Here is a 115,343-nt window from a genome sequence, read left to right as displayed (position 1 = left end):
CCGAATTGAGAAGGGTAGGTGGAGTAGGTTTCGCTGATATTCTCGGAACCCGAGAATATGCAATGCGTATCTGGCTTAAGCCGGACAGACTGACTGCCTACAATATTTCAGCTGATGAAGTAATGGAGTCCCTGAATGAACAAAGTTTGGAAGCATCTCCAGGTAAAACAGGAGAAAGTTCTGGAAAACGTTCGCAGTCTTTTGAATACGTTCTAAAGTATCCGGGGCGTTTTAGTAATGAAAAAGATTATGGAAACATCATTCTAAGGGCAAAGCCTGATGGTGAATCTATACGGTTGAAAGATGTTGCTGATATTGAATTTGGAAGTTCAATGTATGATATTTATTCTACTTTGAATGGAAAACCTTCAGCGGCAATTACGGTAAAACAATCTTACGGATCCAATGCGAGTGACGTTATCAAAAATGTAAAAACTTTAATGGCAGACCTGGAAAAAAATAATTTTCCAAAAGGGATGCATTATGATATCAGCTATGATGTTTCCAGATTCCTGGATGCCTCAATGGAAAAGGTTATACATACCTTATTTGAAGCCTTTATATTGGTAGCGATTGTTGTATTTCTTTTTCTTGGAGACTGGCGTTCTACATTAATTCCGGCGCTGGCTGTTCCAGTGTCGTTAGTAGGAACCTTTGCGATAATGTCAGCTTTCGGAATTACACTAAATATGATTTCACTCTTCGCCTTGGTAATGGCGATTGGGGTAGTTGTAGATGATGCTATTGTTGTCATAGAAGCAGTTCATGCCAAGATGGAGGAAAAACATCTCTCTCCATTAAAGGCCACGGAAGAAGCAATGCACGAAATCAGTGGGGCAATTATTGCAATTACGTTGGTAATGGCATCTGTATTTATCCCGATTGCATTCATGTCTGGACCCGTGGGGGTATTTTATCGTCAGTTTTCTATTACGATGGCTTCCTCCATTATCTTATCAGGAGTTGTAGCACTTACACTTACACCAGCATTATGTGCTTTAATCCTGAGAAATAATCATGGGAAAGTAAAAAAGAAAACACCGATAAGTATTTTCCTAGATAAGTTCAATAACCTATTTACAAAAGGCGCCGGAAAATATGAGAAAATGCTTAATAAAACGGTTACGAAAAAAACCATTACATTACCATTGTTATTGGCATTTTGTGCATGTACTTATTTTCTTAGCAACTCCCTTCCTTCAGGATTTATTCCGGCAGAAGATCAGGGAATGATTTATGCAATTATTCAGACACCTCCGGGATCTACTTTGGAAAGAACCAATCAAATTGCTAAGGAGCTTTTAAGAGAATCTGAAGACATAGATGGGGTACAATCGGTTTCTTCACTGGCAGGATATGAGATCCTGACTGAAGGTACAGGATCCAACTCAGGAACTTGTCTGATTAACCTTAAAAGCTGGGATGAACGTAAGGAATCTGCAGCAGAAATCATTGAAAAGCTTGAAGAAAAAGCGAAAAATATTCCGGGAGCCAATATTGAATTTTTCCAGCCACCATCCATTCCTGGATATGGTGCTGCAGGAGGATTTGAGTTACGTTTACTGGATAAAGCAGGAAGCGGTGATTACCATAAAATGGAACAGGTAAGTAATGATTTTGTTAAAGAATTGAAGAAACGGCCGGAACTAGGATCTGCATTTACATTTTATTCAGCCAGTTTCCCACAATATATGCTTAAGATAGATAATGATCTTGCAGAACAAAAAGGAGTAACAATTGCAAAAGCGATGGATAATTTATCAACATTGATAGGTTCCAACTATGAGACCAGTTTTATCCGTTTCGACAGGCCATACAAGGTAATTGTTCAGGCAGGTCCACAGTATCGTGCGTTACCTACTGATCTTTTAAAATTATATGTTAAAAATGATAAGGATCAAATGGTACCTTATTCGGACTTTATGCATCTTGAAAAAGTATATGGTTTATCAGAAATCACAAGACATAATATGTATAATTCGGCAGAGGTGAGTGGAACTCCGGCGCCGGGATATAGTAGTGGTCAGGCCATTCAAGCCATTAAGGAAGTTGCAGATAAAACACTTCCAAGAGGATTTGGAATTGACTGGGCAGGTATTTCAAAAGATGAAGTAAGCCGTGGAAACGAAGCTGTATTTATCTTCCTGGTATGTTTAGGGTTTGTATACCTGATCCTTTCTGCACAATATGAGAGCTTTATTCTTCCGTTACCGGTAATTTTATCTTTACCTACTGGTATTTTCGGGGCATTTTTATGCTTGAAACTTCTAGGATTAGAGAACAATATCTATGCACAGGTGGCTATGGTAATGCTTATCGGACTTTTGGGTAAGAATGCCGTATTGATTGTAGAGTTTGCCGTTCAGAAAAAAGCAGAAGAGGGAATTCCGGTTGCGAAAGCTGCCATAGAAGGAGCCGCCATTCGTTTCCGTCCTATCTTAATGACCTCCTTTGCTTTTGTTGCAGGATTGATTCCTTTGGTTATTGCAACAGGTCCTGGAGCTGTGGGGAATAGAACCATTGGTACAGCAGCAGCAGGAGGGATGTTGATAGGTACAGTCTTCGGGCTGATGATTATTCCGGGATTGTATTACATCTTTGGAACCATTGCTGAAAAGTCTAGACTGGCAAAATATGAAGAGGAAAATCCTTTAACAGAACAAACCGAACCTTATGAACATGATGGAAAATTCGAAGACTAAAAATATAATAGCTGCCATTGCCTTATCTCTTGTTTTAGCAAGTTGTAAGGCTCCAATGGCGACAGTCATACAAGACGAAGTTAAGACCAATATACCTCAAAACTTCAATCAGGAAGAGCAGCAGGATGCTAATAATAACAGTGGAACAACCCCTTGGAGACAGTTTTTTACGGATCCAAATCTGGTAAGCCTTATTGAAACAGCTTTAAAGAACAATCAGGAGCTGCTTATCACTCTTCAGGAAATTGAAATTGCCAAGAGTGGAGTGTTAGCCAAAAAAGGACGATTGAGCCCAACTGTTTCAGTGGGGATTGGTGCCGGAGTGAAAAAAGCAGGACGCTACACGAGTGAAGGAGCCGGGGATGCTACTACACAGATAGAACCAGGAAGAGAAATGCCAGATCCGCTAGGGAATTTCGGAGGTGGATTAATGGCCAATTGGGAGGTTGATATCTGGAAAAAACTGAGAACAGAAAAAGAATCAGCGGTTGCTCATTATCTTTCTACCGTAGAAGGTAAAAACTTCGTGTTGTCTAATCTTATTGAAGAAGTTGCAGATCATTATTATGAATTGTTGGCTCTTGATAATCAATTGGATATCATACAGCAGTATATTAAGCTTCAGCAAAGAGCCTTGGAAATTTCCAAGATTCAAAAAGAGGCTGCTGCAACAACAGAACTGGCGGTGAAGAAATTTGAAGCAGAGCTGGCAAAGTCAAAAGCATCAGAGTATACCATTCGTCAGGAAATTACAGAAAAGGAGAACGAGATCAATGCTTTATTGGGAAGGTATCCGCAACCGATTGTCAGAACCAAGGAGAATTTTATGTCTATTATTCCGCCAACAGTGTATACCGGGATTCCGTCGCAATTATTGGCGAATCGTCCGGATATTAAACAGGCAGAATTAGAATTAAAATCTTCAAAACTGGATGTGGAAGCAGCAAGAAAAGAGTTTTATCCTTCCCTGGAAATCTCTGCAACATTGGGACTGGAAGCATTCAAACCATCCTATTTAGTGAAAATGCCAGAGTCTATAGCTTATAATCTGGTTGGGGAGCTGGCAGGACCGCTTATTAATAAAAGTGCTATCAAGGCGAACTTCCAGACTGCGGACGCCAAACAGGTACAAGCGTTATATGAATATGACAAAACTATTCTGAATGCTTATCTGGATGTTGCCAATCTAATGTCTAAGATCAAAAATATAGATCAGTACTATCAATTAAAATCTCAGGAAACAAAAGCCCTGGATCAGTCTATTGATATTGCCAATCAATTGTTCAGAAACTCCAGAGCAGATTATCTTGAAGTTCTTTTGAATCAAAGAGATGCATTGGATGCCAAAATGGAACTTATAGAAGCCAAACAAAAGCAGCTAAGCACTGTGGTGGATATCTATAAGAGTCTGGGTGGCGGCTGGAAATAAAGAAATATCATAATTCAGTCAATAAACAGTTAATGTTTTGGGGTCAATTCTTTGGAGTTGGCCCTTTTTTTTGTTGTATAATACCTCTCCAACTCGAAAAACACTGTCAATAGATTGTGAATAAATTTTATTGCAGGGTTGTATTTAGGTTGATATTTTATGTTTGTAATTCAATAATTATAATTTTTTTATACCAAAAAATATAACACGACGAGTTTTGACGTTGGTCACAAATACTTTTGTATTGTAATAAAAATACAACAACTATGACCACATTTTTTCAAACACTCGATTGCTTCATCAAGAAGAAGAAATCACAAATTCTAAAACTTACCAACACATTAATTAACCAATTTTTAAAATCACATTGACGATGATAAGTGATGCTATTCACATTACAATACCAATGTTTTTTATGTAATCAACCACACAAAAAAAATATGAAACAACACAAAAACACCAAATTTTTAACCATACAATGTACCTGCGTTTCTTGCAGAGATTACATTTAAATTTTGATAATAACACAATGAAGTTATTACAAAAACACACTTCAATGAATTCTAAAATTTGGAATTTATTGAATATAAATAATTTTTTTAATTTAAAAGTCTAGAACAAATGGCAGAAAATACAAAGAAACCATATTCTTATTTTTTTACAGACTTATCATTATTTAATCAAATTTCCACTGACAAAGCCTTTGGACCGGTAGACACTAATAAATTTCAGGTTACTACAAAATTTAAAGGAACTTTACCTGCTTATGCTGTTACTGATGGTCTTTTGTTTTTTGCAAAATGTGGAAATTCTGATCCTAATAAGATTAATATATTACTAAAGCCAACAAAGGATGTAGGTTTAGGTTTTAAAATCAAGTACTTTGTTTACAGAGGAATTGATAAAAGAGACTTCTTTACTAAGGTATCAGGAGTAGATGTAGTGAATCCTTCAAGTCCATTACCATTTGTTAGCAGCGCATGGGATACTTATGTTGAATTTTATGGATCATCAGACGATTTTAAGGCTAGTAAGCTAGGTCTTGATGCCTCAGGGGTACCTACACAAGATATTCTAAAGATGTTTTATTCTAAGGACAGCCATAATTTATTATATATTGATGGCGGAAAACAAATCGGGAAATTTTTAACGGATGCAGGTGGCTTCGAGATCGTTTTAGATGAAGGTGATTTTATTCAGGAAAATCCAGATGCCGGGCTTGTTTTCGATAAGGATTTTGCGGAAGCAGAGGAATGTATTTTAAGAGTAAATGAAGCTCCTACCGCAAATTTTATTTTTGGAGGTAATGCAGGTGGAACTAGCAGAGCAAAAATCTTTAAGGAGAATGTTTATAAGTTTGTTGACCCCGCAGCTTTCTATGGAGTACACGCTAAGGATATTTATTATGATGATGGCTCTCTTGTTGAAACGGGTGTTATGACTAACCCTGGAAAATCTATTACCAGTACTGAGATATATTCAGACATAATCAGCAAATTTACCAATAAGAATAAGATATATTTTTATATAAAAAATAGTCTTAATAGAAGTATTCAGTTTTATAATGATGATGATAACAAGATTATTATTAATGGATGGGAAGAAAGCTTAAGAAATCCTACTGCAGAAAATAAATCAAAGGGATGGCCCATTATAATCTATGAAGACAAAATAAGTATTACTTTGCAGATAAGAGATAATCTTAAAAGTAATATGTATTGTAACTTAGCATTTACATTAGAAACACCCCGTGTTAATACTAATATTATATCTAATTCTGTATCAGCTTATCAAATTACTTTTCCTAAACAAAATACAACAACTAACACAATCTGTACAAGTCTTGCTTATATCACACAAGATAGTAATGATTATAATCTGGATTATATTTTTGGACCAGTAACATTAGATACTATATTTGAAGATGCTGACTTTAGTGGAGGTAAGAATAAGATAGGCTGGGTAAATCATCTCAGAAATTTATTAATAAGAAAAGGGAGTGAGTTAGGGGTATACAATACCAAGGTCATTTTAGATAATACAAACGTTGCGACTGCAGCCCAGAAGTTAAGGACATTTTTTGTAGCTCCTATTGCCTCTTCTATTCAAAACAATGCATCTTTCACAGAGAAAGTATCTGCGAAATATATAACCTCAGGATATGTGAAGGAAGCAATAAATAGTTCATCAGATTTTTGTGAAAAAGTATTGGGGCAAGAGAATGCAGAAATATGGAGAGGAGAAATAAAAGAAGGAGCCGCTACTCCCATTAATTCGTTGGTTTTTAGAAAAGATGAAAATGTTGATAATCATCCTGTATTTATGTTAGGATTAACAGAGCAGGATCTTACAGCTTTAAAAACTTCTTTACCAGCCGATGCTACGAATGTGTTTATTAAGCTTGGTCCTAATGTAGCAGGAGCTAATGATCATTTGCAATTTGCTAAATACAATGCTGTACTATCTTATGATGATCTATCTGGAGTAAGAAAGGTTCATTCTGGAATTGTAGCATTTTACTCTGTTGATAACCAGTTCTTTTTTACTAAATTGTACTCAGCTAATTTCCCTAATGAATTTTGCAGTGAATTTGCTGATACTACAGTAGATTTCAGACCACAAAACAGATGGATGCAATATTTTAATTATTCACTGACAGAAGTAAAGACGAAATTAAATGTACCATCAGTGTTTTATGGCTTTGACTGGTTAAGAAAAGGAGATAGTGAAAGAAAAGGAAAAGCAGGAGATACATTAGGTATTGATAATAAATTATTATACAGAGTATCTGAATATTATGAACGTCCGCCGTTATCGGCCCCGTTAAAGTATAATAGTTTTTTTGATAATGTTGCCCATAACCCTTCAGGAGGTGTAGATGGAGCAGTATCAAAAAAGGAACTATATGCCAACGTAAAGGGAATGTATCGTGTGATTCCAGTAAAATGGAAGTTGAATGATGGAGTATTATTCACATCTGATTTCGATATGACCCAAACAGAGCCCAATAGTAATTATGATAAAGATTATGCACCAAGTTGGTTAAATATACCAAGAGAGGACTCTTCAAATCCATCTATAAAACTCAGACTCAAGGTAAGATTAAAGAATATTCGTCCTGCAGATTTAAAACTATGTTTTGATCAGAAATTCTTTAAAATTAAAACCTTAGGTAGCCTTACAGGAACAGCACTTACAGCAAATACATCTAAAATGATATCTAGTAATGTTAATGTTGGGAGGTCTAAAAATGAGGAGATTGGAGTTGTGAAATTTAAATCAAGTGATTTACCTTCAGGTGTATCAGCAGATGCTCAACCATATATGAAGTGGGTAGATTTTGAACTTGAAAATATAGCTGCAATAACTCATCTGAGTGTCATCACTGTATGGTCTGGAAATAAGTTGGCAGGAAAATTATATGTAGTTCCTAACAATAGCCCTAGCAAAAAAGATGTATTGATCATCAAAGTACAGGATGTTAGTGAAACAATTAAAGGAGAGTTTGATATGAATGAAGTTGAGATTATGAAAAAATTTGCTCTTCAATCTAATATCTTACTTAATGTAAAGCAATATTCGACTGATTTAAGGCTGTTTGATAATGATGAATTTAAGAGCTTTACATCAGGGGGTGTAATTGATTATAATAGTATACAAGGAGGTAAAACATTTATAGATTATTTAAAAACTCAAATCTCTGGATATGACAAATATGTTAAAGTGTTTTATTTTAGTCTTAAGGCAGTTGAAACAGGTGTACTAGGACAGACATACGCAGATCAAGGAATAATTTGTATGTTTAATTATGATTATAAATATAAAGAGTTTGATACGACTGAATATTTTTATGCATTGGCTCATGAATATCTGCATAGTCAAGGAATATCGCATACTTTCTTAGAAAAAGATTCCAGCGATACTAATGCATTGTTAACATTTGTAAGAGGAACTACCAATAATGTAATGGATTATTCCAATGATAAATTTGCTTATTTAACTAAATTTAATTTTATACAAAACTCGTTCTTCTGGCAATGGGCTATAGCGAATAAGCACTCCAGAAAAAATAAATAAATTTTATAATATGAAAAATATCTTCAAGGCAATACTATTGTTAATTTCAATAAACTTTTATGCTCAAATAGATGATGTTAAAAGAAATTATAAGAATATAAGAGAAAAAGCTGAAATGTTCTATTTAGAAGTAAATAAACCCAACAAATATTTTCATCATAGAATAAAAGATGAAAACGAAGATTATTTTATATACTTAGATAAAAAGAAATACGACTCTTTGTTGTTATTGAAATTTACAGAATCTGCTGTCCTGAAAAAAAGCACAGTGTATAGTAAAACCGATAAAGGATATTATATTATAAAAGATAACAATGATCAAAAAATAATATACTTCCCCAATTATATTAATAATGAAATAATAACTCAGGAAGTGTTAGATGATAATAATGATATATATACTAAAAAGGATTATAAAGCCCTAACCAATGAAAAATATTATTTTGGAAAAGGAAATTATACTTTTTTGTATCAATATGAAAGATTTAACAAAAATACCTTTAATCCTTTTACAGATTTAATTTATAAGAAAGTTGTATATCAAGATCAAAGTACCAAGATTTTCAACTATGAAAAAGATTTTCCTCTATCAAATAATGATTTTTTGAAAAAACTTCCGGAAATTTTTCGCCAACAATCATTTGAAATGTTAAAAGCTAGTGGAAAAAATGGAAACTTTGATAGTAATACATTACAGAGTACTTCATTTGATATGGTTAAAGCTATTAGTAAAGGAAATTATACTTTGTATAAATTATATAAAAATGATGATGAGACTAAACCATTCTATAAAATCATATTGACTATAGCAAGTGCTGGATGGGTGATAGAAATAAACCCCAGAAACGAAAAAATTGATTTTTTAGATGTTGACTTATCAAGGATATGACTAGGGTATTTTAAATAATCGTCTTTTGATTATTTAATAATAAAAACCAACACATCAAATTTTTAAGATATTATGCCAAATACACAATTATTACCATATTATCCTAAGCTATCCAACTTAATTACTTTAGACAACATACCATCTTCTCTAGGATTTGTAAAGAATATTTCCCAACAAGTTTTTAGCAGAGTTTACTATAAGGACTTTCAGGCAAGTGTAAGTTCCTCAGGAGATAGTGCGTTCTATAGCTTAAGCATTGTAGCTAAAGAAAGGATTAACTTTGACCTAGTCTATGGTCTCAAATTCGTCCTCAATAGGGATGCTCAAAATGGACAAATCTCTTCCTTTCCAGTAACGGTTCAATACAATTGGCCAATTATTGGATATATTTCTAAATTCAACTTGAATAACTTCTCATTTTCAGTTGAGGAAATCTTTAATGTTGCATTGACAACTTTAAACCTTGACCAAACTACTGTAGTTAACGAATTCATCAATGTATTTGTTAATACTACAGGTGATCCCATAAAAAAGTTTGTAGATGACTTAAATGCTGAACTAGGACCTTATCTTACTTCTCCAATTCCTTATCCTACTTCTGAGGATAGAATAGGCGAGTTGGTAAATTTCCTCAATACAGCATACTCCAGAGGAGCCGCTTTAGCTGCCTTTTCAACCTACATCGTAGGAAATATCATTAGTGCAAACCCAAAGGAACAGCTAAAATTATTCTTTAAGAATATTTTACCACAGGATATTGATGAATATATCAGAGAGATCATTACTCCTAACGCTAAGATTACCCTAGAAACATCCGCATCCATCGAATTCCCAAGAAATATCCTAAAACCTTGGACAACGAATAGTAGCGGTGAACTAATACCAGATCCAAGCCCGGATGCTAAAACCTATTTTGATTTTGCAAAAGCTGTGCTTTATGCGGATACCGTTTCAGGAATCGGATATGATGTAGATATTGCAGGATCATTAGGACCAAGTACGTATTCAGAAATTGGAAATACAGGATTATTGGTTCAGCTGGACAGATTGAAGCTGGATTTAAGTAAAACAAAAAATATTCCTGAAGCAGATGCCTATGGATATTCCCCGGACTTTACAGGAGTGTATGCAAGAGCTGTTTCCGTAACGTTCCCACCAAAATGGTTCTACGATGAAACTAATCCACCAAGCAGTTCAAGTGCTACACTAAGACTGGGAGGTTATGATATGCTTGTAGGAACAGGAGGAGTTTCCGGAACTATTATGCTGGAATCCGTTCCTGTAGCCCATCAGGGAGGCGGTTTTGAATACTACAATGATAAGTTTGCATTCAACTATCCGGTGTCATTATACAAAAAGAATGCAACTACCGGAGAAATTGGTTTAGTAACAGCCAATAATTATGCAGAGCTGAAAACCATTTTACAAGGTTTAAAAGCAATTTCAGATGCACCATTTGAATTTAAGTTTCCGCTTTCTCTGACACCGCTGGCACAGGCAGATCCGATTGTTTTTAGCAACGGAGCCAATTACCAGAATTACTTATCCACTTTAAATGGAAATAATGCCATGATGTGGAAAAGGTTAGGTGGAAAGAATGGATTTCAGGTAGGTTTCAAATCTTTTGATGTCACATTGAACAAGAATTCAGTGGTTTCATCCAATATTAATGGAGGTTTGATTATCCCTAAATTCACCTATCCTACAGATATGCCTGTTGTGGGTGGACAACCCGTTCAACTCGAAGTAGCAGGTCATATCGAAGCCGACGGAGATTTTCGTCTTACAGCCGCTGCCGCTCCACCTTTCCCTGTACAGCTAGGGAATGTTATGAAGCTGCATTTAAGCTCTGTTGAACTCGGAAAAGAGGACAATAAGTTTTATATTGGCGCTGCTGCAGACATTGAATTCCTGGGAACTTTTGGTGAACTTTTAAAAGGACAGAAACTAAGTATTTCTGCATTAAGAATTTACAGCGATGGTCATATTGACTTCCGTGTAAATGGAGGAAATATGATTCTTCCAAAACCAATTAAAATTCCGCTGGGACCTACAGAGATTTCAGTTACTGCTATTCACTTCGGTTCTCATGAAAGAGAAAGAAAAGGAGTGATGCGTAAATACAACTACTTCGGATTTGACGGAGGAGTAAGTATCGGGGTAGCAGGAATTGATGCCCGTGGAGACGGAATTAAATATTACTATACAACTGATAATGATAGCAATGATCCTCAAAAAGATCCGGATTCATACCTTCATATTCAGACGATTCATATCGATATGGTTATTCCGGCTAACTCAAGTGATCCGAATGTGGCGATCAAAGGATGGCTGTCTATTCCGGAGCCGGGAGCATTCCAGGAGTATAAGGGTGGAGTAAGCCTTAAGGTTAAAAACCCTAGAATTGCGGGAGGTGTAAACATGCGTTTAGCGCCGAAGTATCCTGCATTCCTGATTGATGCCAATATTGAACTTCCGAACCCAATTGCCTTAGGACCGGTGTCCATCTACGGATTCCGTGGCTTATTAGGATATCGTTATGTTGCCGAAAAAGCAGCCATTAATATGACTTCTCAAAATACCTGGTACGAATACTATACAGCTCCGGAAAGGGGAGTAGGTGTTGAGAAATTCAGTGGTCCGGATAAAACGGAGAAATATAATTTCCCATTCTCTTTAGGAGTCGGAGCATTGCTTGGAGATACCATGGCCAACGGAAATATTATTTCTGCCAATGCCATGTTATTACTGTCACTTCCATCCATGGTAATGGTGGATGCGAGAATGAAGCTTCTGGCGAAAAGAGTTAATTTTCAAGATGATCCGCCATTCTTTGCATTCTTCATTTTTGGAGACAATTCATTGGAATTTGGATTTGGTGCAGACTATAAGTTCCCTGAAAGTTCAGGAGATATTATTAAACTGTACGCAGAAATTCAGGCTGGTTTCTTCTTTAATAACCCATCAGCATGGTACATTAACTTCGGTACACAGCAAAAGCCAATTCAGGCCAAATTATTAAAGGATCTCTTTACGTTGAAAGCATTTCTAATGATTTCCGGAAAAGGAATTCAGGCTGGTGCAAGAGGAGAATTCAGGTTTGACAGAAAATTCGGACCTGTCAGTATCTTTGTTCTTGCCTATCTGGAATTAGGAGGTAAAATCAGCTTCCAGAAACCTCAGATGGGTGCCTATTTTGAAGCGGGATTAGTCATTGATATCAACGTGAAGATCTTCCGTATTTATGCGGCGGTAACCATTCTTCTCGCGGTAGAGTCTCCGAAACCGTTCCTGATCTATGGAGCATTTACGGTCGCGTTTAAGTTGAAGATTTTATTCTTTAAGATCAGCTTCTCCGCAAAATTGGAACTGAAATGGGAATTCAATAAGGAAGTAAACAGAACTCCGGTGAATCCGTTTACAGAAATTCCTGGTCAGGAAGACAGTCTGGTGAAAGGAGTCAGTATGTTAACCAATGAAACATTTGATCTTCAGAGAACAAGTACCACAATATATCCTGAGGTTTCTACAATTACGAAAGTAGTCCCTCTTGATACCTATATTGATATTAAGACAACAAAAGGATTACTTCCGATAGCTGCTACCAGTACTATTATTGGTGGGTTTACAAATCCTGCGGCAAATTCTACTGATATGATTCCACCGGATAAAGTAATGAAGGGCTTGGAATTAAGACAGGTAAAACACCAGTATACCTTGGAAGCCATTGAAATTATGGCGAATGATGGAGAGTCTGGCTGGAAGAACTACGATCCATTCAAAGCAATGGAGCCGAATAATGGAGCATTGAATAACCTTAAGGTTGGGCAATGGCAGAAAAAAGATAATCAGTACAATGCAATCAGATTATTGGGTATGACCCCATTCTCTTATACAGAGCAGGGAAATGCCGGATGGTTTATTCCTGAACAATACGGAATCATGCCATCTACATTATTCTGTCAGGGACAGACTATCCAAGATTCAACGTCTGATTTCCTGGAGAAACCATTGAATACATTGTATTATGCTTCTTCGTCTAATTTCTTCCAAAGTGAAGGGGCCTCTTACCAGATTGCCGGAGATGTACTGTATACGGTAGATCCAAATGGAAATCCTGTTATGCAGGGGGATCATGCAAAAGTTTCTGATGAAGCAAACAATCATGGTTTTGCACAGTCTTTATTGTTTAAAAATCATTCTCCGCTTACGATCATGCTGCCAAATCCGGCTGCTAAGATCAAGCTTAAATTGAGTACATACAGCACAGGGGTAACCGTGTCTTATTACACTCCTTTGATTGATTTAACCAATACGCAGTCCTTTGTACAATATGATGTTCAGCAGGAGTATTATACAAAACAGGATCTTGAAACTCCGATCTCACCTTCAGTGATTCCGGTGGGTGGAATTACGAAAATTGTAATCACTCCTGACTCGGTAGATAGCGCTGAGGTTAATCTTATCCTGCAACAGATGGCAGAACTTATGAATCAAGGGTACCAAATAGCTCTACAACAAGGAGGAGTTGTAAACACGATATCTCCAAGTGATCCTGAGTTATATACTAAACTTGAAAGAAAATTGGAAAAACTTCAATCCAAAGGTTGTGATGGAGTTGTAAGAGAAAAGTACGAGGCTGTTTGCCCATTGTATCCTCAAATGGTTGAAATGTATAATAACTATTTCTTCGCACCATTTTCAAGAATAGGTGGAGATGGAACTATAGGTCTAGGTTTTATCAGAAGAAATCTGGAGCTAGGTATCTATCAGTCAATATTGGAATCATTAAGAAATAGCTGGATTCCGACTCTAGCATATGAACTTAATGTTGAACAATATGGAGCATTGTTAGAAGATTTTATGTCTTACAATACTACGAATAGTACAGATCAGCAAGGAATTCTTGATCGTTTCGAGCTTTTGAAAAATAAACTGAAGCAGATTAATAACCTATTGTTACAAATGAACTTATGTGAAGATCCGGTATTATGTAATCTGAGCGCCTATCTGTCACAACAGGAATTCGGAATATTTAATGACAAGCCACCTCGTAGCGAAACTCCTTTACTGGATGCTTATAATAAATTTATCAACAATAATCCGTCCTATGAATATCTAAATAAAATTTTAGAAAGACAGATCAATACGATTGTATCCATTATGTTTATGGGATGGTCGGGGCATGCAATGCATGGTGAAGAATTTAATACTGCTTGTGAAGATATTATTTCTATTTTGAGAGATCTAGGAAACTGTTCCAGCCAGAAAAAATGTTTCACGTTATTCCATGAAGTAAGTTGGTTATCTGTGGAGGATTATTCCTACAACGTACATATTCCTACTCTGGCAGCTGTTACAACGGAAACACAAGCCGCTGTAGCTGCCATTACAAGGTCTATCCAACCAGTATGGAGACCAGATACGGGATATTATGTGAAGTTTACATTAAAGGATACCGTAGATAACGGACAAGCTCCATCACAGCCATTAAGCTATGCTTATGCGTTCCGTACAGCAGGACCTTTAGGATTCTTCCACTTAGATAAGGATTCTACCTATGGGGAAATTAAGATTAAAGATTCTACCAATGTTATAGAAGATACCATCGGAAGAATCCGTGATAAAAATGGAAATCTGCTTCCGGTCGTTCCGGGAGAAGAGCTTACTCCGCACCCTGATTTATATCCTCATACCTCATTGAGACCCTATATTGATTATCAGCGTTCCTATCCGAATGCAGATGGAAATATAGTAAATGCCAAGCCTTTGTTCTATAATGATAAGACTACGGAAATCTCAATGTACTTTACATCCAGTTATGTTTCCAAGTTAATGGACGGGTGGGATGAGTATCAGAATATGAAAAAACTGGGAGGCTCTATGAAGATCCTTATCAAGGACCCTGTAGAAGATATTACCATTGTGAATCCACCAAGACTGTTTTCTGATGAAACCACAGTAATAACGAATCCTACTAATATCGCCCAGACTATTGAAAATTGGGCAGTAGATCCTAGCCCGGCAATTCCACCAGTAATGCAGCAATATTTTAATATGCTGAATAATGGACAAAACTGTACCGGAATTGTGAATATGGAACCACCAAAATCTGTTTATCGTACCATTCAGTTTAAAGGTCTGAAGCCTCAAAAACTTTATACAGCACAGGTTATGAACTTCTATTGGGGAAAAAATAGCAATGTAGATGTTACCAATATGACTGAGGAAATTAAACAGAAATATGCGAAAGAGGTTCACAAATTTGTATTCCAGACTTCCCGTTATGCTGACTTTAAAGAGCAGGTTAACAGCTGCTTCATTAAGTATAAAGATGCAAATGGTGCAGAGCAGACAAAACAAGCAATTTATAGCATTGGAAAAGCTTTAACATCAGAAAAGCTTAAGGCGGCCTGGGCAATTGTTCAAGCAGACCCAAAGAAAATCTGTGACAATCCTTTAAGCCAATCTATTGCAATGCAGTATCAGCATCCGTTTGACAGAATCGTTCAGGGATTATTTGGAATTACTCCACAAGAAGATGCCCCTACTACAGAGTTCAATAAAATTATTGATACTACAACAGGAAATGTAGTGGCTATTCTTGTCAGAAACCCAGAGCCATTCAACCACCCTAGAATTCCTATTGAGGCTGTGAGTAGAAATGTAGCTTTAAATCTGGACGGAATGCTTGAAGTTCTTAAAGAAAAAGGTCCAGGATTGAAACCTGAAAGAGATATGAACTATTCAATGATCTATTCAAAAGATTATTCACAGGTTCTTATCATGAATGCTGAACAGCATATTGCAGAAACAAATATGATGTTCCAGTTTATCTATAAAATATGGAATGGTGGCGAGTACAAGCTAGCAGATAAAATTAAAGTAGAAAATATCAAAATAAACTAATAGAAATGTCTTTCAATATAAATAATAAAAAAGCATCTTCAGGAATTCTTCCTGTCACTAACCCTCTTGTACAATCCAACTGCCTGTATCTACAGGCGGCTGGGTCCAAGGGAGAAGAAAGTACTCTGGGTATTCACCTAAGATGGACCCTGAAAGGACCGTTAGCAGAACATTTACCCAAAGGAGACCACTATGGAGGTCCACCCAAAGGATTTAATAAACAAAATGACTTTGTCCGTGTTTATAGAACCAGATATGAACCTCAGGTAAGAGAACTTAATCTTACGAATCAGCCAACCACGGTTATTGATTCCGAAGGATTGTGGTTATATGGTAATAGTGAAGACGGAATGTTCCGTGTATACTTCAGAAATAAAAACAAATATAATGAGGTAAGAAACCAAACAGATCCCTTTTCAAATCCTGCGGGATTTATAGAGCAGTATGGAAGTAATCTTATTGAGGTAGAATCCAATAAAAAATTATTCTTTGCAACACAGCTTACCTCCGGTAATAATGGATCTGCCAAAACAGAAGTTCTTTCTGTAGAAACCAATCTTGCAGGGCTTTCAAAAAATGTTACCTTCAGAAAGAATATCTCAAATTTTTCACAAAAAATCTTTGCTGAAAACGGAAGAAGTATTCGTTTTATTCCAACAGGTACTGTTATTACCAAGGTTAATTTTGAGTTCTATGATGATATTATTTTCAAAAGAAATTGGGAAGAAATTGGAAAATTTGGACTTTCAGTGGATGATGGAGAGGTTTTACGCAGGCTAGAACCTAATCCGGATAGACCTGTTCACGCTGCCTGGGCCAGATATAACGATGATGAATTTGTAAATCTCAGAAACTATGAGACAAAATGGGGACATATGCCACAGCAGGAAAATACCATTAGGGATTCTGTTAAAAGGTATTTAGACCTTAGCCAGAACCCGGATAATCACTTAGCTATTGATCATTATTTTTCAACTGATAACCCTGATGATTCAAATCCCCTGGAATTCTCTCATTTTAATAACCTTCAGATGGCGGGATTAGATTATCATGTCGCAAGAATGCTTGGGTTAGGACATCTGGATTTAAGAGACGAAGTTTATGATGGAAATCAGTATTTATATATTGCTCACTATGAAACTCTTGTGGATTTTCATACGGGAGAGCCATCCACAAAAATTGATCATCTTTCAATGTCTTTGCCAACTTCCTTAGAAGATCAGCGTCTGTCTCTGCCAGTTCGTTTAAAAGCACCGGTTCCAGGAATGGTTTCAGCAGATCCTACGGCAGGAACTACAATGAGCAGCCTTACTGATGCCAATGGATATACCCATGACGGAACAGGAAGATATTTAAGCTTGATGATTGAAGAGCTGGCTCCGGATGAACCCGCGAACAGTCCGTTTTATTACACAACTCAAGAGTTTGATATGTCCAAGTTCACGTATCCTGTATCTGTAGGAATTGAGTATAAAACTAAAGGAGATCCTAAATGGAACCTTCCGGAATTACCAAATGATCCTAATTTCCTGAACGTATACTCAAATGGAGATGAAGCACACAACGAAACGGTAGCTATTGCTATTCCGGATTTTGGAAACCCAGCATTTGTACACAAAGAAACAAGATCAGGAATCCATGTATATGGATCTTATGGAGTAAACTGGTTCTCAAGAGCAACATCTTCACCTATTATCCAACAGGTAGAATCAAAAATTAAACCTGCCAATACCTTATTACCTCCATCCAGTATCAGTGCATTCCTAGTACAGGAAGAGCTGCCAATATTGCTTACATCACAGAATGAGCAGGATATGTATAAGCTAAATCCGGCTACTGATAAGACCTTGGTGAGACTTACTATGGAGTATGATGCTTCACAGGATATGATTTCCTACCAAAAAGCAATTAATGGAGTAGAGTTATCTACCTTTAATCCTTTACCAGATAATGAAGAGCTATTTGCAGATAAAATAGAAGTTTTCTACCGTCCTGAAGCATTAAAACAAGTTTTCGGAATGATTGATACCGTCACGGATCTGCCTGGAAATCCCTTAATTTCTGTAATTAAAACAAAGGCATTGCCACTAACCAGTGCCGGAGTTAATCAGATGATGACCCCAACTATTCCTGCGGCATCTTTCCCTAATTATATCGGAGGTATCTTTAGCGTAGGAACAGATGATTATACGATTCATAATATTGTGCCAGGTTCAAGCCCGGACTTTCCGATTTTTCATATTCTGAAAATGCAGATTGGAAATGCATTCGGACAAAATACTCCGATTCCTTTTGATCCTGCGAACTTTTTAGTGCCAAGTGCCAATGTATCTTTCATGGTGGCAGAGAATATGCAAAATACAAGTTCATGGGGAGCGGTAAACCCTCATGCTCTTAAAATTCAGATTGGAGATAACTGGCCTATTCATACAGAAGAGATTACCGTAGAATCAGGTCAGGCACCGGATATTACTTACAATACGTACTACAGGAAATTTAGAGGTATTAAGAAGAATGCAACCATCACAAGAGTTAACGAACCAGGCGTTGCATTTACAGGATTATATGAATTTAATTTCTCAGGATATACTTTGAATAAGCATCCTCAATACTCTGATATTCCAGGTAAAGACAGTGTACAATGGTACAGAGGAAGTATTCGTGTGTCTGCAGTAGGACAACAGGGAGCAGAGAAAAGAATACTTAAGGTGATCCGCATAGATAATATCGGAAGTGGTGATTTAAAAGTTTTTGCTTTGGACGAATCCCATAGTGATACAAACCCTCTACAGCCCAATGTTCCAAGAACGGAAGAAGTGAATTTCTATCCAGGGTACAGAGCCTATCTTCACTACAATGCACCATGTCGTTTGACTAAGGATCATGTGATTCCTCAAGCCCCGGATGTGTTAGAGAAATACAGCATTTTCGGAGCCAGAGCTATAGACAACACCTATGTAGGATATAATTCAAGGATTTCTATCCCAACCATGATGTTTGGAAGAAGAATTGAAGCTCCTGCAACTCCGGAGGCACCAATGGGATCTAAATTTGCAACCAGACCGGATTATTTCGGACGTTCATCATACGCTTTTACAACGCAGTTTACGCACAGGCCGTTTAGCGTGATGTATCTTCGTAGTAATGATGATATTCTGTTAAGTTCACTCTATAACTATACAGAAGGAAATTATGAGGAGCCAACAGTTAATTCTATAGAATATATCAGAGACAAAAACAATGATGAATTCTTCAATACAAGGTTATTAGAATTGGCAAATGCTGGCTATAATGCAGCGACAAAACTCTTTACAGTGCATAATGGCTTTGGTTTCCCACTTCCGGATAATGAAGATTTATTCAAGAATATTAACTTGTTTATTAAAGACCATAATAAACATTTTCAGGAGAGTATCAATCCCGTAGTTCCGTCTCAGATGACTCATTTGGAACATCAAATCATTCCAGCACATCCAAGTGGAAAATATGGGAAAGTAACATTCTATGATTTTATTAAACAGACTATTCAGAATTCATATGTACCATTAACAGAAATTCCGATCTTGTATCAGCATATTAAAGGAGGAGACTATCAGCCTGTTCCAAAAGCCCAGGTGATCAGAGATAAAAGCGGAGCCTATTTGAACCCTACCTCTCCAGATTTCGATATGGCACCTATGATGAAAGTAGTAGGAAATAATAAAACAACATTTGTAGATTTTACATTAGATGGTGCTTCCACAAGTGTTTATTTCTACTCTGTAAAAGAAGTCAATGCACAGCTTGTACAGGGAGAGATGAGTACAGCGGTAGGACCTGTAAAGATGGTCAATTCATTCCCTCTAAAAACACCGGAGATCAAAAGTGTGATTCCTGTTTTAGAAGAAAAAGAATTAGGTATTTTACCTAAAATGCAGATAACGATCAATTCTTATAAAAAGATATATAACGTTAAGAAAGCAAAGCTTTATCGTGCCCTTACCATGCAGGATGCCGTTTCTGTAAGAACTATGAAGCTTGTAAAAGAGCTGGATTTGGAAGCCGCAGGTGTTTTGAATGATAAAGTCTGGACATTAGAAGATGATTTTGAAGATTTGGTTCAATTTCCGTTCAGTGATCCATTATATTATCGCGTAACCGTGGAGGCAGAGGTAGAATATGCAGAAGCAAACTATACAGGAAATCCGCAATCTGATGTTGTTGTAACAGAATATGCTCCTTCGGAGGCATCGAAAATTATGATTACAACCATTACGGAAAATGTATTGCCAAAATCTCCAATAATAAAGTTTTCAGGAATTCCTGGTAGACAAGGATACACTAATGTAACATTTACATGGAGTAAAATGGCCTATAAAGCAAAATACCATGTTTATAAAATGTCTGGCCAAGGAAACTGGAAGAAGATAAAAACGTTGGAAAATATTAATACCCCAATAAAAGAAGTTATTAAACTGGCATTGAAAGATACTGATTTGGGAACTGGGACTCTTCTTTATAATGGACTTGATGGAACTGCATTATCTCATCACTTTAAAATAGTCACTGAAAATACAGCAGGAATGTTGAGCCAAGATGAAAATATTTTAACCGTCAACAGAGGCTTTTAATTATATTTAAAATATAAATTAAACCAAAAACATCTACCTATCAGGTAGCAATAACAGGGAGTATCATTGGGTACTCCCTGTTTTATTTTTACGAGCTCAGAAAAAGAATATTTTATTTCTTTAACTTTGTAGTTTACAGCGACTAAAAACATTTCAGATAGGTTTGCAGTCCTTGGAGTTTATATCAATAATCAAAATAAATTGTATGTCAATTACAAATGAAGATCAGTTAATCGGAATGCAGAAAGTAAGTGAAGCCGTTGCTTACACCCTGAGAGAGATGACAAAGTATGCCCAACCCGGTATGACAACAAAGGATCTTGACGAATATGGAGGCAAAATACTGGCAGATCTTGGAGCTAAATCAGCTCCCTATCTCACCTATGGATTTCCGGGATGGACCTGCATAAGCGTAGATAATGAATTTTGCCATGGCATTCCATCAGAACAACGGGTATTAAAAGAAGGGGATCTGATTAATATAGATGTTTCTGCAGAACTGGATGGATATTGGGCCGATAATGGAGGTTCATTTATCATTGGAAAAGATATTCACCAACATCAAAAACTGGTGGATGCCTCTAAAGATATTTTACAAAAAGCAATTGATAACATCAAAGGAGGTGTGAAGATCGCCGATATTGGATTTCTCATGGAAACCGAAGCCAAGAAAAGAGGTTTTAAAGTCATTAAAAATCTTGCAGGCCATGGGGTAGGGAAAAGCTTACATGAACAACCCGACGAATTGCTGAATTACAAAAATCGTTTTGATTCAAGACGCTTCAAGAAAAACTCTGTAGTAGCCATTGAGACATTTATTTCCACTTCCTCAAATCTTGCCGTAGAGCTTAAAGATGGATGGACAATGGTAGGAAATAAAGGCGGTTATATGGCACAACATGAGCACACCATTGTAGTGACAGACGGAAAACCAATCATTCTGACCCAAATGAATGAAATATTGAATTAATATCTTACTGATTTAAATAAATACAATCCCTTTCTAAACCTAGAAAGGGATTATTTGTTTGCATAAAATAACTTAGAGACTCAACAGGTTTTTAAATAGAATATATCATTGAAAAGCCCTGTTTTAAAATTGTTAAAGACCAAATACTTTACTATATTTATACAATCAAACCACTTCACAAAATCTATCTGCTATGAAAAAAGTTCTTTTAGCCATTCTGGGTATTCTTATTATTCTTGCTGCCGTACTCTTGATCAAGACTTACACTTATCCTTTTAAGAAAAATACATCTGGAACTGGTGAGGGCTGGAAACCTGTGAAAAATGACTCAGCAGTAATGCGGTTGTCAGGAGGAATAAAGATTCCAACTGTTTCTACAGGGAGTTTGGGAGAATTTAATTATGCTCCTTTTGGTCAGTTTAAAGAATATTTAAAAAATTCCTATCCATTGGTGTATCAGTACACCGAATATGTTGAAGTGAATCAGTATGGTTTAGTATACAGACTTAAAGGAAGCAACACAGGACTTGAACCCATTTTATTTCTGTCCCACATGGATGTGGTTCCTCCAGGAGATGCCGATATAAAAAATAATGAAGAAAATGTATTCAGACCGGATGACAAACCATCAGAACCTGTTTCCAAAGTTTCCGAGGATTGGGATTATGCCCCTTTTTCAGGAGCTGTTGCCAACGGAAGAATCTACGGTAGAGGAGCTATAGACATGAAAGGAATGCTTTTTTCCTTAATGGAATCCATGAATAATTTGATTAAAAATAAACAAATACCGCAACGTGATATTTACCTTGCTTTTGGTTTTGATGAAGAAGTGGGCGGACAAAAAGGAGCCATACAGATTGCAGATTATTTTAAGAAAAAAGGGCTGAAGTTTGATGCAGTATATGATGAGGGCGGATTAATCATGAGAAAAGGAAACGTAGCTGGTGTAGATGCAGATGTTGCTGTAGTAGGGTGTGCCGAAAAAGGATTTCTTTCCGCCAAAATAAAGGTAAAGGGACTTGGAGGACATTCTTCTATGCCTCCAATGGAAAGTGCCATTGGAAAAGCAGCTGTGATTATGCAGCGGCTAGAAGATGATCAGATGAAACCTGTTATCACCCCATTAATCAAAGAATTTTTTAATAACATCGGAGGAGCTATGCCGTTTACCACCAGATTAGCATTGGCAAACCAATGGCTTTTAAAACCAGTACTGATCTCACAGCTCACCAAAAATAATACAACCAATGCATTGGTAAGAACCACCACAGCTTTAACGATGATGAAAGGAAGTGATGGAACCAATGTACTCTCTCCTGAAGTAGAATTTGTTGTTAATTTCAGACTTCTACCGGGAAATACGGTAAAAGATGTTCGGGAGCATATTGCAAAGGCAACCAAAGGCTTTGACGTAGAAGTAGAAGAGATTGATAATACAAGAGAAGCCTCTTCAGTATCTCCTACCAATACAAAGGCATTCAAATTAATAGAAGCGGGGGTGAAAGAAATTTATCCCGGAGCAATCGTATCTCCTTACCTTACAATGGCGGGTACCGATGCCGGTAAGTATGAAATTGTAAGTAAAAATGTTTACAGATTTATGCCTATTAAAATCAACAGCTCAGAGCAGCAGAGTATCCACAGTACCAACGAATATCTCAGCATAGAAAACTATATGAAGATGATCCATTATTTTGAGTATCTGATGAAAAATTATGACAAATAATCGTTGAAAGTTCAATCATTTTCAATCTTAAAATCTGTTTCCTAATGTCAGATATCTTGATTTTAGGAAACAGATTTTTGTTTTGCTGTCCCTCTCTTGATTCTACATAATATTTCAAAAGAAAATATATTGCGTCAAGTTTTGTCGCATTACCGTAATAGCTTTGTCATATCAAAATTACAGAGCTATGGAATTGCCATTTTACTTAAACTTTAAAGACTTTGAAAGCCACTATTATGATAACCTTGAAAAATGGTTTGAAGAATATTATAATACAAATGAAACAGACTATTTGAAAGCTCTTGTAGCTTTATATAGCCCTTACCTTTATTACAATTTTACAGAAAATAAGCTAAAGGCAGATGCTTTCATTGAAATTAAAGACTGCTTTTTTCCTTATCATGAAAGAATTGGAATCTCTTTCTGTACCGATTGTGAAAAAGGAAATTCCTCTAAAAAGGCATTAAACCATATATTTGAATTTAAAAATATTTCGATGATGGAATATGCACAGCACATTCTGGATAAAGTCAACAAGTATTGTTCAAAAAACAATAATGCTTTAAACGGAAATAAAAATATTCTGGATTATATCAATGATCATCATATTGTTACCTCCGTAGATGGGGTAGGGTATTGTATCAGCTACAATCGTCATCAGAAAGTAATTCCCTTTTTGAAAGCGTATCTGCCATATTACGGACAGACCGTAAATATGGAGACCTACAAGGATTTTATTTTTTCCATTGCTGATATTGCTGAATTTATTGATCAGAAACTGAAGACAGTACGCGCATTTGAGCATTCTATTTATCATCATTCAAGAGCTGAAGCAAAATTCAAGGTACAAATGAGTCGTCAGTTTCTCACCTTATGTAACTAAATTTTACACCAAACATTCATACTTAATTATATTGTGGAAAATCTTGTGTTTTCCAAGCAAAAATCCCGGTCAGAGATGGCTGGGATTTTTATATTCATTGAATGATTACTTTTTATAAGGTATGTTCCAGATCAGATCGGCTGCCAGATAATGTACTCCGCCTTTATGAATACTTTTACTACCCTGAATCAGATCATCCATATATCCGATATCTACGGTAAAAGGAGAATGTGGAATATTAAACATATAATAAGCAGAAAGACGCATTTCCCGATAACCAAAAGAATTCCAATGCTGTTCAGGTTCATTAAGATGACTCACAGAAAACAGAGCTTCGGCACTTATGGCCAGGTTTTGATTATTCGTAGGAGATACATTGTAGGTCAACTGGCTTTTGATACGGGTTCTTAATTGAAAATCCTCTTCCACCTTATGAAAATCAGTATCAAAGAACTTTCTGAATTCCTGTCGGACAGTATTTTTTAATTTAAATTTCTTTCCAAGATTAAAAGTATAGGCATATCGTCCATAGATCCTGAACTCCTGTTCCGTATTTTCTTTTTCATAAGGAGCATCACTTTCATATTGAGGTTGTCTTCTGTAGCTGATGGCATAGCTGTATTGCTGATGAGGAGCAAAAGAATTGTAAACCTCATGATTTAATACAAAAATGGCTTGCTTTGAAAACAAATTGTCATTGTCCGGACTACTTTTGCGCCCTATAGCAATATAGCTCATTGTTTGCTTTTTTCCCACTGAATCCAGCTGACGCTTTACTCCAAATGCAGACCAGAAAGCAGTATTGGCATCTCCCAGACCCGGAGGACTGATTTGTGCATGTATTACACTTCCCATATATCCTAATATACTAAAAGCTACAAGAATTTTCCTGATACTGAATATGCCGGATAAATGCTTTACTATAAATGTTAAAACCTGTAAAACCATAAGATTAGATAAGGACAACGGAGATACCGCTTGAGGATATTTTATCATGACAAATTTAGATGCTTTATGTATTGAATGATTATTGAAACATATTCAATACTGTTTAAAAACAAGACAAAAGTAGAATTGGATTTAGGATAGATTTAGGAATAGAAAACCAGATTGTAATTTTTGTTAAGTACAAATTATAAAATGAATCTTAACAAAAGAAAATAGGCAAACAAAAAGATATTGTGGAAAACCTGTGGATAACTTGTTGATAATTTGTGGAAAATGATATTTTAAATGTTATCCAAACGGGCAAAAAAATAAAGCGTTGATATACAACGCTTTATTTTGCAGAGAGGAAGGGATTCGAACCCTCGATACAGTTACCCGTATACTACCTTTCCAGGGTAGCTCCTTCAACCACTCGGACACCTCTCTTTTTGAGATTGCAAAAATAGGATATTTTATTTAAATACCAAATTTTTAGTGCATTTTTTCAGCAGTAATTTCTCCGCAAAGGCTTTTGGTAAAGTTATCCGCGAAACTTCCGGAGTAATTAGGATTGTCTATCAGGTGCATAGCTTTAGTTATAGCTGTCTCTGCAGTCATATCTCTGCCGCTTATAGCTCCTATTCTTGAAAAAATATTACTGTTTTCATATTTTCCAAACGAGATACCTCCTGAAATACATTGACTTACCACTACGATTTCAGTGCCATTATTTCTGATTTCCTGAAGTGTTTCCTGCGTTTTTGCACTACTGAATATCGTTCCTGAACCAAATACCTGCAGAATAAGAACTTTCATTTTAGGAATTTCTCTAAAGTGGCTCAAATGCATGCCCGGGAAAATCCTCCAGAATAAAATGTCCTCAGAAATATGTTCATCCACGTGAAATTCTACTTCAGGATCACAACGGAAGAGATTATCCTTGATAATATTTAAGTGAACCCCGGATTGCCCTAAAATAGGGTAGTTGGGACTTGAATAGGCATCAAAATACTCCGCAGAATACTTCAGTGTTCTGTTACCTCGTAATAATTTATATTCGAAATAAATGGCAACCTCCTGAATAACCGCTTCATCATTCTCATAAAGACTTGCATAGTAAAGGCTGGTAAGAAGATTCTCTTTAGCATCCGTTCTCAGATCACCAATGGGAAGTTGGGAACCGGTCATAATTACAGGTTTTCTTAAACCTTTTAACATGAAGCTTAGTGCCGAAGCTGTATAAGACATGGTATCTGTTCCGTGAAGAATCAGGAAACCGTCATAGTCATGATAATTTTTTAGAATATAGTTGGCGATTACTCTCCATTCCTCAGGTCCCATATCCGAAGAGTCCAGTGGTTTTGCAAAGGGATGCACGAAAACTTCACATTCCATAAGCTTCATTTCAGGCATCTTTTCAAAGATATTACCAAAATCAAAGGCACGGAGACTGCCGGTTTCATAATCTTTTTCCATACCGATGGTTCCTCCGGTATAGATGAGCAGGACTTTTCGCTTCATGTACTATTTTTAATTAAGAATTGGGCCTCAATTAGGCTTCATACTCCAAAATTACGTTAATTTGCAAAGATTTGAAAATGAATGAAAGATTTAGCACAAACTTTTGAATATTTAAAACAGTTTTTAACAGAAGAAAGACTGGCAAAGATTGAACATTTCTCCAAAGAAAGTTCTGATTTTGTGCTTCCTGTGATGGATGATGTGTACCAGTTCAGAAATGCTGCGGCTATCATAAGATCGGTGGAAGCCTGTGCTTTCCATAAGGTAGTTGCCATGGAGGAAGAAAATGTTTTCAATCCCAATCTTACGGTTACCAAGGGTGCCGAAACATGGGTTGAAGTTGAAAAAATGCCTAAGAATATTGACTCCTTGCAAAATATTAAGGACAGAGGCTATAAAATTCTCGCTGTATCTCTTGAAAAAAATGCCGTAATGCTTCCTGAATATGAAATTACAGAACCCATAGCCTTGGTTTTCGGAACCGAGCAGGCCGGAGTTTCTGAAGAAGTCATTGATTTTGCAGATGAGACACTGGCTATTCCGATGTTTGGCTTTACAAGAAGTTATAATGTTTCTGTAGCGGCAGGAATTTGTATGTATGAGCTGAAACAGAAACTTCTTAAATCAAATATTGACTATAAGCTTAATGAACAAAAGCTGTTGGAAATGCAGATACGATGGGCGGTAAATTCCATCAGTAGTGGAAAGGAGATTTATGCAAAATATTTAGCCGAACAAAATATACTTTAGATTCATGAAAAAATACACCAAATATTTATTCATTTTTTCTTTCGTAATGTCTTTGATAAGTCTTGTTATGGGAGAAATAGGAAGAAAAGAAATATATCCTTTTGCAAGCTGGAAGTTGTTTACGGTGCCTTGCGGAGGAGAAGAATTTGGACAGAGGTATAAGCTTTACGGAATTAAAAATGGGGATACCTTAAGAATTTTAAATACCAATACGAAACACTATACGGATAATGATATGGATGGTATTATCACTGCGTATGGAGGAGAAATAGATCTAAATAATGATAGGAACGGGAATATGAAAAAGCTTCTTATTTTTGCTAAAGATGCCCTACCGGAGTTCCAGGGATATCTACTGTACAAGGAGAAATATAGACCCATAGAAGTGGATGAGAAAAAGATGAAGATCACTAAAACATTTATTACCAAGCTCTAATGAACTACGCTCAGCTTACTGTATTCAATTATAAAATTGCTTACTATGCCATAAGAATATTTGGCTTGTATTGGCTGGTTGCCCAATATGGAAGATTTGCTGAACTTACGGGTAGGCCAAAGGAACTTTACGAACCTGCTTTGTGGATTCAGCGCATGATGTTTCCTGAGTATCCTAGTGTGCCGCTATTTGTGGGGCTTTTAGTTGCTTGTGGAATATGTATTATTGCCTCGCTTATCAAACAGTCCTATATACTTAATGTATTGATATTTTTACTGATAACGGTTATTAATCTTCCCATATCTGCCAACTTTGGAATCCGTCATACCAACCATCTTATTATACTCGGTTTTTTCCTGAGTATCTTTCTGCTTCCCAAAAACCTTGATGAAAAAGATTATAAACAGGTACAGTATTTTTATCTTGGACTTTTAATAACATACAGTCTTGCCGGGATGAGCAAGTTTTTAGGAACTGCAAAAAATATTCTTAAGCAGACAGATAAACTGCTGTGGATAGACAAAGATGCCGCAAAACTAAATACCTATGAAAACTATCTGATGGCAGATAGAGTAGTACCCGAATGGATAAAGCAGGTCTATACCTACGACAATTTTTGGGTGGTACTTACTCTAATGGGCATTGGACTTCAGTTTCTTTGCTTCGCAGGAGCTTTTAATAGAAAACTGCTTACTTTTTTTATGCTGTTCATCATTATATTTCATTTATATACCTACGAATTTGTTCTTGCAGGTGCACTAAATTTAATACCTTTTGTAATTGCTGCATTTTTCCCTTATCACATCTTTAAACGTAGCAATCAGTCATTGGGAGTATGAATAAAATAATGCTCTTCATTGGAATACTCTTCATTGGCTGTGGTAAAAAAACAACTGCTAAGAAAGAAAATAGGACTAATGAAGACAGTATTATAAAACCCCTACAAGTGGAAGAAAGTATAGATACAACAGCTATCCCTTTTTCAAAAACGCTGAAAGGAAATGGATATGTTTATACGCTTGAGGGAATAAAAAGATCAAATGAGACTATTGATTTTAAATCCATAGGAATATTTGATAAAGAAATTCTCCATCAAAAAATTATTGTAGATACCATTTCGGTTTTAAATGAAGGAGAGGCCTTTTTTGGTGTTAATCAGGATATTAATTTTGATGGATTAAATGACATAGAACTTGTTAATCAGGCAGGAAACTACACTTCCTCGTCCAGTTTTTGGCTTTATAACAAGAGTACAAGGAGGTATGAGCGCTATAAACCACTGGATACCATCATTAATCCTAAAATAGATGCATTGAAAAAGAAAATTATTTCCGATTATCATGTTGGGCCTACAGATACCTATTTCAAGGTGTATGCCTGGGAAAAAGGAAAACTGGTTCTGCAAAGCGTCCAGATTAATGATGATGAGGGAGGAACTTATCAATACAGAAAAAATGGTAAATGGATTACAGAATAATCATAGGTTATCCACTTTTTCTGATAAGTTTTTAGATCATATTATAATAATTCCATGCAGCTACAAATACGCCGGCAGTTTCGGTTCTCAACCTCTGGTTACCTAATGAAACAGCCTTGATTTTATTCTCAGCCAGAAAAGAAATTTCCTTTTCAGAAAAATCACCTTCAGGACCAATTAAGAAAGTAACTTGTTCCATTGAAGGTATATTTTTAAGATCTATTCTTTCCAGATTTTCATGACAATGCGCTACATAAGTGTTTTCAGGATCAATGCTTTTCAGGAAATCAGGTAATTTTACAGCATCATTGATGGCCGGGAAATAAAATCTTAAACTCTGCTTAGATGCAGCAATAGCCTGCTTTCTGATTTTTTCTATATTGATATTCTTACGCTCAGTTTTTTCAGTCACAATAATACTGATCTCAGAAATTCCCATTTCTACAGCCTTTTCTACAAAAAATTCTATACGGTCAATATTCTTCGTTGGGGCAATCGCTATATGAAGTCTGGGATTAAAGACTGGGAGGTTTTCCTTGATTTCAGCAACTTCAATACTTGCTTTCTTTCCCTCTATAATAAGTTTTCCGAAAGCCAGTTTCCCTTTTCCATCCGTCACATGAATTTCTTCTCCCTCTTTCATGCGAAGAACCTTTACAATATGTTGTTGCTCATCATCGTTGATAGTAACTTGTTGATGAGCAATTTCTCCATAAAATAATTTCATATATCCTGAGTTAAAAATGCAACTCCTGTTTTGATGGTTGTGTATATATCATTATCACAGTCCCGATAAGAACACATGAATATTTCTTCTATCCAATTGTTATTAATGAAAATCAGATTTAAGTATTCCTGCTTTCTCAGATTATTTTTGATCGATAAATAATCTCCCTCTTTTGGGGTGTAAGGAAAACTAAAAGGATGTTCAGAATTTATTGATTTTAAAATTTCTTCTTTTACATCCTGAATATATCCTTTCTCAGAACTTGATTGGAAATACTCTAAAGAGTCCTCAGTGTTCTCATTTTTCCCTGTAATTGTTTCTAATATCCAGTAGTATTTTGAGTTCTTTTTAGAATGTGTTCCCAGTAATTTTTCTTCTAAGAGTATTTTCATAAATCATATTTTGCAGTTGCTGAAGTTCTTAAATCTGTAAATTCTCCTCTTTCAAACTTCAGTTGTGCAACCATGGCAATCATGGCAGCATTATCAGTAGTATATTCAAATTTTGGAATGTAAATACTCCAACCCAGTCTTTCCTTGTTGTCTTCCATTGCTTTTCTAAGAGCAGAATTGGCAGATACACCACCAGCAATGGCAACTTCTTTGATGTTCAGTTCTTTAGCAGCTTTTTCTAGCTTATTCATTAGGATCTCAATGATGCATTTCTGTACAGATGCACAAAGGTCATTGAGGTTTTCCTTAATAAAATCGGGGTTTTTTCTAACTTCTTTTTGAATGAAATATAAAACGGAAGTTTTAATACCACTGAAAGAATAATCGAAGTTTTCTAACTTAGGTTTGTTGAATTTAAAGGCATCAGGATTTCCCTCCTTTGCAAGCCTGTCAATAATAGGTCCGGCAGGATAATCCAGATCAAAGATTTTTCCGATTTTGTCAAAAGCTTCTCCTGCGGCATCATCAATTGTTTTTCCGATGATTTCCATATCAAAATAATCCTTCACCAATACAATCATGGTATGTCCACCACTTACGGTAAGACAAAGAAAAGGAAAGGTAGGCGGCATAGGATTTGCATCTTCGATAAAATGGGCCAAAATATGGGCTTGGAGGTGATTAACTTCAATTAACGGAACGTTGAGGCTCATAGCCAATGACTTAGCAAATGATGTTCCTACAAGAAGAGATCCCAAAAGTCCGGGGCCACGTGTAAATCCTATAGCAGAGATTGCATTTTGTTGTATATTTGCTTTGGTAAAAGATTTTTCAACAACGGGGATTATATTTTGTTGATGGGCTCGCGAAGCCAATTCAGGCACTACACCTCCATATTCTTTATGGATGGCCTGATTCGCAGCAATGTTTGAAAGAATAGAATTCCCCTTGATGATAGCTGCTGAGGTGTCGTCGCAAGACGATTCAATACCTAAAATTATAGAGTCGCTCATAATAATGGCAAAGTTAGAGAATAATAACGAGAATGAGAATAAAAAATCCGTAACTGAAAACCTAGGTGATCAGGTACAGAAGACTGTGGAAAATGTAGAGGGCAAAGTTCGGGAAACAGTAAAAGAGGCATCTGAGCTAGCTTCAGATGCAATTAATCATCCCATAGAAACAGCAGAAGAGTTTGGGAAACAGGCTATAAAAGATGTGACCAGTTACAGTTGGTGGGCAAAGCTTTTGCTTATTCTCTTTTGGTTGGGTATTGTTCTGGTAGGAGGAGTACTGGTTGCCGTTAACCTTCCGGTAACTAAACAATGGGCAGCAGATCAGGCATTAAAACTTGTAAACAATGACTTTAAATCCGGATTTTCTACTGAAAGTGTAGATGTGAACTATTTTGGAAATGTAACGATAAAAGGATTAAAAGTAAAAGATTATAAAGGATTAGATTTTATCAAAGCACGTGAATTTCGTGCTGACTCAGACTGGATATCTCTGGCGGTAAATGCTATTTCAGGAAAAAGCAATTCTTTAAGCTTTAATTCCCTTACACTTGTTAATGCAGAAGTAAAAGTTATTACTTATAAAGGAGATAGTATCTCCAATTTTGTCAGATTCACAGAGCTGTTTGATGATGGAAAAAAAAGAGACCCCAAAAAACCTCCGTTTCAATTAAACTCAAGAGTACAGATCCTTGATTCCAAAGTTTCTATTATTAATGAAAACTCTTCCGGAGAAGAGGGGAAATGGCTTACTGCAACAAATTTTAACTTAAAAGCACCCAACGTTAAGGTGAACGGACCCAATGTTTCGGCGCTTATTAATAATATGTCCTTTGTGACTTCCAGATGGGGTAAATCTCATATCGTTGATACCTTTTCAACAGAATTATCCTTAACCAAACAATTTCTATCCTTAAAAGATCTTACCCTAAATACAGATCATACCTTGCTTCAGGGAGATATTAAATTCAATCTTCGTGATGGTTCGTGGGCAGATTTTGCAGATAAGGTTCGTTGGGATATGAATATTCAACAGGGAAGTCAGGTGAGTGGATATGATATCAGCTATTTTGTGACGAACTGGGATAATTTCAAGCCATTTAATCTTGCGGGAAAAATGACTGGCCCTTTAAATAAATTTCACCTGGAAGATTTCCTGATCCGAAATCCTGACGTGAATATCGCTACAAAAACAATGAAGGTTGACAATTTGCTGAACGGGCACTTTTCCATCGAAACAAAAGATCTTTCTATGGACTTCACCTATAAGGATTTAAAAGCAATGATGCCTACTTTTATCGCCAGCAAAATGAAGAACTTTGCTGATGATTTTGGAAAGCTAAAGTATAACGGAACAGCAAAGGTAAATCCGGATCAAATTTATGTGGATAACGGAAATCTGATGACAGGGATTGGGCAGGCAAAAATCTCCAAGCTTTCTTTAACAGGATATAGCACGGCAATGCCAAAATACTCAGGATATCTTGATGTAAAGGATTTAAATACCTCTGTAATCACAAAAAATAAAACAGTAGGTTTAATCTCCGGTAAATTTGATCTTAATGGGCAGAGCTTTGATGTCAATACAATGCGTCTTACTACCAAATCCCAGATTGCCAGCATTGAAATTATGGATAAGGTTATCAATAATCTATATCTTGATGGATTATTGGACCATAAAAAATATAACGGGCTTATTACTGTTGATGATGAGCAGGCAAAAGCTACTATCAAAGGACTGATAGACTTCAGTACTTCTAAAGTGGCTATGGATGTAAATGCTGATGTTACCCATCTGAATATGAACTATTTTACCAATAAACCAGGAAACCAGATTGTAAGTGGACAGGTTGAGGGTAAAATGTCTATGTCATCCATCAATGACCTTACATTGGATATCAATGCCAATAACCTTCACTTTGCTACAGCTACTCAGAAATATGATATTCCTAATGCCAAAGTAAAGACATTTATTGAAGCCGGGGGACGTGTGATAGATGTGGATGCACCGGGTGCTGCTACAGGGAAAATATCCGGTAAATATAGCCTTGCTGATCTTGTAGGAATGGTAGAGAATGGAGTAGGGAGGATACTTGTTGGTCCACCACCAAGAAAATTGTACAGAGGTCAGAATTTCACTATGAAGTTTGATGTACAACAGGGATTGGTTAATTATTTCTTACCTGAACTGAAGCTGCCTAACGGAGCTTTGGTAGAAGGAGAATATGACGGAAACTCCAATAACCTGATCCTGAATCTTGATGCATCAGCTTTAAAGTATATCATGACAAAAGAGGAAGAGATTACAGATGCAGATAAAGCCTTAGCATCCTCTAATCCTGACTATAAAATTAATGACAGAAAGAACATCAATAGAGACAGTGCTTTGGTGGATAGTGTCAAAATAAGAATAAATACCGCTAATCTTGATCAGCAGTTGTATGCCAGAATCAACAGATTGCAATACAATAAGAATATTATTAAGGATTTTGAGCTTAAAGGAAACAATGAAAATGGAAATACTCTTCATCTGGCCACCGTATTTAAACATGGAAGTCCGGATGATGAGCTAAACGAAAAGCTTAAAGAATATGCCATTAATGTCGATCAGTCCACAGATGCTGTGGGCGATTATGTATTTAAATTTGAGCCTACCGAAGTTAAATTCAATGAGGTTACATGGGCAATAGATACTAGTCCGGAGCTTAATCACTCTATTACCTATAGAAAGAAAACAGCAGATTTTGACATTCGGAATCTGAGGGTTTATTCTGATAAAAGTGCTTTATTTATTAAGGAAGCACAATTTAAGTCAGCCAAGGACTTTTATGTAGATGCTGATATCAGTGATTTTGCCATCGAAAAGCTTCTGGAAATGCAGTCCGGAGGAAATGGTATGGATATACAGGGTCTTGCCAACGGAAGTGTAAAGATCAAAATGGATAAAAGTACTTTACAGCCATTAGTAGATCTTACCATAGATGATATTAAGATGAATGGTAATGAAATGGGGGATATTTCTATTTCTGCCACCAATGGATTCTCTTTGAATGTATATGACATTGATGTTAAAGTTCATTCAGCAGGGGTACTTGGGAATAATAGTCTGAATCTTACAGGTACTGTTAATAACAATACCGCTTCTCCAACTATTGATCTGACAGCAGAAATGAGAGACTTTGATTTATCATTTACACAGCAGTTTGTTCAGACTATTTTTGGAAATATTAGAGGTAAAGCAACCGGGGATCTTAAGATTAATGGGAAGCTTCGTAACCTGGACTACAATGGAGATATAGCTCTAAAAGATTTTGGATTAAAACTTCTTTTTACAGGAGTAGATTATTCATTTGATGATACCGTGATACAGCTTACCAAAGGATTGGCAATCCTCAACAATATTGAGGTTCATGATGGTAGATCCAACTCCAAAGGGAACATCTCTGGGGCGATCCAGTTTGAAACTCTTTCTTCAATGGGGGTATCTCTCGTAATGAGGGCAGATAACCTGTTGATGCTTAATACAACTCAAAAGGACTTTGATCTGTTTTGGGGAAGAGTCTATGGACAGGGAGATCTTTATGTGGATGGACCGGTTTCAGGATTGAGTATTACAACTCCTAACATGAAAGCTCTTAATGGAAGTACTTTCACCTTTAATTCCAGTTCTACCTCCAATGTTGAAGAATTCAAGATGCTGAGGTTCCTGAAAGAAGGGAAAGACGGTTTGGTAACCCTGGAAGAAAAGAAAAAGACAGGTGCCAATATGAATATCGATTTCAATCTGGCTGTGGATAAAGGAACCACTGTAAATGTACTTGTTGGTGATGATGTAGGTAACATTACTGTAAAAGGAATTGCAGATCCGCTCAAATTCCAGATGAACAGACAGGGCAACATTGCCATGAGCGGAACATATAAGGTAGATAACGGAACATTTGTTTCCAAGGCAATCCTTAACAAGACTTTTCAGATTGAAAAAAATAGTAGCATCAGATGGGATGGTGACGCCATGAAGCCGGCACTGGATATCACGGCTAATTACGTAAGAATGGTTTCCAATGCAGGAGAATATCTGAGTATGGGGAAACTTCAACCTATTAGTATTATGTTGCAAGCCAACATTACCGAGTCTTTGATGGATCCTAAAGTAGAACTGAATCTTACGGCAATGGATGTTTCCAGTCAGGTAAGAGAAACGCTGGCCGCTAAAATGAGCCAGGAGGGGGAGAAAGTACTCCAGTTTGGTTCCGTTCTTCTTTTAAGCACGTTCAATGTGTCCAACACAGGTGGAGTAGATGTAAATGTAGGTAGTGTTGCCGAATCTTCAGGGTACAATATGCTTCTAAAGCAGTTGGGATCTGTTCTTAATACCATGAGTAACGAATTCCAAATTGACCTGAATTATGTAAAAGGTGACCAAAACTCTAATATTGGAGACCGGGCTAATGCAGGGCTTAGTGTTGCTGTTTCCCCTAGAATAAATATTAAAACCGGCCTGGGAATTCCCTTGTCTAAAACCGATGCCAATAGCAGCGGGGCGCAGAATAATTATCTTTCTGGTGAAGGATCTATAGAATATGACCTTTCTAAGAAAAATGATGGTACTTTGGTTCTACGAGGGTATTCCAAGCCTACTAACATTGGTATGATAAGTACAAATGGAGCTGCTAATCAAGCGTATGGAGTTGGGGTTATGTGGAGTAAAAGCTTCAATTCTTTGTTTAAAAAGAAGAAAAAAGACAAAAAAACCTCTACGGATAAAGTTGAAATAAAAACAGATTCTATAAAATCAAATGCTAAATAATCAGAATATTTTAATGATTTTTATCATCCGTGTTAATTATTGTTAATATTTGATATATATTTTTTAGTTAAATTATTTTTCATAAATTTGCAAAAAATACATAGGTTTTTTAAAGAAATTGTAATTTAACTAATATGAACTATCAACTGGACGAAATAGACAAGAAGATTCTTGATTTCTTAGTAGAAAACACAAGAATGCCTTTTACTGAAATTGCAAAGCAGATGGACGTTTCTGCTGGAACAATTCACGTAAGAGTGAAAAAGATGGAAGATGCAGGTATTATTTTGGGATCATCTCTTAACATCGATTATGGTAAGCTGGACTATCACTTTACAGCTTTCATCGGAATCCTTTTGACAAAATCAAACCGTACTCAAGAAGTATTGAAAGAATTGTCAACTATTCCTAACGTAATTGAGGCAAGTGTTATTTCCGGAAAATATAATATTTTCTGTAAAGTAAGAGCAAAGAATACAGATGATGCCAAAAGAATTATTTATCAGATTGATGATATTCAGGATGTAATGAGAACTGAAAGTATGATTTCTATGGAAGAATACTTAAGTGACAAAAATAGACTGATCAACGCTATCTCTATTTAATTCAAATTTTAAACGAATAACTATAAAAGAACTTATGAAATCTCTCATAAGTTCTTTATTTTTGTACCTATGGAAGAATACACCTATTTTGACGAAGATCCGAAAAAAGGATGGGGATTTGTACTGGCATTTGCTGCCTTAATGTTGTTTACAGTAATGGGATTGGGAATAGATGTTGATGAGTATCTTCAACATGAATTCCTTGAGATTCCAAAATGGTATTTTTATATTATCTTCTCAATTGATGTGTTGATGATGCTAGGTTTGGTTCTGATGTTTTTCTATAAAAAAGTAGGAATTATTATGTTTCCGGCCCTATTGGTATTGCATTTTTTCATGCACAACTATTACTTATCAACGTTTTTATATACTGATGTGACCAACCTTTTCCTTTTTACAGGTTTTGGAATGCTGGCCATTATTCCGAAATGGAAGTTTTTTAAATAGGATATAAAGAACTACTAAAGGCTGTAGGAATGGATGGCTTTCTGTTTTAGCGGATTGTTACTCCATTCTTCCCACTCATTGGTATAGGGATTATAGCCACATTTCAGAGGCTTTGACAGGTCCAGTCCATTGGGGGCATAATGAGAGCTTTCTGTATAGGCTCTGCAGTCTGTACAGATGTATCTGAATTCACAGTCCTTACATACTTCTATATGATCCTTGGTGAGGTTCCAATATTTTTTAAAATCTGGCTGTTGCAATACTTCCTCTAGGCTCACATTTCGGATACTTCCGAAGCTTTCCTGCATTAAGGGACAGTTCTTGATTTGGCCATTCTTATCAATTCCTATTTTCTTATGCAGACAGGAGTTGTGATTAAGGGCTTCCAATACCTTTGGAAGATTTGTATTGAAATATTGTATCTCTACCTTTCCGCAGGACGATATTTTTAGCTGATCTTCCACAAAGTTTAAGGCAAACCTGAACTCATCCTTGGTTTTGACAAATTCCTTAGGACAATTATAAAAAATGAGACTGTATAGCCTCTCGGTTCCTTTGTTGAGGTCTTGTATGAACATGTTGTTTATTCTTTCATGAAAGGGGGAAAATATTTCAATTCCTGATAAGACAGAAGATTTAAATATTTTGTCGATGTATATGAAATCTTCTACTGCAAATGAATTTGAACTGTAAATAACAAGATGTTTAATTTCTAGATGCTCTATTGAAATTTTGAGTTGATTCAGCAGGCTGATATCTGTCATTTCTATAAAAAGATCTGTTATTATACTCGGTTCAAAATACTCATGGGATAAGGCAGGAAAACCTTTTTCCCAGTCATTATCTGTAATAAATCCATATTCATTCTCCAATAATACATCCAAATATTTCTGAGCAATCTTTTTAGACTCTTTATCATACATTCCTAAAACCTCTTCAATGGAAAGGTGTTTTAATTCCTCAATCATTTCATTAAGCTCCAGAGGATATAACTCTGAAACATTTCTCTGCAGGTCTGAGATCAATATTCTGCCTGCTCCCTTTGTAATCAGTAGGGTAGAAAATAAATTAAAATACTTCATAATAGACGATTTAAAGATTTTACAGGTCTTTCTCTTATATAGAAATCTGTTTGATATTTTTTACATTCTAAAAAATAGATAATATCGTTTTTCTGTTTAAATTTTTGATCCTCAAATACCTCTACATGTTTAAAAGTTAGAGGGAGCTTATTTTTTTCTTTAACTTTAATCTTCATAAATAATCAGCTATTTCTTTGTCCAGCGAATAGTTACATGCATAGGACATTCCCAGAAACTGACCAATGGTATTTACTTCCAGGAAATAAAACCGGCCGTCCATTCCTTTTATGAAATCCAGTGAACCACAGTTGAGGTCAAGAGAAAGCATCAGAAGATGAACTTTCTCCTCAATCTCACTGGGAAGACTATAAGGAATATTTCTGTTGGGCTTTGTTAAATTATATTTTCTGAAATCTGTTTTGGTTTGTTCATCATTTTGAGAAAAAATTGCCATAGACCAGCATTTTCCGTTGAGGTAGAAAGTTCGAATTTCAAAATTTTTGCCAATTTTCTCCTGAAAAAAAGTAATAAAGAAACTTGATTTTTCTTTCCTTTGAACGACGGTGGTATACATGATCCCATTCAAATCTGTATCTACTGAATCCAATATCGGATTTCCGGCAATTGTTTTAATAATGGTATCATCCAGTAGAATACTGTCTGTATTATCTGCCAAAAAATACTTTGGGACATCCAATCCCATTTTTTGTGCTTGTTCCAGTACTAACAACTTGTTGATATCACTATTGCTTTCCTTATTGATGTGCTTTTTAGATTCCAGGGTTTTCCTTACGTAGTCTTCCAACCAGTGCTGTACCTCATTCATATGAGCGTTAATCGCTTGGTTTTCATATCTCAGACGTTTTATTTTCAATCTTCCTCTCCTATACCAGACACTTGAGATATCTTCCAGAAAAAATGAATTTCTGTTACTTTTCAAAAAAAAATTTTTGTTCACCACCTTAATTTCAAAGACTTCATCTTCATGTATACGAATGAATTTTTTATTCATTTTCAAAAGCCATTTGATGATTTTAACAGTAGTTCTTTCGCTGTTATTGGAAATAATAAGAATCATTTTTTGAAATAATCTTTTGTGATTTTAGAGGTATGCTTAAAGCTGGGTAAACCTATGCTTTTTCTGTTATGGTTGATTTTTATGGTATCTATCACTGCATCATAGCTTGGATATATTCCATATACCATTCCTTTTTTGCTTATTTGAAGACTATATCTGTCTACCATATTCGCGTAATCTCGGGGAACGCAGTCTCCGGATTTTATATACTCTAGCATTTTTGCTTTTAAATAAGCATACTCCTCAGCATCTATCATATGACTGAAAAAGGGATGAAGAGGCATGAAGACGTTATTGTTCCCTATAAGCCCTATTTTTTGTAATGATGGGTAGCCATAGGTCTCAAAGGTCCATTTCAGTAATTGAGCGTTTATTTTGTCGTTTTTTATCATTAATTGAGGGTTTTTTCTGCCCTCTGCCTGATCCCTTATAAAGGCAATGGTAAAAGAATCTACCAACCTCTTATTTAATCCTTTCTTCCAGTCGGAAATTCTCTGCTTTACCTCGCTGCTGTCTATTCCGTATTTTTGATATAAGCCAAAATACTTTTTATAGGACCCTTCATAAGGTGCAATCAAGGGGATCAGTTTATAAAGGCTTTTCTTCCCTCCAAAATTTTGCTGATACTGGTCTGCAAGCTTGATGTAGGTTTCATATTCTTTAATGCGTTCCTGATTTTTTGGACTGTATCGTTTAAACAATTTTCGATATTGTTTTACCGCTTTTTCAGGTTGGTTCGCCATTCTGTACATACTGTCAATATCATTTACCCTGTTGTAATAAACTATGTAATTATGGTTTTTGCTCTTGCAGGATACAATCAGGATACTCGCCAAAAGCAGATATAGAATGCATCTCATTAGACACGGTTTCAATAGTACTTTTCGTTCCATTTGTGTTATCAATTTATTGTAAGAATTTTCATTTCTGTTTAATCAGCTGTAAAAGGAGGATTACTCCTCCCTTTACAAGTGATTAGGTTAATGCATTTTTAGCAAATTTCTAATGTTGAAACCCGATCATGATCTAGATAGGTTTCCTTGTCATAACATTCTCCGCGGTTAGTAATCACATAGTTGACCGCTGTATCTTCTCCACCTTTAATCATTTGAAGATTTTTCATTTTTCTGTTTTCTAAAGAAGAGAAGCTTCTCTTCATTCCAATTAATTTTTTCATGTTAAAAAATTTTATAATTTAATAATTCATTTGTGCCATAGAATCCCTGGCATTGGGCCGTATAATCCTCATGTTTATCTTGTACTGTACACATACAGTCTAAATTGAAGAATATTGTATCAACGTTGATAATTTCAAAACTAAAAATAATTACATCACTTTAAGGGGAGGAAATTTGCAAATTATGTGTAATTTTCACCGTTATTTTTAGTCAAATTTTGATAAAAATGTACATTTTTATCTATGGAATTATGAGGGTGATTTAATTAAAAAGGAATAGCTTTAATAAAATAGAAAGGGATTATCTGATTGTTTGTAAAAGAAATATTATGGAACAGGATAGAAGACTGTAATATATCCTATTGTACACAAAAATGGATTTTGCCAAATGTGTATAAGACCTAGATAATTTATCTATTAAAAAAAATTAGATAGTAGTAAAAAGTGATACCAGATCTTTGATTTTTGTCTTTAAAAAAGAATTTCTACAACTTCAAGAGACTAATTAGATTTGACTAAAGAAAAAATCAAAAAATATTAATTTAAAAAAATAATGATCATAGACCATAAAACATGATCAATCATATCTTACCAACAATTAAAATTTGATATTATGAAGAAAACGTTAGGAGTTATTCTTATTATTCTGGGTTTCTGCCTGGTAATGGTTATTAAAATAGGACCGTCGAGAGAAACTTCCTGGTTGTTCAAATACGGAGAATTGGCTCCCATGCTCATGGGGGTGGCTATTTTGATTCCCGGATTGATCCTGTATAATAAAAACAGGTAGCTATAATCATGAAACTGGCTATACCTTTATAGAATATAATAGTCTGATTTAAAAGGATAGATGTACTTTTACCGCCCATTTTAAAAAAAGAGGAGGAATATGGATTTTGATATTTTAAAGCAGCAAATAGAAACAGCCGCAAAAAATGCTTTTTTAGAAATGTATGAAAAATACGGTGCTGAAAATATCTATAGTTTTGCATTGTATAGTGATGAGGGGGCAATGACGGTATGCCCGTCTTCCAATACTCTGGAAACTCTTCAGAATATTGATGAAGATGATGCTCCGTATTATAAGTATGAACCTGCAGAGTGGACATACGAAATGAAAGGAGCAGATGATGAGTTCAATACTATTTGTACCCAATTGAGAGAAGAACTGGATAGGAATGAAGAGAATGAAGAGTGGTTTAATGAATTTCAGGTTAAGCTTTATTCTACATGTATCGAAGTGTTGGAAAAACTTAAAAATGAAAACTTCTTCAAGAATATTATAGGCAAAGATATTTTCCTGATTTTTACTGTTTCAGATTATGAATTTGAAAAACAAGATCTGAAAGATATTATCAGCAGACTTAATGATAATGAATATAAAGGTGAATATCTGGAGTGGATGGAAACCTGGTGCAGTTAAAAGAATGGTATAAAAAGACACATTTCAATATATAATATGAAGCAAGATAAAATAATTGTCTCAGAGACATCTCACAGCAGTAGTGATCCTTATGATTTGATTCTCTCCAACATTTCTGTTGTGAATCTCTTAAACGAAGAGGGTCTTGACGAAGAAAATATGCATGAGGACTCAATAGTAAGCTATTATGTAGATTATTACCTGGCTCAGTATACAAATGGAAATTTTTCTCAGTTTGTCTGGAATTCAGGATGGTCAGCGGAGCTTAACAGAACCATTGCAGAAGGATTGGCGAAAATAGGGGCAAAAAAGCATCTTGACCTATTTAAGGAACAATGTTTAAAAGTGGAACAACTGGAAGAGGGTGAACTTGAAAAATATTTTGAAAGCGCTTATTTTGGTCCCAATAAGACCCGTGATAAATTAAAAAACAGTTCATTTTTTAGTCTGGAGGAAGATCTGATAGAGCTGCATTCCCAATGGCTGAGAAATCATCCGGATCTGAAAGTTTTACCTATTGAAGAAATGTTTTCAGAATTAGAAACACTGGTGGGTCGGAAAATAGACAGATAAATTAAACGATTAAACAGTTTCAGGCTATGAACTGTTTGAACAATGATTCTTTGATTGCTGGAAAAAGGCATCAGAACAGACAAATGTGAAAACATATGCCAATTTTTCTATTTATGATAGTTATTTCAACACTGATCTTAATACATTGAAAACCATGAATGAGGACAAAATTTCCAGTCGTTATCAGGAAAGCTAAATCATTTCTATAGAAAAAATACCTATTAAAATATCAAATCAAAAATATAAAACCAATCTATTATGAATTCATATAAATTTTATAAAAAAGACGGAAACCAGTACATCTTTAAAAATCAGCCAGTATTTGTTACTGTACTTTCTGTTCTTATGCTTGCATTTGCAGTTTTTATTTTTAATAATGTCAGGATTTTAAGCCTTATTGTCATTGCAACGGTTGTTCTTATTATCATCAATTTTTTTACGAAGAAGTTCATTATTGATATGGATCGAAAAACAATTACCGGAAAGCATACCATTTTTGTTCCTGCTAAAACCTATGATATTAAGGATTTTACCAATTTTAATGTGTTGGCAACCAAATATCTGGGTCTAATTACTACGAATGTGATACTTTCTATTTACTTCGAAGTAGATGGCAAAGAAAAACATCTTACAATAGGACAGGCCCTGAGCCAAAAAGGGATCCAAAAGATGGTAAATGAAACTGAGGATATCATGAACATTAACGAACCGGGTAATGAACATAACAGACCGGTATAAATTTGAGGAAAATGGGAGTGAAATAAGCTTTATGCCAAATTACAACCTCCTGAGAACCTTAGTATGGTGGCTGGCATTGGGAGTAATTGCCCTTATGGGGATCCTCTATTACTTTATGGATAAAATGTCCGGAGCTAACTTTAAAATCGTTTTTGGAATATGGATTATCTATATGATATACATTCTTTTTGACCTTGTCTTTAGAGTGCCTGTGAAATATATCTTTGACAAATCCCAGAAATGTATTTATAAAAAAAGATTTATTGCCACAAAGATCATGGATTTTGATGAAATGATCTACTTTATTAGTGATGAAAGCGGAGGGTATCATTACGCCATCGGAAAGAAGCGAAATCAGTTCGTGAAAAATTATAGGATCAGTAATTATTTTTCGGGTTCTAAGGCTTCAATCAGAAGAGAAGAAGAATACATAAAGGAGATCCTAGGTCCCGTTCTGATTGCCGTAGGAATTCCCCTGGTTGAAACACAACAATAAAACAAACAAGACTAAACTGATAAACAGGATAAAAACTACAACCATGATATGGATAACCATTCTCCTCCCGTATAGAGGGATCGCAAAAATTCAAAGAGTTTTTGACGAGGTGGTTAAAACAAAACCCCGGCTGTTTCAAAGAAACAGCCGGGGTTTATATTATTAGGCTAAATGATTATGCTAAAATTCTTTTTACAGCTTCTTTCACTGCTTCAGCATCAATTTTATACTTCTTCATCAATTCAGCTGGAGTTGCAGATTCTCCGAAAGTATCATTTACTGCTACAAACTCTTGTCTTGTAGGTCTTTTTCTTGCAAGCATTCCCGCAACAGATTCACCTAAACCACCAAGGTAGTTGTGTTCTTCAGCAGTTACAATTTTACCTGTCTTTTCAACAGATTTTAAAATGATCTCTTCATCAAGAGGCTTAATAGTGTGGATATTGATCACCTCACAAGAAATACCTTCTTTTTCAAGCTCATCAGCAGCTACAAGAGATTCCCATACAAGGTGTCCCGTTGCAACAATCGTTACATCAGTACCTTCCTGAAGCAGGATTCCTTTTCCGATTTCGAAAGGCATATCTTCAGGAATGAATACAGGAACAGTTGGTCTACCGAATCTTAAATATACAGGACCATCGTGATCAGCAATAGCAAGTGTTGCTGCTTTTGTCTGGTTATAGTCACAAGGGTTAATTACCGTCATTCCAGGAAGCATTTTCATCATACCAATATCTTCCAGTACTTGGTGAGTAGCCCCATCTTCTCCTAAAGTAAGACCTGCGTGAGATGCACAGATTTTTACATTCTTACCAGAGTAAGCAATAGATTGACGAATCTGGTCATATACTCTTGAAGTAGAGAAGTTAGCAAAAGTTCCAGTGAAAGGAATTTTTCCAGTGATGCTAAGACCTGCAGCAAGTCCCATCATGTTTGCTTCTGCGATACCTACCTGATAGAATCTTTCAGGCGCCTTTTCAATGAATTTTTCCATTTTCAAAGAACCGATAAGGTCTGCACAAAGCGCTACTACATTAGGGTTTTTATCAGCAAGTTCCGCTAATCCAGCTCCGAATCCTGAACGAGTGTCCTTTTTTTCTGTATATGTATATTTCATTTTTATTTTTATTAATCGAGATTGTTTAAGATATTAGTAGTCAGCAGGAGCTTCTAAATATAATTGCTTGAATGCTGTTTCCAATTGCTCATCATTTGGAGCTTTACCATGCCAAGCGTGAGATCCCATCATATAATCTACTCCAGCACCCATTTCTGTATGAAGAATAATTGCTACTGGCTTTCCTTTCCCTGTTTCTGTTTTTGCTCTCTCTAGGATACCAATTACAGCTTCAAGATCGTTACCGTTTTTCTCTTCCAAAACAATCCATCCGAAAGCTTCAAGTTTAGCATGAAGGTTTCCTAGGCTTAATACATCATCAGTATCTCCATCAATCTGACGTCCGTTGTAGTCAATAGTAGAAATGATGTTATCCACTTTTTTAGCAGCAGCATACATTAATGCTTCCCAGATCTGACCTTCCTGAAGCTCACCATCTCCGTGAAGAGAGTAAACAAGAGACTGATCTCCATCTAGTTTTTTACCTTGAGCTACACCAAGGGCTACAGAAAGTCCCTGTCCTAGAGAACCTGAAGCGATTCTGATCCCTGGAAGACCTTCGTGAGTAGTAGGGTGTCCCTGTAATCTTGAATCAAGCTTTCTGAAAGTGCTCAATTCCGCTACCGGAAAGAAATTAAATCTTGCCAAAGTAGAGTAGAATACCGGTGAAATGTGCCCGTTTGATAGATAAAAATGATCTTCATTTTTCCCCTCCATAGTGAAAGGAAGATTATAGTTCATTACCTTTCCGTAAAGTGCTGTGAAGTATTCTGTACAACCTAAGCTTCCGCCCGGGTGTCCTGAATTTACAGCATGAACCATTCTTAAAATGTCTCTTCTGATCTGCGTAGTAAGAGATTTTAACTCTTCAATACTTTTACTCATTATATCTGATTTATTTGCACGCGAATTTACAATTTTTTACTGGCTTATGGAAATGCAAAAATCCGGATCTAAAAACCCGGATTTTTACTTATTTGAATATTTTTCTGCTTTTAACAGCCTTCGTTAAGGTAAATTGAAATTTCAGTAACAATATTATTAACAAATTTAAAGCTTAATTGTGTTCCTGCCTGCCTGTCGTCCAGATTAAAATATCCGGCATTCTTCACAGATTTGCCATTGTCGTCCCAATCCTCGCGAACACTGTAGTTAGGGTAATTTTTGTAGGCATTAATAAGATCATCCTTTGTGCTGCCCACGCCAATTCCGCTCTTGGTTCTAAATTTTTTACTGGTTGTTGTGATATAGGTAATAGATGGAACACTTGGATTGGCTTCATTGATATAATTATCATAAATATCAAGCTGAATGGTTTCGCCAGTATATTTTACAACACTTTTTTTCTCTCCGTCTGAATTCTTCAGTTTCATCCCTGCAATTTTTTCAGCTTCAGCTTTTGGCATAAAAATCTTATAAGGTCCGATTCTTAAAGTAGACACTTCAAAATTTTCTTGAGCGTTCATAAGGCCAAAGGCCAAAACGAAAACGAAAAATGAAATAATTTTTTTCATGGTTTTTGTTTTTAATTTCTTTATTTAATAAATCATTATTGCAACTTCAAAGATAATTATTCTAATAATAATAGTATTTTGTTTTTTTTATATCTTGATTATGATATGTTTAGTTTGTAAATGTTTGTTATTCAGCATGTTGGTTGTTTTATTTTCTATATCTTTATTACGTTTAAAAAATCATAATATGACAATTAGAAAATTAATTTATTTAGGGCTATTCATTTTATCAATTTCCCTAGCAAAAGCACAAGATTTCTTTACCGAAATCAATGAACAAACAATTAAAGCAGAATCTAAAAACAGAACAGTACAGCCCGAAAAATTTCTTACCTATAAATTGGATGTGGGCGATATGAAAAACTATTTTGCTTCAGTTCCGGAACTAAGAGATAATGAACGTAAAGATAATGCCCCGATTATTATTTTGCCAATGTCTGACGGAACGAAAGCTAAATTTAGAATCTGGAGATCTTCAGTAATGGCTCCAGAGTTAGCGAGTAAGTTTCCCCAAATTATTACGCTGACAGGGCAGGGGGTAGATGATCAATACGCTACAATAAAACTGGATTTTACAGAGTTAGGATTTCACGCCCAAATAAAATCAATAGTATCAGGAGATATCTATATTGATCCTTATGCAAAAAATGATATTGGAAATTATATCATTTACAAAAAAGGTGATTTAATTGATAAAAAGCAAAGAGCCTGTGGGGTGAAAGATGAGGGGGTAAAATTAGAAAAAAAAAACGCACAAAAAACAGTTACTCTGGGGGTAGGAAATCAAATTAGAGTTTTTCGATTTGCAGTTGCGTGTACGCATCAGTATGCAACAGCGGCAACAGGATCTGCCAATCCTACAGTAGCCCAAACCTTGTCAGCTATTGTAACAACTGTAAATAGGGTAAATGGAGTGTATGAACAAGAGGTTGCCGTAAGATTGATCCTCATTCCTACTGAAAATGATATCATCTTTGTAAGCGCTGCTAATGATCCTTTTACAGGAAATGATGATGCAGATACATTAATTGATGAAAGTCAAACGATAATTGACTCAAGAATAGGAACAGCTAATTATGACATAGGACATACCTTTAGTACTGGAGGTGGTGGATTAGCTGGTTCAGGTATATGTAATTCTTCATACAAAGCAAATGGAATTACCGGTTCTTCTAACCCTGTTGGAGATCCTTACGATATTGATTATGTTTGTCATGAAGTAGGCCATCAGTTTGGTGGTCCACATACATTTAATGCAACAACAGAAAGTTGTGGCGGAAATCGTGAAGATTCCAATGCTGTAGAACCGGGTAGTGGTATTACAATTATGGCTTATGCTGGAATTTGCGGAAGTACAAACAATCTGGCCTCTAATAGTATTCCTATTTTTCATACGAACTCGTTTCAATCAATCACTACAGAAGTTCAATCTCTAGCATGCCCAGTGACAACAGCGGTTGCTAACACGGCCCCTACTGTAAATGCAGGAAATGACTATACAATCCCAAAAGGGACGCCGTTTAAGTTAACAGGGTCTGCAACAGATGCTCAGAATAATTCACTTACCTATTGCTGGGAACAAAATGATGTAGGTCCTGCAGGAAACTGGAATGTTCCTACAGGCAATGCTCCTTTATTCAGGTCATTTATGCCAAAAACTGTTGCATACAGATATTTTCCACAAATTACAGATATTATTAATAATACTACCACTAAAGGAGAGGTTATACCATCATATGCAAGAACTATGGAGTTCAGATTAACGGTAAGAGATAACAATGCCGGTTGTGGAGGTGTTGCTAATGACGATGCTAAAATTACGGTTGATGGAAATTCAGGACCATTTACAGTAACGGCTCCAAGTACCGCGGTAACCTGGTCAGGGAATTCTTCTCAAAGCATTACATGGAATGTAGCAAATACAACTGCTGCTCCTATAAATTGTGCCAATGTAAGTATTTTACTTTCAACAGATGGTGGTCTTACTTATCCAGTTACTCTTTTAGATTCTACTCCAAATGATGGGTCGGAGTTTATTACCATTCCTAATGTAAATACAGCACAAGCTAGAATTATGGTTGCAGGAGTCGGGAATGTATTTTTTAATATTAACCCAGTTAACTTTGTTATTAACAAGGAAATTCTAGGGGTTAATGAAATAACAAGCAATAAAGATGTATTTATTGTATACCCTAATCCAAGCAAGGGGATTGTCAATATTCAATTTGCCAATTCAAATGAAGTGTATGATATTATTGTATATGACGTAAGCGGAAGATTGGTATTTAGTAAGCTAGAGAATAAACCAGAACATGATAAGATTGGTACTTTTAATTTGTCCCAATTAATTAATGGAGATTATCTAATAAAGATCAAAACTAAAACGATTGATAAAACTGTAAAATGGATTAAAGAATAAGTAAATATTTCATTTAAGTATTTAAAAGGCTATTTTCATGAATTGAAAATAGCCTTTTAAATTATTATAAAAAGTAAAGCTAATAGCCATTAATATTGAGAATTAGGCCTTAGCTGAAATCTGTCTTTTAATTAAACAACCCTTAAATGCTGCTTGTTCTTCACCAACCATAAACCGATGAATGTAAGCAATCCGTTAAGGACAATAAGCTCAACGCCAATTCTGTAATCTGTATAATTGGTAATAGCAGAGTTGATGAAGTAAGTTATTATAGGAGCTAAAATAGTAACGGTAAGGATAGAGTATTTCTTTGAAATCTGAAACTTGGTGAAAATTCCAAAAGCAAAAAGTCCCAGAAGTGGACCATAGGTATATCCGGCAATTTCCATGATCAGATAAACAATTGATTTATCATTTAATGCTTTGAAAACCATAATCAATATGAAGAAAACCACAGTAAATGTCAAGTGTACTTTCATACGAAGACGTTTTTTTTCTTTTTCAGTTTTGGTTTTATCTTCATTAAGGTTTAATAAATCTACACAGTATGAACTCGTTACAGCCGTTAACGCTCCATCAGCAGATGGGAATAATGCGGAAATTAATCCGATAATAAAAATAACGGAAATGGTCATCGGGAAATACCCCTGAAGCGATAAAGCAGGGAAAAGGTCGTCGCCCATGATATTTTTAATATTACCTGCAGCATCTTTAAATCCAAAGATATTGGTAACTGTTTCAGATTTTATAGTTCCGTATTCTGCACCATGCTGTAGGGCAAAAAGATAGAGTAGTCCTCCTAAGAACAGGAATGCCAGATTAACCAAAAGAAGTGTTCCTGCAAAGGTGAGCATGTTTTTCTTTGAATTCTTAAGGTTATCCACAGAAATATTTTTTTGCATCATTTCCTGATCCAATCCTGTCATGGCAATGGTAATAAAGATTCCCCCCAGTATTGTTTTAAGGAAAAACGTCTTGGAATTGGGATCAAAATTGATGAAATGAGTGTAATTTTTCTGTTCCAAGATGGTGTATGCCTCCCCAAAGGATAAATTTAGATTGGATAAAATGTACACAATACAAGCCACCAAGCTGATGATCATAAAAGAGGTCTGTAAAGTATCGGTAATCACAATGGTTTTTACTCCGCCCTCGAAAGTATAGAGAAGTACCATCAGCAAAAGCACAAGGGAAGTTACCCAAAACGGAACTCCAAGCCCTTCAAGAAGGAAAATCTGCAAAACATTGACAACCAGATATAGCCTTGCCGTAGCACCAATGGCTCTGGAAATAATAAAGAATATGGAGCCTATCTTATGCGCCTCTACATTGAATCTTCTTCCTAGATAAGTATAGATAGAGGTCAAATTCATCTTATAATATAAAGGAAGCAATATGGCAGCAACAATAAAATATCCGATGAAAAAGCCAATCACCATCATATAGTATTCAAAACCGCCGTAGATATATTCAGAGCCGGTCATTTTTCCGACTGTTCCCGGAACTGAAATAAAGGTAACCCCACTTAAGCTGGTTCCTATCATCCCGAATGCAACGAGCCACCATTTACTCTTTTTGTTACCAATAAAAAATGACTGATTATCAGAGTTTCGGCTGGTGAAATAAGAAATCACCAAAAGGCCGACAAAGTAGATAAATACAAATAGCAAAAGGATAGTTCCTGGATTCATGCTTAATTTTTAAATTTTAGCAAATATATAAAAAAGAACCATCGTGAATACTGAATTTACTTTAGAGTCCGTTTTTATAGACCAGTCCATATCAATAAGAGAAAGAAAAATACTGTTCCTGAGCTTATATTAAAAAGAAAAACCTTTCAGGTTCATAGTCTGAAAGGTTTGTATTGTAAGGGTGGAAAACAGTGTTTAATTTACCAAAACATCCTGAAGTTCCTCACTTTTCTGGAAACTAGCTTTAGCAAAAGGACAGAGAGGAATAATCTTCTTCCCGTTCTTTCTGGCAAAAGCTACAGCTGCCAAAAGCATTTCCTTACCTACACCTTTTCCGTTGTAGGCTTCTTCCACCTCGGTGTGGTCTATAATAAATCTTTCTTCTCCTGCCCAGGTGTATGTCATCATTCCTGCGCGTCTTCCATCTATGAAAGCTTCAAAACTTCCGTGTTTCTCGTCGTTGTTTTGTTTTACTTCGATCATATTCTATGAGAATTTAGTTAGTATTTCTATGTCGTTTGTTAATATTTTATGAACAGGGCAGGCATCTGCAATGGTGTGTAATCTTTTCATCTGCTCATCATCCAGAACCCCTTCAAAGCTAATATCTCTTTTGAAAATTGCTCTTTTGGTTAATGGGTAATTTTCGAGTTCCACTTCCACGTTGATGTTTTCTACATCCCATTCTTTTCTTTCAATATACATTCTCAGGGTTGCTGCTGTACAGCTTGCCAGCGATGTTGCCAGAATTTCCATGGGATTGAAACCCTTATTCTGCCCGCCTTTATCTAAAGGTTCATCGGTAATGATGGTGTTTTCACCAGCCGTTACCTCAGTATAATATTTTGTTTTTCCTAAACTTGCTTTTACCGTTACCGCCATTATTTTTCTGTATTGAATGTATAACTTAATGCTCCAGAAGGGCATTGGTCTATTTGTTTTTTAAGTTCTTCAGGAGTAGCATTCCCAGCTTTTATCCAAGGTCTGTCTTTGGGATTATAGACGTTGGGAAGCAACTTTACACATACAGCCGAGTGGATACACTTTTGAGGCTGCCAGATGACAGTAATGTCGCCGTTGGGATATTCGTGTGTTTCCATATTAATTGTCTTTTAATGATTTTTCGATTCTTCTGTCTGGAATCAGCCATATGAGAGCCACGAGATAATAAAAACCTATGGCAATATAAGGATAAAAAAATGAAGTAGCGATTCCGAGGACGTAAAATATGATGGAGATATACTCCTTTGCTTTAAAATTGATAGCCTCTTTCAGCTTTGAATTTTCACCCTCATTTCGGATAATAAGATTTTCCAGAATGGTGTAAGCAATGGCACACATGATAAGCCCTAAACCGTAGGTAGCAACAGGATTCTCAGCAAAACCGGTTGTTCCGATCCATTCTGTGGCAATAGGCATCAGGGATAACCAAAACAATAGATGCAGGTTAGCCCAAAGAATGCTGCCATTTACTTTTTTTACCGTTTGAAACAAATGATGGTGATTGTTCCAATAAATACCCACATAAATAAAACTAAAAATGTAAGCCAAAAACTTGGGAAGAAGCGGTTTCAGGCTTCCCCAGCTAGCTCCTTCAGGAACCTTTAATTCCAGGACCATAATCGTAATGATGATCGCCAGGACCCCATCACTGAATGCCTCCAGTCTTCCTTTAGTCATTAGTTTTAATCTGGTTTCTAAAGTTTTCAATCCTTGCTTTCAGATCGCTGAGCATATCAGGATTGATTACACCGCTTTCAAGGTCGAAATTCTCATAAAACTTAGATAATGAAAAAGTATCCTTGATATCTGCTGCAAATTGTGGGAAAAAAGTTTTTGCTGTATTCATAACATTTCCACCACCATAACCTCCGGGTGAAGTACTCATCAGAAGCATAGGTTTGTTTTGAAATACCTTTACATTGATTCTTGATGCCCAATCGAAAACATTTTTAAAAGCGGCACTGTAAGACCTGTTATGCTCCGCCAGTGAACAGATAATGACATCACACTCTTCAATCACCTTTAAAAAACGATGCGCTTCATCCGGAAATCCTTTCTTTTCAAGGTCTACGGAAAAAACAGGCATGGTGAAATCGTTAAGGTCAATCAGATTAATTTCTTCATTCTGAAAATCTTTCAATACAAACTTTACGAGTTCTCTGTTAATTGAAGTAGATGAGGTGCTTCCTGCAAACGCTAATATTTTCATGGTTTCTCTGGGGTCTAGATTTATTTTCTGTTTAAAATTGCCTTTGGTAGGGGAACATATTCTTGTTCGTCTTCCGGAACTAAAGGAAATGCATCATGATTCTGATCGTTCCAGTTTACCTTAGCCTGATCAATTATCTCCTTGTTAGAATTTACAAAATTCCAGAAAATAAAACGTTCCTCATCAAAGGGTTCACCTCCAAATAGATAAACAGTTCCGTTTTCACTCATTTCAAACTCACAAAGTTTAGTGTCTTTTGCAATCATCAGTTGTTTTGAACCATAAGAATTCCCATCTGTGGTTACTGTTCCATCCAAAACATACATGGCTGCTTCTCCATAAAGATCTTTTCCAATGCTGATTTTCTTTGCTTCCTTTGTTTTGATCTCAAGGAAAAAGAGTTTACTGTGTACCGGAACAGGAGATGTTCTCCCGAATGCTTCTCCTGCAATAAGTTTATATTGAATTCCATCCTCTTCCCAAACTGGGATATCATTCTCTTCGATATGATGGAAAGTAGGTTCAGATTGTTCCAGATGCTTTGGGAGACCTACCCAGATTTGAAATCCATGAAGTCTTTTATCGCTATGTCTAAGGTATTCAGGAGTTCTTTCCGAATGCACAACTCCTTTTCCGGCAGTCATCCAGTTGACGGCTCCTGGTTTTATTTCCACAGCACTTCCAATGCTGTCTCTGTGGAAAATGGATCCCTCTAGCAGGTATGTTAAGGTAGATAATCCGATATGCGGATGTGGTGGAACATCAAGGTTCTGATAGTCCTTTAGTTCGGAAGGTCCCATATGATCAATAAAAACAAAAGGTCCGACTGCTCTTTTTTCACGGAACGGAAGAAGCCTTCCTACCAGAAAATTACCTATATCTGCAGCTTTTTCTTCGATGATAAGTCCAATATTTGACATAATGATGTAATGCTTTTTAAAATTTTATTTAAATCAATGTTCTTAAGAAGAATTTAAAGTTTTTCATATCCTTCAAATTTTTCATCCACAATACGTTTCCATTCAGGATGCCTTTTGATAAAGGCAAAAACGTAAGGGCAGAACGGAAGAAGTTTTTTACCGCTTTCTTCAATATAATGCAATGTTTTTTCTACCACAGCCGCTGCCGCACCTGTTCCTGCCAGCTCTGGTTCAGCTTCAGTATGAATTAAGGCAATCTGATGGGTGGTTTCACGATAATCAATAAAAGCAAAGTGTCCATTGATATCTATTTCAAATCTTTTATCGGTTTTTGTAAGGGGTATGTTTTCAAATTCTGGTTTCATAATTTTCGTATTAAAAGTGATGGGTTTTATAAAGGAACAAGAGTTTATTGACTAATATTGAGGGGCAGGACCTTATTGATTATAAAATCAATAAGCTTTGTCCATGGCATCATTTAAATACAATATAAATCCTGTTCCTTTATATTTTACCCGACATCATTATATAAAGTTAATAAAAAAGGAACAATCAAAGATTAAGGAAAATTTAATTTTACTAATCTTCCAGATATCCAAATTTTCCGGTATTAAAATCCTCAAATGCCTGCATGATTTCTTCTCTGGAATTCATCACAAAAGGTCCGTGAGGATAGATCGGCTCATTAATTGGCTCTCCGCTGATGATTAAAACAATAGCATCTTCTTTTGCTTCAATGGTAAACGTTTCTCCCTCATTTTTGAATAGGGCAAAATGATCTCCCTTAATGTTCTCTTCTCCGTTTATGGTGATATTTCCCTCAATAACCAAGGCTGCTGTATTGAAATGAGCAGGAAAATTGAAATCTGCCTTTCCTCCAGCCTTAAGTTTTGCATTCATCATATGAACTGGTGTAAAAGTATTGGCAGGACCGCTATGTCCGTCATATGCTCCTGCAATGACTTCCACAAATCCATTTTCTCCTAAGTCTACTTTTTCCATTTTGGAGTTTTCGATGGCCTGGTATTTTGGCGTACTCATTTTATCCTTAGCAGGAAGATTTACCCAAAGCTGAACCATCTGAAAAATTCCTCCTTCTTTCGCCCATTCTGTTTCATGATATTCCTTGTGAAGAACACCTTTTGCAGCGGTCATCCATTGTACATCACCTTCACCAATAACACCGCCGCCACCAGCACTGTCATGATGTTCCACTTTACCACTATATGCTATTGTTACCGTTTCAAAACCTCTGTGTGGATGAACACCCACACCTCTCGGTCTTTCTGAACCGTTGAAATGAAATTTTGAATTATAATCAAGCATAATGAATGGGTCCATTCTTTTCATGTCTAATCCATTTACACCTGGAATAAAATTATGAACCCTAAAACCATCACCTACGAAGTGTGCAGGTCTTGGAGATACTACTATTTCTACTTTTTTAGTTGCCATAATATTGTTGATTTTATATGAACAAAAGTACCATAGTTATAAGTCAGAAACATTGATCTGTGATAAGTTCGTACGGAGACAAGCTGGCAACAAATTTTGCATTGTCAGTATCCTTATCTTTTATAGTTTTGCTTAAGCTTATTCCTCTTTCGACTTCATATTTTTACCATCCGAGATGTGTAGTCTTCTAAAGACAAATCCGGATAAAATAGTCAGTATGCCTACCGTAAGAAATGTGTATCGGAAAGCATTGTGAATTTCGCCTTGAATGAGATCTGTGTTTTCAAATAGCTTTAATACAATCAATCCGAATGCAATACCAAACCCTATGGCAAGCTGCTGATTGACGGATATTAAAGAATTTCCGCTGCTGGTCTGGAAGTTTCTAAGATCTGCAATGGAAATCGTATTCATGGAGGTAAACTGAATGGAATTGAAGAATCCTAACACCGCAATGATGGGAACAAACCAATATAAGGAGGTGTGAATATCAGGAATCGCCAATAGACAGATTAGGGTTCCAATGATAAATGTATTCACCATCAGGGTTTGTCGATAACCATATTTATCCAGAATTTTAATCACTGATGATTTCCCAAATATAGCCGTTAAGGCCATTGGAGCAATGATCCATCCTGAAGTTACTGCCGATTGTTTATAGGCAATCTGTATCATCAACGGAAGGAGTAACGGAACAGAGCTGATTCCTAATCTGGTGGCCAGGTTTCCAATAATTCCGACACGGAAAGTTCTTACCTTAAATAAATTTAATGGAAAGATGGGGTTACCTCCTCTTTTTGCATGCTTATAGTAATAATAAAGAAACAAAAAGCCTAATATGAAGACGAGAAGAACGGGCGTTATGTTTTGTATATCTCCGAAAAGTTCCAAAGAAACAGAAAGTAGGAGAGAAGCTGCTGCAAAGATTAAGAAACCTTTCAAATCAAAATCAACATCATCAGATTTATAATTGGGCATAAATTTTAAGCCTAAAATAATCCCCAGAATACCAATAGGAATATTAATAAGAAATATCCAGTGCCAGGAAAGATAATCTACCATATACCCACCAACTAATGGCCCTAATACAGGACCGATAAGAGCAGGAATAATGGCGAAATTCATCGCTTTAAGAAGTTCACTTTTGTCAAATGTTTTAATGAGGGCTAATTTTCCAACAGGGGTCATTAAGCTTCCCCCAACCCCCTGGATAACCCTCGAGATTACCAAATGAGTGAGGTTTTGAGATAATGAACAGAACAAAGAACCAAGGCTGAATAAAACCAAGGAGAATATGAATATTTTTTTTGTTCCGAATCTATCTGCCAAAAAACCACTTGCTGGCATAAAAACAGCCAGGGTCAGAACGTAGCTGATGATTGCATTCTGCATATTTAATGGAGATTCATGAAGATCCTTTGCAATAGATGGCAGGGAAGTGTTCAGAATTGTAGAGTCTAGCATTTGCATAAAAATAGCAGTGGCTAGAATCAGGGGCAGAATTTTCTTTATTGATGCTGGTTGAATGCTTGTTTCTGTCATTTTGTACAGGCTGGAATATTCAAAAAATGTCCAGGCTTATTTTATTTGAAGAAAATGCTTGCTTTAAGCAATTTGATCCTTAGATAAAGAAATCCATATAAAATTAAAAAAGTCCTGCGAGATATCACAGGACTTTTTAATTTATTTTCTAGGTTTTTCTACTCCTTTCCATTCATCACCGGCTTTTCTATACTGGCTTAAAGTGAAATTTTTGAAATCCTTTGTTTTATATTCAATGTTGTCAGTATTCTGCTCAAACGGCATGATGTAGTAGTATTCAACGTCCGTTTTATCAGATTTGTTCCCTTTTTTTACAGAGGGAACATATTTTGAAAATTTATAGCTCGGAAGATATTGTTTTAATCTTGTGTAGAATGCTTTATCTTCTTTTTCATTAGGAATGATATCAATAATGTTCAGATCGTCTTTCTTTTTGTCAACCCAAAGGTAGTAAGTTTTCTCTTCTCCCATGTTCCTGTTAAACGAATTGAAAGCAAACAATTCTTTAGGAACCAGTTCCTTGATCTTTTCAGGGTCAACCTTAGTGTAAAATTGACCTTTTGAAGGGTCTACATAGGTTTCTAGGTTGTACATTAAAACTGAATTGTTTTCAAAATTCTTGTTTTTAAAATATTGATTTAAAGATAGCTCTGCCGTTTTTCTCAATTCCTTACTTCTGTCATCCAGTTTTTTTGTTGGATTTTGAGGATTCACTTTTTTTACAAATTGATACAGAACTATAGGTTTAATGTCCTTAAGGTGAGGATAGGTTTTAAGTTGTTCAGCCTTTACCAGCCAGTAAAATTGTTGATAGTAGTCATCTTTATCAACATCTTTCACACTTTTATAAGCCAAAGCAAGCTTTTTTGAGTTCAGGTATTTGCCGTATTTTCCCTGTCCAAAAGCAAAACTTATGGATAATAAGGCAAATAAAACAGTAAGGTTTCTTCTCATTTTTTTATAATTGATATTTTCGTTTTCCAAATATAATTATTTATTAGATATTATTTTTGATTGTCAGCTAAATTATGTCGATATTATTGCTGTTAATTCAAAAGAAAATCCTGTATTGCTACAGGATTGATAAATTTTGTGTGATTTTAGAAAGCAGAGGCTGATATTTAGAAACCAGAAATATCTAATTTAAAAAGTTAAATACCAATAGTGAATATGGCTTCGCAAGTAAATTATGAATTATTATTTTCTATAAAGATTCATGGGCGCTGCAAATTGACCTTTTATAATTGATAGGGTAAAAATTCCAAAACCTCAAACTCTTAGTACGATGTTTCGTGCACTTTCACTGCTCTTCCACTTGGGTCATTCATTTTTTTGAAAGCTTCATCCCATTCCAAAGCAATAGGAGTAGAGCATGCAACAGAAGGAACAGAGGGAACAGTAGCTGCAGCTGTTTCACTTGGGAAATGCTCTTCAAAAATAGTTCTGTATCGGTATTCCTCCTTATTCTGTGGCGTGTTTAACGGGAATCTAAATCTTGCATTCGTCATCATCTCGTCAGAAACTTCTTTCTCTGCAACCTCTTTTAAAGTATCGATCCATGAATAACCCACGCCATCTGAAAACTGTTCTTTTTGTCTCCATGCAATAGATGCAGGGAGAAGGTCTTCAAATGCTTTTCTGAGTACCCACTTTTCAATTTTTCCCTCAGAAACATTGATCATTTTGTCTTTGGGGTTAATGGTCATGGCGATATCCATAAATTCTTTGTCAAGGAAAGGAACTCTGCCTTCTATTCCCCAGCTCATTAAGGCCTTGTTGGCTCTTAAACAATCATAAAGGTGAAGCTTTCCTAGCTTTCTTACTGTTTCATCATGGAATTCCTTAGCATTGGGCGCTTTGTGGAAGTATAGATACCCTCCAAACAGTTCGTCTGAACCTTCTCCGGAAAGTACCATTTTGATTCCCATGGACTTGATTACTCTTGCCAAAAGATACATGGGAGTGGAGGCTCTGATAGTAGTGACATCATACGTTTCCAAATGATAGATTACATCACGTACAGCGTCCAGTCCTTCCTGAACGGTGAAGTTGACTTCATGATGAACAGATCCGATATGTTCTGCTGCTTTTTGTGCAGCAACAAGATCGGGAGATCCTACAAGGCCTACAGCAAAACTGTGAAGTCTTGGGTACCATGCTTCCTGAGTATCCCCACTTTCAATTCTCTGTCTTGCAAACTTTGCTGTAATTGCTGAAATAACAGAAGAATCTAAACCTCCGGAAAGTAATACTCCGTAAGGTACATCACTCATCAACTGTCTGTGGACTGCATCTTCAAGACCTTTTCTCAATTTTGAAATATCCGTTTCATTGTCCTTTACATGATCAAAGCTGTCCCAGTCTCTTGTATACCATTGTTGTAGCTCACTGCCATCCTTGCTGTACACCAAATGTCCAGGTAAGAAAGTTTCAATTTTTTTGCACACTCCTTCAAGAGCTTTCAATTCAGAAGCTACATAATAGTTTCCGTTCTTATCCCATCCCTGATATAGAGGGCAGATTCCCATGTGGTCACGCGCAATCAGATAAACATCTTTTTCAGTATCATACAAGGAGAATGCGAAAATTCCGTTCAGTTTTTCAACGAAGTCTTTTCCTTTTTTTTGATAAAGAGCCAGGATTACCTCACAGTCCGATTGTGTCTGAAACTCATAATCAGGAAATTCTTCTTTTAGTTCTCTATGGTTATAGATTTCACCATTTACGGCTAATATGATCTTTTTATCTTTTGTAAATAAGGGCTGCTTTCCTGAAGTAGGATCTACAATAGCAAGTCTCTCATGAGAGAACACTACTTTTTCGTCCTGAAAAACCCCACTCCAATCCGGTCCTCTATGACGGATTTTTTTTGACATCTCCAAAACCTGGGGTCTTAGTACTTCGGTTTTCTGCTTGGCGTCAAATAGACATACAATTCCACACATATTTTTATTATTTATGAAACAAAAGTATAAGAGTTGTTTATAAATAACAATTAAAAAATGGTATTGATTAATATTTTTAATTAAATTATTTAAATAAAAGAAAAATATTAACTTTTTTTAGTGAAAAACATCTTTTTTGATTAATTTTTTTCGTTAGCCTAAAATAAATACAATCTCTATACGAAATAAAAATGACATATTTATTAATCTATGGTAATTTATTATATGAATTTTAGTCTTTTCTTTGTGGCTCGAAATAATTTTTTTTCATCATTTGTGTTTTTACCTTCTTGCAATTCTCATGCAAGAAGGTTTTGTTTTTATAGGATCTTTAGCAAAGCTTCTGCAATGTCCCATACACTGAAATCCGTATTCTTTGTGAAACTTCAACTGCATGGTCTGCTTCATTCCTATTCTTATCATAAAGAGATACAATATGTTCACCTGCTGATATAATATTTTCAAGCTTTAAAAATGAATAAGAAGTAAAAAGATGATGGTTTGGCGGATGCCCGATTATAGCGGGTGATGCTTTTCCATTATAAGAACTGATATAACATACTTCCTTAGCCTGTTCTAAATATAGGCAGAACAAGAAGATTGCCAAAAAGTTAATTATATTTCTTTTACACATAATGGATGAGGTCGCAGGAGCGCTATTTCAAATATAAAAATAGCCTTACTGCATCAAAACGATTTAATCTATAGAGTTAGTAGAGAATGGATGTAAAATGTTACACTATATTTTTAGAAATTAGTTTAAAAAACAGAAAAAACTACTCTTTAGAGTAGTTTTTATCTTTATATTTTAAAAATGAATTAAGAAATTCTTTCGATCAATGCCATGTAGAATCCATCATATCCTTCACTTGGCATTACTTTATCATCCTTGATCATTTTATATCCTGGATTATTTTTAAGGAATTCCTCAACCTGCATATTGTTTTCAGAGGGTAGGATAGAACATGTTGCATATACCATTTTCCCGCCTATTTTCAACATCTTAGAATAGTCTTGAAGAATCTGTTGTTGTTCCTTTTTAATTCTGTCGATAAAGTCCTGGTCAATTTTCCATTTACTGTCCGGGTTTCTTTTCAAAACTCCAAGGCCTGAACATGGTGCATCAATCAGTAGTCTGTCTGCCTTTTCATGAAGACGTTTAATTACCTTGTTATCAGAAATCATACGTGTTTCAATATTGTGAGCACCCGCTCTTTTTGCACGGCGCTTCAATTCTGCCAGTTTCCACTCAAAAATATCCAACGCTACAATCTGACCTTTGTTTTTCATTAAAGCAGCCAAATGAAGAGTTTTTCCACCTGCTCCTGCACATGCGTCTACCACTCTTTGCCCTTCTTTTACATCAAGGAAATACCCGATCTTCTGTGAAGAGGCATCCTGAACTTCAAATAATCCCTCCTTAAAGGCGGTAGTAAGGAAAACATTCTTTTTCTCCTCAAGCTGTACTGCGTCAGGATAATTTTTGATAGAGAAAGAAGTAACTCCCTCATCAGAAAGATCAGAAATAAGTTCTTTTGTAGTTGTTTTTAAAGAATTAGACCTTAAAACGGTAGGGGCCTGTTCATTTAGGGCAAGCATTTCTCTTTCCCAGCTGGCTCCAAGTTCTTTTTCTAGTGTTTCGGCCAACCAATCAGGAATAGAATGTTCTATGGCCTTAGTGGGAACAGTATTCTTCTTAAGTTTGGTAAGGATGTCTGCAATCTTAATTCCATCAAACTCTTCAAACTTTTTATAATTAGTCTTGCTCCAAAGAAGGTAAGCAAGGATAAGTTTGTAAATGTTGTTAGGTTTTATCCCCTCGCCCATATAATACTCAAGGCGTTTTTTCCAACGGATAATATTGTAGAAAATCTCAGAAACAACGGCTCTGTCCTGGCTTCCCCATTTTCTGTTTGCTTTCAAAAGTCTTTCAATAACTTTATCTGCATATTTGTTTTTTTCAAAAAATGTTTCTAGTAAGGCATCGTGAATTCCGATCGCCAAGTTTCTGTGAATAAGTTCCATAAATTTGCTTCGCTGTTTGAATCTGCAAAAATACGAATTTAAGTTGAGAGTTTAGATTTTGTGTTTTAAGGTTATATTCCCACTTTCTAATTTCTCACATCTCATCTCTGTACTCTTGACTCAAACGTCCAAAAAACTCTACCTTTGCAAAAAATTAAAATATGAGTGATACAGTACTTTGTCCGAAATGTAGTTCCGAGTTTACCTATCCAAGCGATAACATGATGGTGTGTTCTCAGTGTTTCTACGAATGGAACCCTGAAGAGACGGCATCAGAAGCAGCAAGCGAGGGTAAAATATTGGACTCTAACGGAAATGAGCTTCAGGATGGTGATTCTGTAGTGGTAGTGAAAGATCTTCCTGTAAAGGGAGCACCAAAACCGGTAAAAGCGGGTACTAAAGTGAAAAATATTCGTCTAAGACCAGGAAGTGATCACAATATCGATTGTAAAATAGATGGTTTCGGAGCAATGGCTTTAAAGTCTGAATTTGTGAAGAAAGCATAAAATAATTCATTTTTAAAGAATGGCCTAGGCATTGAATTGTAAAGGTCCCTAAATAAAAAAAGGAAAAGATTGGACAGTGTAATCTTTCAATAGACTTAATCGCAAGATTGCTGATGTCCGTCTAGAAGGCAGAAAGAGAATTAACCAAAAATTTCCTTAAGCTGTAGAGATACAAATGTAAGAAAAAGTTTTAGAACCAATTCTTATGTTTGTATTTTTTTATTCACAGGATATTGAAAATGTATAAGTTATGTTGGTGTAAGAGCGCTTGGACTACGAGCCAATCGTCCTTTTACAACTTTGTTTTACCTTTAAATAAATGAAACATTTACAGGATTGTTCAGTTTCTCATCAGTATAGATTATCAGTTCCTTATTTCTTACTTTAATCTTATTCCAATAATAATTTCCTGCAAATCTGCTTTCAAGAATTCCTGCTTCAAAACCTGTTTCGGTGATTTTTATTTCTTTAGGGTAATAGGTTGGTTTTGAGAGTCCAAAATCTATGGTTTCCGCCTCACTGAAAATATTGACTTCCCCAAATAATTTGGCGACATAGACATTGTAGGGATTTCGATAGGTTTCTTCAGGGGTATCATTCTGAATTAATCTTCCATTCTGAAGAATAACAATCTGATCCAGCCACGGCATGATGTCCTGAAGTTCATGAGTGGAAATAATAAGAGATATCTGATGTTGTTTTACATATCTGAAAAGTCTTTCCCTAAGTTCAATTTTTCTTGGGAAATCCAGATTACTAAATGGTTCATCTAAGATAAGAAGTTTAGGGAGTACAGAAAGGGCTCTGGCAATAGCCACTCTTTGTTGTTGACCGCCACTTAAGTATTTTGGAAGTACATCAGCAAATTCCTGAAGTCCTACCACTTCCAGAAGTTCCATGACGGTTTCTCTTTTTTGAGCTAAATTAATATTTGAAATAAATTTCCCTACATTTTCGGCAACAGTAGCATAGGGCATCAGGTCAAAATTCTGTGCTACGAACTTCATTTCAGCTTCACCAGGAACAAGATTTCCTTTAGGTCCCAAAAGCTTGTTTCCATCAAAAATTATGTCCCCACTTTCCCAGTTAAGAAGCCCGTAGATTAAACCTAGAAGTGTTGATTTTCCGCATCCGCTTTCTCCTGCCAGAGCAATAATTCTACCAGCTTCAAACCTTAAATTAAGGTTTTGAAACAAGGGTTTTTCCTTGGTGTGAGAGAAAAATAAATTGTTTATTTCTAATAGCATATTACAAATGTAAGGTTTTTATGAAAACACAATTTTTTTTATTATATTAGCGGAAGTAATAAAAATAAATCAAAAATGAGAAAAAAACTGTTTTCGCTAGCTATTCCTGCTTTATTTATTGCTGCTGTAATGGTTTCTTGTAAAAAAGATAAACCGCTTACCAGTGAAAGTAATGAGGTGACGACTACCAAGAATGGTAACCAGTACACTTTGGATACACTAAACAGTAAGGTTGAATGGAAGGGATATAAAGTTTTCAAATCTGAGAATACAAGCCATTTTGGGAATATCAAATTCGAAAGTGGAGATGTGACAGTGAAAGAAGGAAAGCTTGAAAGTGGTAAATTTGTTGCTGACATGAACTCATTAACTTCTGTGGACTTAAAAGACAGTCCGGAAGATATGGAGAAATTAAACGGTCATCTTAAGAGTGGTGATTTCTTTGAGGTTGAAAAATTCCCAACCGCTTCTTTTGAAATTACAAAGGTTACTCCCGCTAATGAGGGTGATTATAATACTCTTTTGGAGGGTAATTTAACCATTAAAGGAATTACCAAGCCTGTTCAGTTTAAAGCGAATGTTTCTGTGAAAGATGGAGAAGTAAGCGTTGCTACTGAGCCTAAGGATATCAAGAGAGAAGAGTTTGGAGTAAAGTTCCAGGCTCCTGCTGAAAACGGTGTGATTAAGGATGAGGTTACTCTTCAGATCAGCGTTAAAGCTTTAGAAAAGAAATAATTTTTTTATTTAAGTGAAATAAGTGATTGAAGTCTGCCTCCCGAAAAAGAGGCAGATTTTTTTATGACTCACTTATTATTAAACTTAAAAGTCGTATTTTTGCAAAACATTTTGAAAGGGTAAAATAATGATAGAAAAGATAGAAGAACTACTGATCGAAGTAAACGGCTTCAATACTGCATCTAAAGAGGAGATCGAAAATTTCCGAATCAAGTATAATGGTAAGAAAGGAGTTCTAAATGATTTTTACGAAACATTAAAAGAAGTTCCTAACGACCAGAAGAAAGAATTCGGGCAGAAGATTAACTCCTTGAAACAGGCTGTTGCCGGTAAATTAGAAGATTTGAAAAATGCTTCTGAATCTTCTATTGTTGTAGAAAAAGAAGATCTTACAAGACCTGCCTTTCCATTGGAATTGGGATCAAGACATCCGATCAACCTTGTTAAAAACAGAATTATTGAAATCTTCAAATCTATTGGCTTTGCAGTAGCAGATGGCCCTGAAATTGAAGATGACTGGCATAACTTTACCGCATTGAACCTTCCGGAATACCATCCGGCAAGAGATATGCAGGATACTTTCTTTATTGAGCAAAACCCGGATATTCTTTTGAGAACGCATACTTCTTCTGTACAAACCCGTTATATGGAAGAAAATCAGCCGCCTATCAGAATTTTATCTCCGGGAAGAGTATTCAGAAATGAAGCAATCTCTTCACGTTCTCACTGTATTTTCCACCAAATAGAGGGATTATACATTGATGAAAATGTAAGTTTCGCAGACTTAAAGCAGACTATCCAGTTCTTTACTACTGAGCTTTTCGGAAAATCCAAGATCAGAATGAGACCATCGTATTTCCCATTCACTGAGCCAAGTGCAGAGATTGATGTATACTGGGGATTAAACTCTGAAACAGATTATAGAATTACAAAAGGTACAGGTTGGTTAGAAATTATGGGTTGCGGAATGGTAGACCCTGCTGTATTGAAAAATGTAAATATTGACTCTGAGAAATATTCAGGATATGCATTCGGAATGGGTATTGAAAGAATTACAATGCTTCTTTACCAAATGAGTGACATCAGAATGTTCTTTGAAAATGATATCAGAACCTTGGAGCAATTCAAGTCTCTATAAAAAATCAAACCTCCGGAGCTCCGGAGGTTTTTGTTTTTAATTACTGACCTAAGAAACAAAACGTAATTAAAAACTGATCTTATTGAAAAATTTACACGTGTCTGTTTCTTATGCTGTACTTTGAATACGCAAGGTATTTCAATAAAGTATTTGCATACTGCAGCTTGTTTGCTGCTCTATAATAAAGACAATTGGTATTCATAATATATTACATTCCAAATAAAAAAATGTCTGTAAAAACTACAGACATTCATCAACTAAAGAGCTTAGTTATCTATTTTATTTAGTAAACTTTAAAGGATATTTTACATTTTTATAATCATCAATACTGGCCTTTAATGAACCTACAGCCAGTTCTGCCTTTAAAAGTAACGGAATATGGTTGGCATCATTGGAAACCCACATCGTCACTCCTTCTTTTTCCTTAAATACTCGTCCACTTTTCACAGATGGAATAATTTTTAAGCTACTGATGGTTCCGAACTTGGTTTTTAGGTTCTCAGTTCCTGTTACCTTTAGCTGGAAAGGAAACATTTCATCATCAATCCATACATTCATATTGATAATGGTTCCTACTTTCAATTCATCAGAACTTTTACTTCGCAGATAATAAAAACAAGAGAGCATATCCTGAACTCCTTTCACAGATTTTATCACCTTAGAGCCATTGGCGGGTGTTTTTTTATCTGTTAAAATCAAGGTGTTATTATCATGATTAAAAGCGGTCTCAAGGTGCTGGCGGTAGCTTCCTTCCCGTACATTTCTTACATAGAAACTTGGTAATCCTGTTTCTGTATTGATGAAACTTTCATATAGGTCTTCTACTTTGAAGAAAGCCTTTACGGCACCCGTGGTTTGTCCTGTACCTTTTACATATAGGTGAGGTACCCCTTTGTAGTTAGTCTTTTTAGTGGTAAGGTTGGCGGTTCCGGCATTCAGAAAACCATAATGGATCCTGAGAGTGATGGATTCGCCGTCTGCGATGTTATCAATCTGAGCAGAGCCTAAAAAGAATATAAGTACTGCAAAAAGGTTTAAAATTTTCTTCATAATAAGACATTTACAAAAACATTGCCAAATTTAAGATCTTAAATGATAGATATTTGACAAATCTCAGGTTTTTATTTAGAATCAATTAAATATGCTTCGCATTAAAATTAGTAAATTTGCAGTTACATGTATAATTAAATTATCTAAATTATGATAACCACTGATATATTGATCATAGGTGCAGGTCCTACAGGACTTTTTGCAGTTTTTGAAGCTGGTCTTTTAAAAATGAAGTGTCACATTATTGATGCACTTCCACAGCCGGGAGGGCAATTGGCTGAACTTTATCCTAAAAAGCCTATTTTCGATATTCCAGGGTATCCTTCGGTGAATGCCGGAGAATTGGTGGATAATTTGATGGAGCAGATCAAGCAGTTTCAACCTGGGTTTACTTTAGGGGAAACCGCTGTTTCTTATACAAAGGTGGATGACGAGTGGTTTGAGGTGATTACCAACAAAGGAACAGTTCACCGATGTAAGGCTATTGCTATTGCAGGAGGATTGGGAACTTTTGAACCTAGAAAACCTACGTTTGATAATGTAGCTGATTATGAAGAGAAAGGGCTGGAATACTTCGTTAAAGAACCTGAACATTTCAGAAATAAAAGAGTTGTTATTGCTGGAGGTGGAGATTCTGCACTGGACTGGAGTGTTTTCCTTTCCAATGTGGCAAGTGAAGTGACTTTGATCCACAGAAGAAATGAGTTCCGCGGAGCTTTGGATTCTGTAGAAAAAGTTCAGGAGCTTAAAAACCAAGGGAAAATCAAATTAATTACTCCTGCGGAAGTTACCGGTATTAAAGGTGATGGAAAAGTAGAAGCTATTACAGTAGAGAGTGAAGGACAGGAGGCTTACGATATTGAAACAGATTATTTTATTCCTTTATTCGGATTAACTCCAAAATTGGGTGAGATCGGAAACTGGGGATTAAATATTGAAAAAAATGCAATTGTAGTAAACAACGCTCTTGATTACCAGACGAACATTGATGGGATCTACGCTATTGGAGATATCAATACATATCCTGGAAAACTGAAGTTGATTCTTTGTGGTTTCCACGAGGCTACTTTGATGTGTCAGAGTGTGTATAACAGACTTAATCCGGGTAAAAAATTCGTATTAAAATATACAACAGTAAGTGGAGTAGACGGGTTTGACGGAAGCCGTAAAGAAGCAGAGAAGGCTGTTGTGAAAAAAATTGACTAATTTTGCAGAATTATGTCAGACGTTAATATTAAAATCACCGATAGAGAAGGTGTAATTCACGATGTTGTAGCTCCTACGGATATGTCCATGAACCTAATGGAGATTATCCGTTCTTATGAATTGGCTGAAGAAGGGACTATTGGTGTATGTGGAGGAATGGCGATGTGTGCTTCCTGCCAGGTATATGTAATTAATGACCCAGGGCTGGAGCCTATGGGAGATGAAGAAGATGCCATGCTTGCTGAAGCTTTCCACGTGAAAGATAATAGCAGACTAGGATGCCAGCTACATATTGCCGATGCAATGGAAGGACTTGAAGTGGAAATTGCTCCCTATCCTTAGAAAATATTTTTTAATCTTAATAAGAAACCCGTCCGAATTTTTCGGACGGGTTTTGCTTTGTATTTACTGTTTATATTAAAGCAATATAGATTTTAAACTTCTTCCTTAGAAATCCACTTTCCAACGGTAGGCGGCTCGTAATTTTTCATCTTTTCAAGTAGGTCATCAATATTCTCACTGATCAGAAGCATATCTCTATTCACCTGCTTTAAGAATCCTTTATCCACCATATTCTGAACCAGATTGATCAGGTCGTCATAAAAGCCATCAATATTTAAAACCCCGATTGGTTTTTTGTGAAGACCAAGTTGTGCCCAAGTGATCATTTCAAAAAACTCCTCCAATGTTCCATAACCACCTGGAAGAACGATGACGCCATCGCATAGATCATTCATCTTAGTTTTCCTTTCATGCATGGTTTCCACGAGGATAAGTTCGGTCAGGTTTTTATGGGCAATTTCCTTGGATTGTAAAAAGTGGGGAAGCACTCCGGTTACTTTTCCGTTTTCACTTAAAGTTCCATCTGCTACGGCTCCCATCAAACCTACATCTGCGCCACCATAAATAAGCTGTATGTCTTGCTTTGCTAATGTTTGTCCTAATAAGAATGCCTGTTCTCTGTAAATTTCATCTGTGCCAAAGCTTGATCCACAGAATACTGTAGTACTCTTCATAATTTATATGTTTTTTTTAAGGCTAAAGAAGATAAGAAAATATACTTATATTTTTTTGTATGTTATGTATTTTTAATCTGTCAGGCTTTATCTGGTTAATAGAGAGTTGATTGTTTTTAAATTAAAAATATCCAAAATCATAAGACTTTGGATATTTAATATAGCTATTTTAATGTTCTATTTCTGAGGAATATTGGCTAAAATATCCTTTAGGAAGCTCCAGAATTTCTGAGCAGAAGGGATATTTGCTTTTTCGTCAGGAGAGTGTGCTCCTCTAATGGTTGGTCCAAAACTAACCATTTCCATTTCAGGATAATTGGCACCGATGATACCACATTCAAGTCCTGCGTGGCAAGCTACTACATGAGGTTTCTCATTAAACTTCTCGATGTAGATTTTCTCCATGACCTGTACAATTTCAGAACCTGGTTTTGGTTTCCATCCTGGGTAAGAACCGCTGAATACGACATTCATTCCTGCTAATTCTGCTACAGATTTTAATTGTTCTGCTGTAGAATATTTAGAAGAATCTACGGATGATCTTGTAAGGTTTAAGATTTTAAGCTCACCATCTTTCAATTCAACTCTTGCTACATTGTTGGATGCTTCCACAAGGTCTGCTACATCAGGGCTCATTCTGTAAACTCCGTTATGAAGAGCTTTTAATGTAAGAATGATTTTCTTAGAATCTGATTCAGATACAGCTTTGTCAGAAGATGTAGAGTTTTCGATATTGATTTGGATTCCAGGTTCTACAGAAGCAAACTCTTCCAGAATTTCTTTTTTAAGAATGGTAGCAGCATCAATAAATTCACTTGCATTTCTTACTGAAACAACAGCTGCTCCTTCTCTAGGAATAGCATTTCTTAATCCTCCACCGTCAATAGAAACGATTTCAAGATTTTGTTTTTCTAATCCAATATAAAGGAGTCTTCCAAGGATAATATTGGAATTTCCAAACCCTTTATGGATGTCCATTCCGGAATGTCCTCCCTGTAGTCCTTTTACTTCAATTCTTACAATTTGTCCTTTGGGAGCTTCTACAGCATAATTTTGAGTGATGGTAACATCTACACCTCCGGCACAGCCTATGTCAATCTCGTCATCTTCTTCCGTATCAAGGTTTAAAAGAATTTCTCCTGTAAGCTGTCCTGGTTTTAAACCGATAGCTCCGGTCATTCCTGTTTCTTCATCAATAGTGAATAAAGCCTCTAATGCAGGATGCGGAATATCTGAACTTTCAAGGATAGACATAATGGTAGCTACTCCTAAACCGTTATCAGCTCCTAGAGTTGTTCCTTTTGCCTTTACCCAGTCACCATCAATTTCCATCTTGATCCCTTCCGTTTCAAAATCAAAATTAACATCATTGTTTTTCTGGCAAACCATATCCAGGTGAGACTGAAGCACAATAGACTTACGGTTTTCCATGCCTGCAGTGGCAGGTTTTTTAATAATTACATTTCCTACTTCATCTACGGTAGTTTCCAATCCTAGGTTTTCACCAAATCCCTTGATGAAAGCAATTACTTTTTCCTCTTTTTTTGATGGTCTTGGAACTGCATTTAATTTGGAGAAGTTTTTCCAGATTATCTGCGGTTCTATATTAGATAATTCCATTGAAATTTATTTTTCTCAAATTTACGAAATAAAAAATGCTTCTGTGAAATACAGAAGCACTTTTGTATGGGGTTGGAGGACAAAACGGCAAAATAGGGAATCAGCTAATCCGCTTTTTACCCCTTTGATTTTTTACAATATCACTTATTAACATCCACATTCTCCGTAAATCGGTGTTGTAATGACTGATCCGTCAGGTTTTTCAATGGTAAGAGTACCTTCAAATAGAAGAGCCTCTTCACCTTTGATCTTTTTACCTTTTACAGAGATTTTATAATCATTGCTTTCTATTTCCTTGGTAAGTTCTTCATCCACTTCCATATCACTTGAGGAAATAAGATTCATTGCCAGTCTTTTACCATCCAGCTTCATATAGGCTGTTTTACCAGCGTCATCTGCATAGATGTATTTTTCTGCTTCGAAATCAGCTTTGTTTCTTGCAAAATAGCATGAGCATTCCTTAATTTCTTTTGGAAATGAAATGTTTTCAATTAAGATTTTTCCTGATGAAATATTGGTGGCTGCAGAATCCTTAACGATGTTTGTAGAATCTGCCGGTGTAGAACCGGAAACTGTTTCCTTATCTTTTTTACAAGCTACCAATAGAAGTGCAGAGAACAGAATGATTAGGTGTTTCATGTGTTTGTGATTTTATTTTTAGCCTCTTGCTCTTTCAAGAAGAGTCATCATTAATAATGAAAGGATTACTAAGCTTTCTTCCTCGTCGTCAATATCAATTAATCTATCCAATTGAAATCTTCTTCCAAAGAATGAAGGCATTTTTTTTAGTTTAAAGTATGCTTTTCCGTCAATACCTGTTACAGTATAAGATGGGTTAAGGAAATATCCCGTAAACATTCCGATGATAGGAAGTTCACCTACAAAGCTATCCCAAAATCTTACCCATGCATTATCTTCCTGTACCTTAAATTTAGGCTGGTCATTAGCATCCAGAATATCATAGCTTGATTTCCAAAGAGAACGCATCCCTTTTCTTGCCAATCTACCATAGTTTTTATTGTCAACAAGGTCATTCAATGAATAAGATGCATTAAAGTCGATCCATTTATTAGCTCTGATTCTGAAGAGTTCCCTAGTTTTACTTTCGTCATTGAAAACAACAACATCCTCTTTCAACTTGAACATTTTCTGACGTACATATGCTACATAATTCCCATTTTTATCCGTAATGTTGAAGTCACTTGCCAGTGTAGAAATTTTGAATTTAAAATCCAGAGGATAGTTTAAATTTTTAAGTACCATGTTAGTTTATTTTTTTCATATTTAAGCCGCAAATATAACGGTTTTTTTATAGTTATGGAAGATACTGATATTATGTTGAAAAAAATATTAGATCAAAATGAGACATTGTAAGACAGCTAAGTGTAGAAACTAATTAACAATGGTTTAAAAATAGATCTTCCTTTAATTTTTAATGTCGATAATGAATTTTACTCCGCCATTGAATCATGAACTTTCTTTATGCAGAAAAACGATCTCAAAATCTCTGTCTGATTCCCAAAACTAGATATGTATAATGTGCCGTTTTTCCTCAAATAATCCTTATTTTTGTAGCTATGGATTACCCGAGTAAAGTTTTGGCAAAGGCTGTTGATGAGATTTCAGGCTTGCCTGGAATTGGAAGAAAAACAGCTTTAAGATTAGCATTACATTTATTAAAGCAGCCCAGCTCCAGAGCAGTAAGTCTTGGAAATTCACTCATTAATCTCGTCAACGAAATAAAATACTGTAAAGAATGTCACAATTTCTCTGATTTTGAGATCTGCGAAATTTGCGGTAATGAAAAAAGAAACGGTGAACTCATTTGTATCGTTGAAGATGTACGTGACGTTATTGCCATTGAAAATACAGGAAAGTATACAGGAAAATATCTTATTCTGGGTGGAAAAATTTCCCCAATGGAAGGAATAGGACCCGGCCAGCTGAATATTCCAAGTATTGAAAGAAAGCTGAATGATGGTAAGGTAAAGGAGTTTATTTTTGCATTAAGTGCTACTATGGAGGGAGATACTACAGCTTATTACATCTATAAAAAGTTTAAAAATTTTAAGGTGAATTTTTCAAGCATTGCCAGAGGGATCTCAGTAGGTGACGAGCTTGAATATGCCGATGAAATTTCATTGGGAAGATCCATTATCAATAGGTTACCATATAACGAAAAGGATTAATATGAAGCTGTCAATTATTATTGTTAACTATAATGTTACCCAATTACTCAGAAACTGCCTTTTATCTATTCAGAAATATGTAGAAAAGGTAGAATATGAGGTGATTGTAATTGATAATGCTTCTACAGATAGCTCATGGGGTGATCTTATCCCCGAATTTCCTGATGTACAATTTATTTCCTCAAAAAATAATGGCGGGTTTTCAAAAGCGAATAACCAGGCGATAGGAGAAGCTAAGGGTGAATATCTGCTGCTTTTAAATCCTGATACAGAATTAAAAGGGTTTTATATGAAGGAACTTCTGGATTTTGCTGATACCAAACCAGAATTTGGATGTCTTGGCGTAAGAATGCACGATGCAGACGGAAGTTTCCTACCTGAAAGTAAACGTTCCGTGCCGGATATGTTCAATTCCTTTGAAAAGTTGTTTACCAATTTAAAAAAGAATAATTCCAAATCTTATTATAGAAACGATATAGAGGAAAAGGAGATTGCAGAAGTAGAAGTAATTACAGGCGCCTTTTTACTGGTAAAAAAAGCAGTCTATGAAAATATTGGCGGCTTGGATGAATCCTACTTTATGTATGGAGAAGATATTGATCTTTGCTACACCTTGCTAAAAAAAGGATATAAGAACTATTATTATGGTAAGGTCTCCATTCTTCATCATAAAGGAGAAAGCACGGTAAAGAATGAGGTGTATCTGAAACGTTTTTATGGGGCTATGCAGATCTTTATTGATAAGTATTATAAAGATGACAAGCCAATGCAATATTCCTTTCTAAGGGCAGGCTTAAAGCTTCGCTATCAGATTGAGAAAATCAAGTTGAAATAGAAAGTAGAAATTAAATATCATACATCTTACCCAATAAAAAAGCAACTCAATTTGAGTTGCTTTTATTGTATGTAGAAAATAATCTTCTTATTTTGCCGGTGTAGCTGGTGCTTGAGCCGGTGTAGCTGTTTTAGAAGAAGCAGGAGCCGATTGCTTAGCCGGAGCTTCTTTCTTTACTGGTTGTTGCCCTGGAGCCACTTGTGATGGTTTTCCAGTAATAACAACGCTTAAAAGGATAAGAACGATGATAGTTCCGCCTAGAGTCCATGTTGCTTTTTCCATGAAATCATTGGTTCTTTGTACTCCAAACTGAGCAGATGATGCCCCTCCGAAAGTACTGGAAAGACCTCCACCTTTTGGGTTTTGAGCCATAACAATAATCACCAATAAAACACTGGCAACCATAATAAGAACCATCAATAGTGTAAATATAGTATCCATTAATTCTGATATCTTTTTGAATGGGCAAATTTAATGTTTTTTTACTGAATGACAAAAAAAGATGTTGGGAAATGTGGATCAACTGCGAAAAATTAAAAATAAAATAATGATTGAATGCTTAAAATAGGGAGAAAGGCTCACTAAAGAGTGGGAAATTTCACATAAATTATTTTTATAAAGATTGAATTTGTGATTCAAAAGATATTAAAATCATGAAGAGACCAACAAATAAAAAAGACTATCCCAACAGTGAGATAGTCCTTTTCTTCTAAAAAATGATTGGTTTTATTTGAAGTCAGAATCCTTAGCTTGATTCAGCTGATAGGATTGTACTGTAAGGTTGATGTCCATTCCGCCCATGTTCTGGATAATGGTAAATGGAAGTTTTACACCGGACACCTCTTTATAGTTGGCAAAACTGGTAGGAATAGAACCTCCTTCACCCGCTTTTATTTCACCCGTTTTCAGACCTGTCTTTACACTGTAATAATAGGTTTGTTTTGGGCCTTTTACAACATAAGAATCCTCGTTGTTGTATTTTTCAATACCCGCAAGTTTTAAATCTGTTTTTTTTGCAAAATTCAGTTCTGGGAAAGGTTCAGATTCGGCCATCAAAGATTTTTGCTGGTCATTTAGCGGAACTTTTTGTCCCTGTGCTTCTGCATATCCATCCTTGCCATCAAAAACGATTTTTTGAAGAGTATTCCCCATCATTTTCATTTCCATCATCATTTTTCCTCCTTTTCCTTCAATCAGTTTTATGCTCATATCCATTCCCTGTACTTTGGTAGTGGCATCAGCAGTTACGGATGTTACTTTTTGAACGGCAGCTAATCCTCCCACTGCATTGATGTATTTATCCACTACAGAACCAATGGTTACATTGGCATCCACTTTTTGTACTGTAGGCTTTGAAACAGGATTTGCTTCCTTATCAAAATACTTTACAGGATATCCCAGTTTTTCCAGTCCCTCAGCAATATCAGAAGCCTTACCGGCAACGAATATTCTGCTTTGGTTAGGGAAAATGGTTGCTTTTACGGCGTTAGATACATCAGCTGCAGTTACCTTATCGATGGATTTTAAGTAGTTTGTATAGAAATCTGCTGGAAGGTTCTCAACCTTTTGATCCAAAGCAAACTTGGCAATAATTCCAGGTTTTTCCAAAGACATAATGAAAGCACCTTTTAGCCTTGCTTTAGCATTTTCAAGTTCTTCAGGTTTTACCGTAGAAATCGCATTAAGTTCATTCATTAATTCCTTAATAGCCTTATCCGTGACTTCATTTCTTACACTTGTTTCAGCAGAAAAAATAGGGGAGTATTTACTAGGCTGCATATTGGAATAAGCGCCATATGTAAATCCGTTTTTCTCTCTAAGGTTCATAAAAAGCCTGGCTTCACCGCCACCGCCTAAAATATAGTTGGCAATAGTAGCAGGGAAGTAGTTCGGATCTTTCATGGTAAGAGTATTCAGGTTTCCTACCTCTAATACAGACTGTACTGCAGACGGTACATCCACTACATTAATCTCTGTTTTGGAAACATTGGAAGCAGGCTCTAAAGCAGCAAATTTTGTATTTGATTTTTTCCAGTTTCCAAAGGATTTTTCAACCAAAGGTTTGATTTGGTCAAACTTTACATCTCCTACAATTACTAAATAAGCATTTTCCGGAGCATAGTATTTATTGTAAATATTTTGAATGTCAGATAATTGGATCTTATTGATAGACTCTACCGTTTCAAACTCTCCTCTTGAAGTATTTTTACCATATTTCAAAGCATTGGATACTCTTTCAGCAATAGATGAAGCATTTTTCTCGTCAGCTTTTAAGCCTTCAATAGTTCTTTCTTTTGCATTTTGAAGCTCTTCTGCTGAGAATTTTGGATTAACGATAGCATCAGCCATTAGTCCCAATACTTCAGGGAAATATTTTGAAAGCGAATTGGAAGATGCTCCATTAGAGGAAAAACTTAGGTTGGCTCCTAAAAAGTCAACCTTTTTATTAAACTCATCCTTACTTAGATTCGTAGTTCCATTATCGAGTTGTTCTGCCATAATCTGGCTTACTCCTGCTATATTTCCTTCATAGTATGGAGGCCTGTCCATGGTAAGAGTTGTATTTACCCTTGGAAGTTTATTATTTTCAACAACCATTACAGTAAGTCCGTTGCTTAGCTGAAAGGTTTTTGGCTTAGCAATGTTAACGGCAGGAGTAGGTCCTGGTTTTGGCATTGCATTAATATCTATTTTTTGAGCGGAAAGCATTCCTGCAAATAAAAATGCCGCTGCTATATAGGTGAATTGCTTTTTCATGGGTAAATTATTTTTTCTCAGGAACGTAGTTGATGATGATTCTTTGGTTAGAATTCAGATACTTTTTGGCTGCATTTTGAAGATCTTGCTTTGTAATAGATCTGTAAATGTCAATTTCTTTATTGATAAGGTTGGTATTTCCCATCAATACATGGTTGGTTGCCAAAGAAGCTGCGATCCCCTGAATACTTGAATTTTGATTAACGAATTGATTTTCAAACTGATTTTGTATCTTCTGATAATCTTCATCCGAAATTAGAGTGGTCTGAAGTTTTTTGATCTCAGCATCAATGTCAGTCTGTAGGGTCTGCTTAGTCGTCTGTCCCATTGGAATAGCAAAGAATGCGAAAATACTGTAATCCTCAAGTCCCTGGTTAAAGGCAGCTACCTGAAGTGCTTTTTTATCCTGATCTACCAATTTTTTGTATAAAACAGAAGATTTACCATTGCTTAAATAAGAAGAAAGCATATCTAGTACATAAGCATCTTTTTCTTTATTGGCAGGAGTTCTGTAGGCAAAAACATAGGCAGGAAGCTGAATGTTCGGATCCGTTGCTGTAACTTCTTTTTCCTGAGTGATGGGAGTATCTTTAGGGAAATCTTTAGGATAAACAGTTCCTTTTGGAATACCTCCATAATATTCTGCAATCCATTTCTTGGTTTGTTCAGGTTTGATGTCTCCTGCTACTACTAATGTTGCATTGTTAGGAACATAGAATTTTTTATAAAAAGCCTGAAATTCTTCAAGCGTAGCTGCATTCAGATCCTCCATAGAGCCAATGGTTGGCCAGTTATAGGGGTGGTTGGTAAACAAATTCTTTTGAATTGTTGAGAATAGGTTTCCATAAGGCTGGTTATCCATTCTCAATCTCTTCTCCTCTTTTACGACTTCTCTTTGGGTATCCACTCCAACCTGATTGATTTCTGCATGGCGCATTCTTTCAGACTCCATCCAAAGCCCAAGCTGTTCGTTGTTGGATGGGAAAGTTTCATAATAATAGGTTCTGTCGTTGGTTGTATTGGCATTGTTGTCACCTCCGTTTGAAGAAACGATCTTAAACCATTCACCTCTCTTAATATTAGGAGTTCCTTCAAATAAAAGATGCTCAAAGAAGTGTGCAAAACCGGTTCTTCCCTTTACTTCATCCTTGGCACCTACATGGTACATTACTCCTGTTGTTACTACCGGAGCGGAATTATCCTGATGAAGAATTACATGAAGGCCATTGGGAAGATCATACTCTTCGAATTTTATTTGCTGTGCATTCAGCATAAGCCCGAAGAAAGCTACGGCAGCAGCAGAAACAAGTCGTTTTTTCATAAAGTTTGAAATTGTTTATCAATGAGTAGAAAAAGTGAATTAAATGTTACACAAATAGAGGTTAGAAGTTAGATATTAAAGAGTAGAAGTTAGAAACCATGTGTTGATGAATTTTATTTTCAAACGAAAAAAGACCTCTGTTTCAATAGCTGATTACCCTAAAATTTAGATTCTAATGTTTAACTTCTTTAATCAAAATTTGAATTCTCCTTTGAATACATTAATTTTGTGTTCCCAAAATTTTTTTGCAGTATGGATTATTTGAAAGGACTCAACGAATCACAATATGAAGCCGTTACCTCTTTACAAGGACCTTTGATGGTGCTTGCGGGAGCCGGTTCCGGAAAAACACGTGTGCTTACCATGCGTATAGCCCATTTAATACACAATGGAATAGACCCTTTCAATATCCTTGCCCTTACCTTTACCAATAAAGCAGCCCGTGAAATGAAAGAGCGTATCGCGAAGGTAGTGGGAGATAGCAATGCAAGAAGCCTTTGGATGGGAACTTTTCACTCTGTTTTTGCAAGAATTCTAAGAATTGAAGCGCACTATCTTGGCTATCCTTCCAATTTTACCATTTATGATCAGCAGGATGCACTGAATGTGATTAAAAAGGTACTGAAAGACATGAACATTGATGCTGATCTTTACAAACCCAAAAAAGTTCAGGCCAGAATTTCAACCTACAAAAACAATTTGATTACTGTAAAGGCCTATTTCAACAATCCGGAACTAATGGAAGCAGATGAAAAGGCAAACATGAAATTTATCGGACAGATTTATCAGAGATATGTAGATGCGTGTTTCAGAAATGGGTCTATGGATTTTGATGATCTATTGTTAAAAACCAATGAATTATTGACCCGTTTCCCTGAAGTATTGGCGAAATATCAGGACAGATTCAGATATATCATGGTAGATGAGTACCAGGATACCAACCACTCCCAGTATCTTATTGTAAAAGCATTGGCTTCAAAATTTGAGAATATTTGTGTGGTGGGGGATGATGCACAGTCTATTTATTCATTCCGTGGAGCAAATATCTATAACATCCTGAATTTTAAAAAGGATTACCCGGATGCTATTACAGTATCCCTGGAACAAAACTACCGTTCTACCCAGAATATTGTGAATGCCGCGAACGTTGTCATTGCGAAAAACTTACAACAGTTTAAGAAAAATGTTTTCAGTGATAATGAAGAAGGGGACAAAATTAAAATATACCGTTCTTTATCGGATGCTGATGAAGCGAACTTTGTAGCCGGAAATATCTGGGAGCTTCGCAACCGTGATCAGAGAAAATACAGTGACTTTGCTATTTTATACAGGACAAACTCTCAGACAAGGGCTTTTGAAGATGCCTTAAGACGTAAAAATATTCCTTACAAGGTATATGGAGGACTTTCATTTTACCAAAGAAAAGAGGTGAAGGACTTAATTGGATACCTGCGCCTTTTAATCAACGAAAATGACTCTGAGGCATTGATGAGAATCATTAATTATCCTACAAGAGGAATTGGAGAAACCACTCAGAATAAACTCATTGTTTTTGCAGATGCACAAAACGTTTCTATCTCAAAGGTGCTGGATAATTTACCGATGTATGCTCCTCAGTTGGGCTTAAATAATGGTGTTTTAAATAAACTAAACGATTTCTGGTCCATGATCAAGGCTTTTCAGGTACTATTGAAGACCGAAACGGCTTACAGCGTTGCAATGGAGGTAGCGAAACGAAGTGGTTTAATTAAGTTTTTAAAGGATGATCAGACACCGGAGGGAATTTCAAGAGTAGAAAACGTTCAAGAATTGATGAACTCTATGCAAGGGTTTATTGAAGAACAGATGCAGCTGGAAGATGGAGATCCAAGCCTGTCCAATTTCCTTGAAAATATTGCCCTTTCAGCAGATACGCAGGATAAAAACCTTGAAGATGATATGGTTTCACTAATGACTATTCACCTTTCAAAAGGATTGGAATTTCCTGTGGTACATCTGGTGGGTCTTGAGGAGAATCTTTTCCCAAGCTTTATGAGTTCTGCAACAAGAGAAGATCTTGAAGAAGAAAGAAGATTGTTTTATGTTGCTTTAACCAGAGCAGAAAAGCAGGTATTTTTCTCCTATGCAGTGTCACGTTTCCAATGGGGAAAAATTACAGATGCAGAACCATCAAGATTCTTAAGCGAGATTGATGATGAATATATTGAGTTCCTTAATCCTGTGCTGGAGAAAAGGTTTATCAACAATTCGGGGGTGAGATCCAATATTTTTGATGAGCATCCGTCTGAGCAGAAAGCTTTCAAAAGAGTTGAGAAAAAGACCATTGACCGAGGAGATAATTCGACACCCGCCCCTGAACAGAGAAAATTAAAACCTGTGAGCACAGCAAAAATTATTAATCCAAGTGGAGCCTCTTCTCAGGATATTGAAGTTGGAGATAAGGTGAGACACGATCGTTTCGGAATTGGAGAAGTCTCTTTTCTGGATGGAACAGACCCTCAAAATATTAAGGCAAAGGTTGTTTTCATACACGAAGGAGAGAAAAACCTGATCCTGAAATATGCTAAACTGACAAAGATTTAAGCTAAAAATAGTATAAGATTAAAAGCGAACTCAATTTTCTGGGTTCGTTTTTTTTTTTTTGTTAAAATCAATAAGGTTTACTTTAAAAATAGTATTTTTAATAAGGGATAGAAATAAACAATAAATATTTTTTATAAAAACAAAGTCTATTGATTTTGTAGACTAATAAATAAGTTTTACATTTGCGCTCTGTAAAAAACATAAATGTTCAATTAATTGAGTAAACTATATGAAAAATAAGAAAACTATTCTTTCCGCTTCTGTTTTATTTTTCCTTGGAGTATTTACCTACGGACAAGAAAAAGACAGTATAAAAACAAATAAAGACAAAGTCAATAATGTAGAAGAAGTTGTAGTGCTGGGTTCAAGAGCCGGGGCAAGATCCAAGATAGACAGTCCGGTGCCTGTGGACGTATTCAACCTAAAGGAAGCTTCAGTTATTCTTCCTCAATCTAATATCGGGCAAATATTGAATGCCATTGCACCCTCTTTCACCTCTACAGTTCAGACCAATTCAGATGGTACAGACCATTTGGATCCTGCTCAGTTAAGAGGATTGGGACCGGATCAGGTATTGGTATTGGTTAATGGAAAAAGAAGACATACTTCAGCACTGGTAAATGTGAACGGAACACCGGGAAGAGGTACTGTAGGGACGGACCTTAATGCCATCCCATCCTTTGCTTTAAACAGAATAGAAGTCCTTAGGGATGGAGCCGCAGCACAATACGGATCAGATGCTATTGCCGGAGTAATGAACCTTGAACTTAAAAGAGATACCGGAAAACTGGCAGGTCAGATTAGCTATGGAGGAAATTTAACGCCTACAGCCAATGATCATACCGGAAATTTTGACGGCCAGAATATTCAGCTGGATCTGAATTATGGAAATAAAATAGGGTCGAAAGGTGGTTTCTTTAACATCACCTGGTCTTCACAGTTCAGAAACCCTACGTACAGAGCTGGAACAGAGAACGGTCCTATTTATAATGCTTATAATGCAATTGAACAACGTGCACTGAATGACGGAGTGAACCTTTCATCTCTTTTCAGCGATATTAAAGATACTCCCAATTCACAGCAGATCGTAAATTACGTTCATCAGTATGCACAGAATGTAAGCTATTTTTCTCCGGATTTGCAAAATGCTATCCAGGGAGCTAATACCATTTCAGGATTACAAAATGTTTTGAAATCTGCTAACTTTACCAGAGATCAGCTTAATTACTTCACTGATCAGGAGCTGGCTTACAGAGGGCAAACGAGAAAGGATTTTAATATGCAGGTAGGGCAGTCTAAACTTAATAATCACCAGCTTTTTGTGAATGCTGAAATCCCTGTCAGTGATAACTGGAAAGTGTATACTTTCGGTGGTTACAGCTTAAGACATGGTACTTCCGGAGGATTTTACAGAAGACCGAGCGAAAGCAGAACATTTACAGGATTATACCCTAGCGGTTATCTTCCGCAGATTGGAACAGATATTCAGGATATCTCATTGGCTGCAGGAATCAAAGGAAAATGGGACGGATGGCATATTGACTTTAGTAATACTTTTGGACAAAACTCTTTCACTTATAACATCGGAAACACCGGAAATACTTCACTAAGATTTGCTTCACCAAATGAATTTGATGCTGGTGGGCTGAGGTTTACTCAAAATACAATCAATTTAGATTTCTCTAAAAAATATGATGTGTTCGAGGGATTGAATGTAGCATTTGGAGGAGAGCATCGTTTTGAAAACTTCAAAATGACAGCAGGAGAAGAAGCTTCATATACTACTTATGACCAATACGGAAATATATGGGATGGAGATGCCGCGAAAAGACCTACCGATTTCTTCGGAGCAGCACTTCCGGGAGGCTCTCAGGTATTTAACGGATTTAGACCGGAAAATGCGGTGAACAAAAACAGACAGTCAGTAGCGGCCTATGCAGATGTTGAATTTAACTTTACCAACTGGCTTTTGGTAGATGCTGCGGCGAGATATGAAAATTACTCAGATTTTGGTTCTACTTTCAATTATAAATTGGCCTCAAGAATCAAGGTAGCTCCTAATTTTAATGTAAGATTGGCAGGTTCTACCGGGTTTAGGGCACCATCTATCCATCAGATTTATTATAATGTGACTTCTTCGTTGTTTGTAACTTCACCACAACTTCCTAGCGGGGTGCTTTTGGATGTGGGAACATTTAGTAATGATTCAGAGGTGGCAGGAGCATTGGGAATGCCAAAGCTGAAGCAGGAAACTTCGAAATCTGCAAGTGTAGGATTTACCTATAAAATTCCATCTGTGAATTTAACGTTTACTGCAGATGGTTACTTTACAAGAATCAATAACAGAATTCTCCTTACAGATCAGTTCTTAAAGGCAGGTGTTCCTGATGCGGCAAAGCAGATCTATGATAAATTAAACATCAATGCCGCTCAGTTCTTTACCAATGCCATTGATACTGAAACGAAAGGGGTAGACGTGGTTATTTCTCACACTGCAAGATTTACCGATATAAAGCTGGATAATAACTTTGCGATTAACCTTAACCAGACCAAACAGGTTGGGGATATTCATTCTTCAGGATTATTACAGTCTCCGGAGTTAGAGAAGATTTATTTCTCCGAAAAATCAAGAGTTTATCTGGAAGAAGCAGTGCCAAGGGTAAAAGCCAGCCTTTCTCATACACTTACTTGGAAGAATGCTAGTTTCTACCTAAGAAATACCTATTTTGGAAAAGTAACCGGAGCAGATATTCTGGATGCCAATGGAGATGGAATCACAGAATTTAATGAACATCAGAAAATAGGGGATAAGATCATTACTGATCTTTCTGTAGCCTATCAGTTTACAAAAAACATAGGGTTAACTTTAGGGGTAAACAATCTGTTTGATATTTACCCTACTAAAAATCTTCCTGCGTCCAGTAACAATGATCAGTTTGTTTACTCACGTTCCACCTCACAGTTCGGTCAGAATGGACGATATGTGTTCTCCAGACTTAATTTCAATTTTTAATACTTTATATACTTCTAAAAAAACGGATCTCAAACTTGAGATCCGTTTTTTTATATTATAATAAATTTTATCTTTCTACCAGTTCTTTTACCTGTTCACCATAATGGTCAATTTCGGTTGTATGAATCTTAAGCAGTTGATACCACTTTCTGAAAGCCCCTATAAATACAATAAACATAAGAATCATTGCAGTTGCCGCTAAAACGGCCAATAAATACTGTCCTTTAGGGATATAAATGGCGGTTACCTGAATATAACCTGCCCAGAATGTTATTCCAGCCATGAAAACTCCCGGAATAGCTGAGCATAAAGCATATTTCCCTCTTTTCATTCTTATCAGCATTGTTGTACAGACGATAAGTCCGCAGGCAGCCAGCAACTGATTACTGATTCCAAATAACGGCCAGATACTGTTTACATTTCCGGTGTACACCAGATATCCCCATGCAAATGTGAAAAGAAGACTGCTGATAATAATTCCTGGAATCCAATTTTTATCATTAAATTTTGGAACAACAGACCCCAGCATTTCCTGTAAAAAAAAGCGTCCAACCCTTGTTCCCGCATCAATGGCAGTAAGAATAAATACAGCTTCAAACATAATCGCAAAATTATACCAATACGCCGTCAGCTGATCCATATATGGGATTTTATTGAAGATATGAGCCATTCCCACAGCCAAAGATACGGCACCTCCAGTTCTGCCATATAGATCAATACCTATTTTCTGCGAATAATAATCAATATCTACTCCGTGTAGAGAAGGATGTGCTGCAAGAAACGAATCATAAGCTTCCTTGGGAGTATTGATTGCAAAATAATCCCCAGGCATCAATGTGCATGCAGCGATAAGTGCCATCAATGCTACAAAACCTTCCACTAGCATAGCCCCATAGCCTACGAAAAGAATTTCTCTTTCTTTAGTAAGCATTTTCGGAGTTGTTCCCGTAGCAATCACAGCATGAAATCCGGAAATTGCTCCACAAGCAATCACAATGAAAATAAAAGGAAGTACCGGGCCGCCAATAATAGGGCCACCACCATTTACAAAAGCTGTAATAGCAGGCATTTGTATGGTAGGGTGAATAACAATTACCCCGATAGCCAGCATAATAATAGTTCCTATCTTTAAATAAGTCGAAAGATAATCTCTTGGAACTAAGAGAAGCCATACCGGCAATACAGAAGCAATAAAACCATACAGAGGAATGGCAATAGAAATGGTTTTAATATCCCATGAAAATAAATTATTCATTGTAGGATTCTGCATCAGACCGTGTCCCCCGATAATCCCAGCTACCAGAAGAATGCCTCCGAGAATACTTGCGAAAAGAACACTGTTTTTTTTATAGCGCATGATCAGTCCCATGATGATGGCGATGGGCATGGTAATGAGTACTGTAAAAAGAGACCATGAAGCTTCATGCATTGCATTGATACAAGCTAATGATAAGCCTGCCAGCGTAAGAATTAAGATGAAAAGAATGGCAAAACCCGCTACAGTTCCTGTTGCTTTTCCTATTTCTTTGGAAGCTATAGTGGCAAGACTCTGTCCCTTATGTCTTACTGATGCAAAGAGTACAATCATATCATGTACCCCGCCGCCCAGAACACAGCCTATCAATATCCATAATGCACCGGGAAGATATCCGAACTGCGCTGCAAGAACAGGTCCTACTAAAGGTCCTGCCGCCGCAATAGCCGCGAAGTGATGTCCGAAAAGTACATTTTTATTGGTAGCAACATAATCTTTACCATCTGCAAATTCCACAGCAGGTGTCATATTCCCGTCATTGAGGCGGAGAACTTTATTGGCAATAAATAGACCATAAAAGCGGTAAGCTATTGCAAAAATAAGAACAGATACAAATATGAGAGTAAGCGCATTGATATTATTTAAAGATTCCATATTGCTTGTTTTTATTGATAAATAATTAAAGTATATCCTTTTTTATTATTAATAATTTAACTAATGACCAAGGTAATTAATTCTCAATAAAAAATATCAATATGTATATTAATCTAGCATATTTTCTGTATTGTTTTATTTATTGGTTTGAATTTCAGTATTTTATAATTAATTAAAATAGTGTAATGTATATTATTTTTTCTGTGAAAGAATGAAATCCACCATCTGATCGGTAAGTTGATCCAGATAAGCTTTATCAGTAGTGCCAAAGCCATGTATTCCTCCGTCTACGATGATCAGTGAGTTTTGTATCTTGGCTCTGTTTAATTTTCTGTGAAGTTTTTTAGATTGGTTTAAAGGAACAATTTTGTCATTATTTCCCTGAACAATTAAAGTAGGGACTCCTCCAGAAACAAAATTAACAGGAGATATGGTTTTAAGATAATCTATGGCTCTGTCCTGGTCTTTCTTGAGATCATATCCTGAAAGTCCTTTCACTAGATTTTGCTGCAGACTGACAATCTTTTTTGACATTAATCCAATCATGGCTACCGGTATTGTTCCAAGTTTTGTGTGGAAAAGCTTATTCAGATCTGCAGGACCATAATGATCAATCACATAATTTACTTGAGCAGAATAAGAAGAAAGCTCAGGATTACCCAAATAAGTATTATCTGGAGTGTAGGCAGCAAGCAAAGAAAGGTGAGCTCCCGCTGAGGTACCAAACAACCCGATATTATTTGTGTCAAAATGATATTGCTCTGCATTTTTTCTTACCCATCTTACAGCATCTTTGGTATCTTCCAATGGTAGAGGAAAATGAGTACTGTCATTCAGAAGGGTATAATTAATACTAATCACAGCATATTGCTTTGCCATCAGCTTAGCAATGGTAGTTTCAACATAATTATCAGAGTGGATTATTTTATCTCCTTCTATCCATCCACCTCCATGAACATAGATTAGTACTGGAAGCAATTCACATGAAGGAATGTTTGTTGGGGTGAAAACGTCCAGTTTTACTGCATTTCCTTTTCTGTTGGTTTTATATACAATATCTTCAGATAGATTGGCTATTTCAGGAAGCAGCGTACTTTTAATACGTGGAACCTTATTAGGGGACTGTGAAAATGTTTGTGAAAAAATTAAATGAGAAGAGCTTAACAATAAAACAAAAAACAGGTTTGTGAAAAACCTGTAGATTGATATGTTATTTATAGATGATTTCATAGTGGAACTTTTTAAGAGGTATGTTACTTCACTAACTCCTCAAAAAGTTTACCAAAGGTGATATTTAGATCACTGGATTTTCCTGGATGAGGTCTTGAAGTTTGTACAACAGCACTTCTTACAGCCGTCAGCCAACGGAAACGTTCAGGAATGTCGAGCTGTGCAATAGGTCCGCCATCTTTCTCTCCATGGGCAATTTTCTGAAAGCTCTCCAGATTTTGAATGATATCCTCATAATCCAGTTTGCTGTGCATCAGCTTGAATTTATCAGGACATAAATAAAATTCAACCCGAATGAATTTTTCCTTTTTAGAAAACATAACCAACCCTATATTGAAAAATTCCTCTCTCTCAACTTTAGGCACCAGGCGTATTACCGCATATTCATATATTTTATCCTCTTGCATTTTTCGCTTCGTTTACAAAGATTGAAGAATTTTCTAATCGGGTTTTTAGAAACTGAAAATAGATCTCACGAATTTCATCGGGAGTTTCATCAGCATCATTCCATTGCAACCAGTCCTCAGGAATTGAATTAACAATTTCTCTGAAAAGGGTGTCATTCAATACTTCATGAGCAAACGTATCTGCTTCATCCAGCATTTTAGCTTTAGGAAGAAGTACGTGATCTTTCACATATTTGAATGGAGTCTTTGCCGCAGCATCAAAATTCTGCCATGAATGGTGAAAATAGAACGAGGCTCCATTGTCAATAATCCAAAGTTCCTTATGCCACATTAGCATATTGGTATTCCTAAACGTACGGTCAATATTGGTGATAAATGCATCCAGCCATACGATCTTTGAAGCCAGAAGAGGATCAACACTTATACTTGGATCATAGGTGATAGAGCCTGAAAGATAATGCAATCCCAGATTCAAACCCTCAGAAAACTTTAATAGATCCTGAATTTCCTCATCGGCTTCTGTTCTTCCAAAATCTGCTTCCAGATTTATAAAAACCAGTTCAGGAATCTTTAACCCTAGAGCTTCTGTAATCTTTCCTCCTAAAAGTTCAGAGATCAGCATTTTTACCCCATGGCCGGCACCACGGAATTTTAAGACATATTTAAAATCATCATCAGCTTCTGCCAGAGCAGGAAGCGAACCTCCCTCCCTCAGTGGCAGAATGTAACGCGTTACGGTCACTGTTCTTAAATTCTGCATGAAGCAAAAATAAGGTTATTTTTTAATAATATTTTTAGAGAATTCCTTTTCTCCCATTTTATACAGGAAATAATAAGAATTGCATCCAAAAAATATACTTAGGATTCTATTGGGTTTAAAATAAAAGAAGAAGTTATTAAGGAAAAACAGCGTTTTTTTTCATAAATTTCCATTAACAAATACCTTAAATATAAAAGATATTTATTGACCTATGAATTTGATTAATGAAAAGAATATAGCTATAAAAAATAAAGAAACAAGAGACTTTCTTGCTGATGCTTTTTATAAAGATACTGTGCAAAAACTTCCCTTAGTGATATTTGTTCACGGATATAAAGGATACAAAGACTGGGGGGCCTGGAACCTGATGGCAGAAAAATTTGCTGAAGCAGGTTTCTTCTTTGTAAAGTTTAATCTTTCACATAACGGCACAACAGTAAATGATCCTCTTAATTTTGCTGACCTTAAAGCTTTTGGAAATAGCAATTATTCTAAGGAGCTTTCTGACCTTGGGGTAGTTATTGATTATTTTGTTCAGAATCCACATGTAGATTCAGAAAAGATAATTCTCATCGGACACAGCAGAGGAGGAGGTATTTCCATCATTAAAACTTTTGAAGATGAAAGAATCCATGGCTTGATTACATTGGCAAGTGTGGATACACTAGACCGTTTTCCCAAAGGAGAAGCTTTTGAAAACTGGAAAAAAGATGGAGTATACTATGCCATGAATGGACGCACGAAGCAAGAAATGCCTCATTATTATCAGTTTTATGAAGACTATGAACAAAACATACACCGTTTTGATGTTGAAAGGGCAACAGAGATGGCAAAGGCTCATATGCTGATTATTCACGGAACACAAGATGAAGCAGTAGATGTCGGACAGGCAGAGCATCTTCATATTTTGAATCCGAATTCTGAACTTTTTCTTGTTGAAAATGCCAACCATACCTTTGGAGCCAGGGAACCCTGGATAGAAAATCAACTGCCAGAACATCTGAAGGCTGTGACTGAAAAATGCATTAGTTTTCTCAATGAAAAAATGAAGTAAGAAAAAGAATTTTGAAATAAAGCCCTAAAAATCACGTTATAACATATTAATCACCATATAAGTTAATTATGAAAAAAATTATTGCAGGTGCATTGGCGCTTTCATTATGTATTGTTTCATGTAAAAAAGAAACAAAAACAGAATCTTCTGTAAGCAACGATACTTTGGCTACAGTAATGCCGAAGGACTCCGTAACCACCCCAAAACCAGATTCGGTTGCAACAACACCTTCTTCTGCTTCGGGCACAATGAATATTATTACCAAAAATGTGGATAAGTATCCTCATGACATTAAATTCTTTGAAGATAAAAGCATCACAGAAAGGTTGAAAAAACTTGTTGGAGTTCAATATGATGAGATGGTAAAAAATTTCAATGTAGAGGGGCCTATTTCTTCAGAAAATGGAATCTATAAGCTGACAGGCTGTAAACAACATGACTGCCCGGGATATGCTACTAGCATTTATTACGATTCTAAAAATGATAATTTAAATGTTTCCATTGATAAGGACGGTAACATTTCAGATTTCAATGAAAAAGGAAAAATTGCAGGTACTGAAAAGTTAGAAAAAAAATAAAACCTTTTAATAAGTATAGAAAGTAAAAAGAAGCCTGAAATCTCAGGCTTCTTTTTATATTATTTTATGGAGAGTAAAACCCACGCTTCTTCAACTTTGCTTTCCAGAAGTAATTTCTGGGCATCAGTATGAATGTTTTCATCTGCATGAAAATCTCCGGCAGGTAAAATTTCTGTATTGGCAAGCATTCCGAGATCATTCCCTGTGAATACTTTACTGTATTTAATAGCATCCGGAAGAAGATCAAATCCAATTCCTTTTGTTGCCAAAGGTTTTGGAACCTCAAAAAGGCTGTTTTCATTACTTCTGGAATACCAGTTGCCACCTAGTCGGGCTACCATATCCAGTTTTTTCTGATCCAGGTTTCCTGTTTCATTCAGATATTCTTCTCTAATATGAATCTTCTGAACTTCACAGATCACCAGATTTCCTGCTCCTCCCTGATCTCCCAAAGATTTTACCTCTAAAACCTTGCATTCAAAATTAACAGGACATTCTTCAATTAGTTTTGGCTTCACAAGATCTGCATCTTTCATAGTCAAACCAGATTTTATAAACTCATTTACTCCCGTTTCATACTCTGTAGATGCCAGAGAAATCTGCTGTACAATTGGAAAGTTTACTGTTCCAATCACAACCTCCGGAACTTCCAAAACATTTTCTAAAGTATGTTTCGTTGTATTGTCACGTACTCTCCTTGATGGGGAAAAGATCAAAATCGGAGGAACTGTGCTGAACATATTGAAAAAACTAAATGGAGATAAATTATTATTTCCGTCTTTATCTACTGTAGAAGCCAATGCAATAGGACGTGGTGAAACGGCTGTCTGCATGATGGTCTGTAGCTGAACGGAGGTTATCTCGGAGGGGATTACTGTTTTCATATTTTTAAACTTAACACTTAAGTTATTTTTAGTTATTTCTGATTGCTTCCGAAAGGACACTTAAGTTTGAAAATCTATGATTTTCATTCTTTTGGCAGTTCCTTAAATACCTTAGATGCAAAAGATTCACAGCCCTCATGATAAAGGTTTGTGACATTGAAATTGACTAGTATTGAACGAGGAGCTTTTAAAAGATTCATGTAGTTGATGGTTTGCGCCTTATGAATTTGATGAATTTCCGCAACTGCCTTTAGTTCTAAAACAACTAATTCTTCAATTAAAAAGTCACATTTTACCTTACAATCTATTTGATTTCCTTTATAGAAAAATGGTATTTCAAGTTCACTTTTGTATTTTAAACCTAATAGATTAAATTCTTTTTCTAAGCATTGATGATAGACTTCTTCATATAAACCGGGGCCAGCCAGTTTATGAACTTCTATACAAGCCCCAACGATTTTGTAGGAAAGCTCATTAATCAATTTTTGAGTAATCATAATGCAAGAAAATGAAAATCGTAGATTTTCAAAAACTAAAGTGAACTGAATTTTACCATTATTATATAGCTTAAAAAACTAAAGTGTTTTATAATTATTAAAGTGTTGGAATAATTTTACCAGAAACTTCACCGAAACCTACTCTTACACCATCTTTTTCAGCCCAGGCTTTCATGGTAACGGTATCATTGTCTTCAATGAATTTTCTTTCTTCACCGTTGCTTAATGATAAAGGATTTTGACCTCTCCAGGTAAGCTCAAGCATAGAACCAAAAGATTTTGGATCACTTCCTGAAATGGTACCACTTGCGTACATATCACCAACTTCTACGTTACATCCGTTTACGGTGTGGTGAGCCAGCTGCTGGGTCATATTCCAGTACATGTGTTTGTAGTTGCTTTCGCTGATTAGGTTTTGGTCGCCATTTTCAGGCTGGATATACACTTCAAGATTGATATCGTAATTTTTGTCACCTTCAAACTTCAAATAATCCAAAACTTCAGGATCCTGTGTAGGAGAAGCTGTTTTGAAAGGTTCCAAAGCCTCAAGGGTAACTACCCAAGGAGAAATGGATGAACCGAAATTTTTAGCAAGGAATGGCCCTAGCGGAACATATTCCCAAGATTGGATATCTCTTGCAGACCAGTCGTTGAAAATAACCATTCCGAAGATGGCATCTTCAGCATCCTTGGTAGAAATACTTTCTCCCATCTCTGTATTTGTATTGAGGATAAAGGCCATTTCGAGTTCAAAATCCAATTGCTTGCAAGGTCCAAAAACAGGTTGATCTGCATCAGCAGGTTTCATCTGACCTTTTGGACGATTGATTTCAGTTCCTGAAACAACAATAGATGAAGCTCTACCATGGTAACCTACCGGTAGGTGCTTCCAGTTTGGTAACAATGCATTAGCAGGATCACGGAAGATTTTGCCTACGTTGGTAGCATGTTCAATACTGCTGTAGAAGTCTGTGTAGTTTGGGATATGAAGAGGCATCATCATTTTTACCTTGTCAAGGTCATAGAATGCATCTTCAATGGTTTTTTGGTCTTTTGACAATGTGGAGCCCTCCTGTAATAATGTCTGGATTTTTGTACGAACGGCATTCGTAACAGGTTTACCCAATTCTATGAATTCATTAATAGTGTAGGCTTCAAAAACATTGTCGTCCAATCCGTCAATGTCGTCAAAGTACCCAAGATCATAAAGGGTTGCAAGATCAATAACCTGATCTCCTATTCTTGTGCAGCATCCGATATATTCTTTGTTAAAAACTGCAACTCCGAAAGGAATATTATGTATAGAAAAATCTGAATTTGAGGTATAGTCTACAAATGATTTCATAAGTTTAGATTTAAATTAGATTAGGTGTCATCCTGAGAAATTTCCCCAAGGTGTTTATTTTGTCTTTTTCGAGTAAGATTCTTCATCAATCCATCGGTCTCTGGTATTGACATCGATGAGGTAGAGAATATTGTCTTGTTTAGTCAGTAATAAAGTTTTAGTGACAGGCATTGGGATTTTTTTACCCTCAAGCACATCTGCTCTTAAGGAAACGATATTCTTTTTTCTGACAATATCACCGGTAAAAACATTGGAACTGCTTTCGCCGGTAGCTTTATCATCGAAAACTTCCACGTAGGTGGCATTGTTCCCTTTGATAACAATAAAATCTCTTTCTGTATGGTCTGCCTCATCTTTTATGAAGACAAACTTTTTGTTGTCGATATTTACACTTTCAAGATTTTGATTGATGCCTCTTCTTGCTTCAAGTCTATCGAGAATTGAGTTCAGTGATCCATATTGTGCCTTTAGGCCTAATGTTCCAAAGAATAAAATTCCAATTAAAAATTTTTTCATATGTTGTGTTTTATAAAAAAGTTTTGCCAGAATTCTAAATTCTGACAAAACTTAATATTCTTGATGTAAAATTAAAGATTACCTCTTCTTTCCTGCTCTCTTTCCAGCGCTTCGAATAAAGCCTTGAAATTTCCGGCACCAAAACTTTGTGCACCATGTCTTTCAATGATTTCGAAGAATAGAGTAGGACGGTCTTCTACAGGCTTGGTAAAGATCTGTAACAGATATCCTTCTTCATCATGATCAATAAGTATACCTAAGTCCTGAAGTTTTTTAAGATCTTCATCAATATGCCCCACTCTTTCAGGAACCATATCATAGTATGCTTCTGGTGGAGCAGAAAGGAACTCTACCCCACGTTTTTTCAATTCAGTTACAGTATGGATAATATCTCTTGTTGCTACAGCAATGTGCTGTACACCCTCTCCTTCGTAGAAATCAAGGTATTCTTCTACCTGAGACTTCTTTTTACCTTCTGCAGGCTCATTGATAGGGAATTTTGCAAATCCGTTTCCGTTTGACATTACTTTAGACATCAATGCAGAATATTCTGTGTTGATCTGCTTGTCATCAAAAGAAAGAATATTTACAAATCCCATTACTTTTTCGTACCATTCTACAGTAGGGATCATTCTGTTCCAGTCTACATTTCCTACACAGTGGTCTACATAAAGTAGTCCCGCTTCTTCTGGTTTGTAGTTACTTTCCCATTTTTCATATCCAGGCATGAATGCTCCGTTATAATTTTTTCTTTCAATAAACATGTGAACTGTTTCTCCGTAGGTATAGATTCCGGACATTCTTACTTCACCCTGCTCATCAGTTATAGTAACAGGCTCTAAATATGGTTTTCCACCTCTTTTAGTAGTTTCTTCAAATGCTGCGTAAGCGTCATCTACCCAAAGTGCCAAAATTTTTACTCCGTCACCATGTTTTTTTACGTGTTCACTGATAGGAGAGTCAGATTTAAGCCCCGTAGTAAGTACCAATCTGATTTTTCCTTGTTGAAGCACATAAGATGCACGGTCTCTTACTCCTGTTTCAGGACCAGCATAAGCTACAGACTGAAAACCGAAAGCGGTTTTATAATAATGAGCAGCCTGTTTTGCATTTCCTACATAAAACTCAATGTAATCTGTACCGTTAATCGGTAAGAAATTCTCTGCTTGAGCAATTTTCTCGGCAAATGTAAGTGTTGACATATTTTCTCTTTTACTTTTATTTTATTGGTATGCAAAATACAAAAAACTTAGACATTGCGAAAGTATTACTGCCGATTCATTGAATATATTTAACATAAAGTTCAAGAAGAGTTTACTTAAGTATATTTAAGTTTCTTTAGTTTAAAACCAACCGCTTACATTTGTATTACAAAAAACAAGTGAGAGAAAAATATTTCGAACATGAAAGCCGCAGAGATAATCTGCGGCTTTCTTATTTTTAGACGGTTTCTATTTTTCTGTTTAAGGTTCCGGCATCCGGATTATAATTATCCCAAATCTTCCAGGTATTATCTATCTTTCTTATAAAATAAATCTGCGTACTGAGCTGATTTACAAAATGTTCTTCTCCTGTTTCCCCTACTTTAAATAGAAGATTCCAAAATTCTTGAGATTCTAATATTTTTTTGTCCGGTTCATCAGTAACGATATTAAGGTCAAATACTTCAAAATTGGAACGGTTGTTTTTGGTTACCAAATGAAAATCTTTGTCACACAACTCTTTACTGAATTGAGAAACTCTTTCCAGAAATGGAGAATCATTAAATACTAAATCCTTGAAGAGTTCAGTATTATGATTAGGAAACTGTTTGCAGAATTCGAAAGCGGTGGCACAATAGTCATACACCATCTGCATTACAAATGACTGATCATCTACTTCTTGTTGATGTTGATGTATACCTCTTACAGAAAGGATATAATCATTAAGATCCTTATGCCCTAGGAAAATACAGATTTTGTCTAGTGTTTTTAAAAATCTCAGGTCATTGTGGGTTTTGTCCTGATAGTCATTTTCAAAAAAACGTTGTAAGGTAACATGTGAAATGGTGTTTCCAATTTCGAATTTTTTACCTCCTTTAAGTTCTTCTGATTCAGATAGTTCATCTTTAATAATTTCGGAAAGAATAATATAATGGCTTCTCTTCCATTCATTCACATTCCCCAAAACAGAATTTCTTACTTTAGAATGCTTTGCAATTTCTTCTCGTATCGAATTATATATAGTCTTCAAATTCCTTGTTTTAGAAAGAGTTTTATCAAATATACTGCCAAAATGTTAAGGTTTTTCTTTGAATTATTTGATAGAGTTAAATATATGTTTTTTAATTTTAAATAAAAAAACATATTTAAAATATTACCAGTTGATTATCAGTGCTTAAATCTTTCAAAGGCTGCTCTTTCAAGCATCTCTCTGTCATCAGGGTGCGCAATACTGATGAGTTCCTGTGCTCTCTGACGTAGATTTTTTCCATACAGATAGGCTGTTCCATACTCTGTAACTACATAGTGAATATGACCTCTTGTGGTTACAACACCTGCTCCTTGTTTCAGGAAAGGAACAATTCTTGAGATTCCTTTTTTCGTTCTTGCTGTGATGGCAATGATGGGTTTTCCGTCATCACTCAATGCTGCACCACGCATAAAATCCATCTGCCCCCCAATACCACTGTACTGTAAGGTTCCGATAGAATCTGCACATACCTGTCCTGTAAGATCAATTTCAATGGCAGAATTGATGGCTACTAATTTTTTGTTCTTCATGATGTTGATTGGGAAGTTAACCTCACTTACATCTCTGAATGCAAAAACAGTGTTGTCATCTACATAATCATAGAGCTTTCTGGTCCCAAAACAGAAACTGGTAATGGTTTTATTATCGTTATATCCTTTGTACTTATTATTGATGACATCATTCTGGATAAGATCAATCACTCCGTCACTCAGCATTTCGGTGTGAATTCCCAGGTCTTTGTGATTGCTTAAACATTTTAAAACGGCATCAGGAATTGTTCCGATACCCATCTGAAGAGTAGATTTATCTTCAATAAGGTCGGCTACGTTTTTTCCTACAAGCATTTCTTCATGACCTACTTTTGAACTATAATCTACGGTTGGAAGTTCTTCCTCATGCCAAACCAGTTTATGGATTCTGCTGATGTGGATCATTCCATCTCCGTGGGTTCTCGGCATTCTTGGGTTCACAAGGGCAACAATTGTTTTTGCGGTATCAACGGCAGCTCTTGCAATATCTACTGATGTTCCTAATGTACAAAAACCATGTCTGTCTGGTGGAGAAACTGTTACCAATGCAACGTCCAGAGGAAGAATATTTTTTCTGAATAAAATTGGAATCTCACTTAAAAATACCGGTACAAAATCTCCTCTGTCAGAGTTTACAGCATCACGTACCGGAGTGGAAACGAATAAAGAATTGATAAAGAATTTGTCTTTGTATTCGGGTTTTGCAATCTCTACATTTCCTTGTTGGGTAATGGATACCATTTCTACATTTTCTAATCGGTGTGATTGTCTTGCTACTTCATCAATTAGAAAATTGGGAGTACATGCACTACCATGGAAAAATACGCGGTTACCACTTTTGATCGTATGAATTGCTTCTTCAGCGCTTATATAATTTTGCATATTTTACTTTTTTAATAATATTCATGACAGGGGTTAATATTATCTTTTTACCTCATAAAATACCTATCTTCTATCAAAGATAATCTTTATAATCTTTACGTATTCTAAATATTTCGCAGATATCAGAAGACTTTTATCATGTCACCTGAATAGATCAATGTATAAAAAAGAAAGGACTCAATGCATTGCATTCAGTCCTTTTCATAGGGGTAATGATATTCTTAATTTGAAACTTCAATGGCTGTTGTCTGTTTCATACTTCCTGTTTCAGAGAATCGTAAATGCCAGCTGAATGCTTCTTCCAGTAAATGAGGGGTGTGACCGCCTCTTTCACGTGCTCTGTCAAAATAAGACTGCAATTCTTTCCTGTAATCAGGATGCACACAATTATCAATAATCTTCTGTGCTCTTTCTCTAGGTGCCAGTCCTCTTAAGTCAGCCAATCCTACATCAGTAACCAGGATATCTACATCATGCTCTGTATGGTCTGTATGAGAAACCATCGGCAGAACGTGAGAGATATTATTTCCTTTGGATGCAGCCTGAGTTACGAAAATACTTAAGTAGGCATTTCTGGCAAAGTCTCCGGAACCTCCAATTCCGTTCATTATTTTTGTTCCTCCGATATGAGTAGAGTTTACATTTCCATAAATGTCAAATTCAATAGCGGTATTTATAGCGATAACTCCTAATCTTCTGATGAGTCCGGGAGTGTTGGATATATTCTGAGGTCTTAAAACAAATTTGTCTTTATATTTTGAAAGATTTCCTAAAACTCTCTCATAGCATTCTTTGGAAACAGTAATGGATGAAGCGGAAGCAAAACTCAATTTACCGGAATCTATCAGGTCAAATGTACTGTCCTGAAGCACTTCGGAAAACATCGTCAGGTCGTAAAAATTACTATCCTTGAAGCCTGTAAGAACAGCATTGGCAACCTTACCGATACCTGCCTGTAGAGGAAGTAATCGATCTGTAAGACGTCCTAAGCGAACTTCATTCTCAAAGAAACCAAGAAGATGCTGTGCAATAGCTGTTGTTTTTTCATCCGGTTCTGCAATGTCTGCAGGGCTGTCTTTAAGATTGGTGAAAACAATGGCCTCTATTTTATTAGGATCTACAGGAATGCTTTTTCGTCCGATTTTGTTCCATGGAGCTACAATGGGAATAACGTTTCTGTAAGGATAATCTTCTGCCTGGTAAATATCATGAATCCCATAAACTTCTTCAGGTACTTCGGTATTGATCTCAATGATTATCTTTTTAGCCAAAGCCGCAAACGTTACAGAATTTCCTACAGAAGTGGTAGGAACAATGCTTCCGTCTCTTTCAATATAGGCAGCTTCAATAATTGCTACGTCAATACTTTGAAGATTTTTGGTGTGAAGAAGTTCGGCACTTTCGCTTAAATGCTGATCGATGAAGAGAATCTCACCATTATTGATTTTGTTTCTTAAGATGGGATCTACCTGAAATGGCATCCTTTTCTTTAATACATTAGCTTCTGCTAACTTTCCATCGGTACCGTGCCCTAGTGATGCGCCGGTCATTAAAGTGACCTTAAGGTCTTCAGTTTTTCCTCTTTCGGCCAGTGCCGGCAATATTGCCTTGCTGTCACCTGCCTTTGTAAAGCCGCTAGATCCTATGATCATACCGTCTTTAATCATTTTTACAGCATTTTCAGCTGTTGTTACCTTTTGGTGTAGACTTTCTAATCTGATTCTTTCTAACATGTAATATTGATTTTGATTTAACCACCATTACTTAGGGTTTGTTATGAAAAATAATGATGATTACAGATGTTAACCATGCCTTACAAATTTACGAAAAAAGACGCTTTAAATAAAGGATTTAAAGCGTCTTTTGTATGTAATTAGTAATACTTTTTATATAAAATTGTTTAGGCTCTTTACTATTGTGACTTTTGTATTTGATGTGAAAGAGCTAAACCTGTTTATTTCCAAGATGAAACTATTCCAACCATGAAGTTTTATAAGATGGATCTTCCACTTTTAAAGCTTCTTCTGTGATTTTTAAAGGACGGAAAGGATCTACCATTACGGCATATTCCTCAGTGAATTTTTTACCAATACTTCTTTCCATAGCGCCTGGGTGAGGTCCGTGTACAATTCCGCCAGGGTGAAGAGTGAAGTCCATAAGGTCAATATGGTTACGGCTCATGAAGTCTCCCTCTGTGTAGAACAACACTTCATCAGAATCAATATTGGAGTGGTTATAAGGAGCAGGAATAGCCAATGGGTGATAGTCATACATTCTTGCACAGAATGAACAAACTACAAAATTATGCCCTTCAAAATTCTGGTGAACCGGAGGGGGTTGGTGAATTCTTCCTGTAATAGGTTCAAAGTTTTTAATATTGAATTTATAAGGATAAAAATATCCGTCCCAGCCTACGACATCAAATGGGTGTGTGGCATAGATGAAATCTGTGATCTGGTTTTCTTTTTTTACTTTAATTAAAAATTCTCCCTTTTCATCTACTGGCTCTTTAAAAACGGGAGCAATCATATCTCTTTCGCAGAATGGAGAATGTTCCAGAAGTTGCCCGAATTCATTTCTGTATCTCTTCGGAGTATAAATAGGAGAGTGGCTTTCCAGTACAAAGAATACAGTATCATCAGAACTAAGCTCCACCTGATAAATTGTACCTCTTGGAATAATGAGATAATCACCGGTTACAAATTCAAGATCTCCTATAAAAGTTTTTAAAATTCCGGTTCCCTGATGAACGTATAAAAGCTCATCACATTCTGCATTTTTATAGAAATAATCCATTGATTTTCTTGGCTTTGCCAATCCCATTTTCAGGTCATTATTCATCAAAAGGATCTTTCTGCTGTCCATAAAATCATCTTCGGGAGTTACATTCATTCCCTTAAACATTCTTGGAGCAACATTTTTTTCTACCGCAATCTTAGGAGTTACATCTTTTGGTTCTCCAATTGATTTAATCTGTGTAGGACGGTGAATATGGTATAATAGAGAAGAAATACCGTGAAAGCCCTCAGTTCCGAAAAGCTGTTCATAGTAAAATTTATCCTCTGGAGACTTAAAGATAGTGTGTCTTTTTGGTGGGATGCTTCCCGCTAGATGATATCTCATTTTACTTTCATATGTAGTTTCTCAAATTTAATCATTTTTCATGAATTGAATTCATCTAATATTTTTCAGATAGTTTTGTAATTCAAAAATAATTGTTAGATTTGTCTAACAATTTTAATTTCATGAAGCGAATATTATTTTCTATTACTTTTTTATCTTCCTATTGTTTTGCACAAGAGACGGATAGTTTAAGTTTAAATCAACATAAAAACACAGATTCTACAAAGGTTTTCAAGAAAGAGATCAAGACAAGTAGCATTGAGGATGTAGTGGTAACCGGTACTATAAAACCCATGAGCAGATCCAAAAGCCCGGTTGCCGTGGAAATCTATAGCCAGAAATTTTTTCAGAAAAATCCTACTCCAAGTATTTTTGAAGCCATTGCCATGGTCAATGGAGTAAAACCACAGCTAAATTGTTCCGTATGCAATACTGGGGATATTCATATCAATGGTTTGGAAGGTCCTTATACCATGATTCTGATTGACGGAATGCCGATAGTAAGCTCACTTTCCACAGTATACGGATTAAGTGGTATCCCCAATAGTCTGGTAGATAGAATAGAAGTAGTAAAAGGCCCTGCGTCTTCTATCTATGGCTCTGAAGCAATGGGTGGAGTGATTAATATTATCACCAAAAATGCATTAACAGCTCCTAAACTAAGTGTAGATATGATGACCAGTACGTGGAGTGAAAATAACCTTGATTTGTCCACAAAATTTAACATAGGAAAGAATGCCGCTTCATTGCTAAGTTTAAATTACTTCAGTTTTCAGGAAAGAATAGATCAGAATAAAGATAATTTCACGGATACCACTTTACAAAGCCGAATCTCCGTGTTCAACAAGTGGAATTTTAAAAGAAAGGAAAACAGGCAGGCAAGTTTTGCCATGAGATACTTGTATGAAGACCGCTTCGGAGGAGAAATGCAATGGAATAGATCTTTGCGTGGAAGTGATGAGGTATATGCGGAAAGTATTTATACCAATAGGGCAGAAGTCTTTGGGTTATATGAATGGCCTATGAAAGAACATATTGTTACTCAGTTTTCCTATAATTATCATGACCAGAACTCCTTTTATGGATCCAATCCTTTCAATGCTCTTCAGAAAGTAGCTTTTGTACAAACCTATTGGGACAGAAGTTTTGGTAAGCATGATATTACGGCCGGACTTACTTTCAAAAGAACTTTCTATGATGATAATACACCGGGAACTTTAGCTTCCGATGGAATAACCAATGCACCGATGAAGTCTCCGATATGGGGGGCATTTGTTCAGGATCAATGGGAAATCAATGATAAAAACACCCTGTTACTGGGTTATCGATATGACTATGATAAGGTACATCACTCAGTGCATTCTCCCAGATTAGCCTGGAAATTTTCACCCAATCCTTATCATACCCTGCGATTCAATTTCGGAACAGGGTTTAGAGTGGTAAACTTATTTACAGAAGATCATGCCGCATTAACGGGTTCCCGTGAAGTGGTGGTGAAATCAGACCTTCAGCCGGAAAGATCAGTCAATGGAAATTTAAACTACATTTGGAAAATACCCGTAGGAAACCGTTTGATAAACCTTGATGCATCGGCATTTTATACTTATTTCAGTAATAAAATTGTGGGTGATTTTGATTCTGATCCGAATAAAATTATCTACGATAACCTTCAGGGATATGGAATTTCAAGGGGAGCTTCCCTGAATGTGGATTTCAGTTTTTCTTTTCCTTTAAGTGTCAATTTAGGAGTGACTTATCTTGATGTCTATCAGAAATTTGATAATGAAAATCAAAAAACACAGCAGCTACACGCTCCGAAATGGAGTGGTACCTATAACCTTACCTATAAATTTCCGAGTAATCTGACTATAGATTTCACCGGACAGTTCTATGGTCCCATGAGACTTCCGGTTTTACCGAATGATTACCGTCCGGAGTATTCACCATTTTATTCTCTGGCGAATATTCAGGTTTCAAAAAGCTTCAAATCTGGATTTGAAGTGTATTGCGGGGTGAAAAACTTATTCAACTTTACTCCTAAAGATCCTCTGATGAGGCCGTTTGACCCATTTGATAAACATGTTGATGACCCTGTCAACAACCCTAACCACTATACTTTCGATACAGCCTATGGCTATGCGCCCATGCAGCGTATCAGAGGGTTCTTGGGAGTAAAATATACCCTGAAATGAAAAAAATAGCTTTATTTTTAATGTTAGTGCCCTGTTTTTATCTGTCTCAGATGAAGACAGGCACTTTTTCTGAGATTGAGATTCAGCAGAAAGAAAATCCTAAGCCGATGGTTATTCATCTTTATACGGACTGGTGTGTAGTTTGTAAGATTGAGTCTTACCGTTTGAGTAAAGATAAAGAGCTGGTTAATATGATCAATAATCATTTTTATTTTGTCAATTTCGAAGCGGAGAAAACGAGGGAGAAAATTTATTTCCAGAATCAGGAGTTTGAATATCAGCAGAACGGGAACTCCGGAATTCATGAGCTGGCGCTGGCTTTGTCTAAGAATAAAAACCAGCCGGTTTATCCTTTGTGGGTATTTCTGGATAAGCATCAGAATCTGGTGTATTATCAGGAAGGACAGATGACGCCTGAAAAAATGAAGCAGAAGCTGTTGGAAATTTCTGCTTTGTAATCGGATGGTTTTGGTTGGGAAAATGCAAAGGAGCAAAGTTTTATCTTTCCTTAATCCTTTTTAAAGCGCAAAGATTTTATCTGTGATAAAATTGAATACTGTTTATATTTTATTTCCCGCAGATTACACAGATTACGCAGATGTTTATGTGAAATCTGCATAATCCGCTAGATCTGTGTGAGTTTTTATCTGTGGTATTTGTGTGATCTGTGGGGAATTCTTTAATATTAAATTTCAGCATCGATCAAAACCGCCAGCTGAATGCAAGGTTCATCAGACCGGTTGCTCCATGCATGGTTGGTTCCTCTTTGGATGACAAGGTCTCCAGGTTTAAGAATTGTCTCTCCCTCTTCCATAATCAGATGAAGTTCTCCGGAAAGAATAATAATGTAATCCAGTGTTGGAGTTTGATGCATCATGGGATGAGGCTCTCCTTTTTTAAACTCAACACCTAAATCTTTATCCGGCGGAATAACTACATATCTGAAGTAGGTTCCGTTTTTGGGCGTTTGTGGAAATCCTGTGTTGGGAATTGAGGTTTCAAAATCTAGACTTGCAGGTATCTTTTGAGTATTCCAGATGTCTGAAATAATCAGTCCCGGAAGATGTTCTACTGCATTTTTTACCTGCTGATCTTCCACAATGATGGACTTTCCATTTTTGATTCCTGTTACAATACGTCTTGGTATTTTATGCATAGGTTGATGAGTGTTTCATGATAAGTTTATGACCTTGTGTCTGGTTGTTTTTAAGTATAGAATGCGCCTGAAGAACTGTTTTAAGGGAAAGATCTCCTATTACTTTGTGTTGTGGTGGTGGGATAGCTCCGCTTTCAATCAGGTTTTTAATTTCGATCAAGCTATTTTGGTAATAATCATATTTTTTGATCATGCTGTAGCTATAATTGGAGATATTCATAATCAGACATCCTTTATTGAAGAGCATTTCATGGGCATCTTTTGTTACTAAAGCGGTCACATCTACATAAGTTCCGTTGATCTTTAAAACATCGGCTGTGATTTCCGACATATAATTTCCTACGAGATCAACTCCAATATCAAAAGGAAGATTATTATTGGCTTTTAAAATATTTTCGGCCAGGTTTTCCTGTTTGTAATTGATAATCTGATTGTCTTTTACTCCTAAATTGAGGAGCATCTGCCTGTTTTCTTCACCGCCCACCGTTACAATGAAATTTTGAATATGATGAGCGAGTAAAATTTTGATTAAAAATGATCCAACTCCTCCGGCTGCTCCGGTTACAAGAATGGTTTGCTCCGGCTGTAATTGTAAACGGTTAAAAATTTGCAGCGAAGTAAGTCCTGCTGATGGTATAGCAGCCGCCTGCTCAAACGAAATATTTTTTGGTTTAAGGGAAACAATAGACTCAGGAACTGAGATGTATTCTGCATAAGTTCCATTACTTCCCATAGAACCGCTTCCACAAAATACTTCATCTCCAATGTTGAATTGAGTGACATCCGTTCCTTTTTCTACAATAATTCCTGATAACTCACGTCCTAATATGGGTGACTTGATTAATTTTCGTTCCAATTCATTTTCCAGCATTTGATAATCGATAGGATTGAAACCACTTGCTTTGATTTGAATTAAGACTTCATTGTTTTTAGGCTCTGGTTGATCTGTAATTCCATCTTCAAGCTGAAATTTTTCATTTAAAATAATTGCTTTCATACTGTTTATTTGATGTACAAATGTAAAACGGGAATAGTTTATATTTGCTACTAGTTAACAATTGGTAACTAGTTACCTTCATGAAACTATTATGGCAAAAATTATTGAAAACGGAACCGAAAGAGAAGCAACCTGTACAGAAGAATTATTTGCAATGCGGGACAGTCTGGATGTATTGGGAGGAAAATGGAAACTGATGATTCTGCGATATCTAACCAACAGAACTGATCAGCAAATTCATTTTAAAAAACTGGAACGTGGCATTGACGGAATTTCCGCCAAAATGCTAAGTAAAGAATTAAAGGAACTGGAAACCAACCTCCTGATCACTAGAACGATTCAGGATACGAAACCCATCACGGTAACCTATGCAGTGACAGAGTATGGGAAATCTGTTTTTCCGGTGACAGAAACGTTGGTTAACTGGGGCATACTTCATCGGGAAAAAATCAAAGAATCTATGAATTCTTCTGAATCATAGAGGTATCAATAAAAAAATCCTCAGACTCATGTAGAGTTGAGGATTTTAAGTAATACCAAACTGTATCGTTATATTAATTTTTATCTAGCCATAATTTGACCAGTTCAGAGTGGTTTTCTACCCATTCTTTGGCAGTGGCTTCTTTATTTTTACTCTGTTCCATTTTCATTAAAAGATCAGACATCGTTTCATCATCAAAATGGACTTTGGAAAAGAACTTGACTAAATCCGGATGATCTTTACCAAAGCTTTTTCTGGCATATGTTTTAATCTGTTCTGCTTCACCAAAAATCTTTTTGGGATCGTTAAGAAACTTAAGCTTCATCTTGCCAAACATCCAGTGCGGCTGCCATCCTGTTACCACTATCCATTGTTTGCGTTGTATGGCATTTTGTAACTCGGTGATCATGGCAATGGTAGAGGAGTTGATCTGTTTATAATCCAGTTTATAATCAATAATGGCTTTATCCGTTCCGGTTGTTAATCCAGCTCCTTTCTCAATCCCGATGATTCTATGATCAAATTGCTCCTGATGTTGATTGAGCTCTTCAATGGAATGCACCGGAACATATTCGGGAACGACTAATCCTATACGGCCGTTGTTGTAATTGGTTCCAAGATGAGCTAGTCCTGGGAATTTAGCTAGTTTTTTAGCGTGGGTGTAAGGAAGCCAAACTCCCATGAAAAGGTCTGTATCTTCATTATTCATCGAAGCCAGGATCATATCCGTAGAGGCTTTTTGAATAATGACGTGATATCCCTGTTTGTCCAAAATGGCTTTAGCAACGTGGGTCATCGCAACATCTTCCGCCCAGCCATCTACCATTCCTATGGTAATATATTTAGAGTTTTTTATATTTTCACACGAATGTAAGGCAGCCAATACCACTATTAAAAAGGGAAAAAATAAATATTTTAATTGTTTCATCTTATTGTTTTTTCTTTACAAATCCTTGGGTAATCCGGTCAAGGATAATGGCTAAAATCACAACGGATAAACCGCTTTCAAATCCTAATCCGATATCCAGATTATTAATTCCTTCCAATACTTTTTCACCTAAACCGCCTGCAGCAATCATTCCTGCAATAACAACCATGGATAGGGATAAGAGTATGGTTTGATTGATCCCTGTTAAAATCGTTTTCATGGCTAAAGGAAGTTCTACTTTAAACAGAATTTGGCGGTTGGTAGCTCCAAAAGCTCTGGCTGCTTCTACGATATCTTTCGGAACGGCTTCAATTCCCAATGTCGTTAATCGTACCGCAGGCGGCATTGCAAAAATGATCGTTGCAAAAGCTCCGGGTACTTTACCAATACTGAAAAACAGTACAGCTGGAATCAGATAGACAAATGCTGGCATTGTCTGCATCAAATCCAGTAAAGGACGGATAATTTTTGCGGCTATTGTACTTTTGGCAGCCCAAATTCCCAAAGGGATAGAAATAATAAGGGCCGTAATGGTTGCTACAAAAATAAGGGCCAGGGTTTCCATGGTTTCTTTCCATAAACCCATTAAAAATATTAAACTCAGACCGGCTGCAGTAACGACAGCAATGCCTTTTCCGGCTTTCCATAATGCCAGCAGCGTAAAAAAGAGAATGATAACATAAAAAGGAGTGTGTACCAAAACCCATTCAATTCCCATAATAGAAGAGTTTCCCAAATGTTTTATGACATCAAATACAGGTTTTCCATTTTCTGTGAGCCAATTGATTGCAGTTTCTACATATTGACCTATATCTATAGTTTTATTCATCTTATTGATTGTTTGCGATTTCTTTTAATTCAATGATCTCTTCTTCGTTAAACTTAGTAGCTTCTATGATGAGAGATAATTGGGTGATAAGACCTAAAAATTTATTGTTTTCGTCTACCACGGCGATAGCCGATTTATTTCCTGAAATTAACGGTAGCATTTCTTCTACAGTAACTTCAGGATAGACTGAGGGAACGTTGCTGTTGATAATTGATTCTACGGTAGGTTCTTTCTTTTTTGCAATTCGAACGACATCATTAAGGGTCACAAATCCGAGAAATTTATTTTGAAAATCTACGACAGGTAAGTTTTCCAACCCTGTTGCTCTCATTTTTCTTAAAGCCCCTTCAGGACCGTCTTTTCTGAAACGTACCACCGTAGCTTTGTCGAACATCAAAGATCTGGCGGTGATAATTGTTTTACGATCCACTTTCTCTACAAATGCTTTTACATAGTCGCTTGCAGGATTGGTTAAGATGTCTTCGGCTGTTCCTATTTGTTCTATGACACCATCTTTCATAATAACGATACGGTCTCCAATTTTAATGGCTTCGTCCAGGTCATGGGTAATAAAGACAATGGTTTTTTGCAATGTATCTTGCAGTTCGAGCATTTGATCCTGCATTTCAGATTTTATCAAAGGATCCAGTGCGGAGAAAGCTTCATCCATTAGCAACACTTCAGGATCGTTGGCCAAAGCCCTTGCCAATCCTACTCTCTGCTGCATTCCTCCTGAAAGTTGGGAAGGATACTGGTTCTCAAAACCATTTAATCCTACAATGTCCAGTGCTTTCTGTGCTTTTTCATCACGGGAAACTTTGTTTTCTCCTCTTATTTCCAGTCCAAAACCAGCATTGTCTAAAATAGTATGATGGGGCAGCAATCCAAATTTTTGAAACACCATACTCATTTCCGTTCTTCTTACTTCCAGAAGTTCTTTATTGTTTTTACTGGTAATATCATCGTCATTGATGTATACTTTTCCTGAAGTAGGCTCATTCAGTCTGTTTAGACAGCGCAGTAAAGTAGATTTTCCACTTCCTGACAATCCCATGATGACAAAGAATTCACCTTCATAGATTTCAAAGCTTGCTTTATTGATTCCTATGGTGCAGCCAGTTTTTTCAAGAATTTCCTTTTTGGAAAAACCTTTGTCTAAAAGTTCCTGTGCTTTCTCTTTGTTTTTACCAAAAATAATAGTCAGATCTTCAACTTTAAGTTTTACTTTTCTACTGTTTTCATTTTTTTCCATATTCAGATTTTTTTAATCAATGGTATAAAGAATTGTACACCAATTCATTATATCTTATTTTATGTTGTTGTTCTGATGATGATAGCATAAAATAATCTACTAAGCTTCTTATCATGATAGAAGCTTTTTACAAAAAAAATAAGACCACAAAGCATCTAAGGCCTTATGTTTATTTTAAATATTTCAATAGATTATACTCTAGAAGAAGAGTGTATCATGTAAAAAGAATTTAATCTTTTACATAGATTCTACAATTAAATTACTGATGAAGTAATTACGAATATGTGTACTGAACAACTTGAATTTCTGCATTTCATCACAATGCAGGTCAATATAAAAAAACTGTGTATCAATCTTTTATGACGATGCAAATTTACGAATTTTATATTAAATGGATTTTTTGAGACGTAAAAAGCTGGTTTTAAGTCTGATGATAGAAGGAGATAGTCATAGCAATTTTTCCCTTATCATAAAAAGTAAGAGGGTATTGATCATGTAAATATTTTTAAGAAGATCTTTAAAAATACGGCCAATGAAATTACTTCAACAAAACGGCAATAATGGCTAGGATAGCAGGCAAAGCCTGAACGAAAAATATTTTTTTAGTCGCTGAAATAGCCCCATAGATTCCTGCTATGGCTACACATCCTAAAAAGAAGAGTGCTATATTCGTTTGCCATTGCGAATCTTTAATCAGAAATGACCAGATCAATCCTGCAGCCAGAAAACCATTGTAAAGGCCCTGGTTGGCAGCCAATCCTTTGGTGGGTTTAAACATTTCCGCAGGAAGAGCAGCTTTAAAAATTTCTTTTCCTTTTGTTTCCCATGCAAACATTTCCATCCAAAGAATATAAATATGTTCCAGTGCAACGACTGCGATCAGAATTTTAGCAATGATTTCCATGATTCAATATTTTCTCGTTGTAAAACTAAAAAAATAAAGTTAAGTTTGGTTACTAAATTTTACAATGGAAACCTTCAAAGCACATTTAGATAAATTCATTACAATCAATGACGAGGAATTTGCTTCCATCATTTCTTTTTTCCAGGTTTTAAAAGTGAAAAAGAAAGAAAACCTGATGCTTGAGGGTGATGTCTGTAAGTTTAAGTATTTCGTTTTGGAAGGATGTCTGAGAAAGTTTTTTGTCAATGAAAAAGGAGTAGAACAAACTACAGAATTTGCTATAGAAAATTGGTGGATGTCAGATACTTTTGCTTTTGAAAAACAGATGAAATCAAGCTTTAATATTCAGTCTGTAGAAAATTCTAAAATTTTAACCATTGATTTTCAGTCTCAGGAATTTCTATTGAAAAAGCATCCCATTATGGAGCGCTATTTCAGAATGGTGTACCAAACCGCTTATGCTGCTGCCGAGAAAAGAATCCGTTATATTTATGAGATGACAAAAGAAGAATATTATGTGCATTTCAGTACAATGTATCCTTGGTTTATCCAAAGGATTCCTCAATATCTGGTGGCCTCTTTCCTTGGTTTTACTCCTGAATATTTAAGTGAAATCAAAGCGAAATTACGTTCTTAAACCAGTTTAAGTTTTTTACGGATTATAAATCGGAAATTTGTCATGTGATTAAAAGCCAATACAATGACAGATACACAGAATCAATTTCCGCAGTTATTTTTAAGACTTGCTCTTTCTGTAACGATGCTTTCTGCAGTGGCAGACAGATTTGGATGGTGGAGCAAAGAAAATTCCTCGTGGGGAAGCATGGCCAGTTTTGAAGAATATACAAGACAGCTAACCTTTTTTCTTCCGGAAGCATTGAGTACTTTTTCAGCATATGCAGCCACCTTTCTGGAAATTCTGTTTCCATTGATGTTGATTGTAGGATTTAAGACTAGAATTGCAGCGTATGGAAGTAGCATTTTGTTGCTGATTTTTGCTGTATCCATGACCATTGCATTAGGTTCTAAGGCTCCACTCAATTATTCAGTTTGGGTGGGATGTGCGGGAGCCCTGTTGTTGGCTGTTCAGCAGCGATATTCTTTTAGTATAGATCAATTAACCAAAAAATAATAATATAATGAGCGCAAGATTAAATATTGCAACAGTAGATTCAGCAGCTTATAAAGCGATGTTAGGATTAGAGGGGTACTTACAGACAACTTCTTTAACTCATATTCAGAAAGAATTAATCAAAATCAGAGCTTCTCAGATTAATAAATGTGCTTTTTGCCTTGATATGCATACAAAAGATGCCATCAAATATGGTGAAACACCTCAAAGAATCTTCATTCTGAATGGATGGACAGAAGCAAAAGAGTTCTTTACAGAAGAAGAGCAGGTACTTTTGGCAATGACTGAAGAAATTACTCTGATTAGCCAAAACGGGTTAACTGAGGAAACTTTTCAAAAAGCGAAATCATTCTTTGATGATAATCAGATTGCACAGATTATCATGGCAATTGTAACGATTAATGCTTGGAACAGAATTGCAGTGAGTACGCATCTTCCGATTGAAAAATAAGGCGAAGAATTGCTTTTAAGGAAGAATTTCCTGATTACTGAAATTTACTATAAAAAACGCTTTTCAATATTTGAAAAGCGCTTTTTATATGATTGATGATCACAAAGTAATGGCGTAAATCCGTTGGGTATTAATTCTAAAATAAATCTTAGTGGTTAATGATTAAGAAGTTTATTTTTAACGGGAATCGTTTCATCGCTCTGCTTTCTACAATGGTTTTATCATTAATAAATAGCAACAGGGTTTACATTTACCTGGGTAGATCCTACATACAGAGGCTGGCCCAGTACAAACATAAACTCCCATACTTTTTGCTTTACTAATGGACGACTGTCAATCAGTTCCAGATTATAGATTCCTTTTTTAGCCAGCATAAACTGGTTGATAGGAAATTCTTCTTTACTTTTAGGGTTCGGATATACCTCTGATGCCCAGGTATCACCACCAAAGGCAACAATTCCCTGATCTGCAAGCCATTTTGCCGCATCCATTCCAATTCCGGGTTCAGTCTCCAGAAACTGTTTGTTGTCTTTACCTATCAGTTCAAGCCATCCGGTATTGAACAGGATTACATCCCCTTTTCTTAAGGTAAGACCTTGTTTCTTTAAAACAGATTTGATATCCTCCACGGTAAACTCTGTTCCACCAGGGACAATAGATTTTTCATAATGAGCGGTCATGTCAAGTACTACACCACGGGTTACAAAAGGGGGTACTTTTTCCACGCCTAATTTTTTTACTCCTTCTACCGTTACAAAGTCTGTAGCTTTATTTCCGTTGTAGTAGATATTATCAATACCGATGTGTCCGATACCGTTAAGCTGGGTTCCTACACCTGTCCATCCATTTACCAATTCATCATTGAATGTAAATTTGTTTGGTCCTATACTTTTTCCTCCCTGTTCACCAGGCTGAATATTGTACAAATTAAAACTTCTGTGTCTAAAAGCAGGAAGATTTTTATCGATAGGAACGGCAAGTGCTAATGTTTTACCCTGTTTTACCAATCCTAAAGCTTGTTTTACCACTTCAGGAGTTAATAGATTGGCGGCTCCAATTTCATCTTGTGCCCCATAAACTGATGGATACCATGACCTATCTTCTGGATTTACAAGGGCTTGAGCTTTTAGGGAGATGCTGTTTATAGTCAATAAGGTTACTAAACCAAACATTTTGATCAGGTTCTTTTTCATTTTTTATAATTTATAGATTGAAAAAAGAAAGAAATCAGTAAACTTTTCCTTTTTACAAGAATTGTTTACTGAGTTGAAATATTAGATTTCGCTCAAGGCAGAATTGATGAAGCTCAATTCCTCCTGAGAAAGATCAATAGATAGGGCTTTTGCATTTTCAATGGCTTGCTGTGCGTTTCTTGATCCTGCCAATACCACTGTGATTGCTGGTTGAAGAGTAGTCCATCTCAATACCAATTGGGAAAGGCTTGTCTCTTTTTCCTGAGCAATTGGTTCTATTTTTTCCAGAAAAGTTTTTACTTTATTTAAATCAAACTGGGAGAAATAGCCGTTTCTGTGGTCATTGTCTTTTAATTTATCCTGTTTAAAGTATTTACCGGTTAAAAGACCTCTTTCCATTGGGCTGTACACGATAATTCCTGAATTATTTTCCAATGAATAAGGAACAAGATCATTTTCAATATCACGGTTCAGCATGCTGTAAGAAACCTGGTTGCTTGCCAGTTTCAACATTTTGTTGCCCTCTTCCATTTGGGCTACACTATAGTTACTTACTCCGGCAGCACGAATCTTTCCTTGTTGGATTAATAATTCCATTGCCTCCATTGTTTCACTAATGGGCGTTGTATTGTCCGGCCAGTGAAGCTGCAAAAGGTCAATATAATCTGTACCTAGTCTTTTTAGGCTTTCTTCAACTTCTTTGATGATGTTTTCCTTAGAAGCGAACTTATAAACCGGAATTGTTTTTCCGTCATCTTCAGCGTCAAAGAAAAACTCTCCTTTTCCTTTATTGCTTCCATCCCATACCAATCCGAATTTGGTTAATAACTGTATTTTTGAACGGTCTTTTCCTTTGATAGCCTCTCCGATCATTTCTTCACTCAACCCGAAACCATAGAATGGGGCCGTGTCAATAGAAGTTACCCCATGATCCAATGAGGCATGGATAGAGTTGATTGAATCCTGTTTTTCATTACCACCCCACATATTACCACCGATAGCAAAGGCTCCGTGTGTGATCACAGATAATTCAAGATCGGTATTTCCTAATTTTCTATATTCCATTTTATTGTTATAAAATTATTTATTTAATTCTTTTAATATGGCTTCTCCCACGCTCTTTGCGGATTGTGGATTCTGCCCTGTAATTACTCGCTGATCTGTTACAACATGATTTTGCCAAAGTCCTGATTTTTCAAATTGGGCTCCTCTTTCCTTTAGTTTGTTTTCCAATAAGAAAGGCACAACCTCTGTTAATTTTACTTCAGCTTCTTCTTCATTGGTGAAAGCATTGATCTTTTTTCCGTCTACAAGATATTTCCCGTTATTCAGCTTGATATTTACCAAGCCTGCAGGACCATGACATATCCCCGCCACAAGGCCTCCGTTTTCATAGATTTTTGAAGCAATGTCTGCCAGTTCTTCGTTGTCTGCAAAGTCCCACATAGCTCCGTGTCCTCCTGCATAAAAGATTGTTGAGTAATCATTTGGATGAACCTGTGAGGGGTGTAAAGAATGATCAATTTTGTTTTTATATTCTTTGTTTTCCCAGAATTTCTTGTTAACAGGATCCTTTAAATCGAATCCGTCTACCGGAGGTGTTCCGCCTTTCGGGCTTACAAAATCAATTTCATAACCAGCTTTGTGAAGAACTTCCCAGGGATGAGAAACTTCGCCTAAATAATATCCCGTATTTTCGCCAGTACTGCCTTTTTTATCATGGCTTGTAACGACAAATAAAATTTTCTTTTTCATATGAGTAGATTTTTGGTATTGTGCCTGAATAAATCCAATGGTGAAAAGGGTAAGGAATAAAAATGCTGTCTTTTTCATGATTAAATAAGGCTAGTGATATAAATCTGAGGTTTCTCCTGAAGTTTTTCATCTACCAAGGCCCCGAAAGCCTGAATATAAGACTGCTGGTTATGCTGTGCCAACCCTTCTTCATTTTTCCAGATTTCATAGAAGACGAATTGGTTTTTGTCTTCAATTCCCTGATGAAGAGTGTACAGTTCACATGCTTCCTCTTTTCTTGTTTCTTTTACCATATTCTGAAGAACTTCCAATACTTCTGACTGGTGCTCTTCTTTGGATTTTATAACTGCTGTAAGGTGAATTTTCATTATACTAATTCTGGTTTTAATTCTTTTTCAAATACATTTCTCACATGATCTCTGTAAAGCTTCATGTCACGTTCTATATTGGCATTCTTTTCCACATCATGGAAGTGGAAGCTTTCCATTTTTTCTAATGAAACAAAGGCGTTCATTCTATGGAAACCAAATAATGGCCCATCATCTACACTGGTTTCATTAAAGAATTCTCCAGGAAGTGTAAATGCTGTTGCTGGTGCATTCCAGCTTGTTGTCAACATATATTTTCTACCACCAAGCATTCCTCCAGTACCATAGTTGATCTCAGGGTTGGCAGCGTTTCTTCCGTCACTCATATAGATTCCTTTTGCATGGCCTGCAGTGAAAACTTCATCAATATATTTTTTAAATCCGTTCGGAAGCTGGAACCACCAGATTGGAGTATGATAAATAATATAATCTGCCCAGACAAACTTTTGAACCTCCTCATGTTTATCATATTCTTCGCTCACATTGGTTATTTTTACTTCTATATTTTCAAATGCTTTTAGAACTTCTAAAGTGTTTTCCGCGATAGTCTGGTTATATTTTCCTCCGGAATGTCCGAAATTTTGTCCTCCGTTGATGATTAGTACTTTTTTCATTTTATTTATGATTGTTTAAATTTTACTCTGCAAAGTTATGATGGAAGTTTGTATAATTAAAATAATATAAATTATAGTAAAGTATCAGAATAATGATTGATTATAAATATTGAGTATTGAATTCGTTTTCGATGTGAATTTTTTATGTTTTACTTTTTCATTATTCCTTTTAGGAAGTATAAGCTGAGTACCTAATATTCTCGATGGTATGGTAAAATGTCATATAATATCTGAACTAAAATCCCTTTCTGTCCTGTACATTTGTTTAACCAATTGAATGATCATGATACAAATAGCGGTTTTTAGTGATGTGCATGGAAATCTTCCTGCGTTGGATGTGGTATTGAACGATATTGAACGAAGAGGAATCCTTCAAAAATTCTGCTTGGGAGATCTAGTTGATTTTGCTCCCTGGGGAAATGAAGTAATAGAAAAGATTAAAAGCTTGAGTATCCCAGGTTTATTGGGAAACCATGATGAACGGATCGCTTTCGATTTACCTGTTTTTCCTTTAAGTAAGCACTCAAAAGAAGAAACAGAGGCCCGGTTTATTGCCATTGATCATTCTAAGAAATACATTACGGAAGAAAATAAAATATTCTTATCAGAACTTCCCTTCCATTTAAAGTTAAACTATAAAGTAGGGCGCAAACATTGGAATGTTCAGCTGTTGCATTCCAGTCTGGAAAGTAATGATACTTATTTATACGAGTCTGAAAATGATGAGGTTTTTATGAATATGCTGGAAGAATCCAAAGCTGATTTAATAGTAATGGGACATACTCATTTATCATTTAAGAAGCAGTTTGAAAATAAAAAATGGGCGGTTAATTGTGGTTCTGTAGGCAGATCGAAAGAAGAGAACAGGCTTGCTTCCTATTTAATTTTAACTCTAGATGAAGAAAGAATTATTCCTGAAATTGTACAATTGAACTATCCTCTTGAAGAAACAGCCCGCCAGATTGAAGAAAGTGAAATTCCCGATTATTATGCTTCTTTTTTAAGAAACGAAAAAGTATTCATGTCTTAGTTTTTTTTGAATAGATGATTTATAGTTCTGAAATAGATCACAATCAAATTCTAATGAAATTGTTACCTTAATTTGTGTTATTGAGGTATGTAATAATGCTTGAAAAATAAAATAAAATCTGTTTTAAAACTGTATATTGAATGATATCATGCTTTTTAGACCTATCAATTATGAATTAATTTTATTTGTAATTATTTGTTTTATAGTGCCTTGTAAGTACTCGTACTTTAATTTTTAAATATTCGAACTGGTTTTTTTAATGAAATCAGTTCGAATATTTTTATTCGGTCTTTTCTGAAAATTATCTGATGGATATTTGTATCAAATTAAAATCTTAGAAATCATGAAAAAGACAAGCCTTTTTATTTTTTTACTAGTATCAGTATTTTGTATGGCCCAATTACACAAAGGAAAAATAGACACCCTGCTTACTCCGGAAATTGGTGGCATAAAGCAAGCCATAGATATTAAAACAGATGATTCCGGGAAGCCCATACTGCTCTTTTTATCAGGAGGACCAGGAAGTTCAATGAGGAAAAATGCAGACTCTTTTACCAATATTTTAAAAAGTAAATTTACCATTGTTCAATGGGATCAGAGAGATGCAGGAAAAACGCTGGAATTAAACCCATCTCCCGTTCAGCCATCAGTTGAGCTGATGGGAAAAGATACTTATCAGGTTATCAATTTTTTGAGAAAAGAATTAAAACAGAAAAAAATATATCTGTTGGGCAGTTCTTGGGGAAATGCTTTAGGCTTTTATATCGTCAGAAATCACCCGGAGCTATTGCATGCTTACTTTGCTGTAAACCCTGTTGTTAGCCAATTAGAGAGTGAGAAAGAATTGCTTCAGATTTTAAAAGATCATTTTAAAGAAGATCCTGTGGCTGCTAAAGAGCTAGCAAGTGTACATATCCCGTTCAAGGTAGATGAAGATCTGTTCTACTTAAGAAAATGGCTTTTTTATAAAGACGGAAAGCAGTATGTAACGGGTGATGATTTTAAGAAAGGCTTTCTTCAGTGGTCAAAAACCTGGTCACCTGCATGGAATGAAGTCATGAATATTGACCTGCCAAAAACTTTAAAGAAAGTAGATTGCCCTATTTATTTCTTTGTGGGTAAAAATGATGTTCAGACCTCTACCAGAATTACGATAGAATATTTTCAAAAAGTAAAAGCGCCCAAAAAAGA

Annotated in this window: 100 protein-coding genes and 1 tRNA gene (2 of these 101 cut by a window edge); 41 read left to right on the top strand and 60 right to left on the bottom strand. The window is 36.0% G+C overall.

What is annotated here, in order from left to right; translation table 11 throughout:
• From SCA31_RS11110 to SCA31_RS11070, 9 genes are all read left to right on the top strand, one after another.
• On the top strand, positions 1–2,702 hold the 3' portion of the coding sequence (locus SCA31_RS11110) for an efflux RND transporter permease subunit (RefSeq protein WP_410697068.1). It extends 490 nt beyond the left edge of the window; the window shows 2,702 of its 3,192 coding nt (coding positions 491–3,192); the start codon falls outside the window, past its left edge; it ends in the stop codon at positions 2,700–2,702.
• A complete protein-coding gene (locus SCA31_RS11105; protein ID WP_410697067.1) occupies positions 2,674–4,131 on the top strand; it encodes a TolC family protein in 1,458 nt (485 codons plus the stop codon). The genes SCA31_RS11110 and SCA31_RS11105 overlap by 29 nt, the downstream gene beginning before the upstream one ends.
• A 621-nt stretch (positions 4,132–4,752) precedes the next feature.
• On the top strand, positions 4,753–8,208 hold the full coding sequence (locus tag SCA31_RS11100) for a hypothetical protein (protein ID WP_410697066.1): 3,456 nt from the start codon (positions 4,753–4,755) through the stop codon (positions 8,206–8,208).
• Positions 8,209–8,218: 10 nt separating this feature from the next.
• Positions 8,219–9,097 (top strand): hypothetical protein, encoded by an 879-nt coding sequence (locus SCA31_RS11095; RefSeq protein WP_410697065.1) that lies wholly within the window; start codon positions 8,219–8,221, stop codon positions 9,095–9,097.
• A 72-nt stretch (positions 9,098–9,169) separates the two neighbouring features.
• Positions 9,170–16,006, top strand: a complete 6,837-nt coding sequence (locus tag SCA31_RS11090; RefSeq protein WP_410697064.1) for a hypothetical protein — start codon at positions 9,170–9,172, stop codon at positions 16,004–16,006.
• Between the two features lie 5 nt (positions 16,007–16,011).
• A complete protein-coding gene (locus SCA31_RS11085; RefSeq protein WP_410697062.1) occupies positions 16,012–20,616 on the top strand; it encodes a hypothetical protein in 4,605 nt (1,534 codons plus the stop codon).
• Between the two features lie 205 nt (positions 20,617–20,821).
• Positions 20,822–21,586 carry a type I methionyl aminopeptidase gene (gene map, locus SCA31_RS11080; protein ID WP_410697060.1) on the top strand — a complete coding sequence of 255 codons (765 nt, stop codon included), beginning with the start codon at positions 20,822–20,824 and terminating at the stop codon, positions 21,584–21,586.
• A 193-nt stretch (positions 21,587–21,779) separates the two neighbouring features.
• Positions 21,780–23,312, top strand: a complete 1,533-nt coding sequence (locus tag SCA31_RS11075) for a M20/M25/M40 family metallo-hydrolase (RefSeq protein ID WP_410697059.1) — start codon at positions 21,780–21,782, stop codon at positions 23,310–23,312.
• Positions 23,313–23,499: 187 nt separating this feature from the next.
• Entirely contained in the window at positions 23,500–24,195 is a 696-nt protein-coding gene (locus tag SCA31_RS11070; protein ID WP_410697057.1) for a hypothetical protein, read from the top strand.
• Between the two features lie 105 nt (positions 24,196–24,300).
• Here the strand turns inward: SCA31_RS11070 and SCA31_RS11065 are convergent, their stop codons facing one another.
• The 3 genes from SCA31_RS11065 to SCA31_RS11055 all read right to left on the bottom strand — a co-directional run bounded on the left by SCA31_RS11065 (position 24,301) and on the right by SCA31_RS11055 (position 26,643).
• Positions 24,301–25,191, bottom strand: coding sequence for a DUF2490 domain-containing protein (locus SCA31_RS11065; protein WP_410697055.1), 891 nt, complete (start codon positions 25,189–25,191; stop codon positions 24,301–24,303).
• A 291-nt stretch (positions 25,192–25,482) separates the two neighbouring features.
• Positions 25,483–25,569 (bottom strand) — tRNA-Ser (locus SCA31_RS11060).
• Positions 25,570–25,614: 45 nt separating this feature from the next.
• Positions 25,615–26,643, bottom strand: coding sequence for an asparaginase (locus SCA31_RS11055; RefSeq protein ID WP_410697053.1), 1,029 nt, complete (start codon positions 26,641–26,643; stop codon positions 25,615–25,617).
• Positions 26,644–26,724: 81 nt separating this feature from the next.
• Between SCA31_RS11055 and SCA31_RS11050 the strand changes: the two genes are divergently transcribed.
• Genes SCA31_RS11050 through SCA31_RS11035 form a run of 4 tightly spaced genes read left to right on the top strand, consistent with a single transcriptional unit; the run spans position 26,725 to position 29,306 of the window.
• Positions 26,725–27,393 carry a TrmH family RNA methyltransferase gene (locus SCA31_RS11050; protein WP_410697051.1) on the top strand — a complete coding sequence of 223 codons (669 nt, stop codon included), beginning with the start codon at positions 26,725–26,727 and terminating at the stop codon, positions 27,391–27,393.
• Between the two features lie 4 nt (positions 27,394–27,397).
• On the top strand, positions 27,398–27,829 hold the full coding sequence (locus SCA31_RS11045; protein ID WP_410697050.1) for a hypothetical protein: 432 nt from the start codon (positions 27,398–27,400) through the stop codon (positions 27,827–27,829).
• A complete protein-coding gene (locus tag SCA31_RS11040) occupies positions 27,829–28,668 on the top strand; it encodes a hypothetical protein (RefSeq protein ID WP_410697048.1) in 840 nt (279 codons plus the stop codon). The genes SCA31_RS11045 and SCA31_RS11040 overlap by 1 nt, the downstream gene beginning before the upstream one ends.
• A gap of 8 nt (positions 28,669–28,676) precedes the next feature.
• Positions 28,677–29,306 (top strand): XAC2610-related protein, encoded by a 630-nt coding sequence (locus tag SCA31_RS11035; RefSeq protein ID WP_410697047.1) that lies wholly within the window; start codon positions 28,677–28,679, stop codon positions 29,304–29,306.
• A 31-nt stretch (positions 29,307–29,337) separates the two neighbouring features.
• Here SCA31_RS11035 and SCA31_RS11030 read toward each other — a convergent pair whose 3' ends face one another.
• The 3 genes from SCA31_RS11030 to tsaD are packed head-to-tail and all read right to left on the bottom strand — an operon-like array spanning position 29,338 to position 31,438.
• Positions 29,338–30,033, bottom strand: a complete 696-nt coding sequence (locus SCA31_RS11030; RefSeq protein WP_410697046.1) for an RsmE family RNA methyltransferase — start codon at positions 30,031–30,033, stop codon at positions 29,338–29,340.
• Positions 30,030–30,425 (bottom strand): hypothetical protein, encoded by a 396-nt coding sequence (locus SCA31_RS11025; RefSeq protein ID WP_410697045.1) that lies wholly within the window; start codon positions 30,423–30,425, stop codon positions 30,030–30,032. The genes SCA31_RS11030 and SCA31_RS11025 overlap by 4 nt, the downstream gene beginning before the upstream one ends.
• Positions 30,422–31,438 carry a tRNA (adenosine(37)-N6)-threonylcarbamoyltransferase complex transferase subunit TsaD gene (tsaD, locus tag SCA31_RS11020; protein ID WP_284464219.1) on the bottom strand — a complete coding sequence of 339 codons (1,017 nt, stop codon included), beginning with the start codon at positions 31,436–31,438 and terminating at the stop codon, positions 30,422–30,424. Before tsaD ends, SCA31_RS11025 begins: the two co-directional genes overlap by 4 nt.
• 4 nt (positions 31,439–31,442) lie before the next feature.
• On the opposite strand from tsaD, the gene SCA31_RS11015 reads away from it, so the two are divergent.
• The 3 genes from SCA31_RS11015 to SCA31_RS11005 all read left to right on the top strand — a co-directional run bounded on the left by SCA31_RS11015 (position 31,443) and on the right by SCA31_RS11005 (position 37,297).
• Positions 31,443–36,245, top strand: coding sequence for a translocation/assembly module TamB domain-containing protein (locus SCA31_RS11015; protein ID WP_410697044.1), 4,803 nt, complete (start codon positions 31,443–31,445; stop codon positions 36,243–36,245).
• A gap of 134 nt (positions 36,246–36,379) precedes the next feature.
• Positions 36,380–36,850 carry an Lrp/AsnC family transcriptional regulator gene (locus SCA31_RS11010; protein WP_034682046.1) on the top strand — a complete coding sequence of 157 codons (471 nt, stop codon included), beginning with the start codon at positions 36,380–36,382 and terminating at the stop codon, positions 36,848–36,850.
• A 69-nt stretch (positions 36,851–36,919) separates the two neighbouring features.
• Positions 36,920–37,297: a hypothetical protein gene (locus SCA31_RS11005; protein WP_410697042.1), complete on the top strand. Its 378-nt coding sequence runs from the start codon at positions 36,920–36,922 to the stop codon at positions 37,295–37,297.
• 14 nt (positions 37,298–37,311) lie between these two features.
• Here the strand turns inward: SCA31_RS11005 and gwsS are convergent, their stop codons facing one another.
• From gwsS to SCA31_RS10985, 4 genes are all read right to left on the bottom strand, one after another.
• Positions 37,312–38,379, bottom strand: a complete 1,068-nt coding sequence (gwsS, locus tag SCA31_RS11000) for a grasp-with-spasm system SPASM domain peptide maturase (RefSeq protein ID WP_410697040.1) — start codon at positions 38,377–38,379, stop codon at positions 37,312–37,314.
• A 172-nt stretch (positions 38,380–38,551) separates the two neighbouring features.
• A complete protein-coding gene (gwsG, locus tag SCA31_RS10995) occupies positions 38,552–39,457 on the bottom strand; it encodes a grasp-with-spasm system ATP-grasp peptide maturase (RefSeq protein ID WP_410697039.1) in 906 nt (301 codons plus the stop codon).
• Positions 39,454–40,317 carry a hypothetical protein gene (locus SCA31_RS10990; RefSeq protein WP_410697038.1) on the bottom strand — a complete coding sequence of 288 codons (864 nt, stop codon included), beginning with the start codon at positions 40,315–40,317 and terminating at the stop codon, positions 39,454–39,456. The genes gwsG and SCA31_RS10990 overlap by 4 nt, the downstream gene beginning before the upstream one ends.
• A gap of 131 nt (positions 40,318–40,448) precedes the next feature.
• Positions 40,449–40,634 (bottom strand): hypothetical protein, encoded by a 186-nt coding sequence (locus SCA31_RS10985; RefSeq protein WP_410697037.1) that lies wholly within the window; start codon positions 40,632–40,634, stop codon positions 40,449–40,451.
• Positions 40,635–41,247: 613 nt separating this feature from the next.
• Here SCA31_RS10985 and SCA31_RS10980 point away from each other — a divergent pair.
• From SCA31_RS10980 to SCA31_RS10960, 5 genes are all read left to right on the top strand, one after another.
• Positions 41,248–41,424: a DUF6903 family protein gene (locus SCA31_RS10980; protein ID WP_410697036.1), complete on the top strand. Its 177-nt coding sequence runs from the start codon at positions 41,248–41,250 to the stop codon at positions 41,422–41,424.
• A gap of 99 nt (positions 41,425–41,523) precedes the next feature.
• Positions 41,524–42,057, top strand: a complete 534-nt coding sequence (locus SCA31_RS10975; RefSeq protein WP_410697035.1) for a DUF4303 domain-containing protein — start codon at positions 41,524–41,526, stop codon at positions 42,055–42,057.
• A 36-nt stretch (positions 42,058–42,093) separates the two neighbouring features.
• Positions 42,094–42,630, top strand: a complete 537-nt coding sequence (locus tag SCA31_RS10970; protein ID WP_410697034.1) for a hypothetical protein — start codon at positions 42,094–42,096, stop codon at positions 42,628–42,630.
• Positions 42,631–42,888: 258 nt separating this feature from the next.
• Positions 42,889–43,368, top strand: coding sequence for a hypothetical protein (locus SCA31_RS10965; protein ID WP_410697033.1), 480 nt, complete (start codon positions 42,889–42,891; stop codon positions 43,366–43,368).
• Entirely contained in the window at positions 43,346–43,864 is a 519-nt protein-coding gene (locus SCA31_RS10960; RefSeq protein ID WP_410697032.1) for a hypothetical protein, read from the top strand. Before SCA31_RS10965 ends, SCA31_RS10960 begins: the two co-directional genes overlap by 23 nt.
• 175 nt (positions 43,865–44,039) lie before the next feature.
• On the opposite strand, the gene SCA31_RS10955 is transcribed toward SCA31_RS10960, so the two are convergent.
• The 3 genes from SCA31_RS10955 to SCA31_RS10945 all read right to left on the bottom strand — a co-directional run bounded on the left by SCA31_RS10955 (position 44,040) and on the right by SCA31_RS10945 (position 46,498).
• A complete protein-coding gene (locus SCA31_RS10955; protein WP_106917237.1) occupies positions 44,040–44,984 on the bottom strand; it encodes a transketolase family protein in 945 nt (314 codons plus the stop codon).
• Between the two features lie 33 nt (positions 44,985–45,017).
• Entirely contained in the window at positions 45,018–45,872 is an 855-nt protein-coding gene (locus SCA31_RS10950) for a transketolase (RefSeq protein WP_410697175.1), read from the bottom strand.
• A gap of 107 nt (positions 45,873–45,979) precedes the next feature.
• Entirely contained in the window at positions 45,980–46,498 is a 519-nt protein-coding gene (locus SCA31_RS10945) for a hypothetical protein (RefSeq protein ID WP_410697031.1), read from the bottom strand.
• Between the two features lie 187 nt (positions 46,499–46,685).
• Between SCA31_RS10945 and SCA31_RS10940 the strand changes: the two genes are divergently transcribed.
• Positions 46,686–48,917: a reprolysin-like metallopeptidase gene (locus SCA31_RS10940; protein ID WP_410697029.1), complete on the top strand. Its 2,232-nt coding sequence runs from the start codon at positions 46,686–46,688 to the stop codon at positions 48,915–48,917.
• A gap of 131 nt (positions 48,918–49,048) precedes the next feature.
• Here the strand turns inward: SCA31_RS10940 and SCA31_RS10935 are convergent, their stop codons facing one another.
• The 14 genes from SCA31_RS10935 to SCA31_RS10870 form a co-directional block, all read right to left on the bottom strand.
• On the bottom strand, positions 49,049–50,608 hold the full coding sequence (locus SCA31_RS10935) for a sodium:solute symporter (protein WP_410697028.1): 1,560 nt from the start codon (positions 50,606–50,608) through the stop codon (positions 49,049–49,051).
• Positions 50,609–50,803: 195 nt separating this feature from the next.
• A complete protein-coding gene (locus SCA31_RS10930; RefSeq protein ID WP_174567036.1) occupies positions 50,804–51,091 on the bottom strand; it encodes a GNAT family N-acetyltransferase in 288 nt (95 codons plus the stop codon).
• Positions 51,092–51,094: 3 nt separating this feature from the next.
• Positions 51,095–51,490, bottom strand: coding sequence for an OsmC family protein (locus tag SCA31_RS10925; protein WP_410697027.1), 396 nt, complete (start codon positions 51,488–51,490; stop codon positions 51,095–51,097).
• Positions 51,490–51,708: a (4Fe-4S)-binding protein gene (locus tag SCA31_RS10920; protein WP_410697026.1), complete on the bottom strand. Its 219-nt coding sequence runs from the start codon at positions 51,706–51,708 to the stop codon at positions 51,490–51,492. The genes SCA31_RS10925 and SCA31_RS10920 overlap by 1 nt, the downstream gene beginning before the upstream one ends.
• Position 51,709: 1 nt before the next feature.
• A complete protein-coding gene (locus SCA31_RS10915; protein ID WP_332561942.1) occupies positions 51,710–52,288 on the bottom strand; it encodes a TMEM175 family protein in 579 nt (192 codons plus the stop codon).
• Positions 52,281–52,820 (bottom strand): NADPH-dependent FMN reductase, encoded by a 540-nt coding sequence (locus tag SCA31_RS10910; protein WP_410697025.1) that lies wholly within the window; start codon positions 52,818–52,820, stop codon positions 52,281–52,283. Before SCA31_RS10910 ends, SCA31_RS10915 begins: the two co-directional genes overlap by 8 nt.
• Before the next feature lie 20 nt (positions 52,821–52,840).
• On the bottom strand, positions 52,841–53,740 hold the full coding sequence (locus SCA31_RS10905) for a pirin family protein (protein ID WP_410697024.1): 900 nt from the start codon (positions 53,738–53,740) through the stop codon (positions 52,841–52,843).
• A 53-nt stretch (positions 53,741–53,793) separates the two neighbouring features.
• Positions 53,794–54,105: a GNAT family N-acetyltransferase gene (locus SCA31_RS10900; protein WP_410697023.1), complete on the bottom strand. Its 312-nt coding sequence runs from the start codon at positions 54,103–54,105 to the stop codon at positions 53,794–53,796.
• 214 nt (positions 54,106–54,319) lie between these two features.
• Positions 54,320–55,195, bottom strand: a complete 876-nt coding sequence (locus tag SCA31_RS10895) for a pirin family protein (RefSeq protein ID WP_410697022.1) — start codon at positions 55,193–55,195, stop codon at positions 54,320–54,322.
• A gap of 138 nt (positions 55,196–55,333) precedes the next feature.
• On the bottom strand, positions 55,334–56,737 hold the full coding sequence (locus SCA31_RS10890; protein WP_410697021.1) for an MFS transporter: 1,404 nt from the start codon (positions 56,735–56,737) through the stop codon (positions 55,334–55,336).
• Positions 56,738–56,878: 141 nt separating this feature from the next.
• Positions 56,879–57,721 (bottom strand): hypothetical protein, encoded by an 843-nt coding sequence (locus tag SCA31_RS10885; protein ID WP_410697020.1) that lies wholly within the window; start codon positions 57,719–57,721, stop codon positions 56,879–56,881.
• 293 nt (positions 57,722–58,014) lie between these two features.
• Positions 58,015–59,682: an asparagine synthase B gene (asnB, locus tag SCA31_RS10880; RefSeq protein WP_410697018.1), complete on the bottom strand. Its 1,668-nt coding sequence runs from the start codon at positions 59,680–59,682 to the stop codon at positions 58,015–58,017.
• A 331-nt stretch (positions 59,683–60,013) separates the two neighbouring features.
• Positions 60,014–60,277 carry a hypothetical protein gene (locus tag SCA31_RS10875; protein ID WP_410697017.1) on the bottom strand — a complete coding sequence of 88 codons (264 nt, stop codon included), beginning with the start codon at positions 60,275–60,277 and terminating at the stop codon, positions 60,014–60,016.
• A gap of 224 nt (positions 60,278–60,501) precedes the next feature.
• The gene (locus tag SCA31_RS10870; protein ID WP_410697016.1) at positions 60,502–61,707 is read right to left on the bottom strand and encodes an RsmB/NOP family class I SAM-dependent RNA methyltransferase; all 1,206 of its coding nucleotides are present in this window, start codon (positions 61,705–61,707) and stop codon (positions 60,502–60,504) included.
• 161 nt (positions 61,708–61,868) lie between these two features.
• Between SCA31_RS10870 and SCA31_RS10865 the strand changes: the two genes are divergently transcribed.
• On the top strand, positions 61,869–62,213 hold the full coding sequence (locus SCA31_RS10865) for a zinc ribbon domain-containing protein YjdM (RefSeq protein WP_109622728.1): 345 nt from the start codon (positions 61,869–61,871) through the stop codon (positions 62,211–62,213).
• A gap of 311 nt (positions 62,214–62,524) precedes the next feature.
• Here SCA31_RS10865 and SCA31_RS10860 read toward each other — a convergent pair whose 3' ends face one another.
• The gene (locus tag SCA31_RS10860; protein WP_410697015.1) at positions 62,525–63,460 is read right to left on the bottom strand and encodes a sulfate/molybdate ABC transporter ATP-binding protein; all 936 of its coding nucleotides are present in this window, start codon (positions 63,458–63,460) and stop codon (positions 62,525–62,527) included.
• 75 nt (positions 63,461–63,535) lie between these two features.
• Between SCA31_RS10860 and SCA31_RS10855 the strand changes: the two genes are divergently transcribed.
• Both SCA31_RS10855 and pheS read left to right on the top strand, forming a co-directional pair.
• Positions 63,536–64,195 carry a YceI family protein gene (locus tag SCA31_RS10855; RefSeq protein WP_410697014.1) on the top strand — a complete coding sequence of 220 codons (660 nt, stop codon included), beginning with the start codon at positions 63,536–63,538 and terminating at the stop codon, positions 64,193–64,195.
• Between the two features lie 127 nt (positions 64,196–64,322).
• Positions 64,323–65,333, top strand: coding sequence for a phenylalanine--tRNA ligase subunit alpha (pheS, locus tag SCA31_RS10850; RefSeq protein WP_076356541.1), 1,011 nt, complete (start codon positions 64,323–64,325; stop codon positions 65,331–65,333).
• A 279-nt stretch (positions 65,334–65,612) separates the two neighbouring features.
• On the opposite strand, the gene SCA31_RS10845 is transcribed toward pheS, so the two are convergent.
• Positions 65,613–66,383, bottom strand: a complete 771-nt coding sequence (locus SCA31_RS10845; protein ID WP_410697013.1) for a DUF3108 domain-containing protein — start codon at positions 66,381–66,383, stop codon at positions 65,613–65,615.
• A gap of 150 nt (positions 66,384–66,533) precedes the next feature.
• Between SCA31_RS10845 and SCA31_RS10840 the strand changes: the two genes are divergently transcribed.
• Positions 66,534–67,589 carry an NAD(P)/FAD-dependent oxidoreductase gene (locus SCA31_RS10840; protein ID WP_076356545.1) on the top strand — a complete coding sequence of 352 codons (1,056 nt, stop codon included), beginning with the start codon at positions 66,534–66,536 and terminating at the stop codon, positions 67,587–67,589.
• 12 nt (positions 67,590–67,601) lie between these two features.
• Positions 67,602–67,931 (top strand): 2Fe-2S iron-sulfur cluster-binding protein, encoded by a 330-nt coding sequence (locus SCA31_RS10835; protein WP_076356547.1) that lies wholly within the window; start codon positions 67,602–67,604, stop codon positions 67,929–67,931.
• A 92-nt stretch (positions 67,932–68,023) separates the two neighbouring features.
• On the opposite strand, the gene SCA31_RS10830 is transcribed toward SCA31_RS10835, so the two are convergent.
• The 4 genes from SCA31_RS10830 to SCA31_RS10815 form a co-directional block, all read right to left on the bottom strand.
• Positions 68,024–68,605, bottom strand: coding sequence for a TIGR00730 family Rossman fold protein (locus SCA31_RS10830; protein WP_410697012.1), 582 nt, complete (start codon positions 68,603–68,605; stop codon positions 68,024–68,026).
• Positions 68,606–68,782: 177 nt separating this feature from the next.
• On the bottom strand, positions 68,783–70,225 hold the full coding sequence (locus SCA31_RS10825; protein WP_410697011.1) for an aminoacyl-histidine dipeptidase: 1,443 nt from the start codon (positions 70,223–70,225) through the stop codon (positions 68,783–68,785).
• A gap of 147 nt (positions 70,226–70,372) precedes the next feature.
• A complete protein-coding gene (locus SCA31_RS10820; protein ID WP_410697010.1) occupies positions 70,373–70,864 on the bottom strand; it encodes a hypothetical protein in 492 nt (163 codons plus the stop codon).
• Between the two features lie 18 nt (positions 70,865–70,882).
• Positions 70,883–71,488: a hypothetical protein gene (locus SCA31_RS10815; protein WP_410697009.1), complete on the bottom strand. Its 606-nt coding sequence runs from the start codon at positions 71,486–71,488 to the stop codon at positions 70,883–70,885.
• Positions 71,489–71,802: 314 nt separating this feature from the next.
• Here SCA31_RS10815 and recR point away from each other — a divergent pair, with 314 nt between their 5' ends.
• Positions 71,803–72,414, top strand: a complete 612-nt coding sequence (recR, locus tag SCA31_RS10810; protein WP_410697008.1) for a recombination mediator RecR — start codon at positions 71,803–71,805, stop codon at positions 72,412–72,414.
• Positions 72,410–73,249, top strand: coding sequence for a glycosyltransferase family 2 protein (locus SCA31_RS10805; protein WP_410697174.1), 840 nt, complete (start codon positions 72,410–72,412; stop codon positions 73,247–73,249). Before recR ends, SCA31_RS10805 begins: the two co-directional genes overlap by 5 nt.
• An 87-nt stretch (positions 73,250–73,336) precedes the next feature.
• On the opposite strand, the gene secG is transcribed toward SCA31_RS10805, so the two are convergent.
• The 3 genes from secG to SCA31_RS10790 form a co-directional block, all read right to left on the bottom strand.
• Entirely contained in the window at positions 73,337–73,690 is a 354-nt protein-coding gene (secG, locus tag SCA31_RS10800) for a preprotein translocase subunit SecG (protein WP_284462312.1), read from the bottom strand.
• Between the two features lie 285 nt (positions 73,691–73,975).
• On the bottom strand, positions 73,976–76,006 hold the full coding sequence (locus SCA31_RS10795) for a M16 family metallopeptidase (protein WP_410697007.1): 2,031 nt from the start codon (positions 76,004–76,006) through the stop codon (positions 73,976–73,978).
• A gap of 7 nt (positions 76,007–76,013) precedes the next feature.
• The gene (locus tag SCA31_RS10790; RefSeq protein ID WP_410697005.1) at positions 76,014–77,327 is read right to left on the bottom strand and encodes a M16 family metallopeptidase; all 1,314 of its coding nucleotides are present in this window, start codon (positions 77,325–77,327) and stop codon (positions 76,014–76,016) included.
• A 252-nt stretch (positions 77,328–77,579) separates the two neighbouring features.
• Here SCA31_RS10790 and SCA31_RS10785 point away from each other — a divergent pair, with 252 nt between their 5' ends.
• Positions 77,580–79,910: an ATP-dependent helicase gene (locus SCA31_RS10785; RefSeq protein WP_410697004.1), complete on the top strand. Its 2,331-nt coding sequence runs from the start codon at positions 77,580–77,582 to the stop codon at positions 79,908–79,910.
• Between the two features lie 229 nt (positions 79,911–80,139).
• Positions 80,140–82,923: a TonB-dependent receptor plug domain-containing protein gene (locus SCA31_RS10780; RefSeq protein ID WP_410697003.1), complete on the top strand. Its 2,784-nt coding sequence runs from the start codon at positions 80,140–80,142 to the stop codon at positions 82,921–82,923.
• Positions 82,924–82,990: 67 nt separating this feature from the next.
• Here SCA31_RS10780 and SCA31_RS10775 read toward each other — a convergent pair whose 3' ends face one another.
• From SCA31_RS10775 to SCA31_RS10760, 4 genes are all read right to left on the bottom strand, one after another.
• Positions 82,991–84,832 (bottom strand): carbon starvation protein A, encoded by a 1,842-nt coding sequence (locus SCA31_RS10775; RefSeq protein WP_410697002.1) that lies wholly within the window; start codon positions 84,830–84,832, stop codon positions 82,991–82,993.
• Positions 84,833–85,024: 192 nt separating this feature from the next.
• Positions 85,025–86,062, bottom strand: a complete 1,038-nt coding sequence (locus SCA31_RS10770) for an alpha/beta hydrolase fold domain-containing protein (protein ID WP_410697001.1) — start codon at positions 86,060–86,062, stop codon at positions 85,025–85,027.
• A 23-nt stretch (positions 86,063–86,085) separates the two neighbouring features.
• Complete coding sequence (locus tag SCA31_RS10765; protein ID WP_410696999.1) at positions 86,086–86,469, bottom strand: DUF3037 domain-containing protein; 384 nt, start codon at positions 86,467–86,469, stop codon at positions 86,086–86,088.
• Entirely contained in the window at positions 86,456–87,229 is a 774-nt protein-coding gene (locus SCA31_RS10760; protein ID WP_410696998.1) for a HipA family kinase, read from the bottom strand. The genes SCA31_RS10765 and SCA31_RS10760 overlap by 14 nt, the downstream gene beginning before the upstream one ends.
• 211 nt (positions 87,230–87,440) lie before the next feature.
• Between SCA31_RS10760 and SCA31_RS10755 the strand changes: the two genes are divergently transcribed.
• Together SCA31_RS10755 and SCA31_RS10750 are read left to right on the top strand one after the other, a co-directional pair.
• On the top strand, positions 87,441–88,283 hold the full coding sequence (locus SCA31_RS10755; RefSeq protein WP_410696997.1) for an alpha/beta hydrolase family protein: 843 nt from the start codon (positions 87,441–87,443) through the stop codon (positions 88,281–88,283).
• 68 nt (positions 88,284–88,351) lie between these two features.
• A complete protein-coding gene (locus SCA31_RS10750; protein WP_410696996.1) occupies positions 88,352–88,861 on the top strand; it encodes a hypothetical protein in 510 nt (169 codons plus the stop codon).
• Between the two features lie 59 nt (positions 88,862–88,920).
• Here SCA31_RS10750 and SCA31_RS10745 read toward each other — a convergent pair whose 3' ends face one another.
• The 9 genes from SCA31_RS10745 to SCA31_RS10705 form a co-directional block, all read right to left on the bottom strand.
• Entirely contained in the window at positions 88,921–89,745 is an 825-nt protein-coding gene (locus tag SCA31_RS10745) for a flavin reductase family protein (protein WP_410696995.1), read from the bottom strand.
• 83 nt (positions 89,746–89,828) lie between these two features.
• Positions 89,829–90,242 carry a GxxExxY protein gene (locus SCA31_RS10740; protein ID WP_273006592.1) on the bottom strand — a complete coding sequence of 138 codons (414 nt, stop codon included), beginning with the start codon at positions 90,240–90,242 and terminating at the stop codon, positions 89,829–89,831.
• Positions 90,243–90,339: 97 nt separating this feature from the next.
• Positions 90,340–91,587, bottom strand: a complete 1,248-nt coding sequence (fahA, locus tag SCA31_RS10735) for a fumarylacetoacetase (RefSeq protein WP_410696994.1) — start codon at positions 91,585–91,587, stop codon at positions 90,340–90,342.
• Between the two features lie 54 nt (positions 91,588–91,641).
• Complete coding sequence (locus SCA31_RS10730; RefSeq protein WP_410696993.1) at positions 91,642–92,103, bottom strand: hypothetical protein; 462 nt, start codon at positions 92,101–92,103, stop codon at positions 91,642–91,644.
• A 71-nt stretch (positions 92,104–92,174) separates the two neighbouring features.
• Positions 92,175–93,305 (bottom strand): 4-hydroxyphenylpyruvate dioxygenase, encoded by a 1,131-nt coding sequence (gene hppD / locus SCA31_RS10725; RefSeq protein ID WP_410696992.1) that lies wholly within the window; start codon positions 93,303–93,305, stop codon positions 92,175–92,177.
• Between the two features lie 238 nt (positions 93,306–93,543).
• Positions 93,544–94,335 carry a hypothetical protein gene (locus SCA31_RS10720; protein ID WP_410696991.1) on the bottom strand — a complete coding sequence of 264 codons (792 nt, stop codon included), beginning with the start codon at positions 94,333–94,335 and terminating at the stop codon, positions 93,544–93,546.
• Between the two features lie 137 nt (positions 94,336–94,472).
• Entirely contained in the window at positions 94,473–95,747 is a 1,275-nt protein-coding gene (locus tag SCA31_RS10715) for an acetyl-CoA hydrolase/transferase family protein (RefSeq protein ID WP_410696990.1), read from the bottom strand.
• Between the two features lie 221 nt (positions 95,748–95,968).
• Positions 95,969–97,480 carry a succinate CoA transferase gene (locus SCA31_RS10710; RefSeq protein ID WP_410696988.1) on the bottom strand — a complete coding sequence of 504 codons (1,512 nt, stop codon included), beginning with the start codon at positions 97,478–97,480 and terminating at the stop codon, positions 95,969–95,971.
• Between the two features lie 238 nt (positions 97,481–97,718).
• Positions 97,719–98,870: a homogentisate 1,2-dioxygenase gene (locus tag SCA31_RS10705; RefSeq protein ID WP_410696987.1), complete on the bottom strand. Its 1,152-nt coding sequence runs from the start codon at positions 98,868–98,870 to the stop codon at positions 97,719–97,721.
• Positions 98,871–98,992: 122 nt separating this feature from the next.
• Here SCA31_RS10705 and SCA31_RS10700 point away from each other — a divergent pair, with 122 nt between their 5' ends.
• The gene (locus SCA31_RS10700; protein ID WP_410696986.1) at positions 98,993–101,062 is read left to right on the top strand and encodes a TonB-dependent receptor plug domain-containing protein; all 2,070 of its coding nucleotides are present in this window, start codon (positions 98,993–98,995) and stop codon (positions 101,060–101,062) included.
• Positions 101,059–101,520, top strand: a complete 462-nt coding sequence (locus tag SCA31_RS10695) for a thioredoxin family protein (protein ID WP_410696985.1) — start codon at positions 101,059–101,061, stop codon at positions 101,518–101,520. Before SCA31_RS10700 ends, SCA31_RS10695 begins: the two co-directional genes overlap by 4 nt.
• Positions 101,521–101,747: 227 nt before the next feature.
• Here SCA31_RS10695 and SCA31_RS10690 read toward each other — a convergent pair whose 3' ends face one another.
• On the bottom strand, positions 101,748–102,218 hold the full coding sequence (locus tag SCA31_RS10690; protein WP_410696984.1) for a cupin domain-containing protein: 471 nt from the start codon (positions 102,216–102,218) through the stop codon (positions 101,748–101,750).
• Positions 102,211–103,215 carry an NADP-dependent oxidoreductase gene (locus SCA31_RS10685; protein WP_410696983.1) on the bottom strand — a complete coding sequence of 335 codons (1,005 nt, stop codon included), beginning with the start codon at positions 103,213–103,215 and terminating at the stop codon, positions 102,211–102,213. Before SCA31_RS10685 ends, SCA31_RS10690 begins: the two co-directional genes overlap by 8 nt.
• Before the next feature lie 91 nt (positions 103,216–103,306).
• Between SCA31_RS10685 and SCA31_RS10680 the strand changes: the two genes are divergently transcribed.
• A complete protein-coding gene (locus SCA31_RS10680) occupies positions 103,307–103,696 on the top strand; it encodes a winged helix-turn-helix transcriptional regulator (protein ID WP_106917193.1) in 390 nt (129 codons plus the stop codon).
• Between the two features lie 73 nt (positions 103,697–103,769).
• Here SCA31_RS10680 and SCA31_RS10675 read toward each other — a convergent pair whose 3' ends face one another.
• The 4 genes from SCA31_RS10675 to SCA31_RS10660 all read right to left on the bottom strand — a co-directional run bounded on the left by SCA31_RS10675 (position 103,770) and on the right by SCA31_RS10660 (position 107,609).
• Entirely contained in the window at positions 103,770–104,624 is an 855-nt protein-coding gene (locus SCA31_RS10675; RefSeq protein WP_410696982.1) for a glycine betaine ABC transporter substrate-binding protein, read from the bottom strand.
• 1 nt (position 104,625) lies between these two features.
• A complete protein-coding gene (locus SCA31_RS10670; protein WP_410696981.1) occupies positions 104,626–105,453 on the bottom strand; it encodes an ABC transporter permease in 828 nt (275 codons plus the stop codon).
• A gap of 1 nt (position 105,454) precedes the next feature.
• The gene (locus SCA31_RS10665) at positions 105,455–106,705 is read right to left on the bottom strand and encodes a quaternary amine ABC transporter ATP-binding protein (RefSeq protein ID WP_410696980.1); all 1,251 of its coding nucleotides are present in this window, start codon (positions 106,703–106,705) and stop codon (positions 105,455–105,457) included.
• Positions 106,706–107,243: 538 nt separating this feature from the next.
• The gene (locus tag SCA31_RS10660) at positions 107,244–107,609 is read right to left on the bottom strand and encodes a DUF1304 domain-containing protein (protein ID WP_410696978.1); all 366 of its coding nucleotides are present in this window, start codon (positions 107,607–107,609) and stop codon (positions 107,244–107,246) included.
• Positions 107,610–107,673: 64 nt separating this feature from the next.
• On the opposite strand from SCA31_RS10660, the gene SCA31_RS10655 reads away from it, so the two are divergent.
• The 3 genes from SCA31_RS10655 to SCA31_RS10645 all read left to right on the top strand — a co-directional run bounded on the left by SCA31_RS10655 (position 107,674) and on the right by SCA31_RS10645 (position 109,192).
• Complete coding sequence (locus SCA31_RS10655) at positions 107,674–108,246, top strand: Crp/Fnr family transcriptional regulator (protein ID WP_410696976.1); 573 nt, start codon at positions 107,674–107,676, stop codon at positions 108,244–108,246.
• 63 nt (positions 108,247–108,309) lie between these two features.
• Positions 108,310–108,741, top strand: a complete 432-nt coding sequence (locus SCA31_RS10650; protein WP_410696975.1) for a DoxX family protein — start codon at positions 108,310–108,312, stop codon at positions 108,739–108,741.
• A gap of 7 nt (positions 108,742–108,748) precedes the next feature.
• On the top strand, positions 108,749–109,192 hold the full coding sequence (locus SCA31_RS10645; protein ID WP_410696974.1) for a carboxymuconolactone decarboxylase family protein: 444 nt from the start codon (positions 108,749–108,751) through the stop codon (positions 109,190–109,192).
• A 224-nt stretch (positions 109,193–109,416) separates the two neighbouring features.
• On the opposite strand, the gene SCA31_RS10640 is transcribed toward SCA31_RS10645, so the two are convergent.
• The 5 genes from SCA31_RS10640 to SCA31_RS10620 all read right to left on the bottom strand — a co-directional run bounded on the left by SCA31_RS10640 (position 109,417) and on the right by SCA31_RS10620 (position 113,122).
• A complete protein-coding gene (locus SCA31_RS10640; protein ID WP_410696973.1) occupies positions 109,417–110,385 on the bottom strand; it encodes a cyclase family protein in 969 nt (322 codons plus the stop codon).
• 81 nt (positions 110,386–110,466) lie between these two features.
• Positions 110,467–111,450 (bottom strand): aldo/keto reductase, encoded by a 984-nt coding sequence (locus SCA31_RS10635; RefSeq protein WP_410696972.1) that lies wholly within the window; start codon positions 111,448–111,450, stop codon positions 110,467–110,469.
• A 15-nt stretch (positions 111,451–111,465) separates the two neighbouring features.
• Positions 111,466–112,218, bottom strand: coding sequence for a type 1 glutamine amidotransferase domain-containing protein (locus SCA31_RS10630; protein WP_410696971.1), 753 nt, complete (start codon positions 112,216–112,218; stop codon positions 111,466–111,468).
• A 2-nt stretch (positions 112,219–112,220) separates the two neighbouring features.
• Positions 112,221–112,508, bottom strand: a complete 288-nt coding sequence (locus tag SCA31_RS10625; RefSeq protein ID WP_410696970.1) for a putative quinol monooxygenase — start codon at positions 112,506–112,508, stop codon at positions 112,221–112,223.
• Positions 112,508–113,122, bottom strand: coding sequence for an NAD(P)H-dependent oxidoreductase (locus tag SCA31_RS10620; RefSeq protein ID WP_410696969.1), 615 nt, complete (start codon positions 113,120–113,122; stop codon positions 112,508–112,510). Before SCA31_RS10620 ends, SCA31_RS10625 begins: the two co-directional genes overlap by 1 nt.
• A 283-nt stretch (positions 113,123–113,405) precedes the next feature.
• Between SCA31_RS10620 and SCA31_RS10615 the strand changes: the two genes are divergently transcribed.
• Both SCA31_RS10615 and SCA31_RS10610 read left to right on the top strand, forming a co-directional pair.
• A complete protein-coding gene (locus SCA31_RS10615; protein ID WP_410696968.1) occupies positions 113,406–114,152 on the top strand; it encodes a metallophosphoesterase family protein in 747 nt (248 codons plus the stop codon).
• A gap of 391 nt (positions 114,153–114,543) precedes the next feature.
• Positions 114,544–115,343: the 5' portion of an alpha/beta fold hydrolase gene (locus SCA31_RS10610; RefSeq protein WP_410696967.1), read on the top strand. It continues 88 nt past the right edge of the window; 800 of the gene's 888 nt are visible here — the first part of the coding sequence; it begins with the start codon at positions 114,544–114,546; the stop codon falls past the right edge of the window.

This window comes from Chryseobacterium sp. SIMBA_028 (genome assembly GCF_046535285.1).
Taxonomy (GTDB): domain Bacteria; phylum Bacteroidota; class Bacteroidia; order Flavobacteriales; family Weeksellaceae; genus Chryseobacterium.
Note: the sequence above shows the minus strand (reverse complement) of the source record. Positions and strands in the feature narration are given on the sequence as shown.

What these genes read in the sequence shown, in the direction of transcription:
- SCA31_RS11105 (WP_410697067.1), top strand. Translation starts at nt 2,674, where the DNA reads ATGAACATGATGGAAAATTCGAAGACTAAAAATATAATAGCTGCCATT.
- SCA31_RS11100 (WP_410697066.1), top strand. Translation starts at nt 4,753, where the DNA reads ATGGCAGAAAATACAAAGAAACCATATTCTTATTTTTTTACAGACTTA.
- SCA31_RS11095 (WP_410697065.1), top strand. Translation starts at nt 8,219, where the DNA reads ATGAAAAATATCTTCAAGGCAATACTATTGTTAATTTCAATAAACTTT.
- SCA31_RS11090 (WP_410697064.1), top strand. Translation starts at nt 9,170, where the DNA reads ATGCCAAATACACAATTATTACCATATTATCCTAAGCTATCCAACTTA.
- SCA31_RS11085 (WP_410697062.1), top strand. Translation starts at nt 16,012, where the DNA reads ATGTCTTTCAATATAAATAATAAAAAAGCATCTTCAGGAATTCTTCCT.
- map (WP_410697060.1), top strand. Translation starts at nt 20,822, where the DNA reads ATGTCAATTACAAATGAAGATCAGTTAATCGGAATGCAGAAAGTAAGT.
- SCA31_RS11075 (WP_410697059.1), top strand. Translation starts at nt 21,780, where the DNA reads ATGAAAAAAGTTCTTTTAGCCATTCTGGGTATTCTTATTATTCTTGCT.
- SCA31_RS11070 (WP_410697057.1), top strand. Translation starts at nt 23,500, where the DNA reads ATGGAATTGCCATTTTACTTAAACTTTAAAGACTTTGAAAGCCACTAT.
- SCA31_RS11065 (WP_410697055.1), bottom strand. Translation starts at nt 25,191, where the DNA reads ATGATAAAATATCCTCAAGCGGTATCTCCGTTGTCCTTATCTAATCTT.
- SCA31_RS11055 (WP_410697053.1), bottom strand. Translation starts at nt 26,643, where the DNA reads ATGAAGCGAAAAGTCCTGCTCATCTATACCGGAGGAACCATCGGTATG.
- SCA31_RS11050 (WP_410697051.1), top strand. Translation starts at nt 26,725, where the DNA reads ATGAAAGATTTAGCACAAACTTTTGAATATTTAAAACAGTTTTTAACA.
- SCA31_RS11045 (WP_410697050.1), top strand. Translation starts at nt 27,398, where the DNA reads ATGAAAAAATACACCAAATATTTATTCATTTTTTCTTTCGTAATGTCT.
- SCA31_RS11040 (WP_410697048.1), top strand. Translation starts at nt 27,829, where the DNA reads ATGAACTACGCTCAGCTTACTGTATTCAATTATAAAATTGCTTACTAT.
- SCA31_RS11035 (WP_410697047.1), top strand. Translation starts at nt 28,677, where the DNA reads ATGCTCTTCATTGGAATACTCTTCATTGGCTGTGGTAAAAAAACAACT.
- SCA31_RS11030 (WP_410697046.1), bottom strand. Translation starts at nt 30,033, where the DNA reads ATGAAATTATTTTATGGAGAAATTGCTCATCAACAAGTTACTATCAAC.
- SCA31_RS11025 (WP_410697045.1), bottom strand. Translation starts at nt 30,425, where the DNA reads ATGAAAATACTCTTAGAAGAAAAATTACTGGGAACACATTCTAAAAAG.
- tsaD (WP_284464219.1), bottom strand. Translation starts at nt 31,438, where the DNA reads ATGAGCGACTCTATAATTTTAGGTATTGAATCGTCTTGCGACGACACC.
- SCA31_RS11015 (WP_410697044.1), top strand. Translation starts at nt 31,443, where the DNA reads ATGGCAAAGTTAGAGAATAATAACGAGAATGAGAATAAAAAATCCGTA.
- SCA31_RS11010 (WP_034682046.1), top strand. Translation starts at nt 36,380, where the DNA reads ATGAACTATCAACTGGACGAAATAGACAAGAAGATTCTTGATTTCTTA.
- SCA31_RS11005 (WP_410697042.1), top strand. Translation starts at nt 36,920, where the DNA reads ATGGAAGAATACACCTATTTTGACGAAGATCCGAAAAAAGGATGGGGA.
- gwsS (WP_410697040.1), bottom strand. Translation starts at nt 38,379, where the DNA reads ATGAAGTATTTTAATTTATTTTCTACCCTACTGATTACAAAGGGAGCA.
- gwsG (WP_410697039.1), bottom strand. Translation starts at nt 39,457, where the DNA reads ATGATTCTTATTATTTCCAATAACAGCGAAAGAACTACTGTTAAAATC.
- SCA31_RS10990 (WP_410697038.1), bottom strand. Translation starts at nt 40,317, where the DNA reads ATGAGATGCATTCTATATCTGCTTTTGGCGAGTATCCTGATTGTATCC.
- SCA31_RS10985 (WP_410697037.1), bottom strand. Translation starts at nt 40,634, where the DNA reads ATGAAAAAATTAATTGGAATGAAGAGAAGCTTCTCTTCTTTAGAAAAC.
- SCA31_RS10980 (WP_410697036.1), top strand. Translation starts at nt 41,248, where the DNA reads ATGAAGAAAACGTTAGGAGTTATTCTTATTATTCTGGGTTTCTGCCTG.
- SCA31_RS10975 (WP_410697035.1), top strand. Translation starts at nt 41,524, where the DNA reads ATGGATTTTGATATTTTAAAGCAGCAAATAGAAACAGCCGCAAAAAAT.
- SCA31_RS10970 (WP_410697034.1), top strand. Translation starts at nt 42,094, where the DNA reads ATGAAGCAAGATAAAATAATTGTCTCAGAGACATCTCACAGCAGTAGT.
- SCA31_RS10965 (WP_410697033.1), top strand. Translation starts at nt 42,889, where the DNA reads ATGAATTCATATAAATTTTATAAAAAAGACGGAAACCAGTACATCTTT.
- SCA31_RS10960 (WP_410697032.1), top strand. Translation starts at nt 43,346, where the DNA reads ATGAACATAACAGACCGGTATAAATTTGAGGAAAATGGGAGTGAAATA.
- SCA31_RS10955 (WP_106917237.1), bottom strand. Translation starts at nt 44,984, where the DNA reads ATGAAATATACATATACAGAAAAAAAGGACACTCGTTCAGGATTCGGA.
- SCA31_RS10945 (WP_410697031.1), bottom strand. Translation starts at nt 46,498, where the DNA reads ATGAAAAAAATTATTTCATTTTTCGTTTTCGTTTTGGCCTTTGGCCTT.
- SCA31_RS10940 (WP_410697029.1), top strand. Translation starts at nt 46,686, where the DNA reads ATGACAATTAGAAAATTAATTTATTTAGGGCTATTCATTTTATCAATT.
- SCA31_RS10935 (WP_410697028.1), bottom strand. Translation starts at nt 50,608, where the DNA reads ATGAATCCAGGAACTATCCTTTTGCTATTTGTATTTATCTACTTTGTC.
- SCA31_RS10930 (WP_174567036.1), bottom strand. Translation starts at nt 51,091, where the DNA reads ATGATCGAAGTAAAACAAAACAACGACGAGAAACACGGAAGTTTTGAA.
- SCA31_RS10925 (WP_410697027.1), bottom strand. Translation starts at nt 51,490, where the DNA reads ATGGCGGTAACGGTAAAAGCAAGTTTAGGAAAAACAAAATATTATACT.
- SCA31_RS10920 (WP_410697026.1), bottom strand. Translation starts at nt 51,708, where the DNA reads ATGGAAACACACGAATATCCCAACGGCGACATTACTGTCATCTGGCAG.
- SCA31_RS10915 (WP_332561942.1), bottom strand. Translation starts at nt 52,288, where the DNA reads ATGACTAAAGGAAGACTGGAGGCATTCAGTGATGGGGTCCTGGCGATC.
- SCA31_RS10910 (WP_410697025.1), bottom strand. Translation starts at nt 52,820, where the DNA reads ATGAAAATATTAGCGTTTGCAGGAAGCACCTCATCTACTTCAATTAAC.
- SCA31_RS10905 (WP_410697024.1), bottom strand. Translation starts at nt 53,740, where the DNA reads ATGTCAAATATTGGACTTATCATCGAAGAAAAAGCTGCAGATATAGGT.
- SCA31_RS10900 (WP_410697023.1), bottom strand. Translation starts at nt 54,105, where the DNA reads ATGAAACCAGAATTTGAAAACATACCCCTTACAAAAACCGATAAAAGA.
- SCA31_RS10895 (WP_410697022.1), bottom strand. Translation starts at nt 55,195, where the DNA reads ATGGCAACTAAAAAAGTAGAAATAGTAGTATCTCCAAGACCTGCACAC.
- SCA31_RS10890 (WP_410697021.1), bottom strand. Translation starts at nt 56,737, where the DNA reads ATGACAGAAACAAGCATTCAACCAGCATCAATAAAGAAAATTCTGCCC.
- asnB (WP_410697018.1), bottom strand. Translation starts at nt 59,682, where the DNA reads ATGTGTGGAATTGTATGTCTATTTGACGCCAAGCAGAAAACCGAAGTA.
- SCA31_RS10870 (WP_410697016.1), bottom strand. Translation starts at nt 61,707, where the DNA reads ATGGAACTTATTCACAGAAACTTGGCGATCGGAATTCACGATGCCTTA.
- SCA31_RS10865 (WP_109622728.1), top strand. Translation starts at nt 61,869, where the DNA reads ATGAGTGATACAGTACTTTGTCCGAAATGTAGTTCCGAGTTTACCTAT.
- SCA31_RS10860 (WP_410697015.1), bottom strand. Translation starts at nt 63,460, where the DNA reads ATGCTATTAGAAATAAACAATTTATTTTTCTCTCACACCAAGGAAAAA.
- SCA31_RS10855 (WP_410697014.1), top strand. Translation starts at nt 63,536, where the DNA reads ATGAGAAAAAAACTGTTTTCGCTAGCTATTCCTGCTTTATTTATTGCT.
- pheS (WP_076356541.1), top strand. Translation starts at nt 64,323, where the DNA reads ATGATAGAAAAGATAGAAGAACTACTGATCGAAGTAAACGGCTTCAAT.
- SCA31_RS10845 (WP_410697013.1), bottom strand. Translation starts at nt 66,383, where the DNA reads ATGAAGAAAATTTTAAACCTTTTTGCAGTACTTATATTCTTTTTAGGC.
- SCA31_RS10840 (WP_076356545.1), top strand. Translation starts at nt 66,534, where the DNA reads ATGATAACCACTGATATATTGATCATAGGTGCAGGTCCTACAGGACTT.
- SCA31_RS10835 (WP_076356547.1), top strand. Translation starts at nt 67,602, where the DNA reads ATGTCAGACGTTAATATTAAAATCACCGATAGAGAAGGTGTAATTCAC.
- SCA31_RS10830 (WP_410697012.1), bottom strand. Translation starts at nt 68,605, where the DNA reads ATGAAGAGTACTACAGTATTCTGTGGATCAAGCTTTGGCACAGATGAA.
- SCA31_RS10825 (WP_410697011.1), bottom strand. Translation starts at nt 70,225, where the DNA reads ATGGAATTATCTAATATAGAACCGCAGATAATCTGGAAAAACTTCTCC.
- SCA31_RS10820 (WP_410697010.1), bottom strand. Translation starts at nt 70,864, where the DNA reads ATGAAACACCTAATCATTCTGTTCTCTGCACTTCTATTGGTAGCTTGT.
- SCA31_RS10815 (WP_410697009.1), bottom strand. Translation starts at nt 71,488, where the DNA reads ATGGTACTTAAAAATTTAAACTATCCTCTGGATTTTAAATTCAAAATT.
- recR (WP_410697008.1), top strand. Translation starts at nt 71,803, where the DNA reads ATGGATTACCCGAGTAAAGTTTTGGCAAAGGCTGTTGATGAGATTTCA.
- secG (WP_284462312.1), bottom strand. Translation starts at nt 73,690, where the DNA reads ATGGATACTATATTTACACTATTGATGGTTCTTATTATGGTTGCCAGT.
- SCA31_RS10795 (WP_410697007.1), bottom strand. Translation starts at nt 76,006, where the DNA reads ATGAAAAAGCAATTCACCTATATAGCAGCGGCATTTTTATTTGCAGGA.
- SCA31_RS10790 (WP_410697005.1), bottom strand. Translation starts at nt 77,327, where the DNA reads ATGAAAAAACGACTTGTTTCTGCTGCTGCCGTAGCTTTCTTCGGGCTT.
- SCA31_RS10785 (WP_410697004.1), top strand. Translation starts at nt 77,580, where the DNA reads ATGGATTATTTGAAAGGACTCAACGAATCACAATATGAAGCCGTTACC.
- SCA31_RS10780 (WP_410697003.1), top strand. Translation starts at nt 80,140, where the DNA reads ATGAAAAATAAGAAAACTATTCTTTCCGCTTCTGTTTTATTTTTCCTT.
- SCA31_RS10775 (WP_410697002.1), bottom strand. Translation starts at nt 84,832, where the DNA reads ATGGAATCTTTAAATAATATCAATGCGCTTACTCTCATATTTGTATCT.
- SCA31_RS10770 (WP_410697001.1), bottom strand. Translation starts at nt 86,062, where the DNA reads ATGAAATCATCTATAAATAACATATCAATCTACAGGTTTTTCACAAAC.
- SCA31_RS10765 (WP_410696999.1), bottom strand. Translation starts at nt 86,469, where the DNA reads ATGCAAGAGGATAAAATATATGAATATGCGGTAATACGCCTGGTGCCT.
- SCA31_RS10760 (WP_410696998.1), bottom strand. Translation starts at nt 87,229, where the DNA reads ATGCAGAATTTAAGAACAGTGACCGTAACGCGTTACATTCTGCCACTG.
- SCA31_RS10755 (WP_410696997.1), top strand. Translation starts at nt 87,441, where the DNA reads ATGAATTTGATTAATGAAAAGAATATAGCTATAAAAAATAAAGAAACA.
- SCA31_RS10750 (WP_410696996.1), top strand. Translation starts at nt 88,352, where the DNA reads ATGAAAAAAATTATTGCAGGTGCATTGGCGCTTTCATTATGTATTGTT.
- SCA31_RS10745 (WP_410696995.1), bottom strand. Translation starts at nt 89,745, where the DNA reads ATGAAAACAGTAATCCCCTCCGAGATAACCTCCGTTCAGCTACAGACC.
- SCA31_RS10740 (WP_273006592.1), bottom strand. Translation starts at nt 90,242, where the DNA reads ATGATTACTCAAAAATTGATTAATGAGCTTTCCTACAAAATCGTTGGG.
- fahA (WP_410696994.1), bottom strand. Translation starts at nt 91,587, where the DNA reads ATGAAATCATTTGTAGACTATACCTCAAATTCAGATTTTTCTATACAT.
- SCA31_RS10730 (WP_410696993.1), bottom strand. Translation starts at nt 92,103, where the DNA reads ATGAAAAAATTTTTAATTGGAATTTTATTCTTTGGAACATTAGGCCTA.
- hppD (WP_410696992.1), bottom strand. Translation starts at nt 93,305, where the DNA reads ATGTCAACACTTACATTTGCCGAGAAAATTGCTCAAGCAGAGAATTTC.
- SCA31_RS10715 (WP_410696990.1), bottom strand. Translation starts at nt 95,747, where the DNA reads ATGCAAAATTATATAAGCGCTGAAGAAGCAATTCATACGATCAAAAGT.
- SCA31_RS10710 (WP_410696988.1), bottom strand. Translation starts at nt 97,480, where the DNA reads ATGTTAGAAAGAATCAGATTAGAAAGTCTACACCAAAAGGTAACAACA.
- SCA31_RS10705 (WP_410696987.1), bottom strand. Translation starts at nt 98,870, where the DNA reads ATGAGATATCATCTAGCGGGAAGCATCCCACCAAAAAGACACACTATC.
- SCA31_RS10700 (WP_410696986.1), top strand. Translation starts at nt 98,993, where the DNA reads ATGAAGCGAATATTATTTTCTATTACTTTTTTATCTTCCTATTGTTTT.
- SCA31_RS10695 (WP_410696985.1), top strand. Translation starts at nt 101,059, where the DNA reads ATGAAAAAAATAGCTTTATTTTTAATGTTAGTGCCCTGTTTTTATCTG.
- SCA31_RS10690 (WP_410696984.1), bottom strand. Translation starts at nt 102,218, where the DNA reads ATGCATAAAATACCAAGACGTATTGTAACAGGAATCAAAAATGGAAAG.
- SCA31_RS10685 (WP_410696983.1), bottom strand. Translation starts at nt 103,215, where the DNA reads ATGAAAGCAATTATTTTAAATGAAAAATTTCAGCTTGAAGATGGAATT.
- SCA31_RS10680 (WP_106917193.1), top strand. Translation starts at nt 103,307, where the DNA reads ATGGCAAAAATTATTGAAAACGGAACCGAAAGAGAAGCAACCTGTACA.
- SCA31_RS10675 (WP_410696982.1), bottom strand. Translation starts at nt 104,624, where the DNA reads ATGAAACAATTAAAATATTTATTTTTTCCCTTTTTAATAGTGGTATTG.
- SCA31_RS10670 (WP_410696981.1), bottom strand. Translation starts at nt 105,453, where the DNA reads ATGAATAAAACTATAGATATAGGTCAATATGTAGAAACTGCAATCAAT.
- SCA31_RS10665 (WP_410696980.1), bottom strand. Translation starts at nt 106,705, where the DNA reads ATGGAAAAAAATGAAAACAGTAGAAAAGTAAAACTTAAAGTTGAAGAT.
- SCA31_RS10660 (WP_410696978.1), bottom strand. Translation starts at nt 107,609, where the DNA reads ATGGAAATCATTGCTAAAATTCTGATCGCAGTCGTTGCACTGGAACAT.
- SCA31_RS10655 (WP_410696976.1), top strand. Translation starts at nt 107,674, where the DNA reads ATGGAAACCTTCAAAGCACATTTAGATAAATTCATTACAATCAATGAC.
- SCA31_RS10650 (WP_410696975.1), top strand. Translation starts at nt 108,310, where the DNA reads ATGACAGATACACAGAATCAATTTCCGCAGTTATTTTTAAGACTTGCT.
- SCA31_RS10645 (WP_410696974.1), top strand. Translation starts at nt 108,749, where the DNA reads ATGAGCGCAAGATTAAATATTGCAACAGTAGATTCAGCAGCTTATAAA.
- SCA31_RS10640 (WP_410696973.1), bottom strand. Translation starts at nt 110,385, where the DNA reads ATGAAAAAGAACCTGATCAAAATGTTTGGTTTAGTAACCTTATTGACT.
- SCA31_RS10635 (WP_410696972.1), bottom strand. Translation starts at nt 111,450, where the DNA reads ATGGAATATAGAAAATTAGGAAATACCGATCTTGAATTATCTGTGATC.
- SCA31_RS10630 (WP_410696971.1), bottom strand. Translation starts at nt 112,218, where the DNA reads ATGAAAAAGACAGCATTTTTATTCCTTACCCTTTTCACCATTGGATTT.
- SCA31_RS10625 (WP_410696970.1), bottom strand. Translation starts at nt 112,508, where the DNA reads ATGAAAATTCACCTTACAGCAGTTATAAAATCCAAAGAAGAGCACCAG.
- SCA31_RS10620 (WP_410696969.1), bottom strand. Translation starts at nt 113,122, where the DNA reads ATGAAAAAAGTACTAATCATCAACGGAGGACAAAATTTCGGACATTCC.
- SCA31_RS10615 (WP_410696968.1), top strand. Translation starts at nt 113,406, where the DNA reads ATGATACAAATAGCGGTTTTTAGTGATGTGCATGGAAATCTTCCTGCG.